This window comes from Ideonella aquatica, from assembly GCF_018069755.1.
Classification (GTDB): Bacteria; Pseudomonadota; Gammaproteobacteria; order Burkholderiales; family Burkholderiaceae_C; genus Ideonella; species Ideonella aquatica.
Window position 1 is genome coordinate 1 of sequence record NZ_JAGQDE010000006.1, and the last position, 108,503, is coordinate 108,503.

Consider the following 108,503-nt stretch of genomic DNA (forward strand, 5'->3'; position numbering starts at 1 on the left):
CCGCGGCGGCTGCGGCTGCAGCGCCGGTGGAGGGGCCGACCGCCGCGGCACCCGCGGCCGCTGCGCTGCCGCCACCGGCCGCCGCGGCGCCGGGGCCCGCCCTCAGCCCGGAGGCGCTGTTCGCGCGCGCCTCGGCCAGTGTGGTGCGCATCAATGCGCAGTCGGGCCAGGGCGGGGTGTCGGGCAGCGGCGTGGTGCTGGGGCCGGGCACGGTGGTCACCAACTGCCATGTGGCGCGCGGCGGGGCGCGGCTGCGGGTGCTGCAGGGGGCGCAGGGCTTTGACGCGTCGGTGGAGCTGGCCGATGAAACGCACGACCTGTGCCGCCTGTCGGTGCCGGGGCTGGACGCGCCGGCAGCGCCGATCGGCCGGGTGGCCAGCCTGCGGGTGGGGCAGAAGGTCTATGCGATCGGCTCGCCGCGCGGGCTGGACCTGACGCTCAGCGACGGCCTGGTGTCCTCGCTGCGCGAGACGCCCGAGGGCACGCTGATCCAGACCAGCGCGCCGATCTCGCCGGGCTCCAGCGGTGGCGGGCTGTTCACCGAGGACGGCCTGCTGGTGGGCATCGTCACCTTCCAGGTGCGCGACGGCCAGAACCTGAACTTTGCGGTGCCGGTGGACTGGGTACTGCGCATGAGCCCCACCGACCGCAGCCGCGGCTCGGCGCTGCCGCCGATGCGCTCGGCCGGACCATCGACCGAGTCCCAGCCGCCCCGAACCGCCGGCACCGACAGTCCGCTGGTGGGCCGCTGGGAGTGCTTCGGGCCGCTCACCGGGCGCGGGATCACGCTGGTGTTCGGCGCCGACGGGCGCCTGGGCGGGCAGATGGAGGGCCGCGCGATCAACGGCCGCTACCAGCTGCGCGACAGCCAGCTGCTGCTGGCCGATGGCAGCGGCACCGAGCGCTATGCGGTGGAATCGCTCGGCGCCACCCGTCTGGTGCTCAATGCCGGCCAGGGCCGGCGCCTGGCCTGCTCGCGCTGAAGCGGTGAGCAGTTGTTGCCGTGCGGCCAGCTGGCGCCGCACCGCTTAAGCCGGTGCGCCCATGGCCGATGACCACCTGAGGCGGCCTGCCGCGGGTGTCTACCTTCGGTAACAGGCCGTCAGGCGGGCGCGGCTAGCGTCGCACCCGCCCAGCGTGGGCGCTCGCCAGCCTGGGCGGGGGCCTGCGTGGGTCGATGGATCTGCTGCCGTACCCGCCGATGTCCTCTCCCACCCGCCTGACCCTGAACGAGTTGCGCCGCCTGCCGGCCATGTGCCGCGGCGCCTACCCGCCACGGCACCCGCGCGCGCTGGCGCACCACTGGCTGTGGGCCAAGACCGTGCTGTCGCTGGACGCGCACCTGGACATGCAGCGCCAGCTGCGCGCGCTGGGCCTGGGACGTCTGCTGCGCGAGCAGCCGCAGACGCTGCGCAAGCTGCACGACACCTACCCCTTCCAGGGCCTGGGCCCCGAGGCGCGCCGGCGCTGGCTGCTGGGCCATCTGCAGGCCGCGCGCACGCTGTTCGGCCCGCAGCTCTCGCGCCGCCTGGCGCGCGGCGAGCCGCTGCTGGCCTGCCGCATCAACCTGCCCGACGGCCAGGGCCAGATGCGCGCGCTGCTGGGCGCGGCGCGCCAGCAGCACCTGCGCGAGGGCGACCTGACGCTGGCGCTGTACGACCCCTTCGGCACCAAGCTGTATGCGCTGACCTTCTCTCTGCAGCCCTGCGAGCACGGCGTGGAGGTGGTGATCGGCGCGCTGCAGGGCCAGATGCCGCTGCCGCTGACGCGCCACATCACCAAGCTGACCGAAGGCCTGCGCCCGCCCGCGCTGCTGCTGTACCTGCTGCAGTGCCTGGCCGAAGCGGTGGGCGCACGCCGCCTGCGCGCCTGCGGCCGCGAGCGCCACATCCACCACGGCAGCGAGCGCAGCGAACTGGTGCGCTTCGACTACGACGCCTTCTGGCGCGACTACGGCGGCCAGCCCGATGGCCAGGGCTTCTACGAGCTGCCGGTGGCCGCGCCGCGCCGCGAGGTGGCCGAGATCCCCAGCCACAAGCGCGCCCAGTACCGCCGCCGCTACCAGTTCATGGACGAGATGCGCCAGGAGCTGCACGGCTGCCTGGCCGAGCACGGCGCGCCGCTGGACCGCGCGGCCTGAAGCAGCCCTGGCCTGTCGCCGCACGGACAGACGCCCCGGGGCGCGCTGGCTACACTGGCCGGATGTCGCTGGAGTACCCGTTCACCATCCCTGAGCGCGGCCTGGGCACCGAAGTCGCGCCCGGCGTGCACTGGGTGCGCCTGCCGCTGCCCTACGCGCTGGACCACATCAACATCTACGCGCTGGACGATGGCGACGGCTGGGCCGTGGTGGACACCGGCAGCCGCACCGATGATGTGGCCGCCACCTGGCGCGCGCTGTTCGCCCACCAGCCCGACCAGCGGCCGATGACGCGCGTCTTTGTCACCCACATGCACCCCGACCACGTGGGCATGGCGGGCTGGCTGTCGCGCAAGTTCAGCGTGCCGCTGTACATGACGCGGCTGGAGTACCTGATGTGCCGCGTGGTGATGGCCGACACCGGCCGCGAGGCCCCGCCCGCCGCGCTCACCTACTACCGCCGCGCCGGCTGGAGCGACGCCGCGATCGAGAGCTACCAGGCGCGCTTCGGCAACTTCGGCCAGCACATCCACGCGCTGCCCGACAGTTTCCTGCGCCTGCAAGACGGCCAGACGCTGCGCATCGGCGCGCACGACTGGCAGGTGATCACCGGCGCCGGCCATTCGCCCGAGCACGCCTGCCTGTACTGCCCGGCGCTGAAGCTGCTGGTGTCGGGCGACCAGGTGCTGCCGCGCATCTCGTCGAATGTGTCGGTCTACCCGATGGAGCCCAACGCCGACCCGATGAGCGACTGGCTGGCCTCGATCGACAAGCTGCGCCGCGCCGTGCCCGATGACGTGCTGGTGCTGCCCTCGCACAACGAGCCCTTCCGCGGCCTGCACCAGCGCCTGGACGCGCTGGCCGACGGCCAGGCCGAGGCGCTGAACCGCCTGCGCCTGTGGCTGGCCCAGCCGCGCCGCGTGGTGGACACCTTCCCCGCGCTGTTCTCGCGCGAGATCACCGAGGCCAAGGCCGCGCTGCTGGGCATGGCCACCGGCGAGGCCCAGGCCTGCCTGAACCACCTGATGGGCCTGGGCGACGCGGTCTGCGAACTCGACGAGCACGGCGTGGCCTGGTACCGCCGCGCCTGATCAATCCAGCGTGCGCCGGTAGCGCGCCAGCGCCACCGCCCCGGCCACGACAGCGACCAGCAGCATCGGCCACAGCTCGGGCCACAGCGGCGTGAAGCCGCTGCCCTTGAGCAGCACGCCGCGCACGATGCGCAGGAAGTGGGTCAGCGGCAGCACCTCGCCGATCACCTGGGCCCAGTCGGGCATGCCGCGGAAGGGGAACATGAAGCCCGACAGCAGCATCGACGGCAGGAAGAAGAAGAAGGTCAGCTGCAGCGCCTGCAGCTGGTTCTTGGCCAGCGTGGAAAAGGTGAAGCCCACCGCCAGGTTGGCCAGCATGAACACGCCGATCAGCGCCAGCAGCAGCGTGAGGCTGCCCTCCATCGGCACCGCAAACAGCAGCCGCGCGGCCAGCAGGATCACGCCCAGCTGCACATAGCCGATGGCCACATAGGGCAGGATCTTGCCCAGCATCACCTCCAGCGGCGTGACCGGTGTGGCCAGCAGGTTCTCCATCGTGCCGCGCTCGCGCTCGCGGGTCATGGCCAGCGCGGTGAGCATGACCATGGTCATCGTCAGGATGGTGCCCACCAGGCCGGGCACGATGTTCACGCGCGACAGGCCCTCGGGGTTGTAGCGGCGGTGCACGCGCAGCTCGAACGGTGCGGGGCCGCCAGCGCGCGCGGCCAGTGCGCCGCGCAGCTCGCGGCGCAGCACATCGGGCGCCAGCGCACCCAGCGCGGCGATGGCATTGGCAGCAGCGGACGGATCGGTGGCATCCACGTCCACCAGCACCGCAGGGCGCTCGCCGCGCACCACGGCGCGGGTGAAATCGGGCGGCACCACCACCAGGAACTGCGCACGGCCGTCGGCGATCAGCGCGCTGCCCTCGGCCTCGGACAGCGGCGACGCTACCAGCTTGAAGTAGCCGGTGTGCTGCAGCGAGGCCAGCAGGCTGCGGCCCAGCGGCCCGCGGTCCTGGCAGACCACCGCGGTGGGCAGGCCCTTGGGGTCGGTGTTGATCGCGTAGCCGAACAGCACCAGCTGCAGCACCGGAATGCCCACCGCCATCGCGAAGGTGGGCTTGTCGCGCAGCATCTGCTGCAGCTCCTTGAGGAACACCGCCCACAGCCGGGCCAGGCTGAAGGCCCTCATGCGAAGTTGTCCTTGGCCCGCGCCACCAGCCGCACGAAGGCGTCTTCCAGGTCGGTGGCACCGGCGGTGGCCAGCACCTGGGCGGCACTGCCCTGGGCCAGCACCTGGCCGTAGGCGATGTAGACCAGCTCGTCGCAGCGCGCCGCCTCGTCCATGTAGTGGGTGCTGACCAGCACCGTCATGCCCTCATGGGCCAGGCGGTGGATCTCGTCCCAGAACTCGCGCCGGGCCTTGGGGTCGACACCGGCCGTGGGCTCATCCAGCAGCAGCAGGCGTGGGCGGTGCAGCAGCGCCGCGGCCAGCGCCAGGCGCTGTTTCCAGCCGCCCGAGAGCGTGCCGGCCAGCTGCTGCTGGCGGCTGGCCAGGCCCAGGCGATCGAGTGCCGCATCCACCTGCACGCGGCGCTGCGGCAGCTCGAACAGGCGGGCGACGAAGTCCAGGTTCTCGCGGATCGACAGGTCGTCGTACAGGCCGAAGCGCTGCGTCATGTAGCCCACCTGGCGCTTGATCGCGGCGGCCTCGCGGCGCATGTCCAGGCCCAGGCAGGTGCCCTCGCCTTCATCGGGTGTGAGCAGGCCGCAGAGCATGCGGATGGTAGTGGTCTTGCCGCTGCCGTTGGGTCCCAGGAAGCCGCAGACCCGCCCACGCGCCAGGCGCAGCGAGACCTGGTCCACCACCGCCCGGCCGCCATAGCGCTTGACCAGGCCGCGCACGTCGATCGCCAGCTCGGCGGCCGCATCGGTCACCGGCTCACCTCGATCGGCTGGCCCGGCGGCAGGCGTGCGGCATCGCTGGCGCTGGTGGCGCGCGCTTCGACCATGAACACCAGGCGCTGGCGCTGGCCGTTGGAGTAGATGACCGGCGGCGTGTATTCGGGCGCGGTGGCAATGCGGCTGATGGTGGCGGCGATGGCCGCGCCACAGCCGTCACAGCGCACCTGCACCGCCTGGCCCGGGGCCAGTGCGCCGCGCTCGGTCTCGGCCACCCAGAAGCGCGCCACGCGGGCGCTGGGCGCCAGCAGCGACAGCACCGGCTGGCCGGCCGCCACGTACTCGCCGGCACGGTAGTAGGTCTCGGCCACCAGCCCGGCCACCGGTGCGCGCTGCGCCGCCTGGCCCTCGCGCCAGCGCACCTGGGCCAGCGCGGCGGATGCGGCGTCGGCGCTGGCGCGCGCAGCCGCCTGCTCCTCGCCCCGCGCCGGCAGGCGGGCCACGCGCAGCGCGGCTTCCAGCTCGGCCACGCGATCGCGCGCCTGGCGCTCGGCGGCGCGGGCGTCGTCCACCCGCTGCGGCGACACAAAACCCTCGCGCTGCAGCGCCTGCTGGCGCTGCCATTCGGCCGCGGCGCGCTCGGCGGCGCTGCGCGCCTGCGCCAGCTGGGCCTGGGTGACGGCGATCTCATCGGCGCGGCGGCCGCTGGCGGTGTTGGCGGCCTGGGCCTGGGCGGCGCGGCGGCGCGCCTCGGCTTCGGCGGCGGCATCGGTGGCGGGCTGGGCGTCCAGGCGGAACAGCGGCGCACCGGCAGCCACCGTCTGGCCGGCCTGCACCTCCAGCGCCTGCAGCGTGCCGGCCACCGGCGCGGCCACATGCACGTACTCGCCCTCGACATAGCCGGCCCAGCCGCTGGCGGGGCGTTCACTGCAGGCGGCCAGGGCGACGGCCAACGCACACATCGCTGTGGCGATCCTCATCATGTGCTCCTCAGACCAGGTGCTGATGATCGCCCAGGCCCGCGGCCGCGGCCACCCCGCCGATCAAGCCGAAGGCTGCTAGACTCCTCGCATCAGCGCCGATTTGTTCCGGATTGCGGGCGCTCTACAAATGCTGCTAAAGAGGGACCCCGGCGCACCCGGTGTCCGTTTCTGAAGCGGCACCGGGTTGGTTGTTTTCTGGGGGACCGAAGCCATGGCTTCCGTCGGATACGTTTCGCCGCAGCGCATGCACTTCGAGCAGCCGCTGCCGCTGCGCAGCGGTGCCACGCTGCGCGACTACACGCTGGTCTACGAGACCTACGGCACGCTCAACGCCGACAAGAGCAATGCGGTGCTGGTGTGCCATGCGCTGAATGCCTCGCACCATGTGGCCGGCGAGTACGCCGACACGCCGCGCAGCGAGGGCTGGTGGGACAACCTGGTGGGCCCCGGCAAGCCGCTGGACACCGACCGCTTCTTTGTCATTGGCGTCAACAACCCGGGATCGTGCTTCGGCTCGACCGGCCCGATGCACCTGAACCCCGACTCCGGCAAGCCCTATGGCGCCGACTTCCCGGTGGTGACGGTGGAGGACTGGGTGGACGCGCAGGCGCTGCTGATCGAGCGCCTGGGCATCACCCAGCTGGCCGCGGTGCTGGGCGGCAGCCTGGGCGGCATGCAGGCGCTGGCCTGGACGCTGCGCTACCCCGAGCGCCTGCGCCACTGCGTGGCCGTGGCCACCGCGCCCAACCTGAGCGCGCAGAACATCGCCTTCAACGAGGTGGCGCGCCGGGCCATCGTCACCGACCCCGACTTCCACGGCGGCCACTTCTACGAGCACGGCGTGGTGCCCAAGCGCGGCCTGCGCGTGGCGCGCATGATCGGCCACATCACCTACCTCAGCGACGACTCGATGGAAGAGAAGTTCGGCCGCGCGCTGCGCAGCGCCGAGCTGGGCTACAGCACCCAGGACATCGAGTTCCAGATCGAGAGCTACCTGCGCCACCAGGGTGAGAAGTTCAGCGAGTACTTCGACGCCAACACCTACCTGCTGATCACCCGCGCGCTGGACTATTTCGACCCGGCGGCCGCGCATGGCGGCAACCTCAGCAAGGCCTTCGCCGCGGCGCGGCAGAACAAGTTCCTGGTGGTGAGCTTCACCACCGACTGGCGCTTCTCGGCCGCGCGCTCGCGCGAGATCGTCAAGGCGCTGGTGGACAACCGCATCGACGCCAGCTATGCCGAGATCGCCGCGCCGCACGGCCACGACGCCTTCCTGCTGGAGGACCCGCGCTACCACGGCGTGATGCGCGCCTACTTCGCGCGGATCGCGACCGAAGGAGGGTTCTGAGATGAGCACGGAACACAAGAACCTGCAGGTCATTGCCAGCCTGGTGCCCGAGGGCAGCCGCGTGCTGGACCTGGGCTGCGGCACCGGCGAGCTGCTGGCCTACCTGCAGCAGCACCGCGGCTGCAGCGGCTACGGCGTGGAGCTGGACGACGCCAACCTGCTGGCCTGCGCGCAGCGCGGCGTCAACGTCATCCAGCTGAACCTGGAAGAGGGCCTGCAGCTGTTCGAGGACCGCAGCTTCGACGTGGTGCTGCAGCTGGAAACCCTGCAGCACCTGCGCAATGCCGAGCACATGCTGCGCGAGACCGCGCGCGTGGGCCGCATGGGCATCGTCAGCTTCCCCAACTTCGCCCACTGGCCCAACCGCCTGGCCGTGCTGCGCGGCCGCATGCCGGTCACCAAGGCCCTGCCCTACGAGTGGTACGACACGCCCAACATCCGCGTCGGCACCTACGCCGACTTCGAGGTACTGGCGCGCAAGAACGGCCTGGACATCCTGGACAGCTTCGGCCTGCAGTCGGGCGAGGTGGTGCGCCAGTGGCCGAACCTGATGGCCAGCGTGGCGGTGTTCAAGTTCGAGAGGTAAACACTGGGACCCCGGTTGCGGGGGTACCGGGAACCACCCCCAGCGTGGGGGCGCACTTCGGTTCAGTAGGGAAGTTCGAACCGCTGATCCTTCCAGCGCAGCCGAGCGCTTTTCTGGCCGATGCGCTCCAGAAGCAGCCCCGGCACCACGCTGTCGCCCTCGCGCATCAGCTGGTCGTTGATGACCAGCACGCTGCCGCCGGGGCTGTCGGAGACCATGGCGCCACCCAGCTTGAGCGTCGGCAGCTCAGCGCGGGTGGCGCCGGGCAGGTCCTGGTAGCGCAGCACCGGTCGGCTGGCTGAGGGCGGTGCGGCGGCTTCGTCCGCCATCTTCAGCGTGGAGGTCGGGCGCGGCGGTGGCGTCACCACGGGCGGCGCGGCGGGCGCCACCACGACCGGCGGGGATGGGGACACCGCGACAGGCGCAGGGGCCGGCGGCGCTGCACTGATCACTGCCGGCGGCGGCGCAGGGCTGGCCGGCTCGGCCACGGCCACCGGGGCGGGCGGTGCGGGGCGCTGGCTGGTGCGCAGCCACCAGGCCAGCCCGGTCAGCAGCAGCACGGCCAACGCGCCGATCAGGACCCAGGGCGGCCGGCGCTCGCCGGGCTCGGCCGGCTCGTCCACGGCGCCGGGCACCGGGGTCGGCAGATCGACCTGGTCGTGCAGGCCGGGCACGGTGCCGCGGCTGCGTTCGCGCTCGGCGTCGGCGCGGCGGAGGGCATCGAGGATGATGGACATCGGGAGGCTCCTCGGGGCTCAGCGGGCGGCGGCGTCGGGGCGCCGCAGCCGGGGTTCGGCCACGCCGGTGACCCGGTTCAGCAGCATGAAGGTGGCCGGGCCGGCGACACCGTCGTCGACCAGGCCCTGGGCGCGCTGGAAAGCCTGCAGGCGGGCCAGCAGCGCGGCGTCCAGCGTGGCGCCGGGCTCCGGCAGCGGCTGGCCGGCCCAGCGCGCCAGGCCCTGGGCCAGCGCGTCCACCGCCGGGCCCGAGCGGCCGGCGGTGAGCGCGCCGCTGTAGCCATCCGGCGGCCGCCACAGCGTGGCGAAGACGCCTCGCCAGTCGCGCGCCAGGCGCTCCAGCGGCACGGCCTGCAGCACGCCATCGCGCGACAGCAGCGCCACCCGCTCGTCCAGGCCGACCAGCAGCACCGGGCGCTCCTGCCCCTGGGCGTCGCGCCACAGCAGCCAGCCCGGGCGGTCCAGCGGCCGCACCTGGTTCCAGGGCAGCGTGGCGCGCAGGCACAGCAGGCGGGTGTTGCGCTGCAGGTCGGCGCAGGGGTCGGCCTCGCCCAGCTGCACGTTCCAGGTGGCGGCCAGCTGGCGCCAGGCGCTGGGTTCGTCGGGCAGGGTCCAGGCCTCCGGGCTGGCGTCGGCGCTGGACGCGGCCGGTGTCATGGCCGCGGGCACAGACGCCGCGGCGGCCGACGCCTTGGCCACCGGCGCCAGGGGCGCGCTGGCCGCCAGCGGCGCGGCGCGCGGTGCCTCGCCCTGGTGGCCCAGCCACCAGCCGACACTGCCGCCCAGCAGCACGGCTACGCCGACCGCCAGGCCCCACACCGCCCACTCGCTGCGCGAGCGGCGCCGCGAGCGTCGCCGACGGCTGGCGCTGTCCGGCGCGGCAGGCGGCGTGGTGTCAAACACCTCGCGCGCAGCGCGCTCGACCAGCGTGGTGTCCACCTTGGCGCGCCCGGCCGCGTAGGCGCCCAGCAGCGCGCGGTCGGCCAGCAGGTTGATCTTGCGCGGCACGCCGCCGCTGAGCGCATGCAGGCGCTGCACGGCACGCACGTCAAAGGGCAGCTCGCCCTGCAGCCCGGCCACCGACAGCCGGTGCGCCAGGTAGCGCGCGGTGTCGGCCTCGTCCAGCGGACCCAGGTGGTAGCGCGCGATCACGCGCTGCGCCAGTTGCTCCAGCTCGGGCCGCGCCACCATGCCGCGCAGTTCGGGCTGGCCGATCAGGATGATCTGCAGCAGCTTGCGCTCGGTGGTTTCCAGGTTGGTCAGCAGGCGCAGCTGTTCCAGCACGTCGGCCGAGAGGTTCTGGGCCTCGTCGATGATCAGCACGCTGTGGCCACCCTCGGCGTGTACCTGCAGCAGGAAGGCGTTCAGCGCGTCGATGTGGTCCTTGATGGTGGGCGCTTCGTGGCCCGGCCCGGGGGGCACCGGCACGCCGAACTCGCCGCAGATGGTCTGCAGCAGCTCCACCGCGTCGAGCTTGGGGTTGAACACATAGGCCACGTGGGTGTGCGCTGGCACCTGCTCCAGGAAGGCCCGGCACAGCGTGGTCTTGCCGGCGCCGATCTCGCCCGACAGCAGCACAAAGCCGCCGCCGCCCTCCAGGCCATAGAGCAGGTGGGCCAGGGCCTCGCGGTGGCGTTCGCTGAGAAACAGATAGCGCGGATCAGGCGCGATCGTGAACGGCGCCTGCCTGAGCCCGAAGAAGCTCTCGTACATGGGCGCGAGGATACCCCGGGCCACCCCAGCCGCCGATGAAGGGCCGGCAGGCCGCCCATTTCATGGCATCGATCGGGGCGGGCTTTCCTAGACTGTCCGCTGAACTGCCCAGGTCCCACCCATGTCTGCTCAAGCCGCCCGCCGCTTCTTTCCGTTCAACCTGGTGCTGCCCAACATGCCGGGCGTGGCCGCGCAGCTGGTGAAGAGCTTCAACGACGACCGCGTCGGCCTGGGCGAGCTAGCCGAGCTGATCGGCCAGGACCCGGCCCTGTCGGCCAAGGTGCTGCGCCTGGCCAACTCGGCCCGCTACAGCCCGCTGCGCAGCGTCAGCAGCCTGCGCGAGGCGGCCGCCTCGCTGGGCATGACGATGCTGCGCAACCTCTCGCTGGCCACCAGCCTGAGCGGTGCCTTCCCGCGCGCCGCGGGCCTGGACCCCGACCGTTTCTGGCGCCACGCGATGACCAGCGCCCAGCACGCGGTGCTGCTCAGCCGCGGCGCGCTGCTGGACGCCGACACCGCCTACCTGGGCGGCCTGATGCTGCGCACCGGCCAGCTGCTGATGGCGCAGATCGACAAGGCCGGCGTGGCCGAGGTGGAGCAGTCGCTGACCACCGCGGGCGGCCGCTTTGCCGCCGAGCAGGCGCGCTGGCAGTGCAGCCACGCCGATGTCACCGCCGAGCTGGCCCGCCGCTGGCAGTTCCCCGACACCCTGGTGGCCGCCTTCCAGGCCAGCGCCGCGCCGCTGCAGGCCCAGCCCTACACCGGCCTGGGCACGGTGCTGCACCTGGCCGAGGCCTTGGCCGATGCCGCCGAGATGGAGCGCGATCCAGCCGAGGTGGTGCAGGGCCACTGCGCCGAGCTGCTGGCCCGGCTGCGCATCAAGCCCGAGTGGCTGCTGGCTCAGCTGGCCGAGGCCGCGTCGCCCGACGAGGAACTGGCGCTGATGCGCTGATCCAGCGCCTTGGGCTGCTCGATGGTCACGTCACCCAGCGGCTCGGCCACGCAGGGCAGTACCCAGCCCTCGGCGCGCTCTTCTGCGCTCAGGCCCGGCCACTCCACCCGGTAGCTCACCGCGCCCGCCCGCAGCCGGCACAGGCAGGCGCGGCAGGTGCCATTGCGGCAGGAACGCGGCAGCCACAGGCCCGCGGCCTGGGCGGCTTCCAGCAGCGACTGCCGCGGCGCCACGGGCAGTTCCCGGCCCAGGGGCTCGATGCGCAGACACGGCAGTGGGGACGTCATGCCGCAATCGTAGACTGGCGCCTTCGCCATGAGGCCCTGAGGCCCTGCCGCCATGCCCCCGATCCCGCTGAACCCGAACGACCCCGATCTGGCCGGCGCCCGCCTGGCCGCCAGCGTGGTGGTGCTGCGCGACGGCGCCACCGGCCCCGAAGTGCTGATGTTGCGCCGTGCCGAGCGCGATGGCGACATCCGCAGCGGCGTCTGGGTCTTCCCCGGCGGCGTGCTGGACGCCACCGATGGCGAACTGCATGCCCGCTGCGATGGCGAGGACGACGCCGCCCACAGCACCCGCCTGGGCCTGGCCCGCGGCGCGCTGGACTACGCAGTGGCCGCCGTGCGCGAGTGCTTCGAGGAGGTGGGCCTGCTCTTCGCCCACGGCCCGCTGCAGGCCGCCGTGGCCGAGCGCCACGCGGTGCAACGCGGCGAGGATTTCGTTGCCCTGTGCCAGCGCCACGACCTGCGCCTGGCCACCTCGGCCCTGGTGTACCACAGCCACTGGCTGACGCCGCCGGGCATTGCCAAGCGCTTTGACACCCGCTTCTACGTGGCCCGCCTGCCCGAGGGCCAGCAGCCGCAGGCCGACGAGGGCGAGGCGCTGGAAATCGCCTGGCTGACCCCGGCGCAGGCGCTGGACAAGGAGCGCCACCTGAAGCTGCTGCCGGTCACCCGCCGCACGCTGCAGGACCTGGGCCGATTCACCAGCGTGCAGGCCATCCTGGACGAGGCCGCCGCGCGGGTGAACCCGCCGCGCCACATGCCGCGCCTGGGCTGCAACGCCCAGGGCGTGCGCCCGGTGCTGCCGGATGAGTGGGCCTACGCCGAGATCGGCCGGCTAGATCCGCAAGGCCGCGGCGATGTGTGGTTCGAGCTGCCGCCGCTGCGCGCGGTGCCGCTGTCCGAGCGGGTGACGCGCGTGACCTGCGCCAACGGCTCGGTGATGACCGGCCCGGGCACCAACACTTACCTGATCGGCGCGCCGGGTGGGCCGCTGGCGGTGCTCGACCCCGGTCCCGACGATGCCGACACCGAGGCCCACCTGGAGGCGGTGCTGCAAGCCGCCGCGGGCCGGCCGATCACCCGCATCGTGGTCACCCACACGCACAAGGACCATTCACCGGCCGTGCAACGCCTGCGCATGCTGACCGGCGCGACATTGGTGGGCCTGGCTGCGCGGCACCCCGAATGGCAGGACACGCTCTTCGCCCCCGACCTCGCGCCCGCCGATGGCGAGCGGTTGCTGCTGGGCCCCGGCTGCACGCTGCGCGCGGTGCACACGCCCGGCCATGCGGCCAACCATGTCTGCTGGCTGCTGGAGGAAGAGCGCCTGCTGTTCACCGGCGACCATGTGATGCAGGGCTCCACCGTGGTGATCAACCCGCCCGACGGTGACATGGCCGCCTACCTGGGCGCGCTAGAGAAGCTGCTGGCGATCGAGCTGGACTGGTTCGCCCCCGGCCACGGCTTCCTGATGGCGCGCCCGCACGACGAACTGCGCAAGCTCATCGCCCACCGCCTGGCGCGCGAGGCCAAGGTGCTGGACGCGCTGCGCACGCTGGGCCCCTGCACCGACGAGGCGCTGGTGCCCACGGTGTATGGCGATGTGCCCAGTTCGCGCCACGCGCTGGCGCTGCGCTCGCTGCGCGCGCATCTGGGCAAGCTGCTGGCCGAGGGGCGGGTGCGGGACGACGCCGGCCAGCTGCGTCTGGGCTGAAACCTGTTCAGTCCAGCTTCAACCCCAACTTGCGGATCACCGCGCCCCAGCGCGCGCTGTCGGACTCCACCACCTGGCGGAACGCCGCCGCGCTGCCGCCCACCGGCGTCAGGCCTTGCGCGTCCAGCGCGCTCTTGACCGCCGGATCGGCCAGCGTGGCGTTGACATCGGCGTTGACCTTCGCCACCACCGCCTCAGGCGTGCCGGCGGCCACGAACAGACCGTTCCAGGCCAGGCTCTCCACATTCTTCAGGCCCACCGAGCCCATGGTCGGCAGGTCTTTCAGGCTGTCGGGCTGCTGGGCGCTGCTAACGGCCAGCAGGCGGACCTTGTTGTTGCGCACATGGGCCATCAGCGCCGGGGCCACCATGAAGCAGGCGTCGGCCTCGCCCTGCGCCACCGCCAGCGCGGCCGGCGGCGAGCCGTTGAACGGGATGTGCTGGGCCTGGGCGCCGATCTCGGCCAGGAACAGCGCCATCGTCAGGTGGGCCGAGCTGCCGTTGCCCAGCGACGAGTAGTTCATCGCGCCGTTCTTGGCTTTGGCCCAGGCGATGAACTCGGCCAGCGTCTTCACCGGCACATGCGCGCCCACCGCCAGCACATTGGGCTGCGAGGTGGTCATCACCACCGGCACCAGGTCCTTGGCGGCGTCGTAGGGCACCTTGGCGTACAGGTAGGGCGCGAAGGCGATCGGGCCGTTGAAGGACAGCGCGATCGTGTGGCCGTCGGGCGCCGCCTTGGCCGCCACGTCGGTGCCCAGCATGCCGCCGGCGCCGGGCTTGTTCTCGACCACCACGGCCTGGCCCCAGCGGTCCTTGAGCTTGTCGCCCAGCAGCCGGGCGATGATGTCCAGCGAGGAGCCGGCCGGCGCCGGCACGACGATGCGCACCGGCTTGGTGGGCCAGGCGGACTGGGCCTGGGCCAGCGGCGCGCACGCGAAGGTGGCGGCCAGGGCAAGCAGGGAGCGGCGCAGCATCATGGGCATGAAAAAGGGGCCTGGAAAGGCCCCCATGGTAGCGGTGTGCCGCCTGACGCTCAGGGATAGAGACCGCGCTCGACGCGGGCCTGCAGGATGCGCTCGCAGGACACGGTGAAGGTGGCGGTGCGCAGCGTGATGTGGTGCTGGTCGGCCACCTCCCAGATGCGCTTGAGCGCGCCCACCATGATCTTGTCCAGGCGCACGTTGATCTCGTCCTCGGTCCAGAAGAAGCTGGAGAAGTCCTGCACCCACTCGAAGTAGGACACGGTCACGCCGCCGGCGTTGCAGATCACGTCGGGCACCACCAGGATGCCGCGGTCGGCCAGGATGTCGTCAGCGCTGGGCACGGTGGGGCCGTTGGCGCCTTCCAGCACCATCTTCGCCTTCACGCGGCGGGCGCGGTCGGCGGTGATCTGGCCTTCCAGCGCGGCGGGGATCAGGATCTCGCAATCCACGTCCCAGAATTCCTCGTTGCCCATCACCTCGGCGCCCTTGAAGCCACCGACGCCGCCGGTGGCCTTGACGTGCGGCATCAGCTCGGACAGGTCAAAGCCGTTGGCGTTGTAGATGGTGCCGGTGTGGTCCTGAGCCGCCACGATCTTGGCGCCGGCCTGGCCGAACAGCTCGGCCGCGGCCGAGCCCACGTTGCCAAAGCCCTGCACCGCGACGCGGGCGCCCTGCAGGTCCAGATTGATGCGCCGGGCCGCCTCGCGGCCGGTGACAAACACGCCGCGGCCGGTGGCCTTGACGCGGCCCAGCGAGCCGCCCAGGTGGATCGGCTTGCCGGTGACCACGCCGGTGGCGGTGGCGCCGGTGTTCATCGAGTAGGTGTCCATCATCCACGCCATGATCTGGGCGTTGGTGTTGACGTCCGGCGCCGGGATGTCCTGCTGCGGGCCGATGATGATGCCGATCTCGCTGGTGTAGCGGCGGGTGATGCGCTCGAGTTCCTTGATCGAGTGCTTCTTCGGATCGATGCGGATGCCGCCCTTGGCGCCGCCGTAGGGCAGGTTGACCGCGGCGTTCTTGATGCTCATCCAGGCCGACAGCGCCATCACCTCTTCCAGCGTCACGTCGGGGTGGTAGCGCACGCCGCCCTTGCCGGGGCCGCGGCTGAGGTTGTGCTGCACGCGGTAGCCCTCGTAGTGGGCGATGGTGCCGTCGTCCAGTTCCACCGGGATGTCAACGATCAGCGCGCGCTTGGGGCGCTTGAGGGTATCGATCCAGCGCGAGAGGTGGCCCAGGTAGGGCGCCACGCGATCCACCTGCATCAGGTAGGTGCCCCAGGGGCTCTCAGGGGTGGGGTGGACGAAGGACAGCGGTTCGGTCATGTCAGGTGTCTCCTGTGGTTCGGTACTGCCGCGCCGGCCTTGTGGGCCAGCCGTTTCGGCATGGGGGCGGACTGTAGGCGGGGTGGCGCCGAATTTGTCACCGAGGGCTATGCAAGATGTGCATAGTTGCTGCCCCGGCCGTTCATGCATGCGCCGCGCGCATGAGCGCCGCTGTCGTTCGGCATTGCGCCGGCCCGCCTACACTGCGCGCCATGAACGCAACCCCCACTTTGGGCCGCACCGCCTTCATCGGTGGCGGCAACATGGCCAGCGCCGTCATCGGCGGCCTGCTGCGGGCCGGCGCACCGGCCGAGGCCTTCGTCGTGGTCGAGCCCTGGGCCGAGCAGGCGGCGCGGCTGCGCCAGCAGTTCGGGCTGACGGTGTTGGACGCGGCCGGGCCGGCGCTGTCGGGCGCGGACACCGTGGTCTGGGCGGTCAAGCCGCAGCTCTTCACTGAAGCCGCGGCACCTTGCGCGCCGTTCATCGGCAGCGCGCTGCAGATCAGCGTGATGGCCGGCATCCGCAGCGAGGCCATCGCCCGCGCCAGCGGCAGCGCGCAGGTGGTGCGCTGCATGCCCAACACGCCGGCCCTGATCGGCCAGGGCATGACCGGCCTGCATGCCAGCGCCGCCGTCAGCGCCGCGCAGCGCCAGCGCGCCGAGGCGCTGCTGGCCCCGACCGGCCGCCTGCTGTGGGTGGACGCCGAGCGTGACCTGGACGCGGTGACCGCGCTGTCGGGCTCGGGCCCGGCCTACTTCTTCTACCTGATCGAGGCCATGGTGCAGGCCGGCACCGAGCTGGGCCTGAGCCCGGCCCAGGCGCGCACGCTGGCCGAGGGCACCGCCGCCGGCGCGGCGGCGCTGTCAGCCCAGTCCGAGGACAGCCCCGAGCTGCTGCGCCAGCGGGTGACCAGCAAGGGCGGCACCACGCACGCCGCGATCAGCACGATGGAGGCCGCGGGCATGAAGGCCACGGTGGTGGCCGCGGTACACGCGGCCGCGCGGCGCGCTGCCGAACTGGGCGACGAGTTCGGCCGCGCCTGATCGGCAGCGCGCACCGCTCAGGCGCTGCCGGCGGTGTCGTTCATCTGCTTCTGGCTGTCCAGCGCCATCGCCTCGTTGAACTTGGCGACCGTGAAGCCGACCATCATCTGCGTGGGCAGCAGGATCACCGGCACGCCGCTGGCGCCCAGCAGTGCATGGGTCTGGCGCGCGGTATCGCTGCTGGCCATGTCAAGCACCTCGAAACGGATCTTGCTTGAGCGCAGGTGCTCCACCGCCTGACGACAGCTGAGGCAGCCGGGGCCAACGATGATCGCGAAGCTGCCGGTGCCCAGGGGCAGCTTGTCGGTGCGCTGGGTGATGACTGGCTGACGCACCTCGGTCACGCCCTTGAGCGGGCTCTCAAGCAACTGGCGGCCCTGGCTACGCAGGCGGTCCAGGAAGCCCCGGAAGCGTTGTTCGATGGTCTCGGCGCGGGCGGCACCGGTCAGGCCGCCCAACAGCAAGGCCAGGGTCCAGTGACGGCGGTTGACGGGCATGGGCTCCTCCTGGGGTGGGTGTGGGGATCAGGCGGTGGCCAGCACCGTGCCCAGGAAAACGGCAAAGCCAAGCCAGTGGTTGACCCGGAAGGCACGGAAGCAGCCGTCGCGGCTTCTGCCGCGGATCATCGTCCAGTGCCAGACGGCCTGCAAGCCCGCCACCGCCAGCCCCAGCCAGGACAACCGGTCCAGTCCCAGCGAGTGCGTCAGCGCGCCCCAGGCCAGCAGATGGATCGCATAAAAGGCCATCACGCCGGCCACGTCGAAGCGTCCCAGCGTGATGGCCGAGGTGCGGATGCCGATGCGCAGGTCGTCGTCGCGGTCGACCATGGCGTACTCGGTGTCGTAGGCCAGCACCCAGAACAGGTTGGCCCCCAGCAGCGCCCAGGCCTGCCAGGGCACGGCCGCGCCGATCGCGGCCAGGCTCCACTCGGCGCCCCCCAGCACCGCCGAAAAGGCCATCGGGATGCCGAAGCTGAAGGCCACGCCCAGCACCGCCTGTGGCATCGCCACCACCCGTTTGGCATAGGGATAGACGAGCGCGATCGCCAGCGCCGGAAACGACAGCAGGATGGTCGGCGCATTGGTGGTCAGCACCAGACCGAAGGCCACCAGCGCCAGCACCGCGCCCAGGCCCAGCGCCTCCTTCACCGGCAGCTCGCCGCTGGTCACCGGCCGCGCCGCGGTGCGCTTGACGTGGCGGTCGAACTCGCGGTCGGCCACGTCGTTGATGCAGCAGCCGGCGCTGCGCATCAGGATGGTGCCGGCGGTGAACACGACCAGCAGGTGCCAGCCGGGGAAGCCGTCGGCCGCGATCCACAGCGCGCTGAGCGTGGGCCACAGCAGCAGCAGCCAGCCGGCGGGCCGGTTCCAGCGGATCAGGTCCAGGTACAGCGCCAGGCGCGATCGGGGAGCAGACATGCGGGAATTGTCACCGCTGCGCGACAGGGCGATCCCGCGCACCGCTTGCCCGCCGGCCCAGCGCTCGCTAACCTTGCGCGCACGCTGAATGCAGTACCCCAGCGTGCCCTCTCATGTCCCCACCATCCACCGCCCCCGCGTGGGTCCTCCCTCCGGCCCAGACCCAGTCGCTGAGCGAGCGCATCGGCGCGCTGCATGCCCAGCTGCGCCGGGTAGCACCGGCCATCGACCGCATGGCCTGTGCGCTCTACGACCCGGCCGAGGACCTGCTCAAGACCTTTGTCAACAGCACCGCGCACGGCGAACCGCTGCGGGCCTACCAATACCGCCTGTCAGACAGCCCCAGCCTGGGCACGCTGGCCCGCGAGCGCCGCGCCCGCGTGGTGGACCGGCTGGACCTGCTGCCCCTGACGGACACCGCCCACAGCCACTGGCTGCGCGAACAGGGCTACCGCTCCTCGTACACCGTGCCGATCTACGACGGCGACACCTTCGAGGGCTTCCTGTTCTACGACTCCCTGACACCGCAGGCCTTCACGCCCGAGGTGGTGGACCGGCTGGAGGTCTACACCCAGTTGGTGGCGTTGATGATCAGCCACGAGGTGATCGCGGTGCAGGCGCTGGTGGGCTCGATGCGGGTGGCGCGCGACTTCGCCCACCTGCGCGATGTGGAAACCGGCACTCACCTCGACCGCATGTCGCGCTACGTGCGCCTGATCGCCCGCAGCCTGACTGGAGCGCGCCAGCTGAGCGACGAGTTCGTTGAGCAGCTGTTCCTGTTCGCGCCGCTGCACGACATCGGCAAGATCGGCGTGCCCGACGCGCTGCTGCTCAAGCCCGGCCTGTACACCCCGGAAGAACGCCAGCAGATGCAGCGCCACGTCACGCTGGGCTGCGAGATGATCGAGCGCCTGATCGTCGACTTCCGCCTGGGCGGCATCAGCGGCATCGACATCCTGCGCCGCCTGGTGGCCCACCACCACGAGTACCTGGACGGCAGCGGCTACCCGCAAGGCCTGCGCGGCGACGACATTCCCATCGAGGCGCGCATCGTCACCGTGGCCGACGTCTTCGACGCGCTGACCAGCCGGCGCGTCTACAAGCCGGCGTTCGCCGTCGAGGACTCGCTGAGGACGCTGGAGTCCATGGCGCGCGCAGGCAAGGTCGATGCCGAGTGTGTCGATGCGCTGCGGCGCGGCATGGACGAGGTGCTGGCGATCATTGCGCGCTTCGAGGAAACCACCGAGCACTGACCGATCGGCGGCAGGCGCAGGCCCTAAGATGGCGCCCGACGGGCCAGCAGGCCCGCAACAGGGAGATGCATCATGACCAGCGTGTCTGCCGGCCTGCAGGGGCCCAGCCCGTCGCTGCACGCCTGCCTCTTGGCGGCCGTCCTGGGCGCCTGGATGCCGCTGGCGGGTCACGCCGCCGAACCCGCCGCCCGCCTGCACACCGTGCTGGCAGGCCAGGTCAAGCCCGGGCCGGTCAGCGAGGGCGTGACGGCCTTGCGCACCATGTGCCTCCTGGGCAAGGGCCTGCCCGAGGCACCGCCGGTCCGGGTGTCGGCACAGTGGCTGGTCCAGTACCCGGCCCAGTGGCAGCGCACCGACATCGACGGTGAGCGCATCGCCCGCTACGAGATGCGGCAGGTCTATGCGGTGGACGAGAACAACTGCGCGCCCGTGGTCATTCGGCACCTGTCGGTCGAGGTGCTGGACGGCTGCAGCCAGCGGCTGTTCGGCGCTGCGGATGGCGAAGATCCGGCGAAGGGATCACCGCTCAGCAGCGGTCCCGGCCGGTGCAAGACCCAGCGCCCGCGCACGCCACTGCCCGACCTGTCTCGCCTGCCGCGCGAGGACGCCGGCCTGGGCACCCAGTGCCTGTGGTGGAACGACGTGATGGCCCTGAGCTCCCCGGCGTTGGGTGCCGCGGTAGGGGACCGGCGCGGCATCGATGTCTGCGTCTACAGCCGCCAGCCGCGGCTGGAACTGCCCGGACTGGGGCCGCAGCTGGTGGTGCTGAAGCACCGCCTGGCCACCACCGCCGTGGCCGGCAACGACCTGACCGAGATGCCCTTTGCCCCATCGCCCACCGACCTGCACCTGGTCGAGTTCAGCGACGGCGCCCCGCTGCCCGCCAACACCTTCACCCGCGCGGGCGCCGAGGCCTTTCTGCGGCAGCCGCTGCGCATCGCGATACCGACGGGGCACTGAGCGGCTGCGGCCGTGCTTGTCGCGAACGCTGCGCACCGGGCATCATGCCAACCATGGACCGTCAGGCCTTGATCGACCTGCTGACTGCGCACCGCCCCGTGCTGGCGCAGCGCTCTGGCGTGACTCGTCTGGCCTTGTTCCGCAGCGCAGCGCGCGGCACTGCGCGGCCGGACAGCGATGTGGACCTGCCGGTGGCCTTCGACGGCCCGGCCACATCAGTGCGCTACTTCGGTGTGCAGTTCTACCTGGAAGACCTGCTGCAACGCCCCATCGACCTGGTGACCGAGTCCGCGCTGCGCCCGCAGTTCAGGCCCACTGTCGAACGAGACGCCATCGTCGTCTGACCGGAACCCGCGGCTGTACGTGGCCAACATGCTGGCGTTCACCCAACGGGCGATGGCGCCGGACATCCCGTGGCGGCAGATCGTCGCCACCCACAACCGGTTTGCGCATGCGTCCCTGGGCATTGCACCAGAGACGGTGTGGAGCATCCTTGCGATGACCTGCCGCCGATGGTGGCTGCCCTGCCAGTGTTGATCACGGCGTTGGGACCGGCCGACCCAGTCTGACCGGCGGCCGGCCCTGTCACGCTGCGGCAGAGTCGGTGCACACCCCAGAACACCGCATCGCGGCCGGGCACCGGTCACGCGATCGTCAGGAGGCCACCGATGGCGAGCGCATCCCCGTCCAGCAACGCCGCATCGGCGAGCGCAGAGCCCATTGGTCCCACCGAGGATTGGCTGGGCTACGGCCCATATGCCGACAGCCTGTGGGCGCGCATGCAACTGGCGCTGAGCCAGCCCTGGGCACCAGGGCACACGCCCATCACCTCGCGCCCCGGCGCCGACCCCTTGGTGGTGGGCGTCTATGGCGAGTGGGGCGTGGGCAAGAGCAAGCTGCTGGAACTGGTCTACGACCGCGCCGTGGCCGAGAACGCCCAGCGCCTGCAGCAGCGCAGCCAGGATCCCGAGGCCTGGGCCCGGAGCCCTGCGCTGCATCTGGTGGTGCCGGTGTGGTTTCACCCCTGGCGCTACGAGAATGAGCCCAGCCTGGCCGTGCCCTTGCTGATGCATGTGACCGAGGCGCTGCACGCCACGCTCAAGCAGGCGGCCAGCACGAGCGAATCCATGCGTCGCGACATCGCGGCCTTGGCCAAGGCCGGCAACGAGCAGGCCAAGCTGGCCACCCGACTGTTCACCGGGGCCAAGAAGGTCATGCAGGTCGCCGGCAAGGTCGCCGGCAACGAAATGGTCAAGGCCACAGCGGGCGCCGCCGCCTCCTTGGTCAATGCCAGGCAACTGGCCGAAGGCGCGCTGGAGTGGGTGGAGGAGACGGCGGAGCGCTTCGCTGGCGACGATGAGGTCGACGGCCAGCCTGAGAAGAAGGCCCCGGCCGATGGCGCCGACAAGGATGAGGGCATCACGCCCAGCGCCAGCGCCGACGGCCGCTACCACTACAACGTGCAGAAGTACCTGCGCGAACTGAGCCACGTCACCCCCGCGCTCGCCAAGCGCCATGGGCAGACCTTGCGCACCGAGGTGCACCTGCGCTTCGCCGTCTTCATCGACGACCTGGACCGCTGCCTGCCCGAAAACGCCGTGGCGGTGCTGGAACTGATCAAGACGCTGCTCAACGTGGAGAGCTTTGCCTTCATGGTGGCGCTGGACGACGAGGTGATCGAGCGTGGCATCTCGCACCGCTACCGCGATTACCGCTTCAAGGGCGCCAAGCCCGAGATGCCGATCACCGGCTTCGAGTACCTGGAGAAGATCGTCCACCTGCCGTTCAGGCTGCCGGCGCTCACCCGCTCGCAGGCCGAGGACCTGCTGCGCCACCGCGAAGAGCGGCTGCTGCGGGGCAGCAACCTGCCCAGGCTGTGGTTCCCCGAGCCCTTGGCGCCGTCCGAGCGCGGTCGCTCCAGCGAAACAAAGGACCTCGAAACCCCCTGGGTGCCCGGGATGCGCATGCCGGGCGCGCCCTCCAAGCTGACCGAGCTGCTGCTCGACAGCTTCGACGCCTACGTACCCCGCAAGCTGCTGCGTACCCAGGAGCTGGTGCACCAATGGCAGCGCATCCTGGCCGAACGGGGCTACCCCCTGGGCATCAACACTGACGCCCTGATGTTGCTGAGCCTGGCCCTGTTGCAGCTCTTTGCGCCTGATGTCTATCGGCTGGTGCGTCGCCGAGAAGGGGTCTGGCAAGAGTGGATGAACGCCTACCGCGTCATCGCCGACGGACACGCTGCCGTCTTCTCCACCTCGCGCGAAGACGCTGCGCCCCACTATCGCCTGCACGCCTCCAACGCCTTGCTGTACCGCTGGGCAGCCAAGGGGCCCAAAGCGGGGCTGCCGACGGCGACCTCGACGCGGGTCACGTCCTCAGCGGCGGACGTGCCCGAGTGGGCCGGCGATCTGGCGGCCTGGCGCGCCGCGCTGGCCACCACCATCGGTGGCGACCCGGTGGCCCTGTATGCGGCTGAAAACCATCGGCTGCCCTTGGTGCTGGCATTGGGCGAATACTTTGACGCCCAACGCCATGCTTTCAACCCGCTGCAAATGGGCGCCTCACTGGCCGCCTTGAGAGGTTCAACGGAGGGCGGCCATGACCAAGGGCTGGCCCGCTATTGGCAGATGCTGCCCGATGCGGCTGATGCGACCACGGCAACACAACCCTCAAGCAGCGGCGACGCCCAGGCAGGCCGGCGCCGGGATGACCTGGACCTCGGACGGTTGCTCAGCTTCATCGCCAGCACCGACGCCAGCGCCCGCAGCGGCCTGGTGCGCGAGCTGGGCCTGGCCCCGGGCGACTGGCTGCCTAGCCGGGTCATGCCCCAAGTCGTGGCCGCAACAGCCTCGCTGCCGCCGTCGGAAGGCCTGGCCCTGTGGGCGCTGCTGGCGCCCCACGTCGTGCCAAGCGACCTGAGCGGGCAGGACTTCAGCCCGCATTGGGAGCACCTCCTGCTGGATCCCGACGCAGCCACCACCCACGACCAGTTGCTGCCCGCGCTGGACACCCTGCGCCAGTACGGTCTGCTGGACGTGCTGAACCTCACCAACCGCACTAGCGACTTCAAGGGTGCCATGGCGACGCAGCGCGATGACGCCCAGCAGCCCGCCCAAGTCCGCGAACGCGCCGCTGTGGCGGTGGCGCGCCTGGGCGATGACCGGTTCAACTTCGACGGCGCGCGCTGGGGTCTGCCAACGCAGCGTCACGGCTCGCAGGAGGACGAGCCCATCGTCGGTTTCGTGCGCTGTGCCGGGCTGTCTTTCACCCGCGGTGAGAAGGACGAAGACGACAACCCGCCCGTTGAGGTCAGGCTACCCACGTTCTACATGGCCCGCACACTCACCACTGTGGCGCAATGGGCGGCCTTCATGCAGGGCGGCGGCTACGACGACGAGGCTATCTGGCCCGACCCTCAAGGCTGGGCCTGGCGCCTGGGCCGGTTTGACAACGCGGTGGACAACGAGGATTACAAGCGCTGGCTGGCAGAGCGTCCGGCAGGCGCTGCACGGTCCCAGCCCCGGGATTGGTATCTGCAACTGGCACATCCCCAGCACCCGGTGTGTGGCATCAACTGGTTCGAGGCCCGAGCCTATGCCTGCTGGCTGCACCGCCAATTGCAGGCTGAACTGACGGTAGCGGGCATGGCCCAGTGGCAAGTGCGGCTGCCCACCGAGGACCAGTATGAACGCGCAGCCCGCGCCAGCACCACCACCGCCACCCATCGCCACCGCTGGCCCTGGGGCGACGAAGTTGCGACCGCTGCAAACCACGCCAACGTGGAAATCACCGGCCTGCGCCAATCCACCCCGGTAGGCCTGTTCGCCCCCAACCCGTTGGGGCTTTACGACATCTCGGGGAACCTGTGGGAGTGGCAGGATAACCTGTACAAAGTGCTGCGACCGGATGCTTTGGCGGCGCGGGTGGCTGCTGGCCAGGCACTAGCGACGCACAGGACACTTGAGCGATGTGACCTCACGGCGCTGCGGGGCGGCTCCTGGGGCGACGTCGTCCACTATGCGCGGTGTGCCTATAGGATCCGGAACCTGCCCGGCAACAGCGACAGGTATGTGGGTCTGAGGGTTGTCTTGTCCCTCGTTTGAAAAGAGCCTCTGACTTCTTCCGTTCTTATAACGCAGCCTTCTTCAATCCCCCATCCTCTGCTGAAACACCAGCCCCGCATGCTCCCGCAGCGCGTGGAAGCGGATCTTCGGCCAGTTCTCCTGGATCGCGCGCAGCTCGCCCGCGTATTCCAGCAGCAGCGTCGGCGCATCCACCGCGTCCAGCGCCAGGCGGTGGCTGTTGGCGTCGATGAAGCGCTTCAGCTCCTTCTCGCCGCCGTCGGCCTCCTCGCAGGTCACCCAGCGCGCCACGTTGTAGCGCGCGGGCATGATGCGGGCCTTCACGCCGTACTCGTGCTCCAGGCGGTGGGCCACCACCTCGAACTGCAGCTGGCCCACGGCGCCCAGCAGCAGCACGCTGCCGGCCATTGGGCGGAAGACCTGGATCGCGCCTTCCTCGCCCAGCTGGGTCAGGCCGGCGCGCAGCTGCTTGGTTTTCAGCGGGTCGGCCACTTCGACTGAGCGGAACAGCTCGGGCGCGAAGAAGGGCAGGCCGGTGAACTGCAGGGCTTCGCCCTCGGTCAGGGTGTCACCCAGCTGCAGCACGCCGTGGTTGGGGATGCCGATGATGTCGCCGGCAAAGGCCTCGTCCAGCAGCTCGCGCTTCTGGCTCATGAAGGTGACCACGGTGTTGGGCCGCAGGGTCTTGCCGCTGCGCACCACCTTGAGGTTCATGCCGCGGCTGAACTGGCCGCTGGCCACGCGCAGGAAGGCGATGCGGTCGCGATGCGCCGGGTCCATGTTGGCCTGGATCTTGAAGACCACGCCGGTGAACTTGGGCTCGTCGGGCGCCACCGTGCGCTGGATCGCGGGGCGCGGGCCGGGCGGCGGCGCCAGGTCCACCAGCGCGTCCAGCACCTCTTGCACGCCGAAGTTGTTGACCGCCGAGCCGAAGAACATCGGCGTCTGGCGGCCGGCCAGGAATTCGGCCTCGTCAAAGGCGGGGGCGGCCTCGCGCACCAGCTCGATCTCGCCGGCGGCCTGCTGGTAGACATCGCCAAAGCGTTCGTTCAGCAGCGGGTTGGCAATGCCGTCAACGATCTCCTCGGTGCCGGCCACGCGGTCCTCGCCGGGGCTGAAGACGCGCATCTGGTCCTTGCGCAGGTCCAGCACGCCGCCGAAGAACTTGGCCATGCCCACCGGCCAGGTGAAGGGCACCACGGTCATGCCCAGCTCGCGCTCGATCTCGTCCATCAGCGCCAGCGGCTCCTGCACCTCGCGGTCCATCTTGTTGACGAAGGTGAGGATGGGCGTGTTGCGCGCGCGGCAGACCTGCAGCAGGCGCCGGGTCTGCGGCTCCACGCCGTTGGCCGCGTCGATCACCATCAGCGCCGCGTCCACCGCGGTCAGCACGCGGTAGGTGTCTTCCGAGAAGTCCTGGTGGCCGGGGGTGTCGAGCAGGTTGATGGTGCAGCCGCGGTACTCCATCTGCATGACCGAGGAGGCCACCGAGATGCCGCGCTGCTTCTCGATCTCCATCCAGTCCGAGGTGGCGTGGCGCGTGGCCTTGCGGGCCTTGACCGAGCCGGCAATCTGGATCGCACCCGAGAACAGCAGCAGCTTTTCCGTCAGCGTGGTCTTGCCGGCGTCGGGGTGGGAAATGATGGCGAAGGTGCGGCGCTGGCGCACCTGCTCGGCGAGTTCGGCGGACATGGCGGTGGTGGGAACGGAGCGCGAAACCCGCAATTATCGGTGGCGCTCGCGCCGCCGCGCCTCGGCGGCCATTTCCTGGCGCAGCCACTGGGTGAACTGCCGCGTCGGCCGGGCGTGGGCGGCGTCCAGCAGCTCCAGCAGCGCATCGGCGCGCACATGGGCGTCCAGGCGCCAGGTGTCGGGCGTGCTGCGGCCGCGGGTGGCGGCCAGCAGACGAGGGGTGTCGGGCAGGCCGTCCAGCACGCGGCGCAGGTCATCCACCCGCAGCCACCAGTGGTCGTCCTGGTCCTCGATCACGCCGATGACGCGGTCGCGGTAGCGGCGCGTGCCGCGCAGCGCATGCTCGGTGGCCAGGCGCTGGGTGTGCAGGGCCGCCTGGCCCAGCACCTGCTGGATCGGCAGCGTCACCAGCACCGCCACCACCGGCGTGGCCGCCAGCAGGCCGATCTTGCCCGCCACGGCCCAGCCCAGCGCCATCAAGGCGGCGCTGGCCAACAAGGCCAGCAGGAGTCGCGCCAGGGCATGGGTCATGGGGGGTGGGGCGATTGCGAGGTTGGTCCGGCGAGTCTACGGCCCGCTGGATCGAACGGTACAGAATCCGCGCCTGGCAAGGAGAACCCTGATGTCGACACGCTGGTCACCCCGCCTGTTCCGCTGGCACCGCTGGCTGGGCTACCTGGTGGCCTGGCAGGTGCTGGCCTGGGTGGCGGGCGGTGTGCTGTTCGCCTGGCTGCCCTTCCAGGCCTGGGTCAAGGCCGGCGACGCACTGGCGCGGCCCACCGAGCCGCTGCCGGCAGGCTGGCAGCAGGCCTGGTCACAGGCCCGCCTGCCCGAGGGGCCGGTGCTGTCGGTCCACAGCGTCCACACCGCCGCCGGACCCGCCTGGAAGCTCAGCACCCCCCAGGGCGAGCAGTGGCTGACCCACCAGGGCGCCCCGCTGGCAGCGCCGGACGCCGCCGCAGTGGAGCGCTTCGCCCGCCAGCGCTACCGCGGCGACGGCCCGCTGCGGTCGGTGCAGCGCCTGGCCGAGGTGGCTCCGCGCTGGGGCATCGTGCGCGAGCTGGGCGAGCGCCGCGACGTGTGGGTGGCGCAGTTCGATGATGCGCTGGCCACGCGCCTGTACGTGGACGCCCGCAGCGGCGAGCTGCTCGCCGCGCGCAATGACGCCTGGGTGCTGTACGACTTCTTCTGGCGCCTGCACGTGATGGACTACCGCGGTGGCGACGACTTCAACAACCCGCTGCTGCGCGGCGCCGCGCTGCTGGCGCTGGGGCTGGTGGCCGTGGGCGCGGCGATGCTGCTGCTGGCGCTGCGCCGGCACTGGCGCCGCAGCCACGGCTGAGCGGTACCTACATATCGTCACCAGGCTTCACACGCGCGTCACGTGGCGTCGTCATCATCTCGGCCTGCCTTGAAAGGAGGTTCCTGATGAGCACCCCCTCCTCCCCGTCGCCGGTGGTCAACCGTGCCCTGGTGCCGCTGTGGGTGGCCGGCCTGTACCGCGACGCCCATGCCGGCCTGCGCGCCCAGCTGCTTGAGCGCCTGCTGCGTCCGATGGGCGTGCTGGGTCTGGTCGCGGTGGCTGATGGCGTGTTCGCCGCACTGCGCCACCGCCACGGTTGGCAGCGCCTGCAGGTCACCACCGAGGACACCGCAGCGGTCAGCGCCGACCATGTCTTCCAGCTGGCCGCCTACCTGCAGGAGCGCGCGCCCGAGGCGCTGACCTCGCTGACCGACCTGCTGGCCAGCCACCCGGCCGCACTGGCCACGGTCAGCGGCGCGCTGCTGTGGGATCTGCTGCGGCGCAGCAGCCGCTGATCAATTCAGGAAGTTCGTCCACGAGCCGATGTTGTGCACCTCGGCATAGCCGTGGCGACGCAGCAGCAGGCGCGCCATGCCACTGCGGCTGCCGCTGGCGCAGCCCACCACCACCGGCGCACCGCGCGGAATCTCGGCCAGACGCGCACCCAGCTCCGACAGCGGGATGTTGACGGTGCCGGGCGCGTGCGCGGCCTCGAACTCGGCGGGCGAGCGCACATCCACCAGGGCCGCACCTGCGGCCCGCAACGCCGGCAGCCGGGCGCTGACGCGGCGCGCGTTCCACCATTTGTAGCCGAACCACGCGGCCAACAGCAGGACGGGCCAATAGTTCTTCAAGACATCGGTGACGAGTTCGCTCATATACCCATCATCGTATCTGAAGGCAGCAGACCCGGGCTCAGCCGGCCAGCTCGCGCAGCGCATCGATCGCCTGCTCGATGCGCTCCACCGGCACGATGCGCAGGCCCTCGATCGGCTTCTTCGGCGCATTCGCCTGCGGCACCACCGCCACGCTGAAGCCCAGCTTGGCGGCCTCCTTCAGCCGCTCCTGACCCCGCGGCGCCGGCCGCACCTCGCCCGCCAGGCCCACCTCGCCAAAGGCGATGAAGCCGCGCGGCAGCGCCTTGCCGCGCAGGCTGCTCTGAATGGCCAGCAGCACCGCCAGGTCGGCCGCGGGTTCGCTGATGCGCACGCCGCCCACCGCGTTGACAAACACGTCCTGGTCCATGCAGGCCACGCCGGCATGGCGGTGCAGCACCGCCAGCAACATGGCCAGACGGTCGCGCTCCAGGCCCACGCTCAGGCGGCGCGGGCTGGGGCCACCGGCATCGACCAGCGCCTGGATCTCCACCAGCAGCGGCCGCGTGCCCTCCAGCGTCACCAGGACGCAGCTGCCGGGCACCGGCTGGGCGTGCGTGGACAGGAAGATGGCGCTGGGGTTGGCCACGCCCTTGAGGCCCTTCTCGGTCATCGCGAAGACGCCGATCTCGTTGACCGCACCAAAGCGGTTTTTGATCGCCCGCACCAGGCGGAAGCTGCTGTGGGTGTCGCCCTCGAAGTACAACACCGTGTCGACGATGTGCTCCAGCACCCGCGGGCCGGCCAGCGCGCCCTCTTTCGTGACATGGCCCACCAGCACCATGGTGCAGCCGCCGGCCTTGGCGGTGCGGGTGAGCTGCGCCGCGCACTCGCGCACCTGGGCAACCGAGCCGGGGGCGCTGCTGAGCTGGTCGGAGTAGAGCGTCTGGATGGAGTCGATCACGCAGAAGGCCGGCTGCTCGGCGGCGATCGTGGCCTGGATCTTCTCCAGCCCGATCTCGGCCAGCACCCGCACCTGGGTGCCGGCCAGCCCCAGCCGGTGCGCCCGCATCGCCACCTGGGCGGTGGACTCCTCGCCGGTGACATACAGCACCTTCATGCGGCTGGACAAGGCATCCAGGGCCTGCAGCAGCAGCGTGGACTTGCCGATGCCCGGGTCGCCGCCAATCAGCACCACGCCGCCCTCGACGATGCCGCCACCCAGCACCCGGTCCAGCTCATCCAGGCCGGTGGGCGTGCGGGCCACCTCGGCCGCCTCGATCTCGCTGAGCGTGGCCACCGGCTGCGAGGCCGCCAGCGCCTGGAAGCGGTTCTTCGCCGGCCCGGCGGGTTCGGCCACCGTTTCCTCCAGCGTGTTCCACGCCTTGCAGGCCGGGCACTGGCCCAGCCAGCGCGGCGCGGTGCCGCCGCATTCGCTGCAGGTGTAGATGGTCTTGGGGCGCGACATCTTGGGGATTCTCGCAGGCCCCTCAGCCCACCGCGGCTCCCCCTCTTGGGGTATCGTCGGCTGGCCCGGTCATGCTGCGAACCAGCCGGGCACAGCTGCGCGGACGGTTCATCGGCATCCAGAACCGTCGTCCGCGCCCGCTGTCGATCAGGAGGAGGCTGCCCATGTCTGAACAGGCCGTGCCCGAGTGGACGCTCGACGGCACGCTGGATGAGTTGGCGAGGATCGACCGGTGCATGAAGGACCGGCAGTTCGCGTTCATCCTGGGCGCGGGGGCGTCGTTCACCTCAGGCATTCCCACCGGCCATCATTTGGCCCAGCAGTGGCTGAAGGACCTGCACCTGCGCGAGTGCGGTGAAGCCCTGCCGTTGGAAGACTGGCTGCCGACCTGCGGCATCGGAGGCGGCCAGCTCACCCTGGACAACGCCGCCCAGCACTACCCGCACATCTTCGAGCGCCGCTTCGAGGGCGACCGCGAAGGCGGCTATGCCGAACTGGAAACCCAGATGGAAGGCAAGGCGCCCAGCCTGGGCTACTCGCTGCTGGCCGAGATCATTCAGAACACACGGCACAAGGTGGTGGTGACCACCAACTTCGACAACCTGGTGGCGGATGCGCTGGCCATGCACGCCCACCAGTCGCCGCTGGTCGTGGCCCATGAGTCACTGGCCGGCTTCGTGCGCCCGCAACTGCGCCGGCCGCTGGTGGCCAAGATCCACCGCGACCTGTTTCTGAACCCGCTGAACGACGCGAACGGGGTGTCCACCTTGGAGGAAGGCTGGAAGCTGGCACTGAAGAAGCTGTTCCAGTACTTCACGCCGGTGGTGGTGGGCTACGGCGGCAACGACGGCAGCCTGATGAACATGCTGCGGGACCTGAACACGGGCGAGATCGCCGGCCGCATGGTCTGGTGCTACCGCGATGGCGCGCCGCCCAACGCCATCGCCCTGGAGGTGCTGCGCAAGCACAAAGGCCTGCAAGTCAAGATCCCGGGATTCGACGAGTTCATGCTGTTGCTCGCTGCCAAGCTACTGAAAGGCTTCGACGTGGCCGAGATTGCCGAGCGGACGGCCAAGCTGGGGCAGGAGCGCGCTGAGCGCTACCGCGGCCAGGCCAAGCAGTTGGTGGAAGCTTCCGCGCGCGGTACGCCGGACGAGCGCAAGGCCGGCAACGTGTTGACGCTTTCGGCCAGTGCAGGCAACAGCTGGTGGGCGTGGGAGCTGAAGGCGAAGGCCGAACCCGACCTGGTTAAGCGCGACAGTCTTTACCGCGAGGGAATTCGGCTGTTTCCGAACAGCGCTGAGCTGGCGGGCAACTACGCCCTCTTTCTTGAGAACCAGCGCAAGGACTACGACGCGGCCGAGGCGCTCTACAAGAGGGCCCTGGAACTCGATCCCAGCAACGCCAACAACACCGGCAACTACGCCATCTTTCTCAAGGATCAGCGCAAGGACTACGATGCGGCGGAGGCGCTCTTCAAGAAGGCCCTCGAACTCGATCCCAACCACGCCAACAACACCGTCAACTACGCCATCTTTCTCGCGAATCAGCGCAAGGACGACAACGCGGCCGAGGTGCTCTACAAGAAGGCTCTGGAACTCGATCCGAACCACGCCAACAACGCGGCCAGCTACGCCATCCTTCTCGCGAATCAGCGCAAGGACCACGACGCGGCCGAGGCGCTCTACAACAAGGCATTGGAGCTTCGCCCTGATGACGCGAACACCCATGCCAACCTGGCGTCGCTGCTTCTCAGCAGGTTCGAGTCTGAGGACGTCGCTACTGCCTCACAGCATGTTCGACACTGCCTGGAATTGGCGCGACCTCAGGTCTCACAGGCGTCGGCCGAGGCACTCATGTATGGCGCACTGATCGCAGAGCTGCAGCCCGGTGCTGACAGTGCCGACATGCTCAGGCGCCTCAAAGGTGCCCTGTTTGACGGCTTTGAGCGAGGATCGTGGGACTTCACGCTGGTGTTTGACGCTGTCCTCCCCCACCTGCCCGAGCCACGCCGCGCGTTCTACCTAGCCCTGGGCCGCGCCATCCTGGACGCCGACCAGGTGGCCGCATTGGACGCCTTCGAGCCGTGGCGGTCCTTGCAACCCCTCGATCCATTCGCCGACCTGCCGTCACCTTGAGCCGTGATTCATCACAGGGAGAACCCGCCATGAGCCCCCGATCCGCTTCTCCACCGTCGCCGGACGACAACGCCCGAGGCGTGAACATCATCGGCTTCTTCCAGATGGCTCTGGCTGTGGCCTTCATGGGCTGGCTGTTCGCGCTGTGGCCCGAGCGGCCCGCCAAGGATGCACCCTGGATACAGCAGGTGAACCTGGGGCTGTGGAGCGGCCGCATTGGCGACGACGCGCGATTGATCCTGATCGTCATGTGCGCCGGCGCTCTGGGCAGCTTCGTGCACGCATCCACCTCGTTCGCCAGCTATGTGGGCAACAAGCGGCTGGTGCTGAGCTGGGCCTGGTGGTATGCGCTGCGGCCCTTCATTGGCATGGCGCTGGCGCTGATCTTTTACTTCGTCGTGCGTGGGGGCCTCCTGTCGACGAATGCGGCTGCCAGCGAGATGAGTGTCTATGGCGTGGCCGCAGTGGCGGGCCTGGTGGGCATGTTCTCGAAGCAGGCGACCGACAAGCTGCGAGAGTTGTTCGACAACCTGTTCCGCACCGAGCAAGGTCACGGTGATGACGCGCGGGACGACAAGCTGGGTGGCAACCAGCCGGTGGCAGGCGCGATGATCGAGCGGCGCAAGATGTCGGCCTGGGTGATTCCCGACGGCCAGGACGAGACCCAGGTGATCATCGCCAACCTGCACAGCATGCTGGGCGGCGTGGTCACCCGCATCCCGGTACTGCGCACCAACGACACCGTCGTCTGCGTGATCCACCAGAGCCTGCTCTACAAGTTCCTGGCCGATCGCAGCATGGAGGCGCTGAAGGCCCACCAGGCTTTCGACGCCAGCAGCTTCACGCTGAAGGACCTGCTGGACTCGCCGGGCACGAAGGAGCTGGTGCAGGACTCGCTGGCCTACGTGCCCCAGGGCGCAATGCTGTCAGACGCCAAGGCTGTCATGGAGCGCGTGCCCCATTGCCAGGACGTCTTCGTCACCGAGCACGGGCTGCCGAGCGAGCCGGTGCTGGGCTGGCTGACCGACGCGCAGGTCCGGGTCGCCGCCAAGGTGTAGGGCTGATGGGTCGTGCGGGGCCCGTTCGAGGGCGCCGCCGCTACACTGGCGGGCCTTTGCTGCGAGCGCCCCATGGAATTCAGCACCTGGCTCCCCTTCTTCCTGGCCACCGTCGCGATCAGCCTGTCGCCCGGCCCGGGCGCGATTGCGGCCATGGGCGCGGGGCTGAACCACGGCTTCCGGCGCGGCCAGTCCATCGCCTTCGGCCTGGCGCTGGGGGTGTGGACGCAGTTGCTGGTGGTGGGCGTGGGCCTGGGGGCGCTGCTGGCCACCTCGGCGCTGGCCTTTGCGGTGCTGAAGTGGGTGGGCGTGGCCTACCTGGTGTGGCTGGGCGTGCAGCAGTGGCGCTCGCCGGCGGCACCGGTGTCGGCGCCGGGTGGCGACGCGGTGCCCAGCGCCACCCGCGCCCAGCTGGTGCTGCGCGGCTGGGGCGTCAACGCGCTGAACCCCAAGGGCACGGTCTTCCTGCTGGCGGTGATGCCGCAGTTCCTGGACACCGCGCGGCCGATGCTGGCGCAGTACCTGACCATCGCCGCCACCTTCGGCGTGGTCGAGTTCACGGTGATGACCGGCTACGCGGCGCTGGCCTCGCGCGTGCTGCGTCTGCTGCGCACGCCGGCGCAGATCCGCTGGATGAACCGCAGCTTCGGCGGCCTGTTCGTGGCCGCGGGGGCTTTCCTGGCCTTGTTCAAACGGGGGGTGTGATGTCGATCCCGTCTGCGTCCGAGAGCCCGTTCGCCACCGGGCTGAAGCCGCCCTACTGGGCGGTGATCTTCACCAACCAGCGCGAGGGCCGCGATGCTGGCTACGCGGCCACGGCGGACCGCATGACCGAGCTGGCGCGGCAGCAGCCCGGCTTTCTGGGCATGGAAAGCACGCGCAATGCCGAGGGCTTCGGCATCACCGTGTCCTACTGGCGCTCGCCCGAGGACATTGCGCAGTGGCGCCTGCATGCCGAACACTCGGATGCCCGCCGCCAGGGCCGCGAACAGTGGTACGCGCAGTTCGAGCTGCGCGTGGCCAAGGTCGAGCGGGCCTACGCCTTCGAGCGCAACGCCGGATAGGGCGCGTCCCACAGCGGCGCGGGGCGCGATTCATTGGCCGCGTGGCGGTCGTCGTGCAGCGCGTCCTGCGCCCACCAGGCCTGGTGGATCCGGCTGGCCGGCAGCGCATAGCGCTCGCTCAGGCACGCCGCCAGCGCAGGCAGTTCGCTGGCGTCCAGGCACAGCAGCGCCTCGGCGTGGGCGGCCATGACCAGCCAGCGCTGGCCATCCAGGCTGCAGGCGCAGTCGTAGACGCCTGCCGGTGCGCCCTGCAACACGGCCTGCAGCAGGTCGCTGGCCTCGCGTTGGCCCCAGGGGTCGACGTGGTCCAGCCAGTCCTCGATCCGGTTCATCACCAGCATGACGGGCTCCATGGGTTGTGACATGCGCGCTTCATCGGCCGCCCGGCGAACTCGTGAAGTGAGCGTTAGCCACATCGTGTATCCAGCTGCATCCCGGACAATCTCCACCACAGCATGACGAAGGAGACCGGATGAATCCGCGCGTGGGTTGGGCGCTGGCCGTGGCGGCCGTGGCGCTGGGCGGCTGGCAATGGGGCTGGCAGGGGCTGCTGCTGGGCGCCACGGTGGTGGTGTTCTGGCTGCTGCTGCAGTTCAGCCGCAGCCTGCGCGTGCTGCGCCAGGCCGGCGGCGCCCCCAAGGGCAGCGTGGCCAATGCGGTGATGCTGCACAGCCAGCTGCAGACCGGCATGACGCTGATGCAGATCCTGCCGATCACCGGCAGCCTGGGCGAGCCGCTGTCGCCGCCGCCCGACGAGCGTTTCGCCTGGACCGACGCCGCGGGCGACCGCGTGGAGGTGCTGCTGCGCCATGGCCAGCTGGCCGAGTGGCAGTTGCGGCGCGCAGAACCGTAAAATCGCGGATTCGACCGATTTCGAACAAGGACAGTAAGCCATGGGCATGGAAGACCGCGACGGCAAGATCTGGATGGACGGCCAACTGGTGGATTGGCGCGACGCGAAGATCCATGTGCTGACCCACACGCTGCACTACGGCTGCGGCGCCTTCGAGGGCGTGCGCGCCTACAAGACGCCCAAGGGCACCGCCATCTTCCGCCTGCGCGAGCACACCGAGCGTCTGCTCAACTCCGCCAAGATCCTGCGCATGAAGGTGCCCTTCAGCGTGGAACAGCTGGAAGAAGCCCAGAAGGCCGTGGTGCGCGAGAACGCCCTGGAGAGCTGCTACCTGCGCCCGCTGGTCTGGATCGGCTCCGAGAAGCTGGGCGTCAGCCCCAAGGGCAACCAGATCCACGCCATGGTGGCCGCCTGGGCCTGGGGCGCCTACCTGGGCGAGGAGGGCCTCAAGCGCGGCATCCGCGTGAAGATCAGCAGCTACACCCGCCACCACGTCAACATCACAATGACGCAGGCCAAGACGGTGTCCAACTACACCAACAGCATCCTGGCCAACATGGAAGCCACCGATGACGGCTACGACGAGGCCATGCTGCTGGATGCCTCGGGCTTCGTCAGCGAAGGCGCCGGCGAAAACCTGTTCGTCATCAAGAACGGCGTGGTCTACACGCCCGACCTGTCGGCCGGTGCGCTCAACGGCATCACCCGCAACACCATCTTCCACATCTGCCAGGACCTGGGCCTGAAGCTGGTGGAAAAGCGCATCACCCGCGACGAGGTCTACATCGCCGACGAGGCCTTCTTCACCGGCACCGCCGCCGAAGTCACGCCGATCCGCGAGCTGGACCGCATCGAGATCGGCAGTGGCAGCCGCGGCCCGATCACCGAGAAAATCCAGGCCGCCTTCTTCGACATCGTCAACGGCCGCAACGAGAAGTACGCCGATTGGCTGACCCTGGTCTGAACCAGCAAGGAACACCCACCATGAGCGAACAGCACAGCGTCGTCGAAGTCAGCGCCAAGGACCTGCAAGGCCCCGGCGTGGTCTTCTGCCCCAACCCCAAGATGACCCAGTGGAGCACCCACCCCAAGGTCTATGTGGACCTGAGCCACGACGGCGAGGGCCGCTGCCCCTACTGCGGCACGGTCTACCGGCTCAAGGCCGGCGAGAAGATCGCGCACGGGCACTGAGCGCGCCGCATCATCGGAAAAGGGCACCTTCGGGTGCCCTTTTTCACGGCTGGCCGCACAGGCCGACGCCTAGGATGGCCGCACGCTCGCCTGCGCGCGGGCTTCACGCCTGTCCGGGAGCTTTGCCATGCCCAGCCGCCGTCACCTCGTCCGTCTGTCCGCCGGTCTGCTGGCCCTGGGCGCGCTGGGCCCGAGCCTGGCCGCCACGCCGCTGCGCATCGGCGTGGCGCCGCACTCCAGCGCACGCGTGATCCTGGAGATGTACCAGCCGCTGCGCCTGCACCTGGAGCAGGCGCTGCAGCGGCCGGTGGAGATCGTCACCGCCCCTGACTTCACCGAGTACGCACGCCGGGCGATGGCGCAGCAGTACGACATCGCGATCACCACCGGCCACCAGGCGCGGCTGCTGCAGACCGATGCCCGCTACCTGCCGCTGCTGACCTACAAGGCCGACTTCAAGGCGGTGGCCGTGGTGGCCGCCGACAGCCACTACCGCGAGGCCAAGGACCTGGCCGGCAGCGCCGTGGTGGGCCTGTCGCGCTCGTCGCTGGTCACGCTGTGGGGCGAGCACTGGGCCTTCCGCAACGCGATTCCCCACCTGACGATGCGCTATGTCAGCGCCTCGGACAGCACCGGCCAGCTGGTGATCAAGGGCGAGTGTGCCGCGGCCTACATGTCGCTGGCCAATTACCAGAACCTGCCGGCCGCGGTGCGCGAGCAGACCCGCATCCTGGCCGAAAGTCTGCCGATGACCGGCCGCACCTACCTGCTGAACGCCCGCCATGCCGGCCAGGAGGCAGCGATCAGTGACGCGCTGTGGCGCTTTGCGCAGACGCCCGAGGCCAAGGCCTACTTCGCGCGCTACAAGCTGGGGGGTTACCGCGCCCTGGAGCCGCGTGAGCTGGTGGCCATGGAGCCCTACGCCAACGAGGTGCGCAACGAGCTGAAGGCGCGCTGATGCACTTCGCGCCCTGGCGCACCTTGCGCGGCCGTCTGGTGGTGACCGCGCTGGCGGTGGAATTGGTGATGCTGGCCATGCTGGTGGGCAACAGCCTGCGGCTGCTGCGCGAGTCCATGGGCGACCAGGCCGAGCGCCAGGCCGAACAGATCTCGCCGGTGCTGGTGGCCGCGCTGGTGGCGCCGCTGGCGCAGTTCGATTACGCCACGGTCAAGGCGGTCATCGACGAGAGCCAGGCCATCCGCGGCATCAGCTATGCGGCCGTGCTGGATGCTGGCGGGCGCCAGGTGGCGATCAGCGGCTGGCCCGAGGGCAGCCCGCTGCCCGAACCGGACCAGCGCCTGGACCTGGCCGAGGCCCCGCCGCGCTACGACGTCGCCCGCCCGATCAACCTGGCCGGCCAGCACCTGGGCATGCTGCGCTTCGGGCTGGACCTGTCGCACATCGTGCAGGCGCGCGGCGAACTGCTCAGCCAGGGCGTGGCGATCGCGGCGGGCGAGATGCTGCTGTCGGCCGGCCTGCTGAGCCTGCTGGGCCTGCTGATCACGCGCCAGCTCTCGCGGCTCACCCGCGCCAGCCTGCGGGTGGCACAGGGTGATTTCGCGATCGAGCCGGTGCCCGAAGGCCCTGACGACGTGGGCCGCCTGGGCGCCGCCTTCAACGCCATGTCCGGCGCGATCGCCGAGCGCGTGGAGCAGCTCACCCGCGCCAATGAACAGACGGTGCGCATGGCCGCCTCGCTGCACGAGCGCAACCTGCAGCTCGACGCCATCCTGGCGCTCAGCCCCGACGGCTTTGTCGCCTTCGACACCGCTGGCACGGTGCGCATGGTCAGCCCCGCCTTTCCGGGCCTGAGCGGCTTGACCGATGCCGAGGTGGTGGGCATGGACGAGACGCGCTTTTCGGCGATGCTGTCGGCCGCCTGCCGGCCGGGCCAGACCTTTCCGGGCGTGGTGGCCATGCAAGCGGCGCAGCAGCAGGCCGGTGACCGCCCGCTGCGCCAGCTGATCACGCTGGCCGCCACCGGCCGCGAGCTGGAGGTGGGACTGCGCGAATCCGGCGACGGCGAGGTGGCGCGGCTGTTGTTCTTCCGCGATGTCACGCACGAGCGCACGGTGGACCGCATGAAGAGCGAGTTCCTGTCGCATGCCGCGCACGAGCTGCGCACGCCCATGGCCAGCATTTACGGCTTTGCCGAGCTGCTGCGCCTGCGGCCGATGAACGAGGCGCGCCGCGCTGAGGTGCTGGCCATCATCCACCGCCAGGCCGGCGCTATGACGCAGATCATCGACGAGCTGCTGGACCTGGCCCGCATCGACGACCGCCGCGGCCAGGACTTTGAGTTCACCGAGGTCGACACGCTGGCGCTGGCGCGCGAGGTGGCCGAGGGCTTCGGCCTGCCCGAGGGCCGCGCGGCGCCGCAGCTGACGCTGCCGGACACGCCGCGCCGGGTGCGCGCCGACCCGGCCAAGCTGGCGCAGGCGCTGCGCAACCTGCTGTCCAACGCCTACAAGTACTCGCCCGGCGGCGGCGAGGTCTGGCTGTCGGTGATCGACGCGCCCGACGGCCGCGTCGGCCTGCAGGTGATCGACCAGGGCATGGGCATGACCGACGAGCAGGTGGCGCGGGTGTTCGAGCGCTTCTACCGCGCCGACAGCTCGGGCGCGATCCCAGGCACCGGCCTGGGCATGAGCATCGTCAAGGAGCTGATCGAGATCCAGGGCGGCAGCGTCCAGCTGCACAGCACGCCGGGCGTGGGCACCACCGCCACACTGTGGCTGCCCGGCCTGCGTGGCTGATCAGATGCGCTGACGCAGCGCCAGCAACACCCGGCACTGGCGCTCGATCGGTGCGGGCAGCGGCAGCTCGCCGGCCAGCATGCGGCGGATGGTGTGCGCGGTGCCAGCGGGGTCGATCTCGGGCGGCAGCTCGGGGAGGCTGGCCAGCGTGCCGCCCTGGGCCTCGACCGACAGCGCATCGTCCAGCCGGCCACGCACAAAGGCCTTGAGCGCCGGCAGGCGCCGTGCGTCGGCCACCGGCTCGCCCTCGGTGCCGCGCAGCAGCAGCGCGGTGGCGCCGGTCTGGCCCAGGAACTCCGACAGGCTCAGCGCGTACTCGGGGTGGGTGTGGTTGACCACGCGCACCGCGCCGGGCACGGCCGGCAGCAGCTTGGCCAGCGTGTGGCCGGGGTTGCGCAGGCCCAGCACCGCGCGCAGCTTCAGCAGAGCGGCCAATGACGGGTGCAGCGCCTCCAGCGGCATGAACACCGGCTGACCGGCCGCCCAGGCGCGGGCTGCGCCGTCGGCATCACCGGCCGTGGGCCAGCCCAGCGCGTCAAACACCTGGGCACTGGTGACGCGGGTGGGGTCCTCGGCAAAGCCGTGCACCAGCACCGGCACCCCTTCACGGGCCAGCAGCGCGGCCAGCAGTGGCGTCAGGTTGGGCAGCTTGCGCGCGCCGTTGTAGCTGGGCAGCACCACCGCGGCGGCAGGCGCGCTCAGCGCCAGCGTGCGCGGCTCGACCGCGTCCATGAAGCCGGCCAGCTCCTCGGGCGTCTCGCCCTTGATGCGCATGGCCAGCGCGAAGCCGCCCTTCTCAAGGTCGCTGACGCGGCCATCGAGCAGGCGGGCCATCAGGTCGGTGGCCTGGGCGCGGCTCAGCGAGCGGGCGCCCTCCTTGCCGCGGCCGATCTCGCGCAGGTAGGGGGCGATCGTGGGAGGGGCGGTGTCCATGGCCCGATTGTCGGGCCAGGAGCCGCCACAGCGGATGACGCCGCTCAGGCGGTCAGAAGGTTTCCCAGTCGGCCTCGGCGGTGCTGGCCGCCACCGGGCTTGGCCGGGCGACGGGGGCAGGTGCGGCCATGGGCGCCGCGGCCCGGGCCGGCGTGGCGCCAGGCATCTGGGTGGCGCCGCGTTGCTCGCACTCATGCATCAGCTGGCGGATCAGGCGCACCGTGGACTGGGTGGCCTCGGCAAAGGGCGTGCCGCCGTCCATGGCCGCCAGCGCCTGGTCACGCTGGCCACTGTTGACCAGGCGCGCCACAGCGCCCACCTGGCGGTGGAAGCCGGCATGCTCGGTCACCAGCGCGGTGAACGAGGGCAACTGACCGCAGCGGTGCTGGCCCTCGCCGTGCAGCCAGCCGCCCAGCGGACAGGCGTCATCGCGCGAGACGGTCTGCACGTCGAGCTGCTCGCCCTGCATGGCCGCGTTGCGCAGCTTGGTGCGCCAGTCCACATGGGCACGCACGGCCTTCTCCAGCGAGAAGCCCTGGGTGTCGGCGGCACGGGCCTCGCGGCGCAGTTGCACCGCGTCGAGCTGGGCCGCGCCGCGCTCGTCGGCCGACAGGCGGAACAGACGCATCGTGTCGACCACCGCGCCGGCCTGCGCCGAGACGGTGTTGGCCGATGCGGCCAGCTGCTCCACCATGGCCGCGTTCTGCTGGGTCAGGCCGTCCATCTGCGAGACGGCCTCGTTGATCTGGCTGACGCCCTGCTGCTGCTCGGCCGCAGCGGTGCTGACCTGCTCCAGCACCTGCGCCACTTCGCCCACAGCATCGCGCGCGCGGGCCATCAGCTCGCGGGTCTCGCGGGCATGGTTGACGCCCACCGAGACGCGCTCCTGGGTGCCGGCAATCAGACCGCGGATCTGCTGCACCGCATCGGCGGTGCGTTGCGCCAGCACGCGCACCTCGGCCGCGACGACGGCGAAGCCCCGGCCGGACTCGCCGGCCCGTGCGGCCTCGACCGCGGCATTGAGCGCCAGCAGATTGGTCTGAAAGGCCACGCCCTCGATGGTCTGGACGATGTCGCCCATGCCGTCGGCGGCGCGGCGGATCTCGTCCATGTCGCCCACCACCTGGTCGACGGCCTCGGCGCAGGCGCGGGTGGTCTGGGCGGTGTCCACCGCCAGGTCGGCGCCGCGGCGGGCGGCCTCGGCGCTGAGCTTGATCGCGCCGTTGATTTCTTCCATCGATGCGGCGGTTTCCTGCAGGTTGGCGGCCTGCGACTCGGTGCGGGCCGACAGGTCCTGGTTGCCGGCCGAGATCTCGCCGATCGAGCTGCGCACATGGTCCATCTCGCGCCGGCTGTCGAAGACCACGGTGCGCAGGTTCACCGCCAACTGGCGCAGCGCCAGCTGCAGTCGGCCCTGGGTGCCGCGGGCACCGGTGGCCGGCATGTGCGAGAGGTCGCAGGCAGCCAGATGCTGGGCATCGTCGGTGACGCCGGCCAGGACCCGGCGGGTGTGGTGGGCCGTGGCCCAGGCGGCCAGCACACCCGGCAGCAGCGCCGCGGCCAACGCCCAGCCCACCGGCAGCACCAGGGCCAGACCGACGCCGCCCAGAGCGGCCAGCACCGGCAGGCTGCCGCTGGCGCCGCCCAGAGCGTCGCGTGCACGCGCCAGCCACTCGCCAGCCCGGCCCGTGGCCGTCAGGCGGCGCAGTTGGCCGTGCTGCAGGGTGGTGACCAGGCGGCCTTGCGCGGCCTCGTCACGCATCTGCTGGTAGAGCGCCTCGGCGGCCTGCACCTCGTCGCGGGTGGGCTCGCTGCGCACCGAGAGGTAGCCGACGACCTCGCTGCCATTGAGCATCGGCGTGACGTTGGCCCGCACCCAGTAGTGGTCGCCGTTCTTGCGGCGGTTCTTGACCAGGGCCGTCCAGGGGCGGCCCTGGCACACGGTGGCCCAGAGGTCGCGGAAGGCCTCGGCGGGCATGTCGGGGTGCCGCACCAGGTTGTGTGGCTGCCCCATCAGTTCGTCGCGGCTGTAGCCGCTGACCTCGATGAAGGGGCCGTTGCAGTAGGTGATTCGTCCCTGAATGTCGGTCACTGACACCAGGGTGGCGCCCTTGGGAAAGGCGTACTCCTGCTGGGTCACGGGTCCGTTGTTTCTCATGGCGATGGTCTGCTTCCGGACAAGTCGGGGGGTCTGACCAGTATCGGCAGCTTCGCCTGGACCCTGTGCCCGGAGCAGGCCGGTCTACACCCTGCTTTTCGGCTCTGGCGTGGCGCTGAACTGTGCCGCCAGCGTGTCGCGCAGCCAGCGGTTGGCCGGATCCTGGTGCTGCCGGGCATGCCAGTACAGGCTGATCGCCGCCGCGGGCAGCGGCGCCGGCACCGGCTGCTGCACCAGACCGAACGGGCCCTGCAGCGCCTGGGCCAGGCGCTCGGGCACGGTGGCCAGCAGGTCGGTGCCGGCCAGCAGGTGGCCCACGGCCACGAAGTGCGGCACGCTCAGGCGCACGCGGCGGCGCAGTCCGTGGCGGGCCAGCGCCTCGTCGACCTGGCCGTGGCCGGTGCCCTCGGCCAGCACGCGCAGGTGCTCAGCGGCCCCGAAGACCTCGGCACTCGGCGGCGCGCCGGCCAGCGGGTGACCGGCGCGCATCAGGCACACATAGCGCTGGGTGAACAGCTGGCGCTTGTAGAAGCCGCGCTGCAACTGCGGCAGCAGGCCCACGGCCAGGTCGAGCTGGCCGCCGGCCAGCGCCTCGGCCATCTGGGCGCTGGGCTGGCGCAGCGTCGACACGCTGACCCCTGGCGCCTGGGCCGCCAGGTGGTGCATCAGCGGCGGCAGGAAGTAGATCTCGCCAATGTCGCTCAGGCCCAGGCGGAACTCGCGGGTGCTGTGCGTGGGCTCGAAGGCCGCCTGGACGCGGCCCGCCTCCTGCAGGCGGGCCAGGGCGTCGCGCACCGTCGGCGCCATGGCCTCGGCGCGCGGCGTGGGCTGCATGCCGGCGGGGGTGCGCACGAACAGCGGATCACCCAGCTGGCGGCGCAGCCGGGCCAGCGCATTGCTGAAGGCCGGCTGCGACAAGCCCAGCGCCAGCGCCGCGCGCGAGACCTGACGCGTGCGCATCAACTGGTCGAACACCACCCACAGGTTCAGGTCGCTGGCGGCGGGGCGCATGGGCATTCATCCTGTGAATACAGACTATTCCTGAAATTCTATTGGCTGATGCGCAGCGCACGCCCATCATGCGGACCTTGACCCAACGCAAGGCCCGCATGACCACCCCCACCGCCCTGCCCGCCTGGGAATCCGACGGCACCCACCGCATCCCCTTCGGCGTCTACACCGACGAGCAACTGCACCAGCGCGAGCTGCAGCGTTTCTTCTACCAAGGCCACTGGTGCTATGTGGGCCTGGAGGTGGAGGTGCCCGAGCCGGGCGACTTCAAGCGCACCAGCATCGGCGAGCGCTCGGTCATCCTGACCCGCAGTGCCGACGGCGAGATCCATGTGGTCGAGAACGTCTGCGCCCACCGCGGCATGCGTTTCTGCCGCGAGCGCCACGGCCGCGCCAAGAACTTTGTCTGCCCCTACCACCAATGGGGCTACGGCCTGGACGGCAGCCTCAAGGGCGTGCCCTTCCAGCGCGGCGTGCGCCGGGGCGACCAGGTCCACGGCGGCATGCCGGCCGACTTCAACCCCGCCGACCACGGCCTGACGCGGCTGAAGGTGGCGCGCCGGGGTGGCGCGGTGTTTGCGTCCTTCGACCACAACGTGGAGTCCTTCGAGGACTACCTGGGCCCGACCATCCTGGGCTACTACGACCGCCTGTTCAACGGCCGGCCGCTGAAGCTGCTGGGCTACAACCGCCAGCACATCCCGGGCAACTGGAAGCTGATGCAGGAGAACATCAAGGACCCCTACCACCCGGGCCTGCTGCACACCTGGTTCGTCACCTTCGGCCTCTGGCGCGCCGACAACGAATCGGCACTGAAGATGGACGCCCGCCACCGCCATGCCGCGATGATCTCCACCCGCGGCCAGGCCGGCGAGGCGGGGCAGGTGACCGCCGTGTCGAGCTTCAAGTCGCGCATGCAGCTCAACGACCCGCGCTTTCTGGACATCGTGCCGGAGCCGTGGTGGCAGGGTCCCACAGCGGTGATGACCACCATCTTCCCCAGCGTCATCCTGCAGCAGCAGGTCAACAGCGTGTCAACCCGCCAGATCGTGCCTGACGGCCACGGCGCCTTCTTCTTTGAGTGGACGCACTTCGGCTTTGCCGACGACGACGAGGCCATGACGGAGCGCCGGCTTCGCCAGGCCAATCTGTTCGGTCCGGCCGGCTTTGTCTCGGCCGATGATGGCGAGGTGATCGAGTTCTCGCAGCAGGCCTTTGACAGCACCCCCGGCGGCCACACGCTGGCCGAGCTGGGCGGGCGCGAGGTGGGCGACACCGGCCACATGGTGACCGAGACCCTGATCCGCGGCATGTACCGCTACTGGCGCGAGGTGATGGAGGCCGACGCATGAACGCCGACACGCTCTTCGAGATCGCAGCACTGCACGCCGACTACGCTGCCGCGGTGGACCGCGGCGACTGGGATGCCTGGGTGTCGCTGTTCACCGAGGACTGCGTCTACCGGATCGTGCCGCGCGAGAATGTCGAGCGCGGGCTGCCACTGGCCACGCTGGCCTTCGACAGCCGGGCGATGCTGCAGGACCGCGTCTATGCGATCCGCGAAACCCTGTTTCACGACCCGTACTACCAGCGCCATGTGGTGGGCCTGCCGCGCCTGCTGTCGCAGGACGACGCGGGGCTGCGCTGCGAGGCGAACTACGCGGTGTTCCGCACCAAGCTGTCCCAGCTCAGCACGGTCTTCAACGTCGGCCGCTACCTCGACCGCGTGGTGCGCACCCCCGCCGGCTGGCGTTTCGCCGAGCGGGTGTGCGTGTACGACAGCGAGATGATCCCCAACTCGCTGATCTACCCGATCTGAGCGCGGCCCGGGCGGGCCACGCCGACGATCACTTGTAGATGCGGTAATCGGTCTGGTAGTAGGTGTAGGTGGCGGTCGACGACTCGGTGTAGATCTGCGTGGTCACGGTGTGCGTGCCCTGGGTGACTGTGCCCATGCCGCGGGCATTGCCCACCACATAGCCGGTGGTCGAGCCCTGGACGCCCTGGTACTGGCAGCTGACCGAATTGCCGTCGATCAGCAGGCAGATCGCCCAGTCAGAGCCCTGCGGCTTGAGCTGGGCCATGGATTCGAAGCCGATCGCGCAGCCCGCGGCCACGGTGCACGACACGCTGCGCTCGTCGACGGTGTTGAAGCCCAGCGTCAGCGCAGCGCCCAGGCCGTTGCCGACGCCGGTCACGGTCTTCAGCAGCTTGACCGGGCTGCCCACCACGGCCTGGGTGCCGACATCGCGGGCCTTGACACCCTTGGGGGCACCGTTGCCGGCGGCAACGGCCAGGCCAGCGGCGCTCAGGGCGCACAGGAGGATGGCGGACTTGACGAAGCGATGATTGGACATGGTGTACCTCTGAAGTTGGGATGAAGCGATCCGCTGGTGGAGGGCGGACGAGGCAAATCTTGCGCGGCGGCGCCGGCACTGCACATCCTGACGGTTGGGGGGGGGCGCGGTCGGCGGGCTTTGCCGTGGCAGGCGGATCGTTCAGGCTTGTCGCTGGTCAATATGCGCCGTGGGCAAACTTCGAATACTGGCGCGCTGCGCCTGACCGGAACGCCCGATGGAACCCACCGCCCCCGCCCGCCAGATCCTGCTGGGTGACGAAGCCGTTGCCCGCGGCGCGATCGATGCCGGCCTGAGTGCCGCCTACGCCTACCCGGGCACGCCCTCGACCGAGATCTTCCAGACCCTCCAGACCCAGGCGCGCGCACTGGGCCTGCCGGTGCAAGGCCTGTGGTCGACCAACGAGAAAGTGGCGCTGGAAGAAGGCGTGGGCGTGTCCTACGCCGGCCAGCGCGCGCTGGTGGCGATGAAGCACGTGGGCCTGAATGTGGCGGCCGACCCGTTCATGAACGTGGCGGTGTCGGGCACCCATGGCGGTCTGGTGGTGGTGGTGGCCGACGACCCCGGCATGCACAGCTCTCAGAACGAGCAGGACTCGCGCTACTTCGCCGACTTCGCCATGGTCCCCTGCCTGGAGCCGGCCGACCAGCAGCAGTGCTATGACTTCACCCGCGAGGCCTTCGAGCTGTCGGAGCGGCTGCAGCTGCCGGTGCTGCTGCGCCTGGTCACCCGCCTGGCCCACAGCCGCTCGGCGGTGCAGCCGGCCGCGCGCCGCGCGCCCAACCCGCCTGGCTGGGTGCCCGATCCCGAGCGCTTCACGCTGATCCCCGCCAACGCCCGCAAGGCCTATGCCGCGTTGGTGGACAAGCAGGCGGCGCTGCAGAACTGGAGCGCCGGGCAGGCAGCCAACCCGCTGCAGATCGCTGGCGAGGGCCGCCCTGGCATCCTGGTCAGCGGCATTGCCTGGAACTACCTGGTCGAGGCGCTGGGCGACGATCTGGCCGGCTACAACCTGCTGCGCATCGGCGCCTATCCGCTGCCGGTGGCGCGCATCCGTGCGCTGCTCGACGCCTCCAGCGAGGTCATGGTGGTCGAGGAGGGCTACCCCTTCATCGAACGCCAGGTCAGCGCACTGGGCCTGATGCGCGAGCGCCGCATCACCGGCAAGCTCAGTGGCGCGCTGCCGCGCACGGGTGAGCTGAACCAGGACGCGGTGCGCCGCGCCTTTGGGCTGCCGGTGGCGCCGGTGCTGCAGGTCCCCGGCCTGGCCGAGGTGCTGGCGCCGCGCCCGCCGCGGCTGTGCGACAAGTGTCCTCACACCGATGCCTACCTGGCGATCAAGGAGGTCATCGCCGAGTTGGGCAACGATGTGCGGGTGATGGGCGATATCGGCTGCTACTCGCTGGGCACGCTCGAGCCGCTGCGCGCCATCCACTCGTGCCTGTGCATGGGCTCGTCGATCGGCATGGCCATTGGTGCCGCGCACGCCGGCATGAGCCCGGCGCTGTGCGTGATCGGCGACGGCACCTTCACCCACTCGGGCATGGCGCCCCTGCTGGATGCGGTGCAGGCGCAGGTCAACATCAAGGTCTTCATCCTCGACAACTCGATCGTCGCGATGACCGGCGGCCAGCCCACCGCTGCCACCGACGAGCAGGTGGTGGACCTGGTGGCCGGCCTGGGCGTGCCGCGCGCGCACATCCGCGTGGTCGAGCCCACGCGCCACCAGAAGGACCACACGGTGGCCGTGATCCGCCAGGAGCTGGCCTACGAGGGCCTGTCGGTGATCATCGCGCGGCGTGCCTGCGTGACCTACGCCAAGGAGATCAAGGCGCTCAAGCACGCCCGCGGCGAGACCCCGGTGGTGGCCGCATGAAGCTCGACCTGGTGCTGGGCGGCGTGGGCGGCCAGGGCGTGCTGTCGATGGCCTGGGTGATCGACCAGGCGGCGCATGCGGCCGGCCTGCATGTCAAACAGTCTGAAGTGCATGGCATGGCGCAGCGCGGCGGCGCGGTGTCGGCCTGCGTGCGCCTGTCCGACCGGCCGGTGGCCAGCGACCTGATCGCCGCCGGCTCGGCCGCGGTGGTGGCCGCGGTGGAGCCGCTCGAGGCCCTGCGCTACACGCCGCTGCTGCACACCGAAGGCACGGTGGTCAGCGACGTGACGCCGCTGGTCAACATCGACCACTATCCGGACCTGGAAACCCTGCTGGAAGTGCTGTACTCACTGCCCCGGCTGGTGGCCCTGGACGCCACCCGCCTGGCCCACGCCGCCGGCACCGTGAAGGCGCAGAACACCGTGGTGCTGGGCGCCACCGCACCGCTGCTGCCGCTGCCGCTGGACGCGCTGGAGACGCAGCTGCAGGCCTTGTTCGAGCCCAAGGGCGAGCGCATCGTGCAGGCCAATCTGCGCGCTTTCCGCAAGGGTGTGGCGGCCACCGGCTTCGTGCAGGCGATGCGCGCGGCGGGCGTGCCCTCGGCGCGGTTGGCGCGGGTCAGCAGCCGGCTGGCCTTTGCGCCGCACCCGGCGGAGCCGGCGCTGCTGGCCGCCTGGGCCCAGCGCCTGTTGGGCCCGCATGGCGAGGCCACGGCGATGCAGGTCTGGGCGGCGCCCAAGCTGCTGCCGCTGGACGCGGTGCATGCGGTGACCGCCTGAACTACGATGGGGCGGTGACACCGTCCCCACCCACGCCCGCCGTCCGCTGATGGGCCAGCGCGTCTTTCTGCTCGGTGCCAGCGGCACCATCGGCCTGGCCACCGCGCAGGCGCTGCGCGACCGCGGTCACCAGGTCACCGCGCTGGTGCGGCCACGCGCCGGCGTGCTGGGGCGCCTGACGCCCGCCGATCTGGCGCGTCAGCTGCCGGGCGTGGACTGGCGCGCAGGCGATGTCACGGACGCCGACTCGCTGGCGCGCGACGGCTTCGCCGGCCAGCGCTTCGACACCCTGGTGTCCTGCCTGGCCTCGCGCCATGGCGCCCCGGACGATGCCTGGGCGATCGAGCACCGCGCGCCCGCGCAAGCGCTGCGCCTGGCACGCCAGGCCGGCGTGGCGCGGGTGGTGCTGCTGTCGGCGATCTGCGTGCAAAAGCCTCGGCTGGCCTTTCAGCACGCCAAGCTGGCGCTGGAGCGCGAGCTGATCGACTCGGGCCTGGACCACGCCATCGTGCGCCCCACCGCCTTCTTCAAGTCGCTGTCGGGCCAGATCGAGCGGGTGCGCCGCGGCCAGCCCTTTCTGGTGTTCGGCGACGGCACCCTCACCGCCTGCAAGCCGATCGGCAACGAGGACCTGGCGGCCTACCTGGCCGACTGCGTGGACGATCCCGCCGGCCACCGCGGCATCCTGCCGATCGGCGGCCCCGGCGAGGCAATCACGCCGCGCGCCCAGGGCGAACTGCTGTTCTCGCTGCTGGGCCGCCCGCCGCGCTTTCGCCAGGTGCCGGTGGCGCTGCTGGACGGCGTGGTCGGCCTGCTGGGCACGCTGGGCCGGGCTTGGCCGGCGCTGGCGGCCAAGGCCGAGCTGGCGCGCATCGGCCGCTACTACGCCACCGAGTCGATGCTGGTGTGGGATGCAACGCGCGGCCGCTACGACGCACAGGCCACGCCCGCCACCGGCCGACAGACGCTGGCGGAACATTACCGCCAACGGCTCGCAGGCGAGCGCAGCGACGAGCGCGGCGACCACGCCATCTTCTAGGTCATTGGCGTCGCGACTACATTGCGGGCCATCGTCTGGCCAGTCCGGAGTCGCCCATGTCCCTGTCGGTCAAGTCCGTCCTTGAAGGCACCGAAAAGGCCTTTCTGATGTTGATCGCCGTCTGCACCGTGGTGGCCATGGGACAGGAGGTGATGCAGCTGCTGGCGCTGCGCCGGGTCGAGCTGAAGGACCTGCTGCTGATGTTCATCTACGCCGAGGTGCTGGGCATGCTCGGCGCCTTCTACGCCAGCCACCGCATCCCGATCACGATTCCGCTGTTCATCGCGATGACCGCGCTGGCGCGGCTGATCATCCTGCAGGGCAAGGAGGCCGACCCGTCGATCCTGCTCTACGAGAGCGGCGCCATTTTGCTGATCGCCGTGGCCTGCTGGGTCATCGGCCGCATCCGTCCACACGAGTGAGCCGGCCGGGGCGTCCTTACAATCACGCCCCCATGAGCCGGCCCCACGAATTCATCCTCACCCTGTCCTGCCCGGACGCCAAGGGCATCGTCCACAGCGTCTCGGGCCTGCTGTACCAGGCCGGCTGCAACATCATCGATTCGCAGCAGTTTGGCGACGTGCAGGACGAGGGCGCCACCGGCCTGTTCTTCATGCGCGTGCACTTCGAGGCGCCCGAGCACCTGGCCAGCGTGGACACGCTGGACAAGCTGTTCGGCCATGTGCGCGCCCAGTTCACGATGGACGCCCGCTTCCACGCGGTGGACGCGCGCCCGCGCGTGCTGCTGATGGTCAGCCAGCACGGCCACTGCCTGAACGACCTGCTGTTCCGCTGGAAGAGCGGCCAGCTGCCAATGGACATCCGCGCCGTCGTCAGCAACCACACCACCTTCACCGACCTGGCGGCCAGCTACGGCCTGCCCTTCCACCACCTGCCGCTGGCCGGCGGCTCCAGCGCCGAGGTCAAGCGCGCCCAGGAGCGCCAGGTCGAGGCGATCGCCCTGGCCGAGGACATCGACCTGGTGGTGCTGGCGCGCTACATGCAGATCCTGTCGCCCGAGTTCTGCCAGGCGCTGCGCGGGCGGGCGATCAACATCCACCACAGCTTCCTGCCCAGCTTCAAGGGCGCCAAGCCTTACTACCAGGCGCACACCCGCGGTGTGAAGCTGATCGGCGCCACCGCCCACTACGTGACGCCCGACCTCGACGAGGGCCCGATCATCGAGCAGGACGTGGCACGGGTGGACCACTCGCTGTCAGCCGAGGACCTGACCGCGGTGGGCCGCGATGTGGAATGCGTGGTGCTGGCGCGCGCGGTGCGCTGGCATGTGGAGCGGCGGGTGCTGATGAACGGCCACCGCACGGTGGTGTTCCGCTGACATGCCGCGCGTCGGCAAAGCCCAGGCCGCGATGCTGCTGGCATCGCCCGACGACGCCGAGGCACGCTTTTACGAGGCGCTGCGTGAGGCCGACCTGGACAAGCTGATGTCGCTGTGGGCCGAGGACGACGAGGTGGTGTGCATCCACCCCGGCGGCCCGCGCATGGTGGGCTGGGAGGCGGTGCGGGTGGCCTTCGAGGCGGTGTTCAGCAACGGCCCGATCCATGTGCAGCCCAGCAATGTGCGGCGCATCCACACCATGGACAGCGCGGTGCACAGCGTGGTGGAGCAGATCGAGCTGCGCACCGACGAAGGCGTGCGCACCGGCTACGTGATGGCCACCAATGTCTACGCCAAGACCGCCCAGGGCTGGCGGCTGGTGATGCACCACGCCAGCCCCGGCACGCCGCACGAGCCACCCGAGCTGGTCGAGACCCCGTCGGTGCTGCACTGATGCACAACCACCGCGGGCCGCGCTGGCTGCCCGGCGGCCACGCGCAGACGATCTGGCCGGCGCTGTGGTCGCGCCACCATCTGGGGCCGCGGCCACGCTATACGCGCGAGCGCTGGGACACGCCGGACGGCGACTTCGTCGACATCGACTTCCTGCAGACCGAGGCGCCCGCCGACGCCCCCTGGCTGGTGCTGTTCCATGGTCTGGAGGGCTCCTCGTCCAGCGCCTATGCGCTGGCCTTTGCCGAGGTGGCGCGCCAGCGCGGCTGGCACTACGCGGTGCCACACTTCCGCGGCTGCTCGGGCGAGCTCAACCGCGCGCCGCGTGCGTACCACTCGGGCGACTTTGCCGAGATCGGCTGGATCCTGGCGCGGCTGCGCCAGCGCGCCGCCGCCCCGCTGCGGGTGGTGGGCATCTCGCTGGGCGGCAACGCGCTGCTGCGCTGGGCCCAGGAAAGCGGCGACAGCGCGGCCGCCACCGCCGCCGCGGTGGCCGCGGTGTGCTCGCCGATCGACCTGGTGGCCGGTGGCCTGGCGCTGGGCCGCGGCCTGAACCGGCGCGTCTACACGCCGATGTTCCTGCACAGCATGCTGCCCAAGGCGCTGGCCAAGTGGGCGCAGCACCCGGGCCTGTTCGACCGCGACCGCCTGCGCGCCGCACGCACGCTGTTCGAGTTCGACGAGGTCTTCACCGGCCCGCTGCACGGCTTCAAGGGCGCGCTGGACTACTGGACCCGCGCCTCGGCCAAGCCGCACCTGGCGGCCATCCGCATCCCGGCGCTGGTGGTGAATGCGCTGAACGACCCCTTCGTGCCCGCCGCCTGCCTGCCGCGCGCCCACGAGGTGGGCCGCTGCGTGACGCTGTGGCAGCCGCCGCACGGCGGCCATGTGGGCTTTGCCAGCGGCCGATTCCCCGGCCACGTCACGGCCATGCCGCAGGCGGTGAGCGCCTGGCTGGCCGATCACGCGTAAGCTGCGCCCATGGACGAGATCGTCAAGGCCGCGCTGGCCAAGTGGCCCCACGTGCCCGCCTGCCACGACTGGCTGGCGCTGGACGCGCGCGGCGACTGGTACATGCGCGACGAGCGCATCCAGCGCGCCGGTCCGTTCCCGCAGGTCAAGGGCAGCGCGATCCGCCACGACAAGCTGCGCGCCTTCATCCATCGCAACTACGAGGCCGACGCGCAGGGCGCCTGGTACTTCCAGAACGGCCCGCAGCGGGTGTACGTGACCTTGGAGGCCGCGCCCTATGTGTGGCGGGTGGATGGGCGCGGTGCACTGCAGTCGCACACCGGCCTGGCCGCGCAGGCCCGCCAGGCCTGGCTGGACGAGGCGGGCCGGCTGTTCCTGGCGACCGACACCGGCTTCGGCATCGTCCACCCGCAGGACATGCTGGCCGCCTCCGACGCGCTGGAGCGCGGCGACTGGCCGCTGGCCGAGCTGCCCTTTGCGCAGATGCCGGCGCGCTTTGGCTACCAGCTGCACCCGCAGCCATGAAAAAAGCCGCCCGAAGGCGGCTTCATCGCGCGGTGCGCAGCGCGGTTTATTTGGCCGCTTCGGCCGGCGCCTTGGGCTCGTCGAACTTGGCGCCACCGGCATTGGCCATGTAGACCACAGCGCGGCCAATTTCGAGGTCGGAGGTGTCGCCACCGCCTTGTGCGGGCATGCTGTTCTTGCCCTTGAGCGCCGAAGTCAGCAGCGCCTCGTAGCCGGTCTTGATGCGCGGGCCCCAGGCGGCAGCGTCGCCAAACTTGGGGGCGCCCAGCGCGCCAGCGGCGTGGCAGGCAGCGCAGACGGCCTTGTAGACTTCTTCGCCGGCGCGCGGCGCACCGCCGCCGCTGGCGACCTTGACCTCGACCGTGCCCACCGGCTGCAGACGCTCGGCGATCGCCTGCGCCTCGGCCTCCGTGTCGCTCATCTTCTTGCTGTTGGGCAGGAAGAAAATGCCCACCAGCACCGCCAGCAGGGCGACCACCGCCAGGGTGACCAGGTTCTTGGAACTGGCCTCGCCGCGTTGACGGGCCGGGGTGTGAACGTCGCGCATGGGATCCTCGGGGGGCATGAAAGGGGGTTGTCAGGCCGGTCCCCGCAGGCCGGGGAACATCAACCCGGGATTATAGGCTGGGCCTCCGGGTGATCCCTGACTCGGGCTTGACACTGCTAGAATCCGCGGCTTCCTGCGCTGCGCCCGTAGCTCAATGGATAGAGTACTGGCCTCCGAAGCCAGGGGTTGCTGGTTCGATCCCAGCCGGGCGCGCCACCCAGCCAGGGATCACTGCTGCTCAGCGCGGCCCGGATGGTCGACGCACCAGGTTCAGCGCGTTGCCCGCCAGGATCAGGCCCACGCCCGCGGCCGTGAACAGGTCCAGCCGCTCCGCATAGACCAGCCAGCCCACCAGCGCGGTCAGCGGCACCCTCAGAAAATCCATCGGCACCACCACCGTGGCGTCGGCATGGCGCATCGCCCGGGCAAAGCAGTAGTGCGAGTAGGTGCCGCAAAAGGCCACCACCACCACCCAGCCCCAGGTCGCGGCCGAGGGCCAGCGCCACACCCACAGCGCCGGCAGCAGGCCGATCGCGCTTTGCACCACCAGCATCCAGAAGCTGATCGCCACCGCCTCGTCGGTGCGGGTCAGCGACTTCACCAGCACCACCGAGACCGCAAAACCCAGCGCCGACACCAGCGCGATCAGCTGCCCGGCATCCAGCGTGCCGCCCAGCGGCCGCACGATCACCGCCACGCCCACGAGGCCCAGCCCCACGGCCAGCCACTTCAGGGCGCTCATGCGCTCGCCCAGGAACAGCACGGCCAGCGCGGCCGACCAGATCGGCATCGTGAACTCGATCGCCACCACCTGCGCCAGCGGGATCAGCGTCAGCGCCACGAACCAGCCGTACTGCGCGGCGTAATGCACCGCGTTGCGCCCCACATGCTGCGGCAGGCGCCGGGTCTGCACCGCCGCCAGGCCGCCCGCGGCGCGCACCAGCGGCCACAGCATCACCATGCCCAGGGCCGAGCGCAGCAGCATGATCTGGAACACCGACAGCTCGCGCGAGGCCTCGCGGCCCGCCACCGCGATCACCACCATCAGCGTCAGCCAGCCGGCCATCCAGCCGGCGGCGCGCCCGACCGACGCCTCGGCGCTGGCCATCAGCCCCGCGCCAGCGGGTTGGGCGTGGGCTCGGCCACCTTGGTCAGCGTGCTGCGGTCGGTGTGGTGGAACAGCGCCACCTGGCCGCGGATCTTCAGCACCGTGTCCTCGTCGTAGGTCCAGCTGCCGTCGGCGTTGAAGGTCACCTGGATGCGAAAACTCACCGTCTTGAAGGCCGCATCCAGGAAGGGCGCCGAGCAGATGCCGAAGGTGTCCAGGCCCTGGGTGGCGGTCAGCTCGAACTGGTCGGCGTCGGGCGCCGCCATGCCGCCGGCCAGCGCGGTCTGGCCGCGCGGGATGGTCAGCGTGTGCAGGATCTGGCCGGTGGCCGGCTCCCACAGCCAGTAGCCCACCTGGTCGTGGTAGGTCTTGATGTTGTCGGGCTTGGTGACGAACTGGTGGTAGCGCAGGCCGTACATCAGCTGCGGGCCGTTGGTGACAGGGTCGATCGGCTGCAGCTCGATGCGGTCGTGGAAGGCCTGCTTTTTCGGGCCCTCGGCCTTGGGTTTCACATCCAGCCCGCGCCGGCCCTCCCAGACGCCGGCCATGCGGGCCAGTGGGCCCAGATTCGCCAGCGTGTGGACGTCGATCGGGTTCGGCTCGGTGTAGATGTCGGCAGGAAGGTCACTCATCGCAGGTCGGCGGCTCATCAGGGGATGCGCCGACTGTAGACCAGCGCGTCGAAGCCGCTCAATGCCCGCCGGCCAGCAGCGCGGCGTTGCCCCCCGCCGCCGCGGTGTTGACCGTCAGCGTCTGCTCGGCGCAGAAGCGGTAGAGGTAGTGCGGGCCGCCCGCCTTGGGGCCGGTGCCCGACAGGCCCTCGCCGCCAAAGGGCTGCACGCCGACCACCGCGCCAATGGTGTTGCGGTTGACGTAGACGTTGCCGATGCGCGCCTGGTGCGCCAGGCGCTCGGCGCGGCTGTCGATGCGGGTCTGCAGGCCGAAGGTCAGGCCGTAGCCCAGCGCGTTGACCTGGCGCACCACGTCCTCGGGCGCGCCGCCCCAGCGCACCACGTGCAGCACCGGGCCGAAGATCTCGCTGCTCAGCTGGCCGATGTGCTGCAGCTCGAAGGCCACCGGCGTCTGCGTGTCGGGCAGGGCCTGCGGCGCCGGGGTCTCGGCGATCAGCCGGGCCTCGCCGCGCAGCCGCTGCACCTGGGCGGCGATGCCGGCGTGGGCCTCGGCGTCGATCAGCGGGCCGACGTCGGTGTCCAGCCGCGCCGGGTCGCCCACGCGCAGCTCGCGCATCGCGCCGGCCAGCATCTCCAGCAGGCCATCGGCAATGCTTTCGTGCACGCACAGCAGGCGCAGCGCCGAGCAGCGCTGGCCGGCTGAGCGGAAGGCGCTCTGCACCACCGCATCCACCACCTGCTCGGGCAGCGCGGTGCTGTCCACCAGCATCGCGTTGAGACCGCCGGTCTCGGCGATCAGCGGCACGATGGGGCCGTCCTTGGCGGCCAGCGCGCGGTTGATGTGGCGCGCCACCGCGGTGGAGCCGGTGAAGCACACGCCGGCGGTGCGGGGGTCGGCCACCAGGGCGGCGCCCACGGTCTCGCCGGGGCCGTGCAGCAGCACCAGCGCATCGGCGGGCACGCCGGCCTCGTGCAGCAGGTCCACCATGCGCTGCGCCACGCCCGGCGTCTGCTCGGCCGGCTTGGCGGCCACGCTGTTGCCGGCCACCAGCGCCGCGACCACCTGGCCGGTAAAGATGGCCAGCGGGAAGTTCCAGGGGCTGATGCAGACGAAGACGCCGCGGCCGTGCAGGCGCAGCGTGTTGCGCTCGCCGGTGGGGCCGGGCAGCTCCTGCTCGGCCAGGCGCGTGCGCGCCTGCTGGGCGTAGTAGCGGCAGAAGTCCACCGCCTCGCGCACCTCGGCCACGCAGTCGCCCAGGGTCTTGCGCGCCTCCACCACCAGCAGGCCGCAGAACTCGGGCAGGCGGGCCTCCAGCGCGTCGGCGGCGCGCTCCAGCACCGCGGCGCGATCGGCCAGCGGGCGGTCGTTCCAGCCGTCGAAGCCCGCGTGCAGCGTGGCCATCGCGGCGCTCACCGCGGCCGCATCGGCCAGCGGCACCGCCGGCACCTGGGCCAGCGCGATCGCGGCTTCCAGCGGCGCGCGCTGGGCGAGACAGGTGATGTCGACCCCGGCCGAATTGCGGCGCGCCGTGCCAAACAGGTCCAGCGGCAGCGTCAGGCCCTCGGCCTGCTCGCCCGCATGGGCCAGCGCCAGCGGCGAGGCCAGCAGCTCCTCGGGCAGCACCCGCGGGTCGGCCAGTTGGTGGACGAAGGACGAGTTGGCGCCGTTCTCCAGCAGCCGGCGCACCAGGTAGGCCAGCAGGTCGCGGTGCTCGCCCACGGGGGCGTAGACGCGCAGCGCGCCAATGCCGTCCTTCAGCACCTCGCGGTAGACGCCATCCCCCATGCCGTGCAGGCGCTGCATCTCGTAGTGGGTGTCGGGCAGCGCGCCCAGGCCATGGGCCAGGCGGTCGATCGCGCCGATCGTGCCGGCGTTGTGGGTGGCGAACTGCGGGTACAGCACGTCGCGCGCCTCGAGCAGGGCCTTGGCACAGGCCAGGTAGGACACATCGGTGTGGGCCTTGCGGGTGTAGACCGGGTAGCCGGCCAGGCCCAGCTCCTGGGCGCGCTTGACCTCGCCATCCCAGTAGGCGCCCTTGACCAGGCGCACCATGAAGCGCAGGTTCAGCGTGCGGGCGATGCGGGCCACCTCCTCCACCACGCCCAGCGCGCGCGTCTGGTAGGCCTGCACCGCCAGGCCGAAGCCGATCCAGCGCGGGTACTGCTCGGCGATGCGCCGGGCCAGCGCCTCGAAGACATCCAGCGACAGCTCCAGCCGGTCGACTTCTTCGGCGTCGATCGTGAGGTTCAGGTTGGCCTCGGCCGCCAACGCCACCAGCTGCCACACCCGCGGCAGCAGCTCGGCCTGCACGCGCTCACGCTGCAGCTCTTCGTAGCGCGAGAACAGCGCCGAGAGCTTGATCGAGATGCCATCGGCCCCGGTGGGCCCGTCCTGCAGCGCCGAGCGGCCGCTGGCCGAGGCGGCGATCGCGCGGATCGCCCCGGCGTAGGCGGCCAGGTAGCGCTCGGCGTCGTGCTCGGTGCGGGCGCCCTCGCCCAGCATGTCGTAGGAAAAGCGCAGGCGCGGCTGGGCGCGGCGCTGGCTGTCGGCCTCGCCCATCGCCTCGTCGATGGTGCGGCCCAGCACGAACTGCCGGCCCAGCAGCTGGATGGCGCGCAGCGTGGCCGCCACCACGGTGCGCGCGCCCAGGCGCTGCATCAGGCCGGGCTCGCTGCCGGCGGCGTCGGGCAGGAAGCTCTTGCTCATCGCGATCGCCGTGGCCGACAGGCGCGCCAGCAGGCCCTGCGAGCCGTCGTGGGCGTCAAAGTCGGCGCGGCCGAGCTGGTCGGCGGTCAGCGCGATCGCGGTTTCCACATCGGGCACGCGCAGCAGCGCCTCGGCCAGACGCATCAGGGCCAGGCCCTCGGCGCTGCTGATCGGGTACTCCTTGAGCAGCGACTCCATCGCCCAGAACGGCGCCGGGTGCTCGCGCACCGCCTGCACCCAGGGCCGGGCGCGCTGCACCACGGCCGACCAGTCGAAGCCGCGACCCAGGCGCTCGCGGCAACCGGCCAGGGCCTGGGCCTCGGGGCGGTACGGAAACGGCAGCCGGGCATGCGGCGGGTGGGGCAGGGTCAGCGGGGCGGGGTGGTTCATGGCGGCGATGGCAGGGTTAGAACTACTGCGAAGATGCGCAGCGTATGGCGACAATGCCTGCGAAAGATTCGGAGTTTCGTAGTCGACACGGAGTTTTTCCCCGCATGAAGCCGACGCCCGACCCCGCCCCCACCGCTGAGCGCAGCCTCGACAAGATCGATCTGCGCATCCTGCGGGTGCTGCAGGCCGATGGCCGCATCAGCAACCTCAAGCTGGCCGAGGAGGTGCATCTGTCGCCCACCGCCGTGCTGGAGCGGGTCAAGCGGCTCACCCGCGACAACTACATCCTGGGCTACGAGACGCGGCTGAACCCCGCCAAGCTGGGCGCCGGCCTGATGGTCTTTGTCGAGGTGCTGCTCGACCGCACGGTGCACGACGTGATGGACAGTTTCCGCGCCGCGGTGCAGGTGCGCCAGGAAATCCTGGAGTGCCACCTGGTGGCCGGCGGATTCGACTACCTGCTGAAGACGCGGGTCTCCGACATGGCCGCCTACCGCAGTTTTGTGGGCGACGTGATCTGGTCGCTGCCCGGCGTGCGCGAAACCCGCACCTATGCGGTGATGGAAGAGGTCAAAAACACCACCGCACTGAGTTTCTGACGCCTGCGCGGCACTTCAAGTTAGGGGGGTGACCCGCCCGAATCTCCCCCCAGCGGGTGATGGGTCGACCGCGGCACAGCGCTGAAGATGGCGGCACCCACCGCGAGGAGAGCCGCCATGACCCCGCCGCCCGCCATCGACACCCCGCCCACCGACATCCCCTCGGCCACGCTGCCCGGCCTGGGCGACTGGCAGGGCTCCAGCCAAGACCTGCGCGCGGGCCTGTTCCTGCAGGAACTGCATGAGTTCCCGCTGTCCTTCATCAGCCTGGAGCCCTCTGGCGCGCCTCACTGAGCCGGGCCAGGCCGCGCGCGTGCGCCGAAGATCGCGGTGCCAATGCGCACCACCGTGGCACCCTCCAGCACCGCCGCCTCCAGGTCCGCGCTCATGCCCATCGACAGTGTGTCCAAGGCCAGCCCCTGGGCCTGCAGCCGATGGAACAAGTCCCGCAGCCGGGCGTGCGGGGCACGCTGGCGCACCGGGTCATCCTCGGGCTCAGGGATCGCCATCAGGCCGCGCAGACGCAGCCGGGGCAGCGCGGCCACGGCGCGGGCCAGTGCGGGCAGCTCGTCGGGCGCCACGCCGCTCTTGCTGGCCTCGCCGCTCACATTGACCTGCAGGCACAGATTCAGCGGCGGCAGGTGGGCCGGGCGTTGTTCGGACAGGCGCTGGGCAATCTTCAGGCGGTCCACCGAATGCACCCAGTCCACCGCCTCGGCCACCGGGCGCGTCTTGTTGGACTGCAACGGGCCGATCAGGTGCCACTGCAGCTCGGCGCGCCGGTCGGCCAGCGCGGCGATCTTGTCCAGCGCCTCCTGCACGTAGTTCTCGCCAAACGCGTGCTGGCCGGCGTCCAGGGCCGCACGCACCGCCTCGGCCGGGCAGGTCTTGCTGACCGCCAGCAGGCTCACCGCGCCAGGCGGCCGTCCGGCCGCCGCGCACGCCGCCTCGATCCGGGTGCGCACCTGTAGTATGTTCTCGGAGATACTGGGCATCACCCCACAGAGCATAAGCCACCGGCCCCCACCGGGCCCACCGCACCATGGACATCACCCAGCTGCTCGCGTTCTCCGTCAAGAACAAGGCCTCGGACCTGCACCTGGCGGCTGGCCTGCCGCCGATGATCCGCGTGCACGGTGACGTGCGGCGCATCAACATCGACCCGCTGACGCACAAGCAGGTGCACGCCATGGTGTACGACATCATGAACGACACCCAGCGCAAGACCTACGAGGACACGCTGGAGTGCGACTTCAGCTTCGAGGTCCAGGGCCTGGCGCGCTTCCGGGTCAACGCCTTCCACCAGCAGCGCGGCGCCTCGGCCGTGTTCCGCACCATCCCGTCGAAGATCCAGACGCTGCAGCAGCTCAACTGCCCCGCGGTGTTTGCCGACCTGGCGCTCAAGCCGCGCGGCCTGGTGCTGGTGACCGGCCCCACCGGCTCGGGCAAGTCCACCACGCTGGCGGCCATGGTCGACCACCTCAATGAAAGCGAGTACGGCCACATCCTCACGCTGGAGGACCCGATCGAGTTCGTCCACGAGAGCAAGAAGTGCCTGGTCAACCAGCGCGAGGTGGGCCCGCACACGCTGAGCTTCTCGAACGCGCTGCGCGCCGCGCTGCGCGAAGACCCCGACGCCATCCTGGTGGGCGAGCTGCGCGACCTGGAAACCATCCGCCTGGCCCTCACCGCCGCCGAGACCGGCCACCTGGTCTTCGGCACGCTGCACACCTCCAGCGCCGCCAAGACGGTGGACCGGGTGGTCGACGTTTTCCCCGCCGCCGAGAAGGACATGGTGCGCGCGATGCTGTCCGAGTCGCTGGTGGCGGTGATCGCCCAGACCCTGTGCAAGACCAAGGACGGCAACGGCCGCGTGGCCGCCCACGAGATCATGCTGGGCACCGCCGCCATCCGCAACCTGATCCGCGAGAACAAGCTGGCGCAGATGTACTCGGCCATCCAGACCGGCCAGAACGTCGGCATGCAGACCCTCGATCAATGCCTGGCCGACCTGGTCCGGCGCAACCAGATCTCGGCCGCCGAGGCGCGCACCCGCGCCCGCTTCCCCGAGAACTTCCCAGGCTGACCCACCGTGCTCGACTCCCTCAAGCGACTCTTCGGCCGATCGTCCGCGCCCGCGGCCGCCCGCCCGGATGACCAGGGCTTCTACGCCACCCAGTTCGTCGAGCGCCACGCCGACACCCAGCTCTACGTCCACTGGGCGCAGCGCGCCCCCGACCTGAAGGCCGAGCCCTACGACGCTGCGCTGGGCGTGCTGGCCCTGGTGCGCCTGCTGGGCGCCGACCGCCAGCTGGCCGACCTGGGCACCGAGCAGCTGTCGGTGATGGGCGGCTACCTCGACTATGTGCAGGTCGAGTCAGGCAAGCTGATCATCGGCCAGGAGGAGCAGGGCGACTTCATGATGGTCGTGCTGCACGGCATGCTGGTCGAGACCCGGCTACAGCCCTCGGGCGAACGCATCCGCCTGGGCGAGGCCCGCGCTGGCGACCTGCTGGGCGAGTTCAGTGCGCTCGACAGCGAGACCCGCGTCTCCTCGTGGACCGCCGCCTCGCCGGTGACGCTGGCGGTGATCAGCGCGTCCACGCTGGAGCGCATGACCCAGGATGACCCGCGCCTGGCCGCTGCCCTGCTGACCTGGCTGGGCAAGCGCGTCTCGCGCCGCCTGCGCCAGGCCAACGCCCGCCTGGGCGCCCAACTCACCCGCGGCACCGCGGACTGAGCCCCTTTCACGGAGACTGCCATGGAACGCGACCAGGCCTCGAAATTCATCAACGACCTGCTGCGCCTGCTGGTCACCCGCAACGGCTCGGACCTGTTCCTGACCGCCGATTTCCCGCCCGCGATCAAGGTGGACGGCAAGGTGGCCAAGGTCTCGCCGCAGCCGCTCACCGGCTCGCACACGGTGGCGCTGGCGCGGGCCATCATGAACGACAAGCAGGCGGCCGATTTCGAGCGCACCAAGGAGTGCAACTTCGCGATCTCGCCGCAGGGCATCGGGCGCTTCCGCGTCAGCACCTTCATGCAGCAGGGCCATGTGGGCATGGTGCTGCGCACGATTCCCGCGCACATCCCCACGGTGGACGAGCTGGGCCTGCCCAAGATCCTCAAGGACATCGGCATGACCAAGCGCGGCCTGGTGATCCTGGTCGGCGGCACCGGCTCGGGCAAGAGCACCTCGCTGGCGGCGATGATCGACTGGCGCAACGAGAACGCCCATGACCACATCATCACGGTGGAAGACCCGGTGGAGTTCGTGCACCCGCACAAGAACTGCATCGTCACCCAGCGCGAGATCGGCATCGACACCGACGACTGGGACGTGGCGCTGAAGAACTCGCTGCGCCAGGCACCGGATGTGATCCTGATGGGCGAGATCCGCGACCGCAAGACCATGGAGCTGGCGATCGCCTTCGCCGAGACCGGGCACCTGTGCATGGCCACGCTGCACGCCAACAGCGCCAACCAGGCCCTGGACCGGATCATCAACTTCTTCCCCGAGGAGCGCCGCGACCAGCTGCTGATGGACGTGTCGCTGAACCTCAAGGGCCTGGTCTCGCAGCGCCTGATCCCGCGCCAGGAAGGCAAGGGCCGCATCGCCGCGGTCGAGATCATGCTCAACACGCCACTGATGGCCGACCTGATCTTCAAGGGCCAGGTGGGCGAGATCAAGGAGCTGATGAAGCGCTCGCGCGAGCACGGCATGCAGACCTTCGACCAGGCGCTGTTCGATCTCTACGAGTCGCACGCGATCAGCTACGAAGACGCGCTGCGCAATGCCGACTCGGTGAACGACCTGCGCCTGCAGATCAAGCTCGACAGCAAGCGCGCCCGCGTGACCGACCTGGCGGCCGGCACCGAACACCTGCAGATCATCTGACCCGTCCACCGCCATGAGCAAGACCTACGACCCCGTGGCGCCGCACACCGTGGCCTTCATCGGCCTGGGCGTGATGGGCGCCCCGATGGCTGGCCACCTGCAACGCGCCGGCCACCGCGTCAGCGTCTACAACCGCACCAGCAGCAAGGCCCAGGCCTGGGCCGCCGAACACGGCGGCCGCTGGGCGCCCACGCCGCGCGAGGCGGCCCAGGGCGCGCAGATCGTCTTTGCCTGCGTCGGCAACGACAACGATCTGCGCTCGGTGGTGCTGGGCCCTGATGGCGCCTTCGCCGGCATGGCGCCGGGGGCCATCTTCGTTGACCACACCACCGCCTCGGCCGAAGTCGCGCGCGAGCTGCACGCGGCCGCGCAAAAGCGCGACCTGCACTTCATTGATGCCCCGGTCTCCGGCGGCCAGGCCGGTGCGGTCAATGGCGTGCTCACCGTGATGTGCGGCGGCGACGCCGCGCCCTTCGATCAGATCCGGCCGGTGGCCATGGCCTTTGCCAAGGCGGTCACGCGGGTGGGCGAGAGCGGCGCGGGTCAGCTGGCCAAGATGGTCAACCAGATCTGCATCGCCGGGCTGGTCCAGGGCCTGGCCGAGGCCATTGCCTTTGGCCAGAAGGCCGGCCTGGACATGAAGCAGGTGCTCGAGGTGATCGGCAAGGGCGCCGCGCAGAGCTGGCAGATGGACAACCGCGGCAAGACCATGGTCGACGACCAGTTCGACTTCGGCTTTGCCGTCGACTGGATGCGCAAGGACCTGGGCCTGGTGCTGGACGAAGGCCGGCGCAATGGCGCCAAGCTGCCGGTGACCGCGCTGGTCGACCAGTTCTACGCCGACATCCAGGGCCAGGGCGGTCGCCGCTGGGACACCTCCAGCCTGATCCGCCGCCTGCGCTGAGGCCCGCCTGGCGGGCGCGGCTCAGCGTTTCTCGGTGGAGAGCGCCTTCAGCTCGTCCTCGGTGATCGACTCGAACACCTTGACCACCTTGGCCACGCCGGAGACGCCGCGCGCCACGTCGGTGGCGCGGGTCGCCTCGCGCTCGGTCACGCGGCCCAGCAGGTAGACCACGCCGCGCTCGGTGACCACCTTGACCGCCGTCACCGGCAGGTCGTTGGCGTCGATCAGCGCCGCCTTGACGCGGCTGGTGATGATCAGGTCGTTCGAGCGCGCGGTCATCGAGGTGATGCCCATCACCGCACTCTCATTGACCACCGAGCGCACGTTCTCGACCTTGGTCACCACCTCGTCGATGGCGGCGCGGTCGGCATCGCTGGCCACCTCACCGGTGACCAGGGCAATGCGGTTGTAGCTGGTGACGTTGAGGTGGGCCTTGTCGCCCAGGCGCTCGCGCAGGCGCGCCGCGGCCTTGAGCTCGATGCCCTCGTCCTCGAGCTGGGTGCCGGTGGTGCGGCGGTCCTTGTACATCAGCGCGCCGCCGACGGCGGCCCCGCCCAGCAGCAGCGGCGCGCAGCCAGCCAGCAGGCCGCTCAGCGCCAGCGCGGACAGCAGGACTCGCGTGGATACACGACGGTGAAGGGGGTTCATGCTTGCATCTCCTCAGGGCTGGTCAGGGCTCATCGGCCTCGCCCAGCAATTGCACATCGATCGCGTCGCACAGCGCATGCAGCGCCAGCAGCAGCAACTCCATCGCCCGCGGGCCGCCGTTGACCGGCGCGGCGATCCAGACATCGGATTCGGACAGCAGCGAGGCCCAGGGCGCAGCCAGACCGGCGCCCAGCAGCACCACGCCCAGGTCGCGCTGGTGCGCCTCGTCCAGCGCAGCCTGGGCGGCTGGGTCCTCGTCGGCCAGGCTGAACAGCAGCAGCAGGTCACCGCCCTGCCCCAGCGCCGCCACCGACTGCGCCAGCGCGCGCGGCCCGGGCTGCGCGCCGTCGCCCAGCAGGCAGGCGGCCAGCGGCGGGCGCTCGCGCTCGAAACCCTGCTGCAAGGCGCTGGCCGCGGCGCGCGCCAGCCAGCGCGCCCGACCCTCGCCGGCCACCAGCAGCTTGCCGCCGCCAGTCAGGCAGGCCACGATCAGCTGGGCGGCATCGGCGATCGGTCGCGCCATTGGCTCGGCCACCTGGTAGAGCTGGTCGGCGCTCTCGAAGAAATGTTGCTGGATCCGGGGTTCGAGCATGGGCCGCCATGATAAGCGGCGCGCCCGGCTCAGCCGGCGTCGAAGGCGGCCTTCAGCCAGTTCAACTCGTCGCCGTCGATCGCCACCACATCGAAGCGGCAGCGCGGTGGTGCCGCCAGACGCAGCAGATAGGCCCGGGCAGCGCGCACGATGCGGGCCTGCTTGGCGGCGGTGATGCTGGCCGCCGCACCGCCCTGGTCGGGCCGGGCGCGCCAGCGCACCTCGACGAAGACCAGCGTGCCGTCGCGCTCGCGCAGGATCAGGTCGATCTCGCCGCCCGCGCGCGAGCGGCCCGGCGCGAACCGATAATTGCGCTCGACGAGCCGCAGGCCCTGCGCCTGCAGGTAGGCCAGGGCACGGTCCTCCGCCTGGGCGCCGCTGGCCTGGGTCGTCTGTCCACCGCGCGCTCCGGAACCCCACCCCCAGACCATGTCTCTCCCCGCCTCTGAGCTGCTGGCCACCGCCCGGCAGGCCGCCGGCCACCAGCACTGGCCCACCGGCGCACTGTACGTGGTGGCCACGCCGATCGGCAACCTCGCCGATTTCACGCTGCGCGCCATCCATGCGCTGGCGCTGGCCGACGCCGTGGCCTGCGAGGACACGCGCGTCAGTGCCGGCCTGCTGCGCCACCTGGGGCTGGACAAGCCGCTGCTGGCGGTACACGAGCACAACGAACGCGAAGCCGCCGAGCGCGTGCTGGAGCGCCTGGCACGCGGAGAGCGCGTGGCCTATGTCAGCGATGCCGGCACCCCGGCCATCTCCGACCCCGGGGCCTGGCTGGTGGCCCGCACCCGCGCCGCCGGCTACCCGGTGCATGCGCTGCCGGGCGCCAGCGCGGTGGTCACCGCCCTCAGCGCGGCCGGCGACGGGCCGCTGCCCGGTCAGGCCGGGGGCTTTGTCTTCGCCGGCTTCCTGCCGGCCAAGGGTCGCGAGCGCGGCGCCGCGCTGGCGGCCTTGGCCACCGAGCCGCGCAGCGTGGTGCTGTTCGAGGCCCCGCACCGCATCGACACGCTGGCGCAGGAGCTGGCGCAGGCCTGCAGCGCACGCACGGTGACGCTGTGCCGCGAGCTGACCAAGCAGTTCGAGCAGAGCCACACCGCGCCGGCCACGGCGCTGCCGGCCTGGTTGGCCGAGGACGCGTCGCGGCGCCGCGGCGAGTTCGTGGTGGTGCTGCATGCGCAGGCGGTGGTGGCTGTGGCCGAGGACGGCGTGCCCGAGACCGCCCGCCGTCAACTGCAGCTGCTGATGCGCGAGCTGCCGCTGAAGCAGGCGGTGGCGTTGGCGGTGGAGCTCAGCGGGCTGCCCCGCAACCAGCTTTACGACGAGGCGCTGCGCCTGAAGGCTGCCGGCCCGGACCCGCGCGACTGAAGGTCCTCAGCGGGTGGCCGGCTGCGCCACGCGCACCGGATCGTGGTCGTGCTTGCGGCGGTAGATGACCTTGCTCTGCACATCCTGGCGCTGCTCAATGCGGCGTTGCTCGTGGACGGTGAGCCGGCCATCGGCCGCCGCGCGCTGCTGGGCGGCGTCAATGCGCACCTGACCGCGTTGCAAGGTGCGCTGCTCGTGGGCGGTCAGCTCGCCCGCTGCCACGCCCTGCTGGATGCGTTGTTCCTGCTTGGCCTCGCGCTGCTCCATGCGGACCACGCTGGCGGCCCCTGCGGGCGGCGAGGCCTGGGCGGCCGCCGTGGCCGACAACACCACCGTCAGCAGGCCGATCACGGCACCCGAGGTCGAAACCTTCATGATTGAGCTCCTGTTTCTGCAGACGCCACCCTGTGTGGCACCATGCGGGAACAACGCAGGCCGACCGCGCCAGGCACACCTCGAGTTTGCAAAGAAATGTTCACCACCCTCACCGCCGCCCCCGTCACGCCGACTTCGCGCGCCACCACGCAGGAGCGCCTGGCCGTTGCCAGCAGCCTGCTGCTGGAGCCGCATGCCCTGGACGAGATCCACCTGGCGCGGGCGCTGTCCGTGATCGGCGAGCACCGCGTCGATGACGCCGACCTGTACTTCCAGTACACCCGCCACGAGGGCTGGAGCCTGGAGGAGGGCATCGTCAAGAGCGGCAGCTTCTCGATCGACCAGGGTGTGGGTGTGCGCGCGGTGGCGGGCGAGAAGACCGCCTTCGCCTATTCGGATGAGCTGTCCGAGGCCGCGCTGCTCGATGCCGCACGCACCGTGCGCACCATCGCCGCCGCGGGCCAGAGCCGGCGCGTCAAGGTGGGGGCGCCCAAGCTGGCGCCCAGCCGCCTGCTGTATGCGCCGCTGGACCCGATCGCCACGCTCGACAGCACGCAGAAGGTGGCGCTGCTGGAAAAGGTCGAGCGCATGGCCCGCTCCAAGGACCCGCGCATCGTGCAGGTGATGGCCGGCCTGGCCGCCGAGTACGACGTGGTGATGGTGGCGCGCGCCGATGGCACCCGCGCTGCCGATGTGCGGCCGCTGGTGCGCCTGTCGGTGACCGTGATCGCCGAGCAGGGCGAGCGGCGCGAGGTGGGCACCGGTGGCGGCGGCGGCCGCTTCGGCCTGGGCTACTTCCAGGACAGCCACCTGACCGAGTATGTCGACCAGGCCGTGAATGCGGCGCTGACCAACCTCGAATCGCGCCCGGTGCCGGCCGGCGAGATGACGGTGGTGCTGGGCTCGGGCTGGCCCGGCGTGATGCTGCACGAGGCGGTGGGCCACGGCCTGGAGGGCGACTTCAACCGCAAGGGCTCATCCACCTTCAGCGGCCGCATCGGCCAGCGCGTGGCGGCCAAGGGCGTGACCGTGCTCGATGACGGCACGCTGGCCGACCGCCGCGGCTCGCTCAACATCGACGACGAAGGCCATGCCACGCAGCGCAATGTGCTGATCGAGGACGGCATCCTGCGCGGCTACATCCAGGACAGCATGAACGCCCGCCTGATGGGCGTGAAGCCCACCGGCAACGGCCGCCGCGAAAGCTACGCCCATGTGCCCATGCCGCGCATGACCAACACCTACATGCTGGCCGGCCACACGCCGCGCGAGGAGATCGTCGCCAGCATCAAGCGCGGCCTGTACGCCACCAATTTCGGTGGCGGCCAGGTCGACATCACCAGTGGCAAGTTCGTCTTCTCGGCGTCCGAGGCCTACTGGGTCGAGAACGGCCGCATCCAGTACCCGGTCAAGGGCGCCACGCTGATCGGCAACGGCCCCGACGCGATGAAGCGCGTCAGCATGATCGGCAACGACCTGGCGCTGGACTCGGGTGTGGGCACCTGCGGCAAGGAGGGCCAGAGCGTGCCGGTGGGCGTGGGCCAGCCGACGCTGCGCATTGACGGGCTGACCGTCGGTGGCACGGCCTGATCCCTTCACCATTGTCTGTCCCCGCTGGAGCCGCCATGTGGTCCCCTTTCGGCAAGAACAAGCCTGGCGCCAAACCGGTGGTCGCCTCCGGTGTCGGGCCGGCGCCCGCCACCGACGCACCGCTGGCCATCGGCCTGCCGCAGGCCAGCGACGCAGTGAACAAGGCCATGGCTGGCGGCTGCCAGCTCGACCTGACGGCGCGCGTGTCGCCGCTGGTGCGGGTGAACCACCAGATGCGCGGCAGCAAGCTGTCTGCCCGCTACGGTGAGTTCCTCCAGAACAGCAAGCCGGCCCAGATGCAGGTGGTGGAACAGCTGGTGCCGCTGCTGACCGTGCCGCGCCGGCCCTCGGCCGCCGAGCGCTGGGCCGACGAACACGGCCACGCCGAGACCGCCCGCGCACTGCTGAAGGAGGTGCCGCCCAACGAATGGGGCTACTTCATGCCGCTGGCCCCCGGCCTGGGCACGCTGGGTGCGCTGGGCAGCCTGTCGGTGCCGCAGGCCACCTCGCGCTGGCGCAGCCTGTACCGCCTGAACTTCATCATGGACGGCGTCAGCCAACTGGTGGGCGGCCGGCTCGATGGCCTGTCGCTGCTGGACATTGCCTGCAACTGGGGCGCCTTCGCGATCGAGGCGGCGCTGCGCGGCGCACAGGAGGTGGATGGCTTCGACATCCGCACCCAGAACATCGAGCGTGCGCGGCGGCTTTCCGGTTATTTCGGCACCGAGGCGCGCACGCGCTTCTCGGTGGCCGATGTCTACGCGTTCCAGCCGCAGCGCAGCTACGACATCGTGCTGAACCTGGGCCTGATGTACCACATCACCAAGCCCTACGAGCTGGTGCGCGCCACGCATGCACTGTGCAATCACATGGCGGTGTTCGACACCGTGGTCCACCGCGAGCCCTTCTCGGGCTTCATCCTGGGCACCGGCGAGCACGCGCCTGAGCATGCCGCCACCGCCACCGGCTGCGAGCTGCACCCCACCTACCGCGCGCTGATCGAGCTGGCCTACCTGGCCGGCTTCAAGGAAGTCATCGAGCTCAAGGGCGAGCCCGACCCGGCCTGGGCCGGCTTCAACACCGACCCCTACGGCGTCGGCCAGCGGCGCTGCATCGTCGCCTTCAAGTAAAACGGTGTCGAGGCCCAACGCGCTGCGCTGCAGCGCGGCGGCCGATGATGCTAGACTTCAGCCATGCGTTGCGCACCGGCCTACTTTTTTGCCTACTTTTGGTTCTCGCCCCGATCGGCGGCTGGAGAGGCAATCGCGCGCAACTGACACCAAGCGAACACCCCCAGAAAACCGCCGGACCCACCGGCGGTTTTTTTTCGCCGGTCGACGCGAGGCACCCACCCAGGAGAACCCCCCGATGAACGCCAAAGCCACCCACGAGCACTGGTCGGGCTACCCGCCCGGAGAACGCACCAGCCAGACCGACGACCAGCGCATCGAGGAGGTGACCCCCTTGCCGCCGCCTGAACACCTGATCCGCTTCTTCCCGATCGCCGGCACGCCGGTCGAGCAATTGGTGAAGAGCACCCGCGACGGCATCCGCCGCATCATGACCGGCAAGGACGACCGTCTGCTGGTGATCATCGGCCCCTGCTCGATCCACGATCCGGCCGCCGCGGTGGAGTACGCCCGCCGCCTGAAGGCCCAGCGCGAGAAGTTCCAGGACACGCTGGAGATCGTGATGCGCGTGTACTTCGAGAAGCCGCGCACCACGGTCGGCTGGAAGGGCCTGATCAACGACCCCTACCTGGACGAGAGCTACCGCATTGACGAGGGCCTGCGCATTGCCCGCCAGCTGCTGGTGGAGATCAACCGCCAGGGCGTGCCCGCAGGCAGCGAGTTCCTGGACGTGATCAGCCCGCAGTACATCGGCGACCTGATCAGCTGGGGCGCGATCGGCGCGCGCACCACCGAGAGCCAGGTGCACCGCGAACTGGCCAGCGGCCTCTCAGCCCCGGTGGGCTTCAAGAACGGCACCGACGGCAACATCCGCATCGCCACCGACGCCATCCAGGCCGCCAGCAAGCCGCACCACTTCCTGTCGGTGCACAAGAACGGCCAGGTCGCCATCGTCGAGACGCGCGGCAACAAGGACTGCCACGTGATCCTGCGCGGCGGCAAGGCGCCCAACTACGACGCCGCCAGCGTGGCCGCCGCCTGCAAGGAGCTGGAGGCCGCCAAGCTGCCCGGCACGCTGATGGTGGACTGCAGCCACGCCAACTCGAGCAAGCAGCACCAGCGCCAGCTGGATGTGGCGCGCGACATCGGCACGCAGATCGCCGGCGGCAGCCGCCAGGTCTTCGGCGTGATGATCGAAAGCCACCTGCAGGCCGGCGCGCAGAAGTTCAGCCCTGGCAAGGACGACCCGGCCAAGCTCTGCTACGGCCAGAGCATCACCGACGCCTGCCTGGGTTGGGATGACTCGATCGATGCGCTGCAGGTGCTGAGCGACGCGGTCAAGGCGCGGCGGCGCTGAGCGCCTGGGCCTCGCGGAACCAGCGCTGCAAGGCGCCGGGGATTTGGCCATCGGGGTGCAGCGCGGTCCACAGTTGCAGGGCCTGGCGGCCGCGCTGCCGCGCCTCGTCGCGGCGCCCCAGCGCGGCCAAGGCCTGACCCTCGGTGCCCAGCGCCTGCGCCAGCTGCCATCCCCGGGCCGCATTGCGGGTGACGTCGTCGCCCTGCATCATCGCCACGACCTGCGCGGCGCGCCGCGCGGCCTCGGGCGGATCCTTCGACAGGCGCAGCCGGGCCGACCAGAGCAACGCATCGGCCCACCAGCGCTGCACATAGAAGTCGCTGCCTTTCGCGGCGCGCAGCGCCAGCGCAGCCACCGCGGCATCCACCCGCCGCAGCGCCTGGGCCGTCTGCCCCGCATCCACCAAGAGGCGGCCCTGCACCAGTCCCAGCAGCACGCGGTCGCGTTGAAGCACCTCATTGCCCGGGTCGGCGGCGGACAGCGCCTGCATCGTGGCCTCGGCCTCGTCCAGCCGGACGCGGCCCTCGGCATTGCGCCCGGCCTGGTTCAATGCCACGCTGTGAACCACGCGGGCCATGGCCGTTTGATGGCGGTAGTGGGCACTCTGGGGGACACGCCGCGCCGCCTCGTCACGCAGTTGCACCGCCTGCGTGGTGTGGCTCAGGGCCAACGCGCTGTCGCCACGCAGCACCGCCACGCTGCCCAGGCCGTGGTGGGCCCAGGCGGTCTGGTGCACCCACTCGACTTCACCCGGCTCGCGGGCGCGCATGCGCTCGAAGATGGCCAGCGCCTGCTGCCACAGTTGCAGCGCCTCCTCCGTGCGCCCCAGGTTGGACGCGGCCACGCTGCCGCCGGTGAGCACCGCGCGTCGGCCCAGCAGCGTGGCCTGGCGCGACAGGGTCTGCAGGTCGTCGGGCTGCTGCGCGACGATGCGCTCGACCAGGCGGCTGGCCTCGGCCAGCGCCTCGTTCGCCGGGATCAACCGACCCTGGCGCAGCAACAGGTCGCTGTGCAGCAGCCGCAGGTCGACCGCCTTGTCCAGCGCCGGCACATCGGCCTGCGGCAGGTACAGCGGCAGCAGCGCCAGCGCCTTCTCGGCGCTGCGCAGCGCATCGTCGGGCCGCTCCTGGCCGGGCGAGAAGGATTCGCCCTGCAGCACCGCCAGGCGGAACCAGGCCTCGGCCAGCTCGCGGGCCAGCCCGGCGTCATCGGCCACGTCGTGCGCCAGCGCGTCGAGGTAGCCGGCGGCGTCCTGCAGCAGCGCATCGCGCACCGCAGTGGCCCCGGGCAGGTGGGCGATCTGGTCGTGGTACTTGAAGACCATCTGGTTGGCCAGCTGGCGCACCTGGGCGAAGCGGGCCTCGGCGCGTTGGCGTTGACGATCGGCCTCGTGGGCCTGCCAGGTGGCGACGCCGACCCCGGCCACCAGCGATGACAAGGCCAGCGCCGCCGCCGCACTGGCCGCCCGGTGGCGCAGCACGAAGCGGCTGAGCAGGTAGCCCGCGCTGGGCGCGCGTGCGCTGACCGGCAGCCCCGCCAGGTGCGCCCGCACATCCGCCGCGAACGCGTCCACGCTGGGGTAGCGCGCCGCCGGGGCCTTGTCCAGGGCCTTGAGCAGGATGTTATCCAGGTCGCCCTTCAGACGCTTGCGCGTGACCATCCACTGCGGGTCGGCCACCAGCCCGGGGCTCAGCGCACTGGGCCGCGTGGGCTCTTCCTCCAGCACACTGCGGGCGGCTTCCTGCGGCGTCGTCGCGTTGCGGCCGTAGGGCCGCAGGCCGGTGAGCATCACGTACAGCAGCACGCCCAGGCTGTAGATGTCGGTCAGCGTGCCCACCGGCTCGCCCCTGACCTGCTCGGGGCTGGCGTAGTTGGGCGTGTAGGGCCGCGGGCCGGCGCCGGTGTGCTCGCCTTCGGCCGGGTCCAGCGCCTTGGCGATGCCGAAGTCCAGCAGCTTGACCTGGCTGTCCTCGGTGACCAGCACGTTGCTGGGCTTGAGGTCGCGGTGCACCAGCAGCTGGCGGTGCGCAAAGGCCACCGCGTCGGCCAGCTGCAGGAACAGCCCCAGCCGCGCTTCCAGTGCCAGGCCTTCGCAGGCCTGGTCGATCGGGCGGCCCAGCACCCGCTCCATCACGAAGTACGGCAGGCCCGCCGCGGTGCGCCCGGCGTCCAGCAGGTGGGCGATGTGCGGGTGGTTCAGCCGCGCCAGCGCGCGCTGCTCCAGCGCAAAGCGCGCCAGCACCGCCGCCGAGTCCATGCCGCGCTTGAGCACCTTGACCGCGGCCTCGCCGTCCCAGGCGCCGTCGGCGCGGCGCGCCAGCATCACCTCGGCCATGCCGCCCGCACCCAGCGGGCCGACGATCTCCCAGGCGCCCAGGCGCTCGCCGGGGGGCAGCAGCGGCCCCGGCTCATCCGCCAGCGGTGGCTCCAGGAAGCTGTCGGTCGTCGCGTCCTGCAGCACATGCTCATGCGCCAGCAGGCTCAGCACCTCGTCCTGCACCGCCGGGTCGGCGCCGCTGGCCCGCACGAAGGCCTCGCGCGCCGCCCACGGCTGCTCCAGCGCTGCCTCGAACAGCGCCTTGACCTGTGGCCAGTGGGTGTCGCCGGCGGCCATGGCAGGCTACAGGCCGATCGGCTCGCCGCGCGCCAGCGCATCGCGGCGGCGCAGGTGCTCGCCGTTGAGCGCCCGCAGCGCGTCGGCCGCCTGGTAATGCTGCAGCGCGCGCTGGCGCCAGGCTGGGGCGGCGGCGGGCTCGGCCGCGGCCATCACCAGCGCAGACTCGGCCAGGTTGAGCAGCGCATCACCGCCCTTGGACTCGCGCGACAGCGGCTCCAGGATGACCTGGCTCTGGCGCAGCTGCGTCAGGGCCTCGTCGCGCCGTTGCAGCCCCAGCAGCGCGGCCGCGCGGTAAATGCCCAGCCAGGCCCACAGGCGCTCGGGGTGCGGCCCGGGCTTGGCCGTGCGCTGGCGCTGCCAGTAGGCCAGCGCGCTGTCGAGCACCGGCAGCGCGTCAGCCGAGCGGCCGACCAGCGCCAGCGCCCGCCCATGGTGCTGGGCCACGCGCGGCAGGTTCTCGGCCCACTTGCTCTGCGGGCCGTTCTCGGCGGCCAGGCGCTGCACCGTGTCCCAGGCCGCCTGGCTGGCCAGCACGGCACGCGCGGGCTGGTCGGCACGCATCAGGATCACCGCGGCATTGGTGGCCTCGGTGACCAGCTCGTCGCGCCGGCCGGTGTGGAAGGGCTCGGCCTGCACCGCGCGCAGACGCTGCTGCCAGGCGGCTTCGGCATCAGCGCGCGAGGCGTCGAGCCGACCCAGGCGCGCATGGGTGATGGCCCGCGCCCCGAGCAGCGTGCCCAGCAGCGGCGCCAGGCTGGCGTCGCCGTCGCGCTCCAGGCGGCGCAGGGCCTGCTCGGCCTGGCCGTACAGCGCCAGCGCGTCCTCGGGGCGGTTCAGGCTGGCCACGGTCTGCTGGTCAAAGAACTGGGCCTCGACGATCTGCAGCGAGGCGCGCTGCACCTGCAGGTCGCGCTGCTCGGCCGGTGGCAGGCGCTGCAGCCGCTGGTCGATCAGCGCCATCGCCTCCTCCAGCGTCTTCAGGCCCTGCTCGGGCTGGCCGTCGGCGCGCTGCGCGCGGGCACGGATCTGCAGCGCCTGCGACAAGGCCAGGCTCAGCGCGGCGTCGTCCGGCCGCGCCGGCAGCACACGTCGGGCCAGCGTGATGGCGTGTTCGGCATGCTGGCGCGCCTCGCCCATCTTGCTGAGCGAGACGCCGCCGTCGTCGCCGCCCACCTGGGCCAGGCGGGCGTAGACGCCGGCCAGCAGGGCCAGCCACTCCGTGTCGTCGCCAGCCTCCTGCTCGACCTCGCTGAGCTGGCCCAGCAGGCCCTTGAGCAGGTTCTCCTTGACCACCAGGCCGCCGGGCAGATAAGTGACGGCATCGGCATAGCGCAGCACCACGTCGCGGCTCAGGCCGCGCAACTGCTCCAGCCGCTGTCCGGCGACATGAGCCTGCCAGCTGGCCACACCGGCGCCCACCACCAGGGACACCGCCGCCAGCGCCGCCGCCGCACTGGCCGCCCGGTGGCGCAGCACGAAGCGGCTGAGCAGGTAGCCCGCGCTGGGCGCGCGCGCGCTGACCGGCAGGCCCGTCAGGTGGGCCCGCACATCCGCCGAAAACGCGTCCACGCTGGGGTAGCGTGCCGCCGGGGCCTTGTCCAGGGCTTTCAGCAGGATGTTGTCCAGGTCGCCCTTCAGACGCTTGCGCGTGGCCATCCACTGCGGATCACTCACCAGCCCGGGGCTCAGCGCGCTGGGCCGCGTGGGTTCTTCCTCCAGCACGCTGCGGGCGGCTTCCTGCGGCGTCGTCGCGTGCCGGCCGTAGGGCCGCAGCCCGGTGAGCATCACGTACAGCAGCACGCCCAGGCTGTAGATGTCGGTCAGCGTGCCCACCGGCTCGCCGCGCACCTGCTCGGGGCTGGCGTAGTTGGGCGTGTAGGGCCGCGGGCCGGCGCCGGTGTGCTCGCCCTCGGCCGGGTCCAGCGCCTTGGCGATGCCAAAGTCCAGCAGCTTGACCTGGCCGTCCTCGGTGACCAGCACGTTGCTGGGCTTGAGGTCGCGGTGCACCAGCAGCTGCCGGTGCGCAAAGGCCACCGCGTCGGCCAGTTGCAGGAACAACGCCAGCCGCGCCTCCAGCGCCAGGCCCTCGCAGGCCTGGTCGATCGGGCGGCCGCGCACCAGCTCCATCACGAAGTACGGCAGGCCCGCCGCGGTGCGCCCGGCGTCCAGCAGGTGGGCGATGTGCGGGTGGTTCAGCCGCGCCAGCGCGCGCTGCTCCAGCGCAAAGCGCGCCAGCACCGCCGCCGAGTCCATGCCGCGCTTGAGCACCTTGACCGCGGCCTCGCCGTCCCAGGCGCCGTCGGCGCGGCGCGCCAGCATCACCTCGGCCATGCCGCCCGCACCCAGCGGGCCGACGATCTCCCAGGCGCCCAGGCGCTCGCCGGGGGGCAGCAGCGGCCCCGGCTCATCCGCCAGCGGTGGCTCCAGGAAGCTGTCGGTCGTCGCGTCCTGCAGCACATGCTCATGCGCCAGCAGGCTCAGCACCTCGTCCTGCACCGCCGGGTCGACGCCGCTGGCCCGCACGAAGGCCTCGCGCGCCGCCCACGGCTGCTCCAGCGCTGCCTCGAACAGCGCCTTGACCTGCTGCCAATGTTCGCCCGCGTGCACCCTCAGCCCTCCGGCGACCCGTCGATCGGGGAGATCAGTGTACGCAGGGCCGCAGCGTGCGGCCGCGGCCCGTCACTTGACGCCGTTGGTGAAGATGGTAGTGCCGTCCACCGGCGACACCCCCCAGGCCTGGCCCAGTCCGGTCACCACCTTGTCGGCCACGTCGAAGTGGCCCTTGCCGGCAATGAAGTACAGGATCTTGCCGTACGGGCCGGCGACCTTGTCCAGGCAGATCGAGCTCACCGTCTGCTTGCCGTCCTTGTAGGTGATCGAGCCATCGGTGCCGATCACCAGCTTGGCCGTGCCCGACTTGGTGAAGGCACCGCTGGTGTCATAGCTGCCTTCGTCGCCGTTGAAGGTTCCGGCATAGGCCTTGAGCTCGTCAGCCGTGGGCGCCAGCACGGCACCGGCCACATAGGCCTTGGTGTCGCAGTCGGCCGCCAGCGTGCCGTCGCCGCCGGCGGCAGTGGTGTCGTCACCGCCACCGCAGGCCTGCAGGATCAGCAGCGCCATCAGCGACAGGCCCAGGGGGACGCGGCGGGAGAAGGTGTTCATCGTGGGTTCCTCATGAAGATGCCGGCGCCGCCCTTCGGCACCAGTGCACTTGTTGATCTACGCCGACGGAGCGCGCGCGGGGGCTCACGCGCGCGCTAGACTCGGGTGTCGCCCCCCACAGATGAAGTGTTCGACACCATGTCGACGCCCGACCCCTCCCTGACGCAGTGGCTGAGCCAGTTCCAGGGTCCCGATCCCGAGGCTGGACAGCGCCTGTTCGAGAACCTCTACGAGGACCTGCGGCGCATGGCGCGCAACCACATGCGCAAGGAGGCGGCCGGCCACACGCTCAGCGCCACCGCGCTGACCCACGAGGCCTGGTTCCGCATGGCCGACCAGACCCGCACCCAGTGGCGCAACCGCGCCCACTTCCTGGCGGTGAGCTCCACCATGATGCGGCGCATCCTGATCAACCACGAGCAGGCCCGCCGCGCCGACAAGCGCGATGCCGAGCTGACCAGCCTGACGGTCTCGGGCCTGGAGTCGCTGGCCCTGCCCCCTGACCGCGACCTGATCGCCGTCAACGACGCCCTGCTGGCCTTCGAGGTGGTGGATCCGCGCGCCGCCAAGGTGGTGGAGCTGCGCTTCTTCGGCGGCCTGGAGATCGACGAAATCGCCGAGGTGCTGGACATCTCGCCGGCCACCGTCAAGCGCGACTGGACGCTGGCCAAGTCCTGGCTGCACCGCGAACTCAACAACAACCCATCCCCCAAGGAATGACCATGCGCCACGACCTGCTGATCCAGTTCGACGACCAGACGACGGTGGAGATCGCCGTCGATGCGGCCCAGCTGCCCGACGCCCTGGACGCGCGCCGCTGGCTGGACGAGGAGTTCACCCGCCGCGAATGCGAGCCGCTGCGCCCCAGCGGCAAGCTGCTGACCACCGACAAGCTGCTGGTGCTGGCCCAGGAGATCGGCCCCACCGGTTTTGCTGACGAAGCGCTGCGCCAGGCCTTCGCCCGCGCGGTGCTGGGTCAGCTGCAGCGCCCGGCGGTGACGATCAACCTGCAGACCATGAAGGTCAGCTGATCAGGGTTTCAGGCGGGCGACCAGCGCGTCCTGCACCCAGCCGATGACCTCGGCCGAGCGCTGCGCGAAGCGCTCGGGGTCGGCCTGGGTCACGTAGTCCTGCCGGCTGTCGCCCAGGCCGCCCGACTGGCCGGCCAGGCCCTTGAGCAGGCCCAGGCCCAGGTTCATCACGGACGCCGAGGTGTTGTTTTCCTCGGCCTTCTTCTGCACGCCACCGCCGGCCAGGAAGTCGGCCGCACCGATCACCGTTTCGTCCAGCCGGATCACCAGATCGCCATCGTTGGCGCGCTGGCCACCAGGCATGGACTGCGTGCGCACATAGGCGGTGTCGCCGCCAGGGTGGCGCAGGGCCAGGCGGGTGGCCTCCTGGCGCAGGTAGAGCTGGGCGTTGGCGCTGGTGCTCTGGGTGGCGCCCTGCGTGACGGTGGTGCTGAAGCCGCCACCGCTGAGGGTGTTCTGCCGACCGTCCCAGCCGGTCTCGGCGGTGGCCTCGCCAAAGCCCACCACATACCAGGCCTTCAGCAGGTGGGCGTTGAGCGCCTTGGCCAGCGCCACCTCGCGGCCAGCGAAGTAGGTGCCCTCGCCGGCGCGTTTCATGCCGGCGCCGAAACCGGGTGAGGGTTCATCGGCCGCGCCGACGCCCTTCTTGTTGTTGCTGAAGCTGGGCATCTCGGCCACGTTGGGCAGGTAGATCGGCAGCTTCGCAGGACTGACCAGGAAGCTGTTGCCCTCCTCGTTGCTCCAGGCGTGGCCGCTCGGGTAGCCCATGGACTTCTGCAGCTCCTGGTAGCCCTCGGCGCGGGCCAGCTCCTCGGTGGGAACAACCTCGAAGCCCGCCGCCGTCAGCCGCTGCACCAGCTGTGCGTGCAGCTGATCGGCTGCCGCCTGCAGCGCCGGGATGCTGTAGCCCTTCAGGGTGTTGGTGGCACTGGTGTTGTCACGGTGCAGCAGCACCTTGCTGAGGCGGCCGGTGACGTACTCGGCCTTGACCTTGGTCTGGACCTCCAGCACCAGGTTGGCGATGGCGACGCGGCGGGTGGCGGCCAGTTGGGCTGGGGCGCCGCTGGTGATCTCCAGCTTGGGGGTGCCGACGAACTGCAGCGGCTCGGCTTGCGCCGCGCCAAGCAGGGATACGGCCAGCAGGACGGCCTGGCTCAGGTGACGAACGGACATGGTGTCTCCTCCGGGTGGGGCCCGCAGGATGCGCGGGCGCTCTCACTGGTCTACGCCAGGTGAGCCGCCCGGATGGCTCACGCGCCGCCGTCGCGCTGCAGCCGCTCGCTGCGCCAGTAGACGTCGTCGCCACCCAGGCCGTCGAGGTTGGCGCGGTTGAGCACCCGGGCCAGCACGAACAGCAGGTCCGACAGGCGGTTCAGGTACTGGCGTGGCGCCTCGTTGACCGGCTCGGCGGCGGCCAGCGCCACCACCGCGCGCTCGGCGCGGCGGGCGATGGTGCGGCCCACATGGGCCAGCGCGGCGCTGCGGGTGCCGGCCGGCAGGATGAACTCGGCCAGGCGCGGCAGCGTGGCGTTGTAGTGCGCCAGCGCCTCGTCCAGGCGCAGCACGGCCTCATCCTTGAGCAGCGTGAAGCCGGGGATGGAGAGCTCGCCGCCCAGGTTGAACAGCTCGTGCTGGATCACCACCAGCAGCTCGCGCACATCGGGCGGCAGCGGCTCGGCCAGCAGCACGCCGAGCTGGGAGTTGAGTTCATCGACATCGCCCATCGCGGCGATGCGCGCATGGGTCTTTGGCACCCGCTGCCCGTCGCCGAGCCCGGTGGTGCCGTCGTCGCCGGTGCGGGTGGCGATCTGGGTGAGACGGTTGGCCATGGAGAGCGATGGTAGCGGGCCCGGCCGGGCCGCACGCTCAGCGGGGTCGGCGCACGATCTGGATGGGGGCCTCGCCGCAGTCACCACAGCCGCCGCAGCCCGCGCCACCGCCGCCGGCCGCGCGCTGCACGGCGCGCCAGCGGCCCAGGCCGGGCCAGTGCCGCAGGCGCTGCGCCAGCGCACGGCGCCAGCCGGCCGGCATCAGCGACCAACTGGCGTAGAGGACGCAGACGATGACGATGGCCGCGACAATCAGTGACTGCATGCTCAGCCTCCCCAGGCCAGCGCGACCCGGTAGGTGATGAAGGCGGCCAGGTAGCCCAAGGCGGTCTGGTAGCCGGCCATGATCAGCGGGTAGCGCCAGTGGTTGGTCTCGCGGCGCACCGTGGCCAGCGTGGACAGGCATTGCGGCGCAAAGATGAACCAGGCGATCAGCGCATAGGCGGTGGCCGGCGACCACTGCGCGGCCAGCAGCGGGCTCAGCGCGTCGGCCACCGCGTCGCCGCTGGCCGACAGCGCGTAGACCGTGCCCAGCGCGCCCACCACCACCTCGCGCGCCGCCAGGCCGGGGATCAGCGCGATGCAGATCTGCCAGTTGAAGCCGATCGGCGCGAACACCCACTCCAGCGCGCGCCCGATCTGGCCGGCCAGGCTGTAGGTGATCGGCGCCGCCGTGGCACCGTCGGGTGGCGCCGGCCAGGTGGCCAGGAACCACAGCACCACGGTCAGCGCAAAGATGATGGTGCCCACCCGGGCGATGAAAATGCGCGCCCGCTCCCACAGGCCGATCGCCAGCGTGCGCGGGCTGGGCCAGCGGTAGGGCGGCAGCTCCAGCATCAGCGGCTGGTAGCGGCTTTTCAGCCAGCTGCGCTTGAGCGCCCAGCCCACCGCCGCTGCCGCCGCCACGCCCGCCACATACAGGCCGAACATCACCAGGCCGCGCAGGTCCAGCCAGCCGCCGGGACCGATGCCCCGCTCGGGCACGAAGGCGCCGATCAGCAGGGTGTAGACCGGCAGCCGCGCCGAGCAGGTCATCAGCGGCGCCAGCATGATGGTGGCCAGGCGGTCGCGCCAGTGGGTGATGCTGCGCGTGGCCATGATGCCGGGCACCGCGCAGGCAAAGCTGGACAGCATCGGGATGAAGGCCCGGCCCGACAGGCCCACCTTGCCCATCAGCGTGTCCAGCAAAAACGCCGCGCGCGGCAGGTAACCCGAGTCCTCCAGCGCCAGGATGAAGGCGAACAGGATCAGGATCTGCGGCAGGAAGACCAGCACGCCGCCAGCGCCGGCCAGCACGCCGTCGATCAGCAGGCTCTTGAGCGGCCCCGGGGCCATGCCGGCCTCGACCACGCCGGCCAGCGCGGCCACGCCGTCCTCGATCAGGCCCTTGGGCGCCTCGGCCCAGGTGAACACCGCCTGGAACATCACGAACAGCAGCGCGGCCAGGATCAGCAGGCCCCCCACCGGGTGCATCAGCCAGGCATCCAGGCGCGGATGGAAGCGCGTGGCCGGCGCGGCGCCGCTGGCCACCAGGGCCAGCAGGCGGCGCACCTCGTTCTGCAATGCGCGGGCGTCGGGGGTCTCGACATGGCGGCCATCGACATGCTGGTGCACCGGCGGCAGGTCGCGCGCCAGCTCGGCCAGCAGGGCCTCGTGGCCGTGGCTGGCGATGGCCACGGTCTCGACCACCGGGCAGCCCAGTTCCTCGGCCAGGCGCTCGCGGTCCAGGCGCAGGCCCTGGTGGCGCGCGGTGTCCATCATGTTCAGCGCCACCACCATCGGCCGGCCGATGCGGCGCAGCTCCAGCACCAGGCGCAGGTTCATGCGCAGGTTGGTGGCATCCACCACGGCGACGATCAGGTCGGGCGCCTCCTCGCCGGCGCGGCGGCCCTCGATGACCTCGAGCGTGACCTCCTCGTCGGCCGACACCGGGTGCAGGCTGTAGGTGCCGGGCAGATCGACCACCTGCACCGTGCTGCCGTCGGGCAGGCGCGCGGTGCCCACCTTGCGCTCGACCGTGACGCCGCTGTAATTGGCCACCTTCTGGCGCGCGCCGGTCAGGCGGTTGAACAGCGCCGTCTTGCCGCAGTTCGGGTTGCCCACCAGCGCCACCGAGCGCGGCGGCCCGGCGTGGGTACGCGAGAGCAGCGCGGCGTTCACGCCCGGTCCTGCAGGCGCACCTGCACGCAGCGCGCCTCGACCTGGCGCAGCGCGATCAGCGTGTCGCCGATGCACACCGCCAGCGGCTCGCGGCCGCCCGGCCCGCGGCGCAGCGCCTGCACCGGCTCGCCCGGCAGAAAGCCCAGCTCGCCCAGGCGGCGCAGCTGGTCAGCGTCCAGGTCGGCGGAGTGCTCGGCCAGGGCGGTGACAGTGGCATGCGCGCCGTTGGGCAGGTCGGCCAGGTTCATGCGGCCGATTGTGCCCGACAAATGAGAATGGTTCGCATCACCAACAATCGCAGTCGGGTAACCGAGGCGACAGCCGTGGCGGGGCGGCAACGCTATCGTCGGCGCCTTGTTGTTCATGCCCTGGAGCCCTTGATGAGCCTGACCGTCCACGCCGCCGCCGACCTGCCGAAGCTCGTGGGCCAGGTGCTGGGCACCAGCGACTGGATGCTGATCGACCAGGCCCGCATCGACGCCTTCGCCCAGGCCACCGGCGATCTGCAGTGGATCCATGTGGACCCGGCGCGCGCCGCCGCCGGGCCGTTCGGCACGACGATCGCGCACGGCTTTCTGACGCTGTCGCTGATCTCGGTGATGAGCGAGCAGGCCTTCCGCGTGGACGGCGTGCGCATGGGCCTGAACTACGGCCTGAACAAGGTGCGCTTTCCGTCGCCGGTGCCGGTGGGCAGCCGGCTGCGCGGCGTGTTCAAGCTGGTGGCCTGCGAGCCGATCGACGGCGGCTGGCAGCTGCGCAACGAGGTGACGGTGGAGCGCGACGGCGCGCCCAAGCCGGCCTGCGTGGCCGAGTCGCTGGCGCGCTACCTGCTCTGAGCCGCCAGGCGCTGGGCCAGCGCGCTCAGCGCCGCATAGGCCTGGCCCAGCAGCGGGTCGTGCGCGGCCAGCGCCGCGCCCTGCTCGGCCAGCACCCGCGTGTCGCCGCGCGCCGCCGGGCCGGTCAGCGCGCCGCGCGGGCCCAGGGCCTGCAGGTTGGCCGCCGCGCGCTGCAGGAAGCCGGCGGCCAGGGCGTCGGCCCGCTCGGCGGGCAGGCCGACATCGCGCCACAGCCCGGCCGCCACCGCCTGCAGCACCGGCGCGAAGTTGGACGCGAACACCGCGGCGGCGTGGTAGAGCGGCTTGTCGGCCGCAGCCAGGTCCACGCACTGGCCGCCGATCGCCTGGAAGGCATGGCGCGCCAACGCCACCGCGGGCGCGTCGCCCTCCAGCGCGCACAGCGTGCCGGGGAACTGCGCGCTGGCCTGGTCGACATCGGCAAAGCTCAGCGCCGGGTGGGTGCTGGCCACTGACCATCCAGCGGCCTGCAGTGGCGCGGCCTCGGACGCGGGCAGGAAGCCACTGGCGTGCCAGGCGATGGCCGGTGGCTGGCCAGCGGCCGCCAGCGCCGCGGCCACGGGCGCGATCTGGGTGTCGGGCACCGCCAGCAGCCAGAGATCGGCCGGCGGCATGTCATCCAGCCGGTCAACGGGCCGACCCGCGCCGATCACCGCCACGGCCTGCGCCGCGCTGTCGGCCTGGCGGGTCAGCACGGCCTGCACCTGCATCACGCCCGCACGCTGCCACAGCCGCGCCAACGTGCGGCCCACGCGGCCGGCGCCCACCAGGTTGAGGCGGGTCATCGCACCGGCGGCAGTGCCGCCTGCTCGGCGGCGGTCAGCACGCGCAGATGCCATTCGCCGTCCTGCGTGGCCAGGCCGTGCAGGTCGATGCTGCGCTGGGTCTGCAGCAGGCGCACCAGGTAGGACACCACCGCGGGCTCGATCACCTGGCCCGGCACCAGCACCGGGATGCCTGGCGGGTAGGGCACGATCTGGTCGCAGCAGACGCGGCCCGACAGCGCCGAGTTGGGCTGGCCCGACTCGTCGAGCAGCGGCAGGCGCTCGCCGGCCTCGTAGAAGGCATCGCGCGGCAGGCAGGCCAGCGTGCTGAAGCGCGGTGCTTCCGGCATGCGGGCGTAGGTCAGCGGCGTGCGGCGCTCCTTGGCCAGGCGCAGCATGGCGTCGAACAGGCGCGAGACCTTGGAGCGCGTGGTGCCGATGGTCAGCAGCAGCGTCAGCGTGTTGTGGGTGTTCTTCTCGACCTGGATGTTGAAGCGGCCGATCAGCTCGTCGCGCAGCGCGTCGGCGCTCCAGCCGCTGGCGCTGATGTCGATGGTGAGCTTGGTCGGGTCCAGGCGAATGCCATCGTCCTTCAGCTCCTCGGGCAGCAGCTCCTCGAGCGACAGCACGCGGAAGGCACCGGTGGCGTTGATCTTCTCGCGCAGTTCGCGCGCATAGGCCAGCGAGCGGTCGAGCAGGCGGTAGCCCTCCAGCACCGCCTGCTTGCGCGCCACGTCCAGGCTGGCGATCAGCGTGTACTGCGGGCTGGTGCTGGCGTGCATGTTGAAGTTCTCGCGGAACAGGTGCTCGTCAAAGCCCGGGTCGTTCACGTGGATCATGCTGGCCTGCGAGAAGGCCGACAGCACCTTGTGCGTGCTCTGCGTGGCGTAGTCGGCGCCGCACTCCAGCGCGGTGGGGCGCAGCTCGGGGTGGAAGCGCGCGTGGCCGTACCAGGCCTCGTCGACGATCACCTTGATGCCCGCCGCATGCGCCATCTGGATGATCGGGCGCAGGTCGTAGCGCAGGCCGTCGTAGGTGCAGCTGGTGAGGATCAGCACCTTCGCATCCGGGTGCTCGGCGATCGCGCGCTCGATCGTGGCCTTGGGCACCGGGCCGAACAGGCCGAAGTGGCGGTTCACCGCCGAATCCAGGTACACCGGCCGCGCGCCCGACAGGATCACGCCGTGGTGCACGCTCTTGTGGCAGTTGCGGTCCAGCAGCAGCTTGTCGCCGGGGGTGAGCAGGCTCTGGAAGATGACCTTGTTGGAGGTGCTGGTGCCGTTGGTGGCGAAGTAGGTGGCGCGCGCACCAAAGGCCTTGGCCGCCAGCCGCTGTGCCTGCGCGATCACGCCGGTGGGGTGCAGCAGCGAGTCCAGCGCCGGCACGCTGCACGACAGGTCGGCGCGCAGCATCTCGTCGCCCACAAAACCGTGGAAGTCGCCCACCCAGGGGCTGTTCTTGAAGGCGTCGCCGCCGGCATGGCCGGGCGTATGCCAGCTGTCCTTGGCCTGGGCGACGTAGTCGCGCAGCGCGTCATAAAAGGGCGTGTCGGCTTTCTCGGCCACCTCGGCGGCCAGGATGCGCAGCCAGCCGGAGGGGTCGTCCTCGCCACGGAAAAAGTAGCCGTCGACCGCATCGCTGGCGAGTTGCTCGACGAGCAGCTTGTCGGCGTCGTCCTCCAGCACCATGTACAGCGACAGCTCGGGCCGCGCGTCGATCAGGCGCTGCGCCAGCAGCACCGCGGCCGGGCCCTGGCCGCTGCCGGCGGGGCCGTGGTCGACCAGCACCACCTGCACGTCGGCGCCGTGCTGGGTGGACAGGGCGGCTTCCAGCGCACTGGTGTCGCAGGCGCAGGGCACGGCCAGCAGGCCGTGGGGGTTGTCGCGTTGGGCGGCGGCCTGGTTCAGGCCGTCACACACCGGCTGGCGCCAGGCCGGGTCGGCACTGACGACCAGCACATGGGTGACCGGTTTCATCGAGGAGCACTCCTGGTGGGAGTGCCGAGTGTAGGCGCCCTGCCGCCGAATATTCGGCGGCGATCAGCGCGCAAAGGCAACGATCTGCGCGGCGGGTATCGCGCCGGACTGGCGCGCCAGCTCCTGCCCGCGCTGCAGTTTGATCAGCGTGGGGATGCTGCGAATGCCCAGCGCGCCGGCGGTGCGCTGGTGGGTGTCGGAGTCCAGCTTGACGAACAGCGCGCGCCCCTTCATCTGCGCGGCCGCGGCAGCAAACTGCGGCGCCATCATCCGGCAGGGCCCGCACCACGCGGCCCAGACGTCAACGATCACCGGCAGGTCGGTGCCGTTCACCACGGCGGCGAAGTTGGCATCGGTCAGCTCGACCGGCTCACCGGGCAGCAGCGCCTGGCCGCAGCGGCCGCAGCTGGGGTCGTCGGCCAGGCGCTCGGCCGGAACGCGGTTGGTGGCGCCGCAGTGGGTGCAGACGATGTGGGGGGCGTGGGAGGTGTCCATGCTGTGCATCATGGGTACCGGCAGCGGTATTTCAAGAGGCTCGGCCGGGTGCCGTGGGAATATTCGGGCACCGCGCCACGTCTACCGAGTGATGCACGCCCCCGAGCCCTTCCGCCGCCAGCTGCTGGATGCCCTCCCGCGGCTGCGGCGCTATGCCCGCACCCTGGTACACGACGCCGCCGGCGTTGACGACCTGGTGCAGGGCACGATCGAGCGGGCGCTGAGCCACTGGCACCAGTTCGACCAGCGGCGCGATCTGCTGGTGTGGCTGCTGTCGATCGCCCACAACGCCCACCACGACAGCCTGCGCCGCGACCGCCGCTGGCAGGGCCTGCCGCCCGACGAGCTGGCGCAGCTGCAGGACGCCCAGGCCCACCACGGCCCGCGCGACCCGGGGCTGCGCATCGATCTGCTGGCGGCCTTTGCCCAGTTGGCGCCGCTGCACCGCGAGGTGCTGCTGCTGGTGGGCGTGGAACAACTGAGCTATGCCGAGTGCGCCGAGGTGCTGCAGCTGCCGGCCGGCACGGTGATGTCGCGCCTGTCGCGCGCGCGCGCCGCGCTGCGCCAGGCGCTGGACGGCGCGCCGCCGGCGCGACCGCCGGTGCCGCTCAAACGCGTGGTCTGAACCATGAACCCTTCTTCCCCCTCCCCGACCGACGCCCGCCTGCAGGCCTGGCTGGACGGCGAGCTGCCGCCGCCCGAGCGCGCTGCCGTCGAGACCTGGCTGCAAGCCCACCCTGAAGAAGCCGCCCGCGTGCGCCTGTGGGCCGCCGACCGTGACGCGCTGCGTCAGCGCCTGGACGCCGAGCTGGCCGAGCCGCTGCCCGACGCCTGGGTGCAGCGCCTGCAGGCCGCGCCCGCCAACGACGGTGCCTGGCGCCGCCCGGCGCTGGCCGCCGCGCTGGCCCTGGCCACCGGCCTGGCCGGCTTTGCCGCGGGGCGCTGGAGCGGCGGCGACACCGCACTGGCCGCGGCCACGCCCTGGGTGCAGCGCGCTGCCGCCGCCCACGCCGTCTACGTGCCCGAGAAACGCCACCCGGTGGAGGTGTCGGTGCGCGGCGACGACGGCCAGGCCATCGCCGCCCAGGAACAGCACCTGGCCGCCTGGCTGACCAAGCGCCTGGCGGTGCCGGTCAAGCTGTTCGACCTGCAGGCCCGCGGCTACCAGCTGGTGGGCGGCCGACTGCTGCCCGACGGCGGTGCGCCCGGCGCGCAGCTGATGTACGAGCGTGCCGACGGCGGCCGCGTCACCGTCTACCTGCGCAAGCCCGAGGCCGGCACGCCCGCCGCCTTCCAGTACCGCGAGCAGGACGGCCTGGGCCAGTTCTACTGGGTGGAGAGCGGCGCCGGCTATGCGCTGACCGGCGCCCTGCCCAAGGCCGAGCTGCTGGCGCTGGCCGAGGCGATCTACCAGCAGGGTGCGGCGCAGGGCGTGGGCGACAATGCCGCCCATGGCCCTCGGTGAATTCGCGCTGATCGACCGCTTCTTCCGCCGCCCGGTGCAGCGCGCCGCGCTGGGCGTGGGCGACGACTGCGCGCTGCTGCGCGTTCGCCCCGGCCTGCAGCTGGCGGTGTCGACCGACCTGCTGGTCGAGGGCCGGCATTTCCTGTCCACCGTCGACCCGGCGCGGCTGGGCCACAAGGCGCTGGCGGTCAACCTCAGCGACCTGGCCGCCAGCGGCGCCGAGCCGCTGGCCTTCACCCTCAGCCTGGCCCTGCCGCGCGCCGACGAGGCCTTTCTGGCCCCCTTCGCCCAGGGCCTGCTGGCCTTGGCCGATAAACACGGCATCGAGCTGGTCGGCGGCGACACCACCGCCGGACCGCTGACGATCGGCATCACCGTCTTCGGCGAGGTGCCCCCCGGCGAGGCGCTGCTGCGCAGTGGCGCACGGCCGGGCGATGCGCTGTGGGTGAGCGGCACGCTGGGCGATGCGCGGCTGGCGCTGGAGGCCTTTCGCGGCACCGTGGCGCTGGCCGGCGAGGGCTTCGAGCAGGCCCGCCGGGCGATGGAAACGCCCACGCCCCGCGTCGCCCTGGGCCGCGCGCTGCGCGGCGTGGCCAGCGCGGCGATCGACCTGTCTGACGGCCTGCTGGGCGACCTGGGCCATGTGCTGGCGCGCTCCGGCGTGGGCGCCGAGCTGGACGAGGCCGCGCTGCCGCGCAGTCCCCTGCTGGCCGCCCAGCCAGCCGCGCTGCAGCGCACCTGCCTGCTGGCCGGGGGCGACGACTACGAGCTGCTGTTCAGCGCCCCCGAGGCCCATGAGTCCGGCGTGCGCGCTGCGGGCGCCGCGGCCGGCGTGGCGCTCACCCGCATCGGCCGCGTCACCGCCGAGCCGGGTCTGGTGGTGCGCGATGCCCAGGCCCGCGCGCTGGACCTGCGCGGCTGGCGCGGCTTTGACCATTTCGCCACAGCATGAGCGATACGATCAGCGACGCCCAGATCGTCGGCGCCCCGCGGCGCGCCGACTGGCGGCTGCTGCTGTCCTCGCCGCTGCACTTCATCTCGCTCGGCGCTGGCAGTGGCCTGGCGCCGGTGGCGCCGGGCACGGTGGGCACGCTCTGGGCCTGGGCCGTCTTCCACCTGCTGGAGGGTCGGCTGGACGACACCCAATGGGCGCTGCTGCTGCTGGCCGGCTTTGTGGTGGGCTGGTGGGCCTGCACCCGCACCGCGCAGGCGATGCGCACCGCCGACCCCGGCGCCGTGGTCTGGGACGAGTGGCTGGCGATCTGGCTGGTGCTGTGGGTGGTGACGCCGGCGGGCTGGTGGACGCAGCTGGTGGCCTTTGCGCTCTTCCGCCTGTTCGACGCCGCCAAGCCCGGCCCGGTGGGCTGGGCCGACCAGCTCTTCAAGGCCAAGCCTGGCGAGGCTCCGGGCTGGCGCCAGGGCTTTGGCATCCTGTTCGACGATCTGGTGGCGGCCTTTTGCACGCTGATCGTCATGGCCTTGTGGCGGGCCGGCACGTGATCCGGCTGATCGATGACCTGGACGCGCTGGCGCCGCTGCTGGACCGCGTGGCGCAAGACCTGCGCGCCCGCGGCCAGCGCCTGGCCACGGCCGAAAGCTGCACCGGCGGCCTGATCGCCGCCAGCTGCACGCTGCTGGCCGGCTCGTCCGACTGGTTCGAGCGCGGCTTCGTGACCTACAGCAATGCCGCCAAGCACGAGCTGCTGGGCGTGCCCAGCGCGCTGATCGAGCGCCACGGCGCGGTGAGCGAGCCGGTGGTGCGCGCAATGGCCGAGGGTGCGCTGCAGCACAGCGACGCCGACTGGTCGCTGGCGGTGACCGGCATTGCCGGGCCGGGCGGCGGCTCAGCGACCAAGCCGGTGGGCACGGTGTGGCTGGCGCTGGGACAGCGCGGGGGCGACACCCGGGCCGAGTGCCAGGTTTTCGAGGGTGGGCGCACCGCGGTGCGCAGCGCCACGGTGGCGCGCGCGCTGGCGATGTTGGTGGACGCGCTGGGCTGAGCGCGACGGCGGCGCAGGCTCAGCGCAGGCCGAGCTGGCGGTTGGGCTGCAGCGCGTCCAGCGGGGTCAGCAGCGCATCGTTGGCGCCTTCCAGCGGCCAGGCCTCCAGCTCGGCATCGGCATGGGGCAGCGGCCAGGCGGGCTCGGGCAGCGCCGGTTGCGGGCGGGCGAAGAGGTAGCCCTGCTGCAGCGGGCAGCCCAGATCGGCCAGCATGTCGCGCTGGGCTTCGGTTTCAACGCCCTCGGCGATCACGGTGATGCCCAGGCTGCGCGCCAGGCCGACGATGCCCGAGACCAGCGCGCGGGCCGCCAGGTCGTGCGGCAGGCGCTGCACGAAACCCGGGTCCAGCTTGACCATCGCCGGCTGCAGCTCGCCCAGGCGGGCCAGCGAAATCGGACCGGAGCCGAAGTCGTCAATCACCAGTGGCACGCCCAGGGCGCGCAGCGCGCGCAGGCGCTGGGTGGTGTCTTCGGCGTCACCCATCAGCGTGCCTTCGGTCAGCTCGACCGCCAGCTCGCCGCGATGGATGCCATGGCGGGTGAGCGCCTGGCCCAGCTCCTCGGCCCAGGCCGCATGGCGGAACTCGGGCGCCGACACATTGATCGAGACCTTGCCCGGCTTCAGGCCCATGCGCCGCCAGGCGGCCAACTGGGCGCAGGCCTGGTCCAGCGTGCGCAGCTCCAGGCGGTGCAGCGCGCCGGTTTCCTCGGCGCGGTGGATGATGCGCGAGGGCGGCAGCAGGCCCTCGCTGGGGTGCTGCCAGCGGATCAGGGCTTCGGCGCCCACGGCCTGGCCGGTCTCGGTGTCGATGACCGGCTGGAAGAACAGCTGCAGCTCGTCGTCGTCGAAGGCGCGCAGCATCTCGCCATCGGTGCCCGCCGGCCGCTCGCCTGGCGCCAGCTGCGGCTGGAACAACGCAAAGCGACCGCGGCCCGACATCTTGGCCTGGTACATGGCCTGGTCAGCGTGGTCGAGCAGCTGGTCGAAATCGTCGCCGTCGGCCGGGAATCGGGCCACGCCCACGCTGGCCGAGACCTCGCCCTGGATGCGACCACCATCCAGCGGCACCGGCTGCTCGACCGCATGGATCACGCGCAGCGTGGTGTGCGCCAGGTGCTGCGGGTCGCTGGCGTCCTGCAGCAGGGCCACAAACTCGTCGCCGGCCAGGCGGCCGATCAGGTCGGCGCGGCGCAGCGTGTCCTGCAGGCGCCGGGCGATGGTCTGCAGCAGCTCGTCGCCCGCGGGGTGGCCGTGGCGGTCGTTGACTTCCTTGAAGTGGTCCAGGTCGATGAACAGCACCGCCATCGGCCGGCCCTGGCGGCGCGCCTGGGCGGCGGCGCGGTCGAACATCTCGCGCAGCATGCGGCGGTTGGGCAGGCCGGTCAGGGCGTCGTACATCGCCATGCGGTGCATTTCGCGGTGGCGCTCTTCGAGCTCGCCCAGCAGGCCGGCCATGCGGCCCTGGGCCTGCTGCAGCAGACGCGTGATCTGGTCGAGCTCGCTGCCCAGCGGACGCCAGCCGGGGCGGCAAACCTGCACCCCCTCGCCGCGCAGGTCGGCCAGGCCGATGGCGGCGGCGCGCAGCCGCATCAGCGGGCGCAGCACGCCCAGCATCCAGACGGCGGTGAGCACCAGCAGCACCGCACCCACCTGCCAGGCCAGCACCGGCAGCAGCTCCAGCGAGGCCGACGGCTGCGGGGCCAGCCAGCTGAGCACCATCACCGGCAGCAGCAGCGCAGCGACCAGCGCGACCATCAGCAGCAGGCGCAGCGACACCGCACCGCGCGCCGCGGGCGCAGACGGGCGCACCGTGGCGGGCGAGCGGGTGGCGGGCCGATTCAGCGGGCGCTTCGGCTGACGTCGTTCGGGGTGGGGCATGGGGGGCGGCTGGGCTTGCCCGGACGCGATCAACCGGACGGCCCCATTCTGTCGCCACGTCGGGCCGACGCAAGGCCCAGGGATATCCCGCTTTAGGGGGTGGACAGATGCAGCGCCAGCCGGCCGGACGACGCGCCGCGGCGCCCGCTGCGGCCGGAAATCTCCAAGGCTGACAAGGCCAAACGGCGCAAGGCGTCCCAGGGATCGGTGGGCCAGCCGGGGTGGCGCAGGCCCTTGACCAGGCCGTCGCACTGGCTGGCGGCGGTCACCAGGGCGGCCAGCGAGTCACGCTCGAGTAACGGCAGCAGGCGTTCGAACTGCCGTTCGCGCTCGCCCCAGACCCGCGCCTCGCGCAGCGCCATCGGCATCGGTTTGCCACTGTCGAGTGCCGCGCGCGCCCGCTGCAGCGCGCGCAGCTCCTCGGCCAGGGTCCAGTGGACCAGCACCGGCGCCTCGCCCTCGGCCTTCAGCGTATCGAGCATGCGCAGCGCCCGGCCGACCTGGCCGCTCAGCACCGCGGCGACAAACTGGCGGGCGTCGTAGCGCGCCACGTCCAGCACCGCCGCCTCGATCTGCTCAAGGCCCAGCTCGCCCGGCGGGTGCAGCAGGGCCAGCTTCTGCAGCTCCTGGTGGGCGGCCAGCAGGTTGCCCTCGACGCGGTCGGCGAAGAAGGCCAGCGCGCGCTCGCCCTCCTCGCCCGGCGGCACCGGCTGGCCCTGGGCGGCCAGGCGGCGGCCGATCCAGGCGGGCAGCTGGTGGCGCTCGATCGGGTCGACGCGCAGCGTGGCGCCCGCGGCGTCCAGCGCCGAGAACCAGGCGCTGGCGAGCTGCTGCTTGTCCAGCCGCGGCAGGTGCACCAGGGTCAGCACGCCCTCGCTGATCTGCTCGCAGTACTGCTGCAGCGCGGCGCCGCCCTCCTTGCCGGGCTTGCCCGAGGGGATGCGGATCTCGATCAATTGGCGGTCGGCAAACAGGCCCATCGACTGCGCCGCGCCCAGCACGCCGCTCCAGTCGAAGTGGGCGCCGCTGACGACGAAGACCTGGCGGTCGGTATAGCCCTCGTCGCGCGCCTTGGCGCGCAGCAGGTCGGCCGCTTCTTGCGCCAGCAGCGGCTCGTCGCCATGGATCGTGTAGATCGGCTTGAGGCCCTGGCGCTGCAGCGTGGGGACCAGCTGGTCGGCGCGGATCTGCATGTCAGCGCCCGGTCTGGCCCAGCGCGGCCAGGCGCCGCACCACCTGGCGGGCGATGTCGGCGCGCATCTCGCGCAGCAGCGCCGCCTCCTCGACCTCCTTGCCCAGCGCGGCGGTCTCGGAGTAGCTGAGGTCGCGCATCTGCTCTAGCTCGGTCACGCCGCCCAGGGCCTCGCCGGCCGGGTTGGCAAAGTGAAAGCGCAGCCGCACCCGCAGCCGGAATTCACGCACCTGGCCGGCCGCCGTGGAGGCCACGACGGTGCGGTGCAGCACGTCCTCGTCGGCCACCAGCTGGACCTCGGACTGGGCCGCGGCGTCGACGATGCGCACCCGCGCCGGCAGCTCGCGGCGCAGCGCCTCGGCCATGGCCGAGCGCGGCGCGAAGCCGCTCAGCGCGATGCGCTCGAAGGGCACCTCGGTGGGTTGGCGCAGCTGGAAGCCGCAGCCGGCCAGCAGGCCGGCGCCCAGCAGGACCAGGCCACAGCGGCGCCGCATCAGACGACGATGTTGACCAGCCGGCCCGGCACGACGACGACCTTCTTCGCCGGCTTGCCGTCGCTGAACCTGGCGAACTCGGGGCTGGCCAGCGCCGCGGCCTCGATCGCCGCCTTGTCGGCGTCGGCCGGCACCTTGACCGCGCCACGCATCTTGCCGGCAATCTGCAGCACCAGTTCGATCTCGTCCTGCACCAGCGCGGTCTCGTCGACCTGCGGCCAGGGCGCGTCGAGCAGATCGCCCAGGCGCGCGGCGTAACCCAGGTCCACCCAGAGCGCGTGGGTGATGTGCGGGCAGGCGGGGTAGAGCGCACGCAGCAGCACCGACAGGCCTTCGCGCAGCACCGCTGCGTCGCCCACCGAGCCGTCGCTCTTGAAGGCTTCCAGCGCGTTGAGCAGCTTCATCGCGCCGGAGACGACGGTGTTGTACTGCATGCGCTCGTAGTCGTAGCTGACCTGCTTGAGCACCAGGTGGACCTCGCGGCGCAGGGCCTTCGCATCAGCGCGCAGCTCGGTGCCGCCGTCGGCTGCGGCCTTCAGCGCCTCGGCGTTCTTCGCACCAAAGGCCCAGACGCGCTTGAGGAAGCGGTGCGCGCCCTCCACGCCGGCGTCATTCCACTCCAGTGTCTGCTCGGGCGGGCTGGCGAACATCACAAACAGGCGCGCGGTGTCGGCGCCATAGCGGTCGATCAGTTCCTGCGGGTCAACGCCGTTGTTCTTGGACTTGGACATCGTGCCGATGCCGCCGTAATCCACCGGCGAGCCATCGGCCTTGAGCTTGGCGCCCACCACCGCCTTGCCGGACGCGTCGAAGACGTTCTCCACCTCGTGCGGCCAGAAATACTCGATGCCGCCCTGCTCGGTCTTGCGGCTGTAGATGTGGTTGAGCACCATGCCCTGCGTGAGCAGGCGCTTGAAGGGCTCGGCCACGGTGACCAGGCCCACATCGCGCATCACCTTGGTCCAGAAGCGCGCGTACAGCAGGTGCAGGATCGCGTGCTCGATGCCGCCGATGTACTGGTCCATGCCGCCGCCGGCCATCCAGTACTGCGTGCCCGCGCCCACCATGCCGTCGGTCTTGGTGGGGTCGCAGTAGCGCATGTAGTACCAGGACGAATCGATGAAGGTGTCCATCGTGTCCGTCTCGCGCCGCGCCGGCTTGCCGCAGCAGGGGCAGGCCACGTTCAGGAAGGCCTCGCACTTGTTCAGCGGGTTGCCGCTGCCGTCGGGGATCAGGTCCTCGGGCAGCACCACCGGCAGGTCTTTCTCGGGCACCGGCACGGCGCCACAGGATTCGCAGTGGATGATCGGGATCGGCGTGCCCCAGTAGCGCTGGCGGCTGATGCCCCAGTCGCGCAGGCGCCAGGTGGTCTTCTTCTCGCCCAGGCCCTTCGCGGCCAGCAGCTCGGCGACCTTGTCGACCGCCGCCTTGTGCGACAGGCCGTCGAGCGCACCGGAGTTGACGCACACCGCGCGCTGCTTGTCGCCGTACCAGTCGGCCCAGGCGCTGTCGCTGAAGGTCTCGCCGTCGGCGGCGATCACCTGGCGGATCTCGATGCCGTACTTCAGCGCGAACGCAAAGTCGCGCTCGTCATGCGCCGGGACGCCCATCACCGCGCCGTCGCCATAGCTCATCAGCACGTAGTTGCCCACCCAGACCGGCACCTCGGCGCCGGTCAGCGGGTGGGTGACCGTCAGGCCGGTGGGCACGCCCTTCTTCTCTTGCGTGGCGAGTTCGGCCTCGGTGGTGCCGCCCTGGGCGCATTCGGCGATGAAGTCGGCCACGGCCGGGTTGCCGGCGGCGGCATGCGCCGCCAGCGGGTGTTCGGGCGCGACCGCGCAGAAGGTGACGCCCATGATGGTGTCGGCGCGCGTGGTGAATACGTACAGCCGGCCGTCCTGGATCAGCGCGCCATCAGCGCCGCGGATCTGGTGCGGGAAGGCAAAGCGCACACCGGCGCTCTTGCCGATCCAGTTCTCCTGCATCAGGCGCACGCGCTCGGGCCAGCCCGACAGGTAGTTGGGGTCCTCGGGGTTGGCCACCGCCGACAGCAGCTCCTCGGCGTACTGCACGATGTTCAGGTAGTAGCCGGGGATCTCGCGCTTCTCGACCAGCGCGCCCGAGCGCCAGCCGCGGCCGTCGATCACCTGCTCGTTGGCCAGCACGGTCTGGTCCACCGGATCCCAGTTGACGACCTGGGTGCGGCGCACCGCGATGCCCTTCTCGAGCATCTTCAGGAACAGCCACTGGTTCCAGCGGTAGTAGGCCGGGTCGCAGGTGGCCACCTCGCGCGACCAGTCGATCGCCAGGCCCATGGCCTGCATCTGGCCCTTCATGTGGGCGATGTTGGCGTAGGTCCAGGCGGCCGGCGGCACCTTGTTCTTCATGGCCGCGTTCTCGGCCGGCAGGCCAAAGGCGTCCCAGCCCATGGGCATCAGCACGTTCATGCCCTTCATCCGCAGCTGGCGGGCGAGCATGTCGTTGATGGTGTAGTTGCGCACATGCCCCATGTGCAGCTTGCCGCTGGGATACGGCAGCATGGAGCAGGCGTAGAACTTGGCCTTGGAAGCGTCCTCGGTGACGCGGTAGGCATCGGCCGCGTTCCAGTGGGCCTGGGCGGCGCGCTCAACCTCTGCGGGGGCGTACTTGTCGTTCATCCCCGGATTGTAGGAGGCGCCGCCCCCGGCAGGTTCAGCGCGTGGGCAGCGGCGGCCGCACCTTGAAGCTGTCGAAGTGGACCACCTCGCTGACACCGTTGTGGTACTCCAGCTTCAGCGTCAGCACGCTCAGGGCGGCCATCACCGCGGGCAGGTCGGGGCCCCAGGTGGCGGTGTCCAGTGGCAGGGTGTAGCGGTGCCAGCGGCCATCGGCCGGCGGGGCGTTGTCGGGGACCAGGTCCAGCGACAGCGTGGTCACGCCATTGCCCAGCACCAGGGTGCCGAACAGCGGCCAGTCGGGCAGGTCGTTGTTGCCGTTGCGGGCCACGAAGCTGAGGCTGCCGCCCACATAGGCCGACCAGTCGCCCAGCGACTCGGGCGGCGGGATCATGACGAAGTCGCCGCTGGTGACGTCGGTGATCTGCAGGTAGCCGCCGCGCTTGGGATCGCCACCCACCCAGACCATGTCACCACCATCGAAGGTGGTCCAGCCTTGGGCGTCGGTGTCGAACTTGTAGGTGGGGTGCTTGCCGGCCAGGGCCGGCGTGGCCAGCACGGTGCCCAGGAGCAGGGTCAGCAGGATGTGTTTCATGCGCAGCCTCCGGCAGGGTGAGGCGCGCAGTATCCCGGGGCGCGCGGGCGCCGGGCCATCCCTATTTCGGCGCAGGCTTGGGCTGAGCGACGAAGGCGATGTGGCTCAGGCCGGCGGTCTGCAGCACGCCCAGCACCTCGGCCACCTGGCCGTAGGGGACGCGGGCATCGGCGCGCAGCTGCACCTCGGTGCGGGGGTTCTCCTGTGCCGTGCGTTCGGCCTGCCGACCCAGCGTTGCCAGATCACTGCGCTCCTCGGCAATGAAGATCCGGCCCTCGGCGTCCAGCGCCACGATCAGCGTTTGGGGCGCCTCGCTGGGCGTGGCGCCCTCGGTGGCGGGCAGGTCCAGGCGCAGGCTGCTGGCCATCAGCGGCGCGGTGACCATGAAGATCACCAGCAGCACCAGCATGACGTCGATCAGCGGCGTCATGTTGATGTCGCTCATCGGCGCGGGCGCCGACGTGCGCTCGAGCCGGCCAAAGCTCATGAGGCCAGCGCCAGCCCGCGCAGGTCATGCGCGAAGCCTTCCAGTTCGGCCTCGCAGGCACCCACCCACTTGCCGAACAGGTTGTAAGCCAGCACCGCCGGGATGGCCACTGCCAGGCCGGCGGCGGTCATCACCAGGGCCTCGCCGACCGGGCCGGCGATGCGCTCGATGCTGATGGCGCCGCCGGTGCCCAGGCCCAGCAGCGCGTGGTAGATGCCCCAGACGGTGCCAAACAGGCCGATGAAGGGCGAGGTGGAGCCCACCGAGGCCAGGAAGACCTGGCCGGTCTGCAGGTGGGCCAGCGCGCGGTGTAGCGCGTCGCGCAGGCGTCGGGTGAGCTGGTCCCCGACGTTGGCCCGGTCCTGCAGCGTGCCGGCGGGGGCGCTGGCGGCCGCGGCGTCGATCAGCGGGCGCAGCAGGCCTTCAGGGTCCAGCGCGGCGGCGCGTTCGCGCGCCTGGGCCAGGTCGGGCGCCTCCCAGAACGCCGCGATGCCCTCGGCCAGGCCACGGCGCGCACGGCGCAGCACCCATACCTTCCAGAGGATGACCACCCAGGCGCCGATGGACATCAGCAGCAGCAGCGCCGCCACCGCCCGCCCGACGGCATCGCTCTGCGCCCAGAAGCCGGCCAGGCCGTCCATCAGAGACCCAGCACCTCGGTCATGCCGAACAGGCCGCTGGCGTGGCCGCGCAGGAAGCGCGCCGCGCGCAGGCTGCCCTGGGCGTAGCCCACCCGGCTGGAGGCCTTGTGGCTGATCTCGATGCGCTCGCCGATGCCGGCGAACAGCACGGTGTGGTCGCCGACGATGTCGCCGCCGCGCACGGTGGCAAAGCCGATGGTGGACGGATCGCGCGCCCCGGTGTGGCCTTCACGACCATAGACCGCGCAGTCCTTCAGGTCGCGGCCCAGCGCCGCGGCCACCACCTCGCCCATCGCCAGCGCAGTGCCGCTGGGGGCGTCGACCTTGTGGCGGTGGTGGGCCTCGATGACCTCGATGTCGTAGCCTTGGTTGAGCGCGCGCGCCGCCATGTCCAGCAGGCGCAGCACGACGTTGACACCGACGCTCATGTTGGGCGCCATGACCACCGCCGTGTGCTGCGCAGCAGCGGCGATCTCGGCCTTGTGCGCCTCGGTGAAGCCGGTGGTGCCGATGACCAGCTTGACGCCCAGCCGGCGGCAGGCGGCCAGGTGGGCCAGCGTGCCCTCGGGGCGGGTGAAGTCGATCAGCACCTCGGCGCCGGACAGGCCCTGGTCGAGGTCGGCGGTGATGACCACGCCGCTGGTCTGGCCCAGCCAGGCGGTGGCGTCATGGCCCAGCGCCGGGCTGCCGGGGATGTCCAGCGCACCGGCCAGCACGCAGTCATCGGCGGCCTGGACCGCCTCGATCAGCATGCGGCCCATGCGGCCGGACGCGCCGGCCACCGCCACGCGCAGCGGCGCCGTGCTCATTGCGGCTCCAGCGGCGGATAGCTGCGCGCAGCGCCGAGCGGCGCGAAGGCCGACGAGGCGGCGGCGCGCGGGGCGGGCGGCGGCAGGGCCTGGCGCTCCTCGTCGGTCAGGGCCAGCTTGCGGCTACCCTCGGAGGGGGGCGCCTTGGACATGGCGGCGACGAATTCGTACTCGCTGGGCATCTCGGCGCCCTCGATCTTGCTGACGCGCTCGCCCTCAAACCAGATCACCAGGTTGCGGCGCTGCGGCTCGACGCCCTGGCGCCGGATCATGAAGACATAGTCCCAGCGGTCAGCGTGGAAGGGATCGGCCAGCAGCGGCGCGCCCAGCAGCTGGCGGACCTGGTCGCGGCTCAGGCCCGGCTTCAGGTTCTGCGACTGTTCACGCGTGACGACATTGCCCTGCAGGATGTCGGCGCGGTAGGGCGTCAGCAGGCCGGCCATGGCGTGCATGGACTGGTCGACCACAGCGCAGCCGCTGCTCGCGAGCGTGACCGCCAGCGTGAGCGCCAGAGCGGGGAGCCGACGGGCGGCGGCGCGGGGAAGGTTCGGGATCGGCATGCGGCAGGACGGGGCAGGCGACGCGCGTCGCAGGGTTTCGCTCGGCCGCCACAGCGCGGTGGCCGCCGAGGTGGCTATGATCGGGTGATTCTAGCGGTGCGCCCCGTCCGGGGTACGCGCCCGGCTCCACACCCCGCCATGACGCACGCCGACGAACTCAAGAGCAGTGGCCTGAAGGCCACGCTGCCGCGCATCCGCATCCTCGAAGTCTTCCAGACCTCGACGCTGCGGCACATGACGGCCGAGGACGTCTTCAAGGCCCTGCTGGCCGAGGGGTCCGACATCGGCCTGGCCACCGTCTACCGGGTGCTGATGCAGTTCGAGCAGGCGGGCATCCTGGCGCGCAGCCATTTCGAGTCGGGCAAGTCGGTGTTCGAGCTCAACGAGGGCCAGCACCACGACCACCTGGTCTGCATGACCTGCGGCCGCGTGGAGGAGTTCTACGACCCCGAGATCGAGGCGCGCCAGCGCGACATCGCTGCGCGCAACGGCTTCCAGCTGCAGGAGCATGCGCTGTCGCTGTACGCGGTGTGCACGCGCGAGCACTGCGAGCACCGCCCGGCGGTCAAGAATCCCGGTTCTGGTCCATTGCCGCCTGGTGGCGGGCGATGAATTCCTGGTAGGTGTCGATGCCGCGCAGCTGCAGGATGGTGTTGCGCACCGCGGCCTCCACCAGCACCGCCAGGTTGCGGCCGGCGTCCACCGCGATCACCACCTTGCGCACCGGCACGCCCAGCACCTCTTCGTAGAGGGGTTCGTAGGGCAGGCGTTCGAACTCGCGGTCCATCGTCTCCTTGCGCACCAGGTGGACGATCAGCTTGACGCGCATCTTGCGGCGCACGGCCGTCTCGCCGAAGATGGCCTTGATGTCGAGCAGGCCGATGCCGCGCACCTCCAGCAGGTTCAGCAGCAGCTCGGGGCAGCGGCCCTCCAGGGTGTTCTGCGCCACGCGGTAGATATCGACCGCGTCATCGGCCACCAGGCCGTGGCCGCGCGAGATCAGCTCCAGGCCCAGCTCGCTCTTACCCAGGCCGGATTCGCCGGTCAGCAGCACGCCCACGCCCAGGATGTCCATGAAGACCCCGTGGCGCGTGGTGCGCTCGGCCATCAGCTGGCTGAGGTAAGCGCGGACCACGTCGATCACATGACCGGCGGAGTGCTGGGTGGTGAACAGCGGGATCTCGGCGCGGTCGCACATGGCCACCAGCCGATCGGGCGCGCGTTCGCCATCGGCGACGATGATGACCGGCGGCTCCAGCGTGACGATGCGCTGGATGCGGCGCTCCTGCACCTCGGGGGCGGCGGCGGTCTCGGACAGGTAGGCCACCTCGCGGCGCCCCACCAGCTGCACCCGGTAGGGGTGGATGTAGTTCAGGTAGCCGACCAGGTCGGCGGCGGAGCGCGCATCGCGCACCGCGGATTCATCAAAGCGCCGCTCGGGATGGGCGTGGCCGGCGATCCACTCCCACTTCAGGGCCGGCTGGTGCTCCTCGAAGAGCGCCTCGGCGCTGATGGAGATGGGTTTCACGCAGCAGCGGGGCTCAGGCCACCGACTTCAGCGGCTCCCAGCCGGCGATCAGGCGGTGCACCTCGGCCGGATCGGCTTCGGTCTTGAGCTTCTCGCGCAGGTCGCGGTCGGACAGCAGCTCGGCGATCTCGGAGAGGATTTCCAGGTGGCGCTGGGTGGCCGCCTCAGGCACCAGCAGAAAGATCAGCAGGCTGACCGGCTCGTCATCGGGGGCATCAAAGGCGATCGGCTGTTGCACGCGCAGCACCGCCGCCAGCGGATTCTTCAGACCCTTGATGCGGCCGTGCGGCACCGCCACCCCGTGACCCAGACCGGTGGAGCCCAGGCGCTCGCGGGCGAACAGGTTGTCGGTCACCGTGGCGCGGGCGATGGCGTGCTGGTTCTCGAACAGCAGACCCGCGTGCTCGAACACGCGCTTCTTGCTGGTGGCGTCCACGCCCACGGCCACATTGGCAACAGGCAGGATGGCGGCGAGGCGGTTCATGGCGGCGGTGTCAGAGGACGTTCGTGGGCGCCGGGCGCATGCGTCGGCGGGCGGACAAAAGGCTGCGGATTATAGGAATCGACAGTTCACGATGGGAACTTGAACGGCCCCTGGCCGCGCTGGGTTGACCCGGTGATGCTGCGTTGCAGCAACATCGTGCCGACAATCGCCCCAAAAGACAAGGCGGCCCGGGGGCCGCCTTCCTGATCAGCCACGCAGGCCGTGGCAGGTGTCACGGCGCCGGCACTTCCTGGCGCTTGGGCGAAGCGTGGTGGTGGTCCTGGATGCGGTCCTTGTGGCGGCCGACCTGGCGGTCGAGCTTGTCCATCAGCTGGTCGATCGCGGCATAGAGGTCCTCGTGAAACTGCTCGACGAAGATGTCCCTGCCCTTGACGTGGAGAGTGACCTCGGCCTTCTGGCGTCGTTCCTTCTCCTTGTTCTTCTCGACCGTGAGCAACACGCTCACGTCCACCACCTGGTCAAAGTGCCGCGTGACGCGCTCTAGCTTAGTGAGTACGTACTCACGGAGCGCAGGAGTCACTTCAAGGTGATGGCCGCTGATCGTCAGATTCATCGGGGCGTCCTTTCTCGGGAGGTTGCGCATCGCAGCCCCGGGAGGCTGCAGCCCGCGGCCGGCGGATGAGGCCGCCGCGTCCGACCCAGTGTGCTCCGCAGGGGGGGCTTTGACAAGGATGGTGGTGCGCGAAAGTGGCGGGTAGACTGGTCAGTTGTCACCGCTTTGACCTGATGCGGCGCGCAGCGGGGGCCAGGCCCTCAAGTGGGCGCGCCAGCGGCCGATAGGCCAGTGGCCGGGCCGAGTGCGTGCCCGGGCCGTGCCCACGCCAGCCGCCCGCCATGACCGCCACCCTCCACCTGCCTGCCGCGGATGCGGACGCCGCCGACTTTGGCCGCCAGCTGGGCTCGCTGCGCCACCAGCTGCAGCTGGCCCGCCTGACCCCCGACACCCATCGCCAGACCCGGCAACTGGCCGCGCTGGACGCCGGCCTGCGGGTGCTGACGGCCCGCGCTGATCTGCAGCGCCTGCCGCACGAGCTGCAGCCGCTGCCCACCGAGCGCCTGGAGCCCTGGCCGCTGCTGCAGCAGGCCTGGCAGGAGCTGGCCCCGATGGCCGCGCTGCTGGGCGTGCAGGCGCAGTTCCGGCCGCACGCCGACCCCCGCGCACTGGGCGCCCTCTATGGCAGTGGCCGCTGGCTGCGTCGTCTGTTGAGCGAGTGCATAGAATCGGCCATGGTCAATGCCCCAGGCCGCCCGATCGAGATGGAGCACCGCCCCGTCGGCTCGCACACCCAGATCGTGCTGCTGGGCACACGCGCCTTCACCACCGACCACGACGGTCCCGCCCGCGCGCTGGCTGAGGCGATCGCCCGGGCCCACGGCGGTGATCTGCGCATCGAGCAGGACGAGGACACGCGCGACCTGATCGTCGAGTTGCCCACCGGCGCGCCCTTCCATGCCGGCGAGTCCAGCGCGCAGCTGCAGGCCGCGCGCTTCGCCCAGGACCTGGCCGCCCTGCAGGAACGCGCCCGGCGCCGCGCCGGCGCTCCCCTTGGAGACGAGCGATGAAACGAGTACTGATCGTTGAGGACCAGGCGGACATCCGCAAGCTGATCCGCATGACGCTCGAGTTTGAAAACTACGAGATCCACGAGGCCGCCGACGGCTCCTTCGGCCTGCGCATGGCCCAGGCCATCAAGCCCGATATCCTGCTGCTCGACGTGATGATGCCCGGCGAGATCGATGGCCTGCAGGTCTGCCAGCGCATCAAGAGCGACCCCGAGATGGCCGGCTCCAAGGTGGTGCTGCTGACCGCCCGCGGCCAGCAGAAGGACCGCGAGGCCGGCGAGCAGGCCGGCGCCGACGAATACCTGGTCAAGCCCTTCAGCCCCTTGCAGCTGATCGAGACGATCGAGCGCCTGCTGGGCGCCGATGCGGCCTGATTCGCGGCCCAAACTGCACCATAATCGCGCCATCTTGATGACCGGAGCCACGCGCTTGGACACACCGCACCCTCGGTGACCGTCCGCTCCGCCTAGTCTCAGCCGATGAGCTAGAGGGCCCAGCGCCCGTGCGGACCCGGACGGTCTTCCCCCGCCCCGAACCGCACCCGGGCTGCGCGCCGCAGCCCCGTGACAGCTGGATGCCCCATGCTCAACGTCTTCACGCTGGATAAAGGCCGCCTGAGCGGCCGCCTGCTGCAGGAAGAGATCGACTCCGCCGCCGACCTGGCCCAGGTCCAGCCGGTGTGGGTCGACCTGGAAGCCCCCACCGCCGAGGAGATCGGCTGGATCGCCGGCCGCTTCGGCCTGCAGATCCCCAACAACATCGTCGACGACGACCTGGAAGAGTCCGCCCGCTTCTACGAGGAGGACAACGGCGAGCTGCACATCCGCTCGGACTTCCTGATCGACGACGACGTCACGCCGCGCAACGTGCGGGTGGCCTTCATCCTGTTCAACGGCATCCTGTTCTCGGTGCACGAAGAGGACCTGCCGGTGTTTCGCCTGCTGCGCCTGCGCGCCCGGCGCAACCCGGCGCTGATCGAGGACGCCAAGGACGTGCTGCTCAAGCTCTACGACGCCGACGCCGAGTACTCGGCCGATGCGCTCGAGGGCATCTACGACGCGCTGGAGTCGGTCTCGGCGCGCGTGCTCAAGCAGGACGTGGACGACCGCGCCGCCGGCGAGGCGCTGGCCGCCATTGCCAAGGAAGAGGACCTGAACGGCCGCATCCGCCGCAATGTGATGGACACCCGCCGCGCGGTGAGCTTCATGATGCGCAGCCGCATGCTCAATGCCGAGCAGTTCGAGGAGGCGCGGCAGATCCTGCGCGACATCGACAGTCTGGACAGCCACACCGCCTTCCTGTTCGACAAGATCAACTTCCTGATGGACGCCACCGTCGGCTTCATCAACATCAACCAGAACAAGATCATCAAGATCTTCTCGGTGGCCAGCGTGGCGCTGCTGCCGCCCACGCTGATCGCCAGCGTGTACGGCATGAACTTCCGCCACATGCCCGAGCTGGACCAGACCTGGGGCTATCCCTTCGCGCTGGCGCTGATGGCGGCCTCGGTAGCGGCGCCGCTGTACTACTTCCGGCGCAAGGGCTACATGCGCTGACAGCTTCGGCCGGATGCGACACGTTTGTTGCATCCGGTGCCATCAGGTCGGCCGGGTTGTGGCCGACAAAGCAGGGCATGAAGACCGCCGCCCTGCCCCGCCTGCGCCGCGCCGTCTGCCGCGCCGCACTCGTCCTGGCCCCGCTCGCGTCCACCGGCGCGGCCTGGGCCCAGTTCAGCCATGTGCCGCTGCCGCTGCCGCGTGCCGATGCCCCTGTATCGGGGGCCGCGGACGAGCGGAGCTACCGGCGCGACGCCGCCCGGATGGTCTACGAGGCCTTCCCGACGCATGTGTTCAAGGGCCAGTTGCCGGCGCTGATGCACGCGATCGCCATCACCGAGACCGACATCGACGACGACGGCCGCATCCGCGCGGTGCGCCTGGTACGTGAGCCGGCTGCGGCCAAGGAAGTGGGACCCTGGGTGGTGGGCCTGATCCGGCGGCTCGAGCGCCTGCCGGCGCCCGGTCAGCTGCGTGGCCACACCTGGACCGAGGTCTGGTTGGTCGACCGCTCAGGCCGCTTCCAGGCCGACTCGCTCAGCGAGGGCCAGCGCTACGGACGCTGAGGATGGCTGGCTCTGCGGGCGGCAGAGCAAAAGAAATGAGCCGCGCAGCAACCCGGGGCACCAACGAGAGGGAGGAGGAGAGTGCACCCCGGGCGATCACTCCCCGAGAGGAAGCGGCCGCGCGGCTCCAAGAAGACGGCCCCGGGCCCCACGACCCGAGACCGGGGTGGGCGCTCCGAAGAGCGCCGCAACCCAACCCACGCGGTGTCTGACAGGGCCCCTGAAAAAAAGTTCCGCACCCGGTGTGTGATGGCTTGTAAACCTCAGCGGGCGCGCATCGCGGCCAGTTGCGCCTCCTGGCAGGCCTTGCGGTCGGCATTCACCCGCTGCACGCTGGGCCGATCAGCCAGCGCCTTGGTGTAGGCCTTCCAATCGATCCCACCGGCCGCCAGCAGGTCCTCGCCCAGCACGGCCTTGGTGGCCATGGCCACCAGCGGCAGGCTGACATAGGCCGCGCAATCGGCGCTGGTGAAGGTGTCACCCGCCACGAAGGGGCTGAACTTGGCCAGGCGCTGGAAGCCGGCAATGTGGCGCGTCAGGCGCTTGCGCACGCTGGCCTGCACCGCCTCGCTGACCGTGCCGCCGAAAAAGGCCTGCGGGTACAGCTCGCGCACCACCAGCTCCAGGTGCAGGTCGATGAAAGTGGTCAGCTCGCGCACCTTGGCGCGCTCCCAGGCGTCGCGCGGCATCAACGGGATCTGCGGGTAGCTGTCCTCCAGGTACTGGACGATGGCTTCGCTCTCGCACAAGGTGCCGTGCTCGGTGCGGATGTAGGGGATCTTGGCCAGCGGCGAGGCCGACAGCACCGACTCCTCGCGCGAACCGGTGGCGACCAACTCCTCGTCGAAGGCAATGCGCTTTTCCAGCAGCACCAGCTTGACCTTGTTGTAGTAGTTGGACAGGGCCATGCCGCACAGCGTGATCATCGGAATCTCCTCAGGGTGAAGACAGCAGTCTAGGACGGTCCGCCGCGGACGGACTGCCGCCGCCGTGACAGGGCAAACCCCGGGTGGCTCAGCGCCGCGGCCGGCTGACCAGCCAGATGCCGGTGGACACCGCCGCCACCGCCACCAGCAAGCGCCCGGTCAGCGGCTCGGCCAGCAGCCAGGCGCCAAAGACCAGGCCGAAGATCGGCGTCAGCAGCGTGAAGGCGGTGACCTGGGTGGCCGCGTAGTGGCGCACCAGCCAGAACCACAGCAGGTAGCTGGCGAAGGTGACGATGACGATCTGGAAGGCCAGCAGGCCCCAGGCGGTGGGCGCTGCGGCGCGCGGCCAGGCCTCGCCGGCCAGCGTGCTGGCCGCCAGCAGCAGCACGGCCGAGACGGCCAACTGGTACATCAGCGTCTTCTCGGGTGGCGCGGTCGACAGCCGGCTGGCGCGGATCGCCAGCGTGGTGCTGCCCCACAGCAGCGCGGCCAGCACGCCCAGCGCATCGCCCCACCACTGCTGCGGCCCGGCGGCCGGGGCGCTGAAGCCCTCGGCAAAGGCCCACACCACGCCGGCAAAGGCGGCCACCAGCCCCGCCAGCTGCGCGCCTCGCAGGCGTTCGGCCGGCGCCACCAGCGGCATGCCCAGCGCCACCACGAAGGGCGAGAGGTAGATGAACACCGCCATGCGCGACGCAGTGGTGTACTGCAGGCCCACGAAGATGCAGCCGAACTCGGCGGCGAACAGGCCTCCGGCCAGCAGGCCGCCGCGCCAGGTGCCGTCGAAGGGGTTGAGGCTGATGCGCTGGCGCCGCGCCCAGGCCCACAGCAGCAGCGCCGCGCCCAAGGAGCGCAGGCCGGCCTGCAGCAGCGGCGGGATGTCGCGCACCGCCACCTTGGTGGCCACCTGGTTCAGGCCCCACAGCGCGGCGCAGCCCACCAGGCAGACCACCGCGAACGCGTCCAGCTGGGTGCGCCGGTCAGTCATGTCGTGTCCATCCGCAGATCAGCAGCGCCATCGCGGCGCCGGCCAGCGCACCGCTGGCATGGGCGCCGGGGGCCAGCGCAAAGTCCCAGCCCTCCACCGCCCGCGTGGCGCTGCGCCACGGCGCCTCGAGCAGCAGCTTGGCCAGCAGGCCGGCGGCCAGCCCGGCACCGATCGCCAGCTCGCGGGTGTCGCGGCTGCGCAGCAGGCGCCAGATCAGCACCGCCACGCCGGCATGCAGCACGCCGGAGAGGCCGCCGAAATGCAGCAGCGTCGGCTGCAACAGCAGGCCCAGCTGGGTCAGCGGCCAGGCCAGCGCCCAGGCCAGGGCCTCGCGCGGGCCGGCCCCGGCGCGCCAACCCAGCCAGGCCAGCAGCGCGGTGGCGCCCAGGTTCATCGCCAGGTGCGTGGGGCTCCAGTGCACCCCGGCGCCGGTCCAGGCACGCCAGGGCTGGCTGGCGGCCAGGGCCGGCTGCCAATCCCAGCGCGCGCTGTCGGCGCCCCACAGCGCGCCGGCCAGCACGGCCAGCGCCAGGGCCACCGCCGGCCAGGCCCAGCGCGTCACGCCGGACCGCCGAACACCGCCTGCCACAGCGCCTGGATCGCGGCGCGCTGCGGCGCCAGCTCATCGGGATCGAAATGCGTGGGCCGCTCGTCCAGGCGGGCACGGTGCTGGGCGCGGCGCAGCTCGCGGTAGGCGTCGGCCGCCGCCGTGCCGACGCCAGCGGGCAGCAGGCCGGCGGCCTCGGCGCGTTGCAGCAGCGCGATGTTGCCGGCGTTGTCCAGCAGGCTGGGCTGGGCGGCGCCGTGGTGCAGCACCAGGTACTGCACGGCGAACTCGGCGTCCATCATGCCGCCGTCGCTGTGCTTGACATCAAAGCGGCCCTCGGCCACCGGGTGGGCCGAGCGCACCTTCTCGCGCATCGTCACCACCTCCTGGCGCAGCGCGGTGTTGTCGCGCTCGGCGGCGATCACCGCGCGCCGCGTGGCCTCGAAACGCTGCGCCAGCGCCGCCGGCCCGGTGACGAAACGCGCCCGCGTGATGGCCTGGTGCTCCCAGGTCCAGGCGGCGTTGCTGCCGCGGCCGATCTGGTAGTTCTCGAACGAGGTGATCGAGGTCACCAGCAGGCCCGAGTTGCCGTTGGGGCGCAGCGCGGTGTCGATGTCGAACAGCTCACCGGCCGCGGTCTGCAGCGTCAGCCAGGTGATCAGCTTGCGCACGAAGGCGGCGTAGACCATCTGCGCCTGGTCGGGGTCGGCCTCGTCGGCATCGTCGTACAGGAAGACCAGGTCCAGGTCGCTGCCATAGCCCAGCTCCAGCCCGCCCAGCTTGCCGTAGGCGATGACCGCGAACTGCGGCGTCTCGCGGTGGCGCTGGCGCAGGTGGGCCCAGGCCCAGCGGGCGGCGGTGTCGAGCACCGCGTCGGCCAGCGCCGAGAGGTCATCGGCCACCTGCTCCACCGTGATGCGCTGCTCGACATCGCGCACCAGCGTGCGGAAGACCTCGGCATGGTGGGCGCGGCGCAGCGTATCCAACAGTTCGCCCTCGTCGGCCTCGCCGGCGCGCACCCAGGCGGCGTGGCGCGCGTCCAGGTCAGCGACAAAGCCGGCACGCTCAAAGCGCTCGGCCATCTGGCGCTCGTCGGCCAGCTCGTCGATCACGCCGGGGTGGCGCATCAAAAAGCGCATCGGCCAGCGCGCCAGGCCCAGCAGGCGCAGCAGGCGCTTGTGTACCTCGGTGCGCTCCTGCAGCAGCGCCAGGTAGCTTTCGCGGCGCAGCAGCGGCTCCAGCCAGTCGACAAAGCGCAGCGCGGCGTCCAGGCTGCAGCCCTGATCGGCCACGTACTGCGCGGCGCGGCGCACCAGCACGCCCAGGCGCAGCCGGCCCTCGTCGCGCATGGCCTGCACCTTGGGGCCGCGGGCAAAGCCCTGGACGCGCTCGGCCAGTTCGGACGGCAACTTGTCCAGCAGGGCCTCGCTGTCGATCGGCAGCGGCGCGCCGCAGCTGCGGCAGCCGCCGCCGCCGGGGCGCGGCGCGTCGGGCGAGCGGCCGTCGTGCAGCAGCGCATCAAACTCGGTGGCCACCAGCTCGCGCACCTGGCCCAGGCGATCGAGCAGCTCGCAGGCATCGGCGTTGCACTGCAGCTGCATGCCGGCGGCGATCCAGCCCAGGTCGGCGTCGGTGGTGGGCAGCAGGTGGGTCTGCTGGTCGTCGAGGTACTGGATGCGGTGCTCGACGCGGCGCAGGAAGACGTAGGCCTCGGCCAGCGCGGCAGCGGTGTCGGCCTTCATCAGGCCGCCGGCCGCCAGCCGCGCCAGCGCGCTGCGGGTGGAGCGGGTGCGGATCTCGGGGAACTGGCCGCCGCGCGCCACCTGCAGCAGCTGGACGATGAACTCGATCTCGCGGATGCCGCCGCGCGAGAGCTTGACGTCATTGGCCCGCTCGGGCCGGCCGGCGGCGCGGCGCTGGGCCTCGTCGCGGATCTTGCGGTGCAGCTGGCGCAGGCCCTCGAAGACGCCGTAGTCAAGGTAGCGCCGGTAGACGAAGGGCGTGACCAGCTGGCGCAGCGGCAGCGCACGGCCGCTGGCCACGCTGGCACGCGGCGCCACCACGCGGCTCTTGAGCCAGGCAAAGCGCTCCCACTCGCGGCCCTGCACCAGGAAATACTCTTCCAGCATCGCCAGGCTGACCACCGGCGGGCCGGAGTTGCCGTTGGGCCGCAGCGCCAAATCCACCCGGAAGACGAAGCCGTCCTCGGTGACATCGCCGATCAGCGCATAGAGCTTCTTGGCCACGCCGGCGAAGTACTCGTGGGCGGTGATCTTCAGCGGCCCGGTGGTCTCGCCGTCATCCTCGTAGACGTAGATCAGGTCGATGTCGGACGAGACATTCAGCTCGCGCGCGCCGAGCTTGCCCATGCCGACGATCCAGAAGTCGATCACCCGGCCCTGCTCGTCCAGCGGCGGTCCGTGGCGCTCGTCCATCTCGGCGCGGGCCTGGGCCAGGGCCAGCTCCAGCGTGGCCTCGGCCAGGTGGGTCATCGGCAGCACCACGTCATCCAGCGCGGCGGCTTGCTCGACATCCAGCACCACCAGGCGCTCGATCACCAGCTGACGCGCCAC

General features: G+C 71.0%; 111 protein-coding genes, 1 tRNA gene and 1 pseudogene (1 of these 113 running past the window's edge). 58 read left to right on the plus strand and 55 right to left on the minus strand.

Annotated elements, in window-relative coordinates; translation table 11 throughout:
• From KAK06_RS08510 to KAK06_RS08520, 3 genes are all read left to right on the plus strand, one after another.
• On the plus strand, nucleotides 1-983 hold a 983-nt coding region (locus KAK06_RS08510), incomplete at its 5' end, for a S1C family serine protease (protein ID WP_210801522.1).
• Between the two features lie 218 nt (nucleotides 984-1,201).
• Complete coding sequence (locus tag KAK06_RS08515; RefSeq protein WP_210801523.1) at nucleotides 1,202-2,140, plus strand: DUF535 family protein; 939 nt, start codon at nucleotides 1,202-1,204, stop codon at nucleotides 2,138-2,140.
• Nucleotides 2,141-2,202: 62 nt separating this feature from the next.
• Nucleotides 2,203-3,231, plus strand: coding sequence for an MBL fold metallo-hydrolase (locus KAK06_RS08520; protein ID WP_210801524.1), 1,029 nt, complete (start codon nucleotides 2,203-2,205; stop codon nucleotides 3,229-3,231).
• Here KAK06_RS08520 and KAK06_RS08525 read toward each other — a convergent pair whose 3' ends face one another.
• The 3 genes and pseudogenes from KAK06_RS08525 to KAK06_RS08535 all read right to left on the minus strand — a co-directional run bounded on the left by KAK06_RS08525 (nucleotide 3,232) and on the right by KAK06_RS08535 (nucleotide 6,055).
• Nucleotides 3,232-4,365: an ABC transporter permease gene (locus tag KAK06_RS08525; RefSeq protein ID WP_210801525.1), complete on the minus strand. Its 1,134-nt coding sequence runs from the start codon at nucleotides 4,363-4,365 to the stop codon at nucleotides 3,232-3,234.
• Nucleotides 4,366-4,424: 59 nt separating this feature from the next.
• Nucleotides 4,425-5,111 (minus strand): annotated as a pseudogene (locus tag KAK06_RS08530) (ABC transporter ATP-binding protein); the annotation flags it as partial.
• On the minus strand, nucleotides 5,108-6,055 hold the full coding sequence (locus tag KAK06_RS08535) for an HlyD family secretion protein (RefSeq protein ID WP_210801527.1): 948 nt from the start codon (nucleotides 6,053-6,055) through the stop codon (nucleotides 5,108-5,110). The gene KAK06_RS08535 and the pseudogene KAK06_RS08530, both read right to left, overlap by 4 nt.
• A gap of 214 nt (nucleotides 6,056-6,269) precedes the next feature.
• Here KAK06_RS08535 and metX point away from each other — a divergent pair, with 214 nt between their 5' ends.
• Together metX and metW are read left to right on the plus strand one after the other, a co-directional pair.
• The gene (gene metX / locus KAK06_RS08540) at nucleotides 6,270-7,406 is read left to right on the plus strand and encodes a homoserine O-succinyltransferase MetX (RefSeq protein ID WP_210801528.1); all 1,137 of its coding nucleotides are present in this window, start codon (nucleotides 6,270-6,272) and stop codon (nucleotides 7,404-7,406) included.
• A 1-nt stretch (nucleotide 7,407) separates the two neighbouring features.
• A complete protein-coding gene (metW, locus tag KAK06_RS08545; RefSeq protein WP_210801529.1) occupies nucleotides 7,408-7,992 on the plus strand; it encodes a methionine biosynthesis protein MetW in 585 nt (194 codons plus the stop codon).
• Nucleotides 7,993-8,054: 62 nt separating this feature from the next.
• On the opposite strand, the gene KAK06_RS08550 is transcribed toward metW, so the two are convergent.
• Nucleotides 8,055-8,729 carry a general secretion pathway protein GspB gene (locus tag KAK06_RS08550; protein ID WP_210801530.1) on the minus strand — a complete coding sequence of 225 codons (675 nt, stop codon included), beginning with the start codon at nucleotides 8,727-8,729 and terminating at the stop codon, nucleotides 8,055-8,057.
• Between the two features lie 18 nt (nucleotides 8,730-8,747).
• A complete protein-coding gene (locus KAK06_RS08555; protein WP_210801531.1) occupies nucleotides 8,748-10,442 on the minus strand; it encodes an ExeA family protein in 1,695 nt (564 codons plus the stop codon).
• Between the two features lie 121 nt (nucleotides 10,443-10,563).
• Between KAK06_RS08555 and KAK06_RS08560 the strand changes: the two genes are divergently transcribed.
• The gene (locus KAK06_RS08560) at nucleotides 10,564-11,394 is read left to right on the plus strand and encodes an HDOD domain-containing protein (protein WP_210801532.1); all 831 of its coding nucleotides are present in this window, start codon (nucleotides 10,564-10,566) and stop codon (nucleotides 11,392-11,394) included.
• On the opposite strand, the gene KAK06_RS08565 is transcribed toward KAK06_RS08560, so the two are convergent.
• Nucleotides 11,343-11,681, minus strand: a complete 339-nt coding sequence (locus KAK06_RS08565) for a 2Fe-2S iron-sulfur cluster-binding protein (RefSeq protein ID WP_210801533.1) — start codon at nucleotides 11,679-11,681, stop codon at nucleotides 11,343-11,345. The genes KAK06_RS08560 and KAK06_RS08565 overlap by 52 nt on opposite strands.
• A gap of 52 nt (nucleotides 11,682-11,733) precedes the next feature.
• Between KAK06_RS08565 and KAK06_RS08570 the strand changes: the two genes are divergently transcribed.
• On the plus strand, nucleotides 11,734-13,392 hold the full coding sequence (locus KAK06_RS08570) for an MBL fold metallo-hydrolase (protein ID WP_210801534.1): 1,659 nt from the start codon (nucleotides 11,734-11,736) through the stop codon (nucleotides 13,390-13,392).
• A gap of 7 nt (nucleotides 13,393-13,399) precedes the next feature.
• Here the strand turns inward: KAK06_RS08570 and KAK06_RS08575 are convergent, their stop codons facing one another.
• Nucleotides 13,400-14,368 (minus strand): Bug family tripartite tricarboxylate transporter substrate binding protein, encoded by a 969-nt coding sequence (locus tag KAK06_RS08575; RefSeq protein ID WP_247652740.1) that lies wholly within the window; start codon nucleotides 14,366-14,368, stop codon nucleotides 13,400-13,402.
• Between the two features lie 59 nt (nucleotides 14,369-14,427).
• Nucleotides 14,428-15,702: a Glu/Leu/Phe/Val family dehydrogenase gene (locus KAK06_RS08580; RefSeq protein ID WP_210801536.1), complete on the minus strand. Its 1,275-nt coding sequence runs from the start codon at nucleotides 15,700-15,702 to the stop codon at nucleotides 14,428-14,430.
• 212 nt (nucleotides 15,703-15,914) lie between these two features.
• Here KAK06_RS08580 and proC point away from each other — a divergent pair, with 212 nt between their 5' ends.
• Nucleotides 15,915-16,745 carry a pyrroline-5-carboxylate reductase gene (proC, locus tag KAK06_RS08585; protein WP_210801537.1) on the plus strand — a complete coding sequence of 277 codons (831 nt, stop codon included), beginning with the start codon at nucleotides 15,915-15,917 and terminating at the stop codon, nucleotides 16,743-16,745.
• Between the two features lie 17 nt (nucleotides 16,746-16,762).
• Here the strand turns inward: proC and KAK06_RS08590 are convergent, their stop codons facing one another.
• Nucleotides 16,763-17,242 (minus strand): glutaredoxin family protein, encoded by a 480-nt coding sequence (locus KAK06_RS08590; protein ID WP_210801538.1) that lies wholly within the window; start codon nucleotides 17,240-17,242, stop codon nucleotides 16,763-16,765.
• 27 nt (nucleotides 17,243-17,269) lie between these two features.
• The gene (ubiA, locus tag KAK06_RS08595; protein WP_210801539.1) at nucleotides 17,270-18,163 is read right to left on the minus strand and encodes a 4-hydroxybenzoate octaprenyltransferase; all 894 of its coding nucleotides are present in this window, start codon (nucleotides 18,161-18,163) and stop codon (nucleotides 17,270-17,272) included.
• 113 nt (nucleotides 18,164-18,276) lie between these two features.
• Here ubiA and KAK06_RS08600 point away from each other — a divergent pair, with 113 nt between their 5' ends.
• The 5 genes from KAK06_RS08600 to KAK06_RS08620 all read left to right on the plus strand — a co-directional run bounded on the left by KAK06_RS08600 (nucleotide 18,277) and on the right by KAK06_RS08620 (nucleotide 24,482).
• On the plus strand, nucleotides 18,277-19,416 hold the full coding sequence (locus KAK06_RS08600) for an HD-GYP domain-containing protein (protein WP_210801540.1): 1,140 nt from the start codon (nucleotides 18,277-18,279) through the stop codon (nucleotides 19,414-19,416).
• Nucleotides 19,417-19,488: 72 nt separating this feature from the next.
• A complete protein-coding gene (locus KAK06_RS08605; protein ID WP_210801541.1) occupies nucleotides 19,489-20,376 on the plus strand; it encodes a hypothetical protein in 888 nt (295 codons plus the stop codon).
• 53 nt (nucleotides 20,377-20,429) lie between these two features.
• Nucleotides 20,430-20,720: a nucleotidyltransferase family protein gene (locus tag KAK06_RS08610; RefSeq protein WP_210801542.1), complete on the plus strand. Its 291-nt coding sequence runs from the start codon at nucleotides 20,430-20,432 to the stop codon at nucleotides 20,718-20,720.
• A 28-nt stretch (nucleotides 20,721-20,748) separates the two neighbouring features.
• Nucleotides 20,749-20,913 carry a HepT-like ribonuclease domain-containing protein gene (locus KAK06_RS08615; protein ID WP_210801543.1) on the plus strand — a complete coding sequence of 55 codons (165 nt, stop codon included), beginning with the start codon at nucleotides 20,749-20,751 and terminating at the stop codon, nucleotides 20,911-20,913.
• Nucleotides 20,914-21,044: 131 nt separating this feature from the next.
• Entirely contained in the window at nucleotides 21,045-24,482 is a 3,438-nt protein-coding gene (locus tag KAK06_RS08620) for an SUMF1/EgtB/PvdO family nonheme iron enzyme (RefSeq protein ID WP_210801544.1), read from the plus strand.
• A gap of 42 nt (nucleotides 24,483-24,524) precedes the next feature.
• Here the strand turns inward: KAK06_RS08620 and KAK06_RS08625 are convergent, their stop codons facing one another.
• Both KAK06_RS08625 and KAK06_RS08630 read right to left on the minus strand, forming a co-directional pair.
• Nucleotides 24,525-26,153: a peptide chain release factor 3 gene (locus tag KAK06_RS08625; RefSeq protein ID WP_210801545.1), complete on the minus strand. Its 1,629-nt coding sequence runs from the start codon at nucleotides 26,151-26,153 to the stop codon at nucleotides 24,525-24,527.
• Between the two features lie 33 nt (nucleotides 26,154-26,186).
• Entirely contained in the window at nucleotides 26,187-26,684 is a 498-nt protein-coding gene (locus tag KAK06_RS08630; RefSeq protein ID WP_210801546.1) for a hypothetical protein, read from the minus strand.
• Between the two features lie 91 nt (nucleotides 26,685-26,775).
• Here KAK06_RS08630 and KAK06_RS08635 point away from each other — a divergent pair, with 91 nt between their 5' ends.
• The gene (locus tag KAK06_RS08635; protein ID WP_210801547.1) at nucleotides 26,776-27,495 is read left to right on the plus strand and encodes a PepSY domain-containing protein; all 720 of its coding nucleotides are present in this window, start codon (nucleotides 26,776-26,778) and stop codon (nucleotides 27,493-27,495) included.
• Nucleotides 27,496-27,581: 86 nt separating this feature from the next.
• Entirely contained in the window at nucleotides 27,582-27,971 is a 390-nt protein-coding gene (locus tag KAK06_RS08640; RefSeq protein WP_210801548.1) for a hypothetical protein, read from the plus strand.
• Here KAK06_RS08640 and KAK06_RS08645 read toward each other — a convergent pair whose 3' ends face one another.
• Together KAK06_RS08645 and radA are read right to left on the minus strand one after the other, a co-directional pair.
• Nucleotides 27,972-28,334 carry a rhodanese-like domain-containing protein gene (locus KAK06_RS08645; protein ID WP_210801549.1) on the minus strand — a complete coding sequence of 121 codons (363 nt, stop codon included), beginning with the start codon at nucleotides 28,332-28,334 and terminating at the stop codon, nucleotides 27,972-27,974.
• A 37-nt stretch (nucleotides 28,335-28,371) separates the two neighbouring features.
• Entirely contained in the window at nucleotides 28,372-29,739 is a 1,368-nt protein-coding gene (radA, locus tag KAK06_RS08650; RefSeq protein ID WP_210801550.1) for a DNA repair protein RadA, read from the minus strand.
• A gap of 164 nt (nucleotides 29,740-29,903) precedes the next feature.
• Between radA and KAK06_RS08655 the strand changes: the two genes are divergently transcribed.
• From KAK06_RS08655 to KAK06_RS08670, 4 genes are all read left to right on the plus strand, one after another.
• A complete protein-coding gene (locus tag KAK06_RS08655) occupies nucleotides 29,904-31,877 on the plus strand; it encodes a tetratricopeptide repeat protein (protein WP_210801551.1) in 1,974 nt (657 codons plus the stop codon).
• 29 nt (nucleotides 31,878-31,906) lie between these two features.
• Nucleotides 31,907-32,935 carry a hypothetical protein gene (locus KAK06_RS08660; RefSeq protein WP_210801552.1) on the plus strand — a complete coding sequence of 343 codons (1,029 nt, stop codon included), beginning with the start codon at nucleotides 31,907-31,909 and terminating at the stop codon, nucleotides 32,933-32,935.
• A 72-nt stretch (nucleotides 32,936-33,007) separates the two neighbouring features.
• A complete protein-coding gene (locus tag KAK06_RS08665; RefSeq protein ID WP_210801553.1) occupies nucleotides 33,008-33,640 on the plus strand; it encodes a LysE family transporter in 633 nt (210 codons plus the stop codon).
• The gene (locus KAK06_RS08670; protein WP_210801554.1) at nucleotides 33,640-33,999 is read left to right on the plus strand and encodes an antibiotic biosynthesis monooxygenase family protein; all 360 of its coding nucleotides are present in this window, start codon (nucleotides 33,640-33,642) and stop codon (nucleotides 33,997-33,999) included. The genes KAK06_RS08665 and KAK06_RS08670 overlap by 1 nt, the downstream gene beginning before the upstream one ends.
• On the opposite strand, the gene KAK06_RS08675 is transcribed toward KAK06_RS08670, so the two are convergent.
• Nucleotides 33,972-34,364, minus strand: a complete 393-nt coding sequence (locus tag KAK06_RS08675) for a hypothetical protein (RefSeq protein ID WP_210801555.1) — start codon at nucleotides 34,362-34,364, stop codon at nucleotides 33,972-33,974. The genes KAK06_RS08670 and KAK06_RS08675 overlap by 28 nt on opposite strands.
• Nucleotides 34,365-34,471: 107 nt before the next feature.
• Between KAK06_RS08675 and KAK06_RS08680 the strand changes: the two genes are divergently transcribed.
• From KAK06_RS08680 to KAK06_RS08700, 5 genes are all read left to right on the plus strand, one after another.
• Nucleotides 34,472-34,852: a hypothetical protein gene (locus tag KAK06_RS08680; protein WP_210801556.1), complete on the plus strand. Its 381-nt coding sequence runs from the start codon at nucleotides 34,472-34,474 to the stop codon at nucleotides 34,850-34,852.
• 40 nt (nucleotides 34,853-34,892) lie between these two features.
• Nucleotides 34,893-35,816 (plus strand): branched-chain amino acid transaminase, encoded by a 924-nt coding sequence (locus KAK06_RS08685; protein WP_210801557.1) that lies wholly within the window; start codon nucleotides 34,893-34,895, stop codon nucleotides 35,814-35,816.
• Between the two features lie 20 nt (nucleotides 35,817-35,836).
• On the plus strand, nucleotides 35,837-36,043 hold the full coding sequence (locus KAK06_RS08690) for a zinc-finger domain-containing protein (protein WP_210801558.1): 207 nt from the start codon (nucleotides 35,837-35,839) through the stop codon (nucleotides 36,041-36,043).
• A 127-nt stretch (nucleotides 36,044-36,170) separates the two neighbouring features.
• On the plus strand, nucleotides 36,171-37,001 hold the full coding sequence (locus tag KAK06_RS08695) for a PhnD/SsuA/transferrin family substrate-binding protein (protein WP_210801559.1): 831 nt from the start codon (nucleotides 36,171-36,173) through the stop codon (nucleotides 36,999-37,001).
• Complete coding sequence (locus KAK06_RS08700) at nucleotides 37,001-38,800, plus strand: sensor histidine kinase (RefSeq protein ID WP_210801560.1); 1,800 nt, start codon at nucleotides 37,001-37,003, stop codon at nucleotides 38,798-38,800. Before KAK06_RS08695 ends, KAK06_RS08700 begins: the two co-directional genes overlap by 1 nt.
• Here the strand turns inward: KAK06_RS08700 and ybiB are convergent, their stop codons facing one another.
• The 3 genes from ybiB to KAK06_RS08715 form a co-directional block, all read right to left on the minus strand.
• Complete coding sequence (ybiB, locus tag KAK06_RS08705; protein ID WP_210801561.1) at nucleotides 38,801-39,733, minus strand: DNA-binding protein YbiB; 933 nt, start codon at nucleotides 39,731-39,733, stop codon at nucleotides 38,801-38,803.
• A gap of 52 nt (nucleotides 39,734-39,785) precedes the next feature.
• On the minus strand, nucleotides 39,786-41,891 hold the full coding sequence (locus KAK06_RS08710) for a methyl-accepting chemotaxis protein (protein ID WP_210801562.1): 2,106 nt from the start codon (nucleotides 41,889-41,891) through the stop codon (nucleotides 39,786-39,788).
• Between the two features lie 84 nt (nucleotides 41,892-41,975).
• A complete protein-coding gene (locus KAK06_RS08715; RefSeq protein ID WP_247652741.1) occupies nucleotides 41,976-42,902 on the minus strand; it encodes a LysR family transcriptional regulator in 927 nt (308 codons plus the stop codon).
• Nucleotides 42,903-43,000: 98 nt separating this feature from the next.
• Here KAK06_RS08715 and KAK06_RS08720 point away from each other — a divergent pair, with 98 nt between their 5' ends.
• A complete protein-coding gene (locus KAK06_RS08720; protein WP_210801714.1) occupies nucleotides 43,001-44,254 on the plus strand; it encodes an aromatic ring-hydroxylating dioxygenase subunit alpha in 1,254 nt (417 codons plus the stop codon).
• On the plus strand, nucleotides 44,251-44,721 hold the full coding sequence (locus tag KAK06_RS08725) for an aromatic-ring-hydroxylating dioxygenase subunit beta (protein WP_210801564.1): 471 nt from the start codon (nucleotides 44,251-44,253) through the stop codon (nucleotides 44,719-44,721). The genes KAK06_RS08720 and KAK06_RS08725 overlap by 4 nt, the downstream gene beginning before the upstream one ends.
• A gap of 28 nt (nucleotides 44,722-44,749) precedes the next feature.
• Here the strand turns inward: KAK06_RS08725 and KAK06_RS08730 are convergent, their stop codons facing one another.
• Nucleotides 44,750-45,259 carry a hypothetical protein gene (locus tag KAK06_RS08730; protein WP_210801565.1) on the minus strand — a complete coding sequence of 170 codons (510 nt, stop codon included), beginning with the start codon at nucleotides 45,257-45,259 and terminating at the stop codon, nucleotides 44,750-44,752.
• 217 nt (nucleotides 45,260-45,476) lie between these two features.
• Here KAK06_RS08730 and KAK06_RS08735 point away from each other — a divergent pair, with 217 nt between their 5' ends.
• From KAK06_RS08735 to KAK06_RS08770, 8 genes are read left to right on the plus strand one after another with little or no spacing between them, the layout of a single operon-like run.
• On the plus strand, nucleotides 45,477-47,135 hold the full coding sequence (locus KAK06_RS08735) for a thiamine pyrophosphate-dependent enzyme (RefSeq protein ID WP_210801566.1): 1,659 nt from the start codon (nucleotides 45,477-45,479) through the stop codon (nucleotides 47,133-47,135).
• The gene (locus KAK06_RS08740; protein WP_210801567.1) at nucleotides 47,132-47,914 is read left to right on the plus strand and encodes an indolepyruvate oxidoreductase subunit beta; all 783 of its coding nucleotides are present in this window, start codon (nucleotides 47,132-47,134) and stop codon (nucleotides 47,912-47,914) included. The genes KAK06_RS08735 and KAK06_RS08740 overlap by 4 nt, the downstream gene beginning before the upstream one ends.
• 49 nt (nucleotides 47,915-47,963) lie before the next feature.
• Complete coding sequence (locus KAK06_RS08745; RefSeq protein ID WP_210801568.1) at nucleotides 47,964-48,953, plus strand: NAD(P)H-binding protein; 990 nt, start codon at nucleotides 47,964-47,966, stop codon at nucleotides 48,951-48,953.
• 56 nt (nucleotides 48,954-49,009) lie between these two features.
• Nucleotides 49,010-49,375, plus strand: a complete 366-nt coding sequence (locus KAK06_RS08750; protein ID WP_247652742.1) for a phosphate-starvation-inducible protein PsiE — start codon at nucleotides 49,010-49,012, stop codon at nucleotides 49,373-49,375.
• A 32-nt stretch (nucleotides 49,376-49,407) separates the two neighbouring features.
• Nucleotides 49,408-50,292 (plus strand): formyltetrahydrofolate deformylase, encoded by an 885-nt coding sequence (purU, locus tag KAK06_RS08755; RefSeq protein WP_210801569.1) that lies wholly within the window; start codon nucleotides 49,408-49,410, stop codon nucleotides 50,290-50,292.
• A 1-nt stretch (nucleotide 50,293) separates the two neighbouring features.
• Nucleotides 50,294-50,746 (plus strand): YybH family protein, encoded by a 453-nt coding sequence (locus tag KAK06_RS08760; RefSeq protein ID WP_210801570.1) that lies wholly within the window; start codon nucleotides 50,294-50,296, stop codon nucleotides 50,744-50,746.
• Entirely contained in the window at nucleotides 50,746-51,717 is a 972-nt protein-coding gene (locus KAK06_RS08765) for a YheT family hydrolase (RefSeq protein ID WP_210801571.1), read from the plus strand. The genes KAK06_RS08760 and KAK06_RS08765 overlap by 1 nt, the downstream gene beginning before the upstream one ends.
• Before the next feature lie 9 nt (nucleotides 51,718-51,726).
• Nucleotides 51,727-52,242 (plus strand): DUF2946 family protein, encoded by a 516-nt coding sequence (locus tag KAK06_RS08770; protein WP_210801572.1) that lies wholly within the window; start codon nucleotides 51,727-51,729, stop codon nucleotides 52,240-52,242.
• A 46-nt stretch (nucleotides 52,243-52,288) separates the two neighbouring features.
• Here KAK06_RS08770 and KAK06_RS08775 read toward each other — a convergent pair whose 3' ends face one another.
• The gene (locus tag KAK06_RS08775; RefSeq protein WP_210801573.1) at nucleotides 52,289-52,789 is read right to left on the minus strand and encodes a c-type cytochrome; all 501 of its coding nucleotides are present in this window, start codon (nucleotides 52,787-52,789) and stop codon (nucleotides 52,289-52,291) included.
• Between the two features lie 140 nt (nucleotides 52,790-52,929).
• Here KAK06_RS08775 and KAK06_RS08780 point away from each other — a divergent pair.
• A tRNA-Arg gene (locus tag KAK06_RS08780) sits at nucleotides 52,930-53,005 on the plus strand.
• A gap of 22 nt (nucleotides 53,006-53,027) precedes the next feature.
• Here KAK06_RS08780 and KAK06_RS08785 read toward each other — a convergent pair.
• The 3 genes from KAK06_RS08785 to KAK06_RS08795 are packed head-to-tail and all read right to left on the minus strand — an operon-like array spanning nucleotide 53,028 to nucleotide 57,626.
• A complete protein-coding gene (locus tag KAK06_RS08785; RefSeq protein WP_247652743.1) occupies nucleotides 53,028-53,897 on the minus strand; it encodes a DMT family transporter in 870 nt (289 codons plus the stop codon).
• Nucleotides 53,897-54,529 carry an FABP family protein gene (locus KAK06_RS08790; protein ID WP_210801574.1) on the minus strand — a complete coding sequence of 211 codons (633 nt, stop codon included), beginning with the start codon at nucleotides 54,527-54,529 and terminating at the stop codon, nucleotides 53,897-53,899. The genes KAK06_RS08785 and KAK06_RS08790 overlap by 1 nt, the downstream gene beginning before the upstream one ends.
• A gap of 58 nt (nucleotides 54,530-54,587) precedes the next feature.
• Nucleotides 54,588-57,626: an L-glutamate gamma-semialdehyde dehydrogenase gene (locus tag KAK06_RS08795; protein ID WP_210801575.1), complete on the minus strand. Its 3,039-nt coding sequence runs from the start codon at nucleotides 57,624-57,626 to the stop codon at nucleotides 54,588-54,590.
• Nucleotides 57,627-57,730: 104 nt separating this feature from the next.
• Here KAK06_RS08795 and KAK06_RS08800 point away from each other — a divergent pair, with 104 nt between their 5' ends.
• Nucleotides 57,731-58,225, plus strand: a complete 495-nt coding sequence (locus KAK06_RS08800; protein ID WP_210801576.1) for an Lrp/AsnC ligand binding domain-containing protein — start codon at nucleotides 57,731-57,733, stop codon at nucleotides 58,223-58,225.
• A gap of 117 nt (nucleotides 58,226-58,342) precedes the next feature.
• Nucleotides 58,343-58,519, plus strand: a complete 177-nt coding sequence (locus KAK06_RS08805) for a hypothetical protein (protein ID WP_210801577.1) — start codon at nucleotides 58,343-58,345, stop codon at nucleotides 58,517-58,519.
• On the opposite strand, the gene KAK06_RS08810 is transcribed toward KAK06_RS08805, so the two are convergent.
• Nucleotides 58,513-59,220, minus strand: coding sequence for a YggS family pyridoxal phosphate-dependent enzyme (locus KAK06_RS08810; RefSeq protein WP_210801578.1), 708 nt, complete (start codon nucleotides 59,218-59,220; stop codon nucleotides 58,513-58,515). The genes KAK06_RS08805 and KAK06_RS08810 overlap by 7 nt on opposite strands.
• Before the next feature lie 47 nt (nucleotides 59,221-59,267).
• Between KAK06_RS08810 and KAK06_RS08815 the strand changes: the two genes are divergently transcribed.
• From KAK06_RS08815 to KAK06_RS08830, 4 genes are read left to right on the plus strand one after another with little or no spacing between them, the layout of a single operon-like run.
• The gene (locus KAK06_RS08815; RefSeq protein ID WP_210801579.1) at nucleotides 59,268-60,311 is read left to right on the plus strand and encodes a type IV pilus twitching motility protein PilT; all 1,044 of its coding nucleotides are present in this window, start codon (nucleotides 59,268-59,270) and stop codon (nucleotides 60,309-60,311) included.
• Nucleotides 60,312-60,317: 6 nt separating this feature from the next.
• Complete coding sequence (locus tag KAK06_RS24550; protein WP_210801580.1) at nucleotides 60,318-60,965, plus strand: Crp/Fnr family transcriptional regulator; 648 nt, start codon at nucleotides 60,318-60,320, stop codon at nucleotides 60,963-60,965.
• Nucleotides 60,966-60,986: 21 nt separating this feature from the next.
• Nucleotides 60,987-62,123, plus strand: a complete 1,137-nt coding sequence (locus tag KAK06_RS08825) for a PilT/PilU family type 4a pilus ATPase (RefSeq protein ID WP_210801581.1) — start codon at nucleotides 60,987-60,989, stop codon at nucleotides 62,121-62,123.
• Between the two features lie 13 nt (nucleotides 62,124-62,136).
• Nucleotides 62,137-63,027, plus strand: a complete 891-nt coding sequence (locus KAK06_RS08830) for an NAD(P)-dependent oxidoreductase (protein WP_210801582.1) — start codon at nucleotides 62,137-62,139, stop codon at nucleotides 63,025-63,027.
• A 21-nt stretch (nucleotides 63,028-63,048) separates the two neighbouring features.
• On the opposite strand, the gene KAK06_RS08835 is transcribed toward KAK06_RS08830, so the two are convergent.
• Genes KAK06_RS08835 through KAK06_RS08845 form a run of 3 tightly spaced genes read right to left on the minus strand, consistent with a single transcriptional unit; the run spans nucleotide 63,049 to nucleotide 64,698 of the window.
• Entirely contained in the window at nucleotides 63,049-63,675 is a 627-nt protein-coding gene (locus KAK06_RS08835) for a BON domain-containing protein (RefSeq protein ID WP_210801583.1), read from the minus strand.
• Between the two features lie 22 nt (nucleotides 63,676-63,697).
• On the minus strand, nucleotides 63,698-64,267 hold the full coding sequence (locus tag KAK06_RS08840) for an SIS domain-containing protein (RefSeq protein ID WP_210801584.1): 570 nt from the start codon (nucleotides 64,265-64,267) through the stop codon (nucleotides 63,698-63,700).
• A 29-nt stretch (nucleotides 64,268-64,296) separates the two neighbouring features.
• Nucleotides 64,297-64,698: a YraN family protein gene (locus KAK06_RS08845; protein ID WP_210801585.1), complete on the minus strand. Its 402-nt coding sequence runs from the start codon at nucleotides 64,696-64,698 to the stop codon at nucleotides 64,297-64,299.
• On the opposite strand from KAK06_RS08845, the gene rsmI reads away from it, so the two are divergent.
• Nucleotides 64,697-65,635 (plus strand): 16S rRNA (cytidine(1402)-2'-O)-methyltransferase, encoded by a 939-nt coding sequence (rsmI, locus tag KAK06_RS08850; RefSeq protein WP_210801586.1) that lies wholly within the window; start codon nucleotides 64,697-64,699, stop codon nucleotides 65,633-65,635. The two genes, KAK06_RS08845 and rsmI, sit on opposite strands and share 2 nt — an antisense overlap.
• A 6-nt stretch (nucleotides 65,636-65,641) precedes the next feature.
• On the opposite strand, the gene KAK06_RS08855 is transcribed toward rsmI, so the two are convergent.
• A complete protein-coding gene (locus tag KAK06_RS08855) occupies nucleotides 65,642-66,010 on the minus strand; it encodes a hypothetical protein (protein WP_210801587.1) in 369 nt (122 codons plus the stop codon).
• Between the two features lie 96 nt (nucleotides 66,011-66,106).
• On the opposite strand from KAK06_RS08855, the gene tldD reads away from it, so the two are divergent.
• The 3 genes from tldD (at nucleotide 66,107) to KAK06_RS08870 (ending at nucleotide 70,087) form a co-directional block, all read left to right on the plus strand.
• Complete coding sequence (gene tldD, locus KAK06_RS08860; protein ID WP_210801588.1) at nucleotides 66,107-67,600, plus strand: metalloprotease TldD; 1,494 nt, start codon at nucleotides 66,107-66,109, stop codon at nucleotides 67,598-67,600.
• Between the two features lie 35 nt (nucleotides 67,601-67,635).
• A complete protein-coding gene (locus KAK06_RS08865) occupies nucleotides 67,636-68,730 on the plus strand; it encodes a class I SAM-dependent methyltransferase (protein ID WP_210801589.1) in 1,095 nt (364 codons plus the stop codon).
• A 238-nt stretch (nucleotides 68,731-68,968) separates the two neighbouring features.
• Entirely contained in the window at nucleotides 68,969-70,087 is a 1,119-nt protein-coding gene (locus KAK06_RS08870; RefSeq protein ID WP_210801590.1) for a 3-deoxy-7-phosphoheptulonate synthase, read from the plus strand.
• Here the strand turns inward: KAK06_RS08870 and KAK06_RS08875 are convergent.
• From KAK06_RS08875 to KAK06_RS08885, 3 genes are all read right to left on the minus strand, one after another.
• The gene (locus tag KAK06_RS08875) at nucleotides 70,068-72,701 is read right to left on the minus strand and encodes a serine/threonine-protein kinase (RefSeq protein ID WP_210801591.1); all 2,634 of its coding nucleotides are present in this window, start codon (nucleotides 72,699-72,701) and stop codon (nucleotides 70,068-70,070) included. The genes KAK06_RS08870 and KAK06_RS08875 overlap by 20 nt on opposite strands.
• A gap of 6 nt (nucleotides 72,702-72,707) precedes the next feature.
• Nucleotides 72,708-75,311 (minus strand): serine/threonine-protein kinase, encoded by a 2,604-nt coding sequence (locus tag KAK06_RS08880; RefSeq protein ID WP_210801592.1) that lies wholly within the window; start codon nucleotides 75,309-75,311, stop codon nucleotides 72,708-72,710.
• A gap of 72 nt (nucleotides 75,312-75,383) precedes the next feature.
• Nucleotides 75,384-75,866, minus strand: a complete 483-nt coding sequence (locus tag KAK06_RS08885) for a hypothetical protein (RefSeq protein ID WP_210801593.1) — start codon at nucleotides 75,864-75,866, stop codon at nucleotides 75,384-75,386.
• A gap of 138 nt (nucleotides 75,867-76,004) precedes the next feature.
• Here KAK06_RS08885 and KAK06_RS08890 point away from each other — a divergent pair, with 138 nt between their 5' ends.
• Together KAK06_RS08890 and KAK06_RS08895 are read left to right on the plus strand one after the other, a co-directional pair.
• Nucleotides 76,005-76,586, plus strand: coding sequence for a sigma-70 family RNA polymerase sigma factor (locus tag KAK06_RS08890; protein ID WP_210801594.1), 582 nt, complete (start codon nucleotides 76,005-76,007; stop codon nucleotides 76,584-76,586).
• 2 nt (nucleotides 76,587-76,588) lie between these two features.
• Nucleotides 76,589-76,897, plus strand: coding sequence for a hypothetical protein (locus KAK06_RS08895; RefSeq protein ID WP_210801595.1), 309 nt, complete (start codon nucleotides 76,589-76,591; stop codon nucleotides 76,895-76,897).
• Here the strand turns inward: KAK06_RS08895 and KAK06_RS08900 are convergent, their stop codons facing one another.
• The 5 genes from KAK06_RS08900 to KAK06_RS08920 form a co-directional block, all read right to left on the minus strand.
• Nucleotides 76,898-78,070 carry a hypothetical protein gene (locus KAK06_RS08900; RefSeq protein ID WP_210801596.1) on the minus strand — a complete coding sequence of 391 codons (1,173 nt, stop codon included), beginning with the start codon at nucleotides 78,068-78,070 and terminating at the stop codon, nucleotides 76,898-76,900. It abuts the gene before it with no gap.
• A 77-nt stretch (nucleotides 78,071-78,147) separates the two neighbouring features.
• Complete coding sequence (locus tag KAK06_RS08905) at nucleotides 78,148-78,726, minus strand: cob(I)yrinic acid a,c-diamide adenosyltransferase (protein ID WP_210801597.1); 579 nt, start codon at nucleotides 78,724-78,726, stop codon at nucleotides 78,148-78,150.
• A gap of 37 nt (nucleotides 78,727-78,763) precedes the next feature.
• Nucleotides 78,764-78,991, minus strand: a complete 228-nt coding sequence (locus KAK06_RS08910) for a DUF6587 family protein (RefSeq protein WP_210801598.1) — start codon at nucleotides 78,989-78,991, stop codon at nucleotides 78,764-78,766.
• A gap of 2 nt (nucleotides 78,992-78,993) precedes the next feature.
• Nucleotides 78,994-80,886, minus strand: a complete 1,893-nt coding sequence (feoB, locus tag KAK06_RS08915; protein WP_310741058.1) for a ferrous iron transporter B — start codon at nucleotides 80,884-80,886, stop codon at nucleotides 78,994-78,996.
• Entirely contained in the window at nucleotides 80,883-81,134 is a 252-nt protein-coding gene (locus KAK06_RS08920) for a FeoA family protein (RefSeq protein ID WP_210801599.1), read from the minus strand. The genes feoB and KAK06_RS08920 overlap by 4 nt, the downstream gene beginning before the upstream one ends.
• 132 nt (nucleotides 81,135-81,266) lie before the next feature.
• Here KAK06_RS08920 and KAK06_RS08925 point away from each other — a divergent pair, with 132 nt between their 5' ends.
• Nucleotides 81,267-81,722, plus strand: a complete 456-nt coding sequence (locus KAK06_RS08925) for a MaoC family dehydratase (protein ID WP_210801600.1) — start codon at nucleotides 81,267-81,269, stop codon at nucleotides 81,720-81,722.
• Here the strand turns inward: KAK06_RS08925 and KAK06_RS08930 are convergent.
• The 3 genes from KAK06_RS08930 to trxC form a co-directional block, all read right to left on the minus strand.
• Complete coding sequence (locus KAK06_RS08930) at nucleotides 81,710-82,525, minus strand: Rossmann-like and DUF2520 domain-containing protein (RefSeq protein ID WP_210801601.1); 816 nt, start codon at nucleotides 82,523-82,525, stop codon at nucleotides 81,710-81,712. The genes KAK06_RS08925 and KAK06_RS08930 overlap by 13 nt on opposite strands.
• The gene (locus tag KAK06_RS08935; RefSeq protein WP_210801602.1) at nucleotides 82,522-84,480 is read right to left on the minus strand and encodes an aminotransferase class I/II-fold pyridoxal phosphate-dependent enzyme; all 1,959 of its coding nucleotides are present in this window, start codon (nucleotides 84,478-84,480) and stop codon (nucleotides 82,522-82,524) included. The genes KAK06_RS08930 and KAK06_RS08935 overlap by 4 nt, the downstream gene beginning before the upstream one ends.
• Nucleotides 84,481-84,543: 63 nt before the next feature.
• Nucleotides 84,544-84,975 (minus strand): thioredoxin TrxC, encoded by a 432-nt coding sequence (trxC, locus tag KAK06_RS08940; RefSeq protein WP_210801603.1) that lies wholly within the window; start codon nucleotides 84,973-84,975, stop codon nucleotides 84,544-84,546.
• Nucleotides 84,976-85,066: 91 nt separating this feature from the next.
• Here trxC and KAK06_RS08945 point away from each other — a divergent pair, with 91 nt between their 5' ends.
• The 5 genes from KAK06_RS08945 to KAK06_RS08965 are packed head-to-tail and all read left to right on the plus strand — an operon-like array spanning nucleotide 85,067 to nucleotide 88,440.
• A complete protein-coding gene (locus KAK06_RS08945; RefSeq protein WP_210801604.1) occupies nucleotides 85,067-85,600 on the plus strand; it encodes a sigma-70 family RNA polymerase sigma factor in 534 nt (177 codons plus the stop codon).
• A 3-nt stretch (nucleotides 85,601-85,603) separates the two neighbouring features.
• Entirely contained in the window at nucleotides 85,604-86,440 is an 837-nt protein-coding gene (locus KAK06_RS08950; RefSeq protein ID WP_210801605.1) for an anti-sigma factor family protein, read from the plus strand.
• Nucleotides 86,427-87,392, plus strand: coding sequence for a thiamine-phosphate kinase (thiL, locus tag KAK06_RS08955; RefSeq protein ID WP_210801606.1), 966 nt, complete (start codon nucleotides 86,427-86,429; stop codon nucleotides 87,390-87,392). The genes KAK06_RS08950 and thiL overlap by 14 nt, the downstream gene beginning before the upstream one ends.
• Complete coding sequence (locus KAK06_RS08960) at nucleotides 87,389-87,940, plus strand: phosphatidylglycerophosphatase A family protein (protein WP_210801607.1); 552 nt, start codon at nucleotides 87,389-87,391, stop codon at nucleotides 87,938-87,940. Before thiL ends, KAK06_RS08960 begins: the two co-directional genes overlap by 4 nt.
• A 17-nt stretch (nucleotides 87,941-87,957) precedes the next feature.
• Nucleotides 87,958-88,440 (plus strand): CinA family protein, encoded by a 483-nt coding sequence (locus tag KAK06_RS08965; protein ID WP_210801718.1) that lies wholly within the window; start codon nucleotides 87,958-87,960, stop codon nucleotides 88,438-88,440.
• 19 nt (nucleotides 88,441-88,459) lie between these two features.
• Here KAK06_RS08965 and KAK06_RS24555 read toward each other — a convergent pair whose 3' ends face one another.
• The 9 genes from KAK06_RS24555 to KAK06_RS09010 form a co-directional block, all read right to left on the minus strand.
• Complete coding sequence (locus KAK06_RS24555) at nucleotides 88,460-90,319, minus strand: putative bifunctional diguanylate cyclase/phosphodiesterase (protein ID WP_210801608.1); 1,860 nt, start codon at nucleotides 90,317-90,319, stop codon at nucleotides 88,460-88,462.
• Between the two features lie 92 nt (nucleotides 90,320-90,411).
• The gene (gene holA, locus KAK06_RS08975) at nucleotides 90,412-91,512 is read right to left on the minus strand and encodes a DNA polymerase III subunit delta (RefSeq protein ID WP_210801609.1); all 1,101 of its coding nucleotides are present in this window, start codon (nucleotides 91,510-91,512) and stop codon (nucleotides 90,412-90,414) included.
• A gap of 1 nt (nucleotide 91,513) precedes the next feature.
• Complete coding sequence (locus KAK06_RS08980) at nucleotides 91,514-92,005, minus strand: LPS-assembly lipoprotein LptE (RefSeq protein WP_210801610.1); 492 nt, start codon at nucleotides 92,003-92,005, stop codon at nucleotides 91,514-91,516.
• Entirely contained in the window at nucleotides 92,005-94,662 is a 2,658-nt protein-coding gene (leuS, locus tag KAK06_RS08985) for a leucine--tRNA ligase (protein WP_210801611.1), read from the minus strand. The genes KAK06_RS08980 and leuS overlap by 1 nt, the downstream gene beginning before the upstream one ends.
• Nucleotides 94,663-94,696: 34 nt before the next feature.
• Entirely contained in the window at nucleotides 94,697-95,254 is a 558-nt protein-coding gene (locus tag KAK06_RS08990; RefSeq protein ID WP_210801612.1) for a hypothetical protein, read from the minus strand.
• A gap of 61 nt (nucleotides 95,255-95,315) precedes the next feature.
• Entirely contained in the window at nucleotides 95,316-95,741 is a 426-nt protein-coding gene (locus tag KAK06_RS08995; RefSeq protein WP_210801613.1) for an ExbD/TolR family protein, read from the minus strand.
• Nucleotides 95,738-96,382 (minus strand): MotA/TolQ/ExbB proton channel family protein, encoded by a 645-nt coding sequence (locus tag KAK06_RS09000; RefSeq protein ID WP_210801614.1) that lies wholly within the window; start codon nucleotides 96,380-96,382, stop codon nucleotides 95,738-95,740. The genes KAK06_RS08995 and KAK06_RS09000 overlap by 4 nt, the downstream gene beginning before the upstream one ends.
• A complete protein-coding gene (dapB, locus tag KAK06_RS09005; protein ID WP_210801615.1) occupies nucleotides 96,382-97,191 on the minus strand; it encodes a 4-hydroxy-tetrahydrodipicolinate reductase in 810 nt (269 codons plus the stop codon). Before dapB ends, KAK06_RS09000 begins: the two co-directional genes overlap by 1 nt.
• Nucleotides 97,188-97,751: an outer membrane protein assembly factor BamE gene (locus KAK06_RS09010; RefSeq protein ID WP_210801616.1), complete on the minus strand. Its 564-nt coding sequence runs from the start codon at nucleotides 97,749-97,751 to the stop codon at nucleotides 97,188-97,190. Before KAK06_RS09010 ends, dapB begins: the two co-directional genes overlap by 4 nt.
• 138 nt (nucleotides 97,752-97,889) lie before the next feature.
• Between KAK06_RS09010 and fur the strand changes: the two genes are divergently transcribed.
• On the plus strand, nucleotides 97,890-98,363 hold the full coding sequence (gene fur / locus KAK06_RS09015; RefSeq protein ID WP_210801617.1) for a ferric iron uptake transcriptional regulator: 474 nt from the start codon (nucleotides 97,890-97,892) through the stop codon (nucleotides 98,361-98,363).
• Here the strand turns inward: fur and hprK are convergent.
• The 3 genes from hprK to hpf form a co-directional block, all read right to left on the minus strand.
• Nucleotides 98,317-99,279 (minus strand): HPr(Ser) kinase/phosphatase, encoded by a 963-nt coding sequence (gene hprK, locus KAK06_RS09020; protein WP_210801618.1) that lies wholly within the window; start codon nucleotides 99,277-99,279, stop codon nucleotides 98,317-98,319. The two genes, fur and hprK, sit on opposite strands and share 47 nt — an antisense overlap.
• Nucleotides 99,280-99,292: 13 nt before the next feature.
• Nucleotides 99,293-99,763, minus strand: coding sequence for a PTS sugar transporter subunit IIA (locus KAK06_RS09025; RefSeq protein WP_210801619.1), 471 nt, complete (start codon nucleotides 99,761-99,763; stop codon nucleotides 99,293-99,295).
• Between the two features lie 232 nt (nucleotides 99,764-99,995).
• Nucleotides 99,996-100,337 carry a ribosome hibernation-promoting factor, HPF/YfiA family gene (gene hpf, locus KAK06_RS09030; protein ID WP_210801620.1) on the minus strand — a complete coding sequence of 114 codons (342 nt, stop codon included), beginning with the start codon at nucleotides 100,335-100,337 and terminating at the stop codon, nucleotides 99,996-99,998.
• Nucleotides 100,338-100,618: 281 nt separating this feature from the next.
• On the opposite strand from hpf, the gene KAK06_RS09035 reads away from it, so the two are divergent.
• The 4 genes from KAK06_RS09035 (at nucleotide 100,619) to KAK06_RS09050 (ending at nucleotide 103,469) form a co-directional block, all read left to right on the plus strand.
• Nucleotides 100,619-101,347, plus strand: coding sequence for an ATP-binding protein (locus KAK06_RS09035; RefSeq protein WP_210801621.1), 729 nt, complete (start codon nucleotides 100,619-100,621; stop codon nucleotides 101,345-101,347).
• The gene (locus KAK06_RS09040) at nucleotides 101,344-101,721 is read left to right on the plus strand and encodes a response regulator transcription factor (RefSeq protein ID WP_210801622.1); all 378 of its coding nucleotides are present in this window, start codon (nucleotides 101,344-101,346) and stop codon (nucleotides 101,719-101,721) included. The genes KAK06_RS09035 and KAK06_RS09040 overlap by 4 nt, the downstream gene beginning before the upstream one ends.
• Nucleotides 101,722-101,928: 207 nt before the next feature.
• Nucleotides 101,929-102,903, plus strand: a complete 975-nt coding sequence (gene corA, locus KAK06_RS09045) for a magnesium/cobalt transporter CorA (RefSeq protein ID WP_210801623.1) — start codon at nucleotides 101,929-101,931, stop codon at nucleotides 102,901-102,903.
• A 77-nt stretch (nucleotides 102,904-102,980) separates the two neighbouring features.
• Complete coding sequence (locus tag KAK06_RS09050; protein ID WP_210801624.1) at nucleotides 102,981-103,469, plus strand: hypothetical protein; 489 nt, start codon at nucleotides 102,981-102,983, stop codon at nucleotides 103,467-103,469.
• A 263-nt stretch (nucleotides 103,470-103,732) separates the two neighbouring features.
• Here the strand turns inward: KAK06_RS09050 and KAK06_RS09055 are convergent, their stop codons facing one another.
• From KAK06_RS09055 to glnE, 4 genes are all read right to left on the minus strand, one after another.
• Nucleotides 103,733-104,395, minus strand: a complete 663-nt coding sequence (locus KAK06_RS09055) for a glutathione S-transferase (protein WP_210801625.1) — start codon at nucleotides 104,393-104,395, stop codon at nucleotides 103,733-103,735.
• Between the two features lie 88 nt (nucleotides 104,396-104,483).
• A complete protein-coding gene (locus tag KAK06_RS09060; RefSeq protein ID WP_210801626.1) occupies nucleotides 104,484-105,383 on the minus strand; it encodes a DMT family transporter in 900 nt (299 codons plus the stop codon).
• Entirely contained in the window at nucleotides 105,376-105,945 is a 570-nt protein-coding gene (rrtA, locus tag KAK06_RS09065) for a rhombosortase (RefSeq protein WP_210801627.1), read from the minus strand. Before rrtA ends, KAK06_RS09060 begins: the two co-directional genes overlap by 8 nt.
• Nucleotides 105,942-108,503: the 3' portion of a bifunctional [glutamate--ammonia ligase]-adenylyl-L-tyrosine phosphorylase/[glutamate--ammonia-ligase] adenylyltransferase gene (glnE, locus tag KAK06_RS09070; protein WP_210801628.1), read on the minus strand. 192 nt of this gene lie beyond the right edge of the window; 2,562 of the gene's 2,754 nt are visible here — the last part of the coding sequence; its start codon lies beyond the right edge, outside the window — the gene reads right to left on this strand; the stop codon is at nucleotides 105,942-105,944. The genes rrtA and glnE overlap by 4 nt, the downstream gene beginning before the upstream one ends.

Coding starts and splice junctions, on each gene's coding strand:
- KAK06_RS08900 (WP_210801596.1), bottom strand. CDS start 78,070: ATGTCCGTTCGTCACCTGAGCCAGGCCGTCCTGCTGGCCGTATCCCTG.
- KAK06_RS08855 (WP_210801587.1), bottom strand. CDS start 66,010: ATGAAGGTTTCGACCTCGGGTGCCGTGATCGGCCTGCTGACGGTGGTG.
- KAK06_RS08945 (WP_210801604.1), top strand. CDS start 85,067: ATGCACGCCCCCGAGCCCTTCCGCCGCCAGCTGCTGGATGCCCTCCCG.
- KAK06_RS08845 (WP_210801585.1), bottom strand. CDS start 64,698: ATGGTCTGGGGGTGGGGTTCCGGAGCGCGCGGTGGACAGACGACCCAG.
- KAK06_RS08875 (WP_210801591.1), bottom strand. CDS start 72,701: ATGGCCGCCGGCGACACCCACTGGCCACAGGTCAAGGCGCTGTTCGAG.
- rsmI (WP_210801586.1), top strand. CDS start 64,697: ATGTCTCTCCCCGCCTCTGAGCTGCTGGCCACCGCCCGGCAGGCCGCC.
- corA (WP_210801623.1), top strand. CDS start 101,929: ATGCTCAACGTCTTCACGCTGGATAAAGGCCGCCTGAGCGGCCGCCTG.
- KAK06_RS08725 (WP_210801564.1), top strand. CDS start 44,251: ATGAACGCCGACACGCTCTTCGAGATCGCAGCACTGCACGCCGACTAC.
- tldD (WP_210801588.1), top strand. CDS start 66,107: ATGTTCACCACCCTCACCGCCGCCCCCGTCACGCCGACTTCGCGCGCC.
- KAK06_RS08685 (WP_210801557.1), top strand. CDS start 34,893: ATGGGCATGGAAGACCGCGACGGCAAGATCTGGATGGACGGCCAACTG.
- holA (WP_210801609.1), bottom strand. CDS start 91,512: ATGCAGATCCGCGCCGACCAGCTGGTCCCCACGCTGCAGCGCCAGGGC.
- KAK06_RS08865 (WP_210801589.1), top strand. CDS start 67,636: ATGTGGTCCCCTTTCGGCAAGAACAAGCCTGGCGCCAAACCGGTGGTC.
- KAK06_RS08640 (WP_210801548.1), top strand. CDS start 27,582: ATGAGCACCCCCTCCTCCCCGTCGCCGGTGGTCAACCGTGCCCTGGTG.
- KAK06_RS09060 (WP_210801626.1), bottom strand. CDS start 105,383: ATGACTGACCGGCGCACCCAGCTGGACGCGTTCGCGGTGGTCTGCCTG.
- KAK06_RS08935 (WP_210801602.1), bottom strand. CDS start 84,480: ATGAAACCGGTCACCCATGTGCTGGTCGTCAGTGCCGACCCGGCCTGG.
- KAK06_RS08835 (WP_210801583.1), bottom strand. CDS start 63,675: ATGAACCCCCTTCACCGTCGTGTATCCACGCGAGTCCTGCTGTCCGCG.
- KAK06_RS08895 (WP_210801595.1), top strand. CDS start 76,589: ATGCGCCACGACCTGCTGATCCAGTTCGACGACCAGACGACGGTGGAG.
- KAK06_RS08870 (WP_210801590.1), top strand. CDS start 68,969: ATGAACGCCAAAGCCACCCACGAGCACTGGTCGGGCTACCCGCCCGGA.
- KAK06_RS08635 (WP_210801547.1), top strand. CDS start 26,776: ATGTCGACACGCTGGTCACCCCGCCTGTTCCGCTGGCACCGCTGGCTG.
- KAK06_RS08770 (WP_210801572.1), top strand. CDS start 51,727: ATGGACGAGATCGTCAAGGCCGCGCTGGCCAAGTGGCCCCACGTGCCC.
- dapB (WP_210801615.1), bottom strand. CDS start 97,191: ATGAGCACGGCGCCGCTGCGCGTGGCGGTGGCCGGCGCGTCCGGCCGC.
- KAK06_RS08675 (WP_210801555.1), bottom strand. CDS start 34,364: ATGTCACAACCCATGGAGCCCGTCATGCTGGTGATGAACCGGATCGAG.
- KAK06_RS08960 (WP_210801607.1), top strand. CDS start 87,389: ATGAGCGATACGATCAGCGACGCCCAGATCGTCGGCGCCCCGCGGCGC.
- KAK06_RS08765 (WP_210801571.1), top strand. CDS start 50,746: ATGCACAACCACCGCGGGCCGCGCTGGCTGCCCGGCGGCCACGCGCAG.
- KAK06_RS08830 (WP_210801582.1), top strand. CDS start 62,137: ATGAGCAAGACCTACGACCCCGTGGCGCCGCACACCGTGGCCTTCATC.
- KAK06_RS08615 (WP_210801543.1), top strand. CDS start 20,749: ATGCTGGCGTTCACCCAACGGGCGATGGCGCCGGACATCCCGTGGCGG.
- KAK06_RS08620 (WP_210801544.1), top strand. CDS start 21,045: ATGGCGAGCGCATCCCCGTCCAGCAACGCCGCATCGGCGAGCGCAGAG.
- KAK06_RS08655 (WP_210801551.1), top strand. CDS start 29,904: ATGTCTGAACAGGCCGTGCCCGAGTGGACGCTCGACGGCACGCTGGAT.
- KAK06_RS09035 (WP_210801621.1), top strand. CDS start 100,619: ATGACCGCCACCCTCCACCTGCCTGCCGCGGATGCGGACGCCGCCGAC.
- KAK06_RS08570 (WP_210801534.1), top strand. CDS start 11,734: ATGCCCCCGATCCCGCTGAACCCGAACGACCCCGATCTGGCCGGCGCC.
- KAK06_RS08740 (WP_210801567.1), top strand. CDS start 47,132: ATGAAGCTCGACCTGGTGCTGGGCGGCGTGGGCGGCCAGGGCGTGCTG.
- KAK06_RS08695 (WP_210801559.1), top strand. CDS start 36,171: ATGCCCAGCCGCCGTCACCTCGTCCGTCTGTCCGCCGGTCTGCTGGCC.
- KAK06_RS08785 (WP_247652743.1), bottom strand. CDS start 53,897: ATGGCCAGCGCCGAGGCGTCGGTCGGGCGCGCCGCCGGCTGGATGGCC.
- KAK06_RS08550 (WP_210801530.1), bottom strand. CDS start 8,729: ATGTCCATCATCCTCGATGCCCTCCGCCGCGCCGACGCCGAGCGCGAA.
- KAK06_RS08610 (WP_210801542.1), top strand. CDS start 20,430: ATGGACCGTCAGGCCTTGATCGACCTGCTGACTGCGCACCGCCCCGTG.
- KAK06_RS08605 (WP_210801541.1), top strand. CDS start 19,489: ATGACCAGCGTGTCTGCCGGCCTGCAGGGGCCCAGCCCGTCGCTGCAC.
- metW (WP_210801529.1), top strand. CDS start 7,408: ATGAGCACGGAACACAAGAACCTGCAGGTCATTGCCAGCCTGGTGCCC.
- KAK06_RS08670 (WP_210801554.1), top strand. CDS start 33,640: ATGTCGATCCCGTCTGCGTCCGAGAGCCCGTTCGCCACCGGGCTGAAG.
- KAK06_RS08920 (WP_210801599.1), bottom strand. CDS start 81,134: ATGAACCTGGCCGACCTGCCCAACGGCGCGCATGCCACTGTCACCGCC.
- KAK06_RS08800 (WP_210801576.1), top strand. CDS start 57,731: ATGAAGCCGACGCCCGACCCCGCCCCCACCGCTGAGCGCAGCCTCGAC.
- KAK06_RS08665 (WP_210801553.1), top strand. CDS start 33,008: ATGGAATTCAGCACCTGGCTCCCCTTCTTCCTGGCCACCGTCGCGATC.
- KAK06_RS08840 (WP_210801584.1), bottom strand. CDS start 64,267: ATGCTCGAACCCCGGATCCAGCAACATTTCTTCGAGAGCGCCGACCAG.
- KAK06_RS08630 (WP_210801546.1), bottom strand. CDS start 26,684: ATGACCCATGCCCTGGCGCGACTCCTGCTGGCCTTGTTGGCCAGCGCC.
- KAK06_RS08775 (WP_210801573.1), bottom strand. CDS start 52,789: ATGCGCGACGTTCACACCCCGGCCCGTCAACGCGGCGAGGCCAGTTCC.
- KAK06_RS08600 (WP_210801540.1), top strand. CDS start 18,277: ATGTCCCCACCATCCACCGCCCCCGCGTGGGTCCTCCCTCCGGCCCAG.
- KAK06_RS08950 (WP_210801605.1), top strand. CDS start 85,604: ATGAACCCTTCTTCCCCCTCCCCGACCGACGCCCGCCTGCAGGCCTGG.
- KAK06_RS08560 (WP_210801532.1), top strand. CDS start 10,564: ATGTCTGCTCAAGCCGCCCGCCGCTTCTTTCCGTTCAACCTGGTGCTG.
- thiL (WP_210801606.1), top strand. CDS start 86,427: ATGGCCCTCGGTGAATTCGCGCTGATCGACCGCTTCTTCCGCCGCCCG.
- leuS (WP_210801611.1), bottom strand. CDS start 94,662: ATGAACGACAAGTACGCCCCCGCAGAGGTTGAGCGCGCCGCCCAGGCC.
- KAK06_RS08660 (WP_210801552.1), top strand. CDS start 31,907: ATGAGCCCCCGATCCGCTTCTCCACCGTCGCCGGACGACAACGCCCGA.
- KAK06_RS08910 (WP_210801598.1), bottom strand. CDS start 78,991: ATGCAGTCACTGATTGTCGCGGCCATCGTCATCGTCTGCGTCCTCTAC.
- ubiA (WP_210801539.1), bottom strand. CDS start 18,163: ATGTCTGCTCCCCGATCGCGCCTGGCGCTGTACCTGGACCTGATCCGC.
- ybiB (WP_210801561.1), bottom strand. CDS start 39,733: ATGGACACCGCCCCTCCCACGATCGCCCCCTACCTGCGCGAGATCGGC.
- KAK06_RS08590 (WP_210801538.1), bottom strand. CDS start 17,242: ATGCCCGTCAACCGCCGTCACTGGACCCTGGCCTTGCTGTTGGGCGGC.
- KAK06_RS08525 (WP_210801525.1), bottom strand. CDS start 4,365: ATGAGGGCCTTCAGCCTGGCCCGGCTGTGGGCGGTGTTCCTCAAGGAG.
- KAK06_RS09055 (WP_210801625.1), bottom strand. CDS start 104,395: ATGATCACGCTGTGCGGCATGGCCCTGTCCAACTACTACAACAAGGTC.
- KAK06_RS08990 (WP_210801612.1), bottom strand. CDS start 95,254: ATGAAACACATCCTGCTGACCCTGCTCCTGGGCACCGTGCTGGCCACG.
- trxC (WP_210801603.1), bottom strand. CDS start 84,975: ATGGACACCTCCCACGCCCCCCACATCGTCTGCACCCACTGCGGCGCC.
- KAK06_RS08575 (WP_247652740.1), bottom strand. CDS start 14,368: ATGCTGCGCCGCTCCCTGCTTGCCCTGGCCGCCACCTTCGCGTGCGCG.
- KAK06_RS08515 (WP_210801523.1), top strand. CDS start 1,202: ATGTCCTCTCCCACCCGCCTGACCCTGAACGAGTTGCGCCGCCTGCCG.
- KAK06_RS08680 (WP_210801556.1), top strand. CDS start 34,472: ATGAATCCGCGCGTGGGTTGGGCGCTGGCCGTGGCGGCCGTGGCGCTG.
- KAK06_RS08995 (WP_210801613.1), bottom strand. CDS start 95,741: ATGAGCTTTGGCCGGCTCGAGCGCACGTCGGCGCCCGCGCCGATGAGC.
- KAK06_RS08890 (WP_210801594.1), top strand. CDS start 76,005: ATGTCGACGCCCGACCCCTCCCTGACGCAGTGGCTGAGCCAGTTCCAG.
- KAK06_RS08735 (WP_210801566.1), top strand. CDS start 45,477: ATGGAACCCACCGCCCCCGCCCGCCAGATCCTGCTGGGTGACGAAGCC.
- KAK06_RS08710 (WP_210801562.1), bottom strand. CDS start 41,891: ATGAGAAACAACGGACCCGTGACCCAGCAGGAGTACGCCTTTCCCAAG.
- KAK06_RS08700 (WP_210801560.1), top strand. CDS start 37,001: ATGCACTTCGCGCCCTGGCGCACCTTGCGCGGCCGTCTGGTGGTGACC.
- radA (WP_210801550.1), bottom strand. CDS start 29,739: ATGTCGCGCCCCAAGACCATCTACACCTGCAGCGAATGCGGCGGCACC.
- KAK06_RS08760 (WP_210801570.1), top strand. CDS start 50,294: ATGCCGCGCGTCGGCAAAGCCCAGGCCGCGATGCTGCTGGCATCGCCC.
- KAK06_RS08745 (WP_210801568.1), top strand. CDS start 47,964: ATGGGCCAGCGCGTCTTTCTGCTCGGTGCCAGCGGCACCATCGGCCTG.
- KAK06_RS08795 (WP_210801575.1), bottom strand. CDS start 57,626: ATGAACCACCCCGCCCCGCTGACCCTGCCCCACCCGCCGCATGCCCGG.
- KAK06_RS08805 (WP_210801577.1), top strand. CDS start 58,343: ATGACCCCGCCGCCCGCCATCGACACCCCGCCCACCGACATCCCCTCG.
- proC (WP_210801537.1), top strand. CDS start 15,915: ATGAACGCAACCCCCACTTTGGGCCGCACCGCCTTCATCGGTGGCGGC.
- KAK06_RS08790 (WP_210801574.1), bottom strand. CDS start 54,529: ATGAGTGACCTTCCTGCCGACATCTACACCGAGCCGAACCCGATCGAC.
- KAK06_RS08645 (WP_210801549.1), bottom strand. CDS start 28,334: ATGAGCGAACTCGTCACCGATGTCTTGAAGAACTATTGGCCCGTCCTG.
- KAK06_RS08815 (WP_210801579.1), top strand. CDS start 59,268: ATGGACATCACCCAGCTGCTCGCGTTCTCCGTCAAGAACAAGGCCTCG.
- KAK06_RS09000 (WP_210801614.1), bottom strand. CDS start 96,382: ATGGACGGCCTGGCCGGCTTCTGGGCGCAGAGCGATGCCGTCGGGCGG.
- metX (WP_210801528.1), top strand. CDS start 6,270: ATGGCTTCCGTCGGATACGTTTCGCCGCAGCGCATGCACTTCGAGCAG.
- KAK06_RS24555 (WP_210801608.1), bottom strand. CDS start 90,319: ATGCCCCACCCCGAACGACGTCAGCCGAAGCGCCCGCTGAATCGGCCC.
- KAK06_RS08520 (WP_210801524.1), top strand. CDS start 2,203: ATGTCGCTGGAGTACCCGTTCACCATCCCTGAGCGCGGCCTGGGCACC.
- KAK06_RS08925 (WP_210801600.1), top strand. CDS start 81,267: ATGAGCCTGACCGTCCACGCCGCCGCCGACCTGCCGAAGCTCGTGGGC.
- KAK06_RS08980 (WP_210801610.1), bottom strand. CDS start 92,005: ATGCGGCGCCGCTGTGGCCTGGTCCTGCTGGGCGCCGGCCTGCTGGCC.
- KAK06_RS09010 (WP_210801616.1), bottom strand. CDS start 97,751: ATGCCGATCCCGAACCTTCCCCGCGCCGCCGCCCGTCGGCTCCCCGCT.
- KAK06_RS08580 (WP_210801536.1), bottom strand. CDS start 15,702: ATGACCGAACCGCTGTCCTTCGTCCACCCCACCCCTGAGAGCCCCTGG.
- KAK06_RS08555 (WP_210801531.1), bottom strand. CDS start 10,442: ATGTACGAGAGCTTCTTCGGGCTCAGGCAGGCGCCGTTCACGATCGCG.
- KAK06_RS08885 (WP_210801593.1), bottom strand. CDS start 75,866: ATGAACACCTTCTCCCGCCGCGTCCCCCTGGGCCTGTCGCTGATGGCG.
- KAK06_RS09050 (WP_210801624.1), top strand. CDS start 102,981: ATGAAGACCGCCGCCCTGCCCCGCCTGCGCCGCGCCGTCTGCCGCGCC.
- KAK06_RS08750 (WP_247652742.1), top strand. CDS start 49,010: ATGTCCCTGTCGGTCAAGTCCGTCCTTGAAGGCACCGAAAAGGCCTTT.
- KAK06_RS08825 (WP_210801581.1), top strand. CDS start 60,987: ATGGAACGCGACCAGGCCTCGAAATTCATCAACGACCTGCTGCGCCTG.
- KAK06_RS09025 (WP_210801619.1), bottom strand. CDS start 99,763: ATGAACCGCCTCGCCGCCATCCTGCCTGTTGCCAATGTGGCCGTGGGC.
- hpf (WP_210801620.1), bottom strand. CDS start 100,337: ATGAATCTGACGATCAGCGGCCATCACCTTGAAGTGACTCCTGCGCTC.
- KAK06_RS08810 (WP_210801578.1), bottom strand. CDS start 59,220: ATGCCCAGTATCTCCGAGAACATACTACAGGTGCGCACCCGGATCGAG.
- KAK06_RS08720 (WP_210801714.1), top strand. CDS start 43,001: ATGACCACCCCCACCGCCCTGCCCGCCTGGGAATCCGACGGCACCCAC.
- purU (WP_210801569.1), top strand. CDS start 49,408: ATGAGCCGGCCCCACGAATTCATCCTCACCCTGTCCTGCCCGGACGCC.
- KAK06_RS08565 (WP_210801533.1), bottom strand. CDS start 11,681: ATGACGTCCCCACTGCCGTGTCTGCGCATCGAGCCCCTGGGCCGGGAA.
- KAK06_RS08905 (WP_210801597.1), bottom strand. CDS start 78,726: ATGGCCAACCGTCTCACCCAGATCGCCACCCGCACCGGCGACGACGGC.
- fur (WP_210801617.1), top strand. CDS start 97,890: ATGACGCACGCCGACGAACTCAAGAGCAGTGGCCTGAAGGCCACGCTG.
- KAK06_RS08690 (WP_210801558.1), top strand. CDS start 35,837: ATGAGCGAACAGCACAGCGTCGTCGAAGTCAGCGCCAAGGACCTGCAA.
- KAK06_RS08535 (WP_210801527.1), bottom strand. CDS start 6,055: ATGAGGATCGCCACAGCGATGTGTGCGTTGGCCGTCGCCCTGGCCGCC.
- KAK06_RS08730 (WP_210801565.1), bottom strand. CDS start 45,259: ATGTCCAATCATCGCTTCGTCAAGTCCGCCATCCTCCTGTGCGCCCTG.
- KAK06_RS09040 (WP_210801622.1), top strand. CDS start 101,344: ATGAAACGAGTACTGATCGTTGAGGACCAGGCGGACATCCGCAAGCTG.
- KAK06_RS08930 (WP_210801601.1), bottom strand. CDS start 82,525: ATGACCCGCCTCAACCTGGTGGGCGCCGGCCGCGTGGGCCGCACGTTG.
- KAK06_RS08625 (WP_210801545.1), bottom strand. CDS start 26,153: ATGTCCGCCGAACTCGCCGAGCAGGTGCGCCAGCGCCGCACCTTCGCC.
- KAK06_RS08715 (WP_247652741.1), bottom strand. CDS start 42,902: ATGCGCCCCGCCGCCAGCGACCTGAACCTGTGGGTGGTGTTCGACCAG.